Source organism: Salinicola sp. MIT1003 (assembly GCF_001858555.1).
Classification (GTDB): Bacteria; Pseudomonadota; Gammaproteobacteria; order Pseudomonadales; family Halomonadaceae; genus Salinicola; species Salinicola salarius.
On record NZ_MCAP01000007.1, the window covers coordinates 1 to 109,343 of the forward strand.

The 109,343-nt window shown below is 64.3% G+C and carries 105 protein-coding genes and 1 pseudogene; 45 read left to right on the forward strand and 61 right to left on the reverse strand.

The window, feature by feature from the left end; translation table 11 throughout:
• On the forward strand, positions 1-137 hold a 137-nt coding region (locus tag BC443_RS18085), incomplete at its 5' end, for an integrase core domain-containing protein (protein WP_139284233.1).
• On the opposite strand, the gene BC443_RS03355 is transcribed toward BC443_RS18085, so the two are convergent.
• Complete coding sequence (locus BC443_RS03355; protein WP_071230436.1) at positions 126-659, reverse strand: type I restriction-modification system subunit M N-terminal domain-containing protein; 534 nt, start codon at positions 657-659, stop codon at positions 126-128. The two genes, BC443_RS18085 and BC443_RS03355, sit on opposite strands and share 12 nt — an antisense overlap.
• 75 nt (positions 660-734) lie before the next feature.
• The gene (locus BC443_RS03360; RefSeq protein ID WP_071230437.1) at positions 735-1,898 is read right to left on the reverse strand and encodes a Fic family protein; all 1,164 of its coding nucleotides are present in this window, start codon (positions 1,896-1,898) and stop codon (positions 735-737) included.
• Between the two features lie 288 nt (positions 1,899-2,186).
• On the opposite strand from BC443_RS03360, the gene BC443_RS03365 reads away from it, so the two are divergent.
• The gene (locus BC443_RS03365; protein ID WP_071230438.1) at positions 2,187-3,422 is read left to right on the forward strand and encodes an MFS transporter; all 1,236 of its coding nucleotides are present in this window, start codon (positions 2,187-2,189) and stop codon (positions 3,420-3,422) included.
• Between the two features lie 111 nt (positions 3,423-3,533).
• Positions 3,534-4,373 (forward strand): inositol monophosphatase, encoded by an 840-nt coding sequence (locus tag BC443_RS03370; RefSeq protein ID WP_071230439.1) that lies wholly within the window; start codon positions 3,534-3,536, stop codon positions 4,371-4,373.
• A 167-nt stretch (positions 4,374-4,540) separates the two neighbouring features.
• Here BC443_RS03370 and BC443_RS03375 read toward each other — a convergent pair whose 3' ends face one another.
• Positions 4,541-5,614 carry an SDR family oxidoreductase gene (locus BC443_RS03375; RefSeq protein WP_071230440.1) on the reverse strand — a complete coding sequence of 358 codons (1,074 nt, stop codon included), beginning with the start codon at positions 5,612-5,614 and terminating at the stop codon, positions 4,541-4,543.
• A 174-nt stretch (positions 5,615-5,788) separates the two neighbouring features.
• Here BC443_RS03375 and BC443_RS03380 point away from each other — a divergent pair, with 174 nt between their 5' ends.
• Complete coding sequence (locus tag BC443_RS03380) at positions 5,789-6,742, forward strand: LysR family transcriptional regulator (RefSeq protein ID WP_071230524.1); 954 nt, start codon at positions 5,789-5,791, stop codon at positions 6,740-6,742.
• Between the two features lie 45 nt (positions 6,743-6,787).
• Here the strand turns inward: BC443_RS03380 and BC443_RS18875 are convergent, their stop codons facing one another.
• On the reverse strand, positions 6,788-7,201 hold the full coding sequence (locus BC443_RS18875) for an RcnB family protein (protein WP_071230441.1): 414 nt from the start codon (positions 7,199-7,201) through the stop codon (positions 6,788-6,790).
• Positions 7,202-7,411: 210 nt separating this feature from the next.
• Between BC443_RS18875 and BC443_RS03390 the strand changes: the two genes are divergently transcribed.
• The 3 genes from BC443_RS03390 (at position 7,412) to BC443_RS03400 (ending at position 10,094) form a co-directional block, all read left to right on the forward strand.
• Positions 7,412-8,617, forward strand: a complete 1,206-nt coding sequence (locus BC443_RS03390; protein ID WP_083387188.1) for an MFS transporter — start codon at positions 7,412-7,414, stop codon at positions 8,615-8,617.
• 131 nt (positions 8,618-8,748) lie between these two features.
• Positions 8,749-9,405: a glutaredoxin 2 gene (gene grxB / locus BC443_RS03395; protein WP_071230442.1), complete on the forward strand. Its 657-nt coding sequence runs from the start codon at positions 8,749-8,751 to the stop codon at positions 9,403-9,405.
• An 80-nt stretch (positions 9,406-9,485) separates the two neighbouring features.
• Positions 9,486-10,094: a DUF924 family protein gene (locus BC443_RS03400; protein ID WP_083387197.1), complete on the forward strand. Its 609-nt coding sequence runs from the start codon at positions 9,486-9,488 to the stop codon at positions 10,092-10,094.
• Between the two features lie 33 nt (positions 10,095-10,127).
• Here BC443_RS03400 and BC443_RS03405 read toward each other — a convergent pair whose 3' ends face one another.
• Positions 10,128-10,730: a LysE family translocator gene (locus BC443_RS03405; RefSeq protein WP_071230443.1), complete on the reverse strand. Its 603-nt coding sequence runs from the start codon at positions 10,728-10,730 to the stop codon at positions 10,128-10,130.
• Entirely contained in the window at positions 10,727-11,467 is a 741-nt protein-coding gene (locus BC443_RS03410; protein ID WP_071230444.1) for an alanyl-tRNA editing protein, read from the reverse strand. The genes BC443_RS03405 and BC443_RS03410 overlap by 4 nt, the downstream gene beginning before the upstream one ends.
• A gap of 126 nt (positions 11,468-11,593) precedes the next feature.
• Between BC443_RS03410 and BC443_RS03415 the strand changes: the two genes are divergently transcribed.
• Positions 11,594-12,991 carry a PLP-dependent aminotransferase family protein gene (locus BC443_RS03415; RefSeq protein ID WP_071230445.1) on the forward strand — a complete coding sequence of 466 codons (1,398 nt, stop codon included), beginning with the start codon at positions 11,594-11,596 and terminating at the stop codon, positions 12,989-12,991.
• Positions 12,992-13,009: 18 nt separating this feature from the next.
• Here the strand turns inward: BC443_RS03415 and BC443_RS03420 are convergent, their stop codons facing one another.
• Positions 13,010-13,999 carry a D-2-hydroxyacid dehydrogenase gene (locus tag BC443_RS03420; RefSeq protein WP_071230446.1) on the reverse strand — a complete coding sequence of 330 codons (990 nt, stop codon included), beginning with the start codon at positions 13,997-13,999 and terminating at the stop codon, positions 13,010-13,012.
• Positions 14,000-14,299: 300 nt separating this feature from the next.
• Here BC443_RS03420 and BC443_RS03425 point away from each other — a divergent pair, with 300 nt between their 5' ends.
• Positions 14,300-14,872, forward strand: a complete 573-nt coding sequence (locus BC443_RS03425) for a histidine phosphatase family protein (RefSeq protein ID WP_071230447.1) — start codon at positions 14,300-14,302, stop codon at positions 14,870-14,872.
• Positions 14,873-14,885: 13 nt separating this feature from the next.
• Here BC443_RS03425 and pyrC read toward each other — a convergent pair whose 3' ends face one another.
• A complete protein-coding gene (gene pyrC / locus BC443_RS03430) occupies positions 14,886-15,935 on the reverse strand; it encodes a dihydroorotase (protein WP_071230448.1) in 1,050 nt (349 codons plus the stop codon).
• 82 nt (positions 15,936-16,017) lie between these two features.
• Positions 16,018-17,220, reverse strand: a complete 1,203-nt coding sequence (locus BC443_RS03435; RefSeq protein ID WP_071230449.1) for an MFS transporter — start codon at positions 17,218-17,220, stop codon at positions 16,018-16,020.
• Positions 17,221-17,435: 215 nt separating this feature from the next.
• Between BC443_RS03435 and gmk the strand changes: the two genes are divergently transcribed.
• The 5 genes from gmk (at position 17,436) to thpR (ending at position 21,907) form a co-directional block, all read left to right on the forward strand.
• Positions 17,436-18,110 carry a guanylate kinase gene (gene gmk / locus BC443_RS03440; RefSeq protein WP_071230450.1) on the forward strand — a complete coding sequence of 225 codons (675 nt, stop codon included), beginning with the start codon at positions 17,436-17,438 and terminating at the stop codon, positions 18,108-18,110.
• A 196-nt stretch (positions 18,111-18,306) separates the two neighbouring features.
• Positions 18,307-18,564: a DNA-directed RNA polymerase subunit omega gene (gene rpoZ / locus BC443_RS03445; RefSeq protein WP_071230451.1), complete on the forward strand. Its 258-nt coding sequence runs from the start codon at positions 18,307-18,309 to the stop codon at positions 18,562-18,564.
• Between the two features lie 123 nt (positions 18,565-18,687).
• Complete coding sequence (locus tag BC443_RS03450) at positions 18,688-20,847, forward strand: RelA/SpoT family protein (RefSeq protein WP_071230452.1); 2,160 nt, start codon at positions 18,688-18,690, stop codon at positions 20,845-20,847.
• Between the two features lie 117 nt (positions 20,848-20,964).
• Complete coding sequence (locus BC443_RS03455) at positions 20,965-21,354, forward strand: RidA family protein (RefSeq protein ID WP_071230453.1); 390 nt, start codon at positions 20,965-20,967, stop codon at positions 21,352-21,354.
• 37 nt (positions 21,355-21,391) lie between these two features.
• Complete coding sequence (thpR, locus tag BC443_RS03460) at positions 21,392-21,907, forward strand: RNA 2',3'-cyclic phosphodiesterase (protein ID WP_071230454.1); 516 nt, start codon at positions 21,392-21,394, stop codon at positions 21,905-21,907.
• Between the two features lie 2 nt (positions 21,908-21,909).
• Here the strand turns inward: thpR and BC443_RS03465 are convergent, their stop codons facing one another.
• From BC443_RS03465 to BC443_RS03535, 15 genes are all read right to left on the reverse strand, one after another.
• Positions 21,910-22,569 carry a DapH/DapD/GlmU-related protein gene (locus BC443_RS03465; RefSeq protein ID WP_071230455.1) on the reverse strand — a complete coding sequence of 220 codons (660 nt, stop codon included), beginning with the start codon at positions 22,567-22,569 and terminating at the stop codon, positions 21,910-21,912.
• Positions 22,570-22,578: 9 nt separating this feature from the next.
• Positions 22,579-23,358 carry a phosphonate metabolism protein PhnP gene (phnP, locus tag BC443_RS03470; RefSeq protein WP_071230456.1) on the reverse strand — a complete coding sequence of 260 codons (780 nt, stop codon included), beginning with the start codon at positions 23,356-23,358 and terminating at the stop codon, positions 22,579-22,581.
• Positions 23,355-23,906 carry a ribose 1,5-bisphosphokinase gene (phnN, locus tag BC443_RS03475; RefSeq protein ID WP_071230457.1) on the reverse strand — a complete coding sequence of 184 codons (552 nt, stop codon included), beginning with the start codon at positions 23,904-23,906 and terminating at the stop codon, positions 23,355-23,357. The genes phnP and phnN overlap by 4 nt, the downstream gene beginning before the upstream one ends.
• Positions 23,907-23,931: 25 nt before the next feature.
• Positions 23,932-25,080 carry an alpha-D-ribose 1-methylphosphonate 5-triphosphate diphosphatase gene (locus tag BC443_RS03480; RefSeq protein WP_071230458.1) on the reverse strand — a complete coding sequence of 383 codons (1,149 nt, stop codon included), beginning with the start codon at positions 25,078-25,080 and terminating at the stop codon, positions 23,932-23,934.
• On the reverse strand, positions 25,077-25,844 hold the full coding sequence (gene phnL / locus BC443_RS03485) for a phosphonate C-P lyase system protein PhnL (RefSeq protein ID WP_071230459.1): 768 nt from the start codon (positions 25,842-25,844) through the stop codon (positions 25,077-25,079). Before phnL ends, BC443_RS03480 begins: the two co-directional genes overlap by 4 nt.
• 13 nt (positions 25,845-25,857) lie before the next feature.
• On the reverse strand, positions 25,858-26,718 hold the full coding sequence (locus BC443_RS03490; protein WP_071230460.1) for a phosphonate C-P lyase system protein PhnK: 861 nt from the start codon (positions 26,716-26,718) through the stop codon (positions 25,858-25,860).
• The gene (locus tag BC443_RS03495; RefSeq protein WP_071230461.1) at positions 26,715-27,548 is read right to left on the reverse strand and encodes an alpha-D-ribose 1-methylphosphonate 5-phosphate C-P-lyase PhnJ; all 834 of its coding nucleotides are present in this window, start codon (positions 27,546-27,548) and stop codon (positions 26,715-26,717) included. The genes BC443_RS03490 and BC443_RS03495 overlap by 4 nt, the downstream gene beginning before the upstream one ends.
• Before the next feature lies 1 nt (position 27,549).
• Positions 27,550-28,674, reverse strand: coding sequence for a carbon-phosphorus lyase complex subunit PhnI (locus BC443_RS03500; RefSeq protein WP_071230462.1), 1,125 nt, complete (start codon positions 28,672-28,674; stop codon positions 27,550-27,552).
• Complete coding sequence (phnH, locus tag BC443_RS03505; protein WP_247643207.1) at positions 28,674-29,369, reverse strand: phosphonate C-P lyase system protein PhnH; 696 nt, start codon at positions 29,367-29,369, stop codon at positions 28,674-28,676. Before phnH ends, BC443_RS03500 begins: the two co-directional genes overlap by 1 nt.
• Positions 29,370-29,430: 61 nt before the next feature.
• Positions 29,431-29,871, reverse strand: coding sequence for a phosphonate C-P lyase system protein PhnG (gene phnG, locus BC443_RS03510; RefSeq protein ID WP_071230463.1), 441 nt, complete (start codon positions 29,869-29,871; stop codon positions 29,431-29,433).
• Positions 29,868-30,623, reverse strand: a complete 756-nt coding sequence (gene phnF, locus BC443_RS03515; RefSeq protein ID WP_170835841.1) for a phosphonate metabolism transcriptional regulator PhnF — start codon at positions 30,621-30,623, stop codon at positions 29,868-29,870. The genes phnG and phnF overlap by 4 nt, the downstream gene beginning before the upstream one ends.
• Positions 30,624-30,657: 34 nt before the next feature.
• Positions 30,658-31,452, reverse strand: coding sequence for a phosphonate ABC transporter, permease protein PhnE (phnE, locus tag BC443_RS03520; protein WP_071230465.1), 795 nt, complete (start codon positions 31,450-31,452; stop codon positions 30,658-30,660).
• 94 nt (positions 31,453-31,546) lie between these two features.
• Positions 31,547-32,590, reverse strand: coding sequence for a phosphonate ABC transporter substrate-binding protein (phnD, locus tag BC443_RS03525; RefSeq protein ID WP_071230466.1), 1,044 nt, complete (start codon positions 32,588-32,590; stop codon positions 31,547-31,549).
• Between the two features lie 86 nt (positions 32,591-32,676).
• The gene (phnC, locus tag BC443_RS03530; RefSeq protein ID WP_071230467.1) at positions 32,677-33,501 is read right to left on the reverse strand and encodes a phosphonate ABC transporter ATP-binding protein; all 825 of its coding nucleotides are present in this window, start codon (positions 33,499-33,501) and stop codon (positions 32,677-32,679) included.
• A 250-nt stretch (positions 33,502-33,751) separates the two neighbouring features.
• Positions 33,752-34,630 (reverse strand): NAD(P)H-binding protein, encoded by an 879-nt coding sequence (locus BC443_RS03535; RefSeq protein ID WP_071230468.1) that lies wholly within the window; start codon positions 34,628-34,630, stop codon positions 33,752-33,754.
• 112 nt (positions 34,631-34,742) lie between these two features.
• On the opposite strand from BC443_RS03535, the gene BC443_RS03540 reads away from it, so the two are divergent.
• Together BC443_RS03540 and recG are read left to right on the forward strand one after the other, a co-directional pair.
• Entirely contained in the window at positions 34,743-35,663 is a 921-nt protein-coding gene (locus tag BC443_RS03540) for a hydrogen peroxide-inducible genes activator (protein WP_071230469.1), read from the forward strand.
• The gene (gene recG / locus BC443_RS03545; protein ID WP_071230470.1) at positions 35,660-37,738 is read left to right on the forward strand and encodes an ATP-dependent DNA helicase RecG; all 2,079 of its coding nucleotides are present in this window, start codon (positions 35,660-35,662) and stop codon (positions 37,736-37,738) included. Before BC443_RS03540 ends, recG begins: the two co-directional genes overlap by 4 nt.
• A 24-nt stretch (positions 37,739-37,762) precedes the next feature.
• On the opposite strand, the gene yccS is transcribed toward recG, so the two are convergent.
• Positions 37,763-40,066, reverse strand: coding sequence for a YccS family putative transporter (gene yccS, locus BC443_RS03550; protein WP_083387190.1), 2,304 nt, complete (start codon positions 40,064-40,066; stop codon positions 37,763-37,765).
• Positions 40,067-40,327: 261 nt separating this feature from the next.
• Between yccS and BC443_RS03555 the strand changes: the two genes are divergently transcribed.
• Both BC443_RS03555 and BC443_RS03560 read left to right on the forward strand, forming a co-directional pair.
• Positions 40,328-41,380 (forward strand): DUF4105 domain-containing protein, encoded by a 1,053-nt coding sequence (locus BC443_RS03555; RefSeq protein ID WP_247643209.1) that lies wholly within the window; start codon positions 40,328-40,330, stop codon positions 41,378-41,380.
• A gap of 25 nt (positions 41,381-41,405) precedes the next feature.
• Positions 41,406-42,290 carry an oxygenase MpaB family protein gene (locus BC443_RS03560; protein WP_071230471.1) on the forward strand — a complete coding sequence of 295 codons (885 nt, stop codon included), beginning with the start codon at positions 41,406-41,408 and terminating at the stop codon, positions 42,288-42,290.
• Here BC443_RS03560 and BC443_RS03565 read toward each other — a convergent pair.
• Entirely contained in the window at positions 42,281-43,183 is a 903-nt protein-coding gene (locus BC443_RS03565; protein ID WP_071230472.1) for a LysR family transcriptional regulator, read from the reverse strand. The genes BC443_RS03560 and BC443_RS03565 overlap by 10 nt on opposite strands.
• A 115-nt stretch (positions 43,184-43,298) precedes the next feature.
• On the opposite strand from BC443_RS03565, the gene trpB reads away from it, so the two are divergent.
• From trpB to BC443_RS03580, 3 genes are all read left to right on the forward strand, one after another.
• Positions 43,299-44,543, forward strand: coding sequence for a tryptophan synthase subunit beta (gene trpB, locus BC443_RS03570; protein WP_071230473.1), 1,245 nt, complete (start codon positions 43,299-43,301; stop codon positions 44,541-44,543).
• Positions 44,540-45,415 (forward strand): tryptophan synthase subunit alpha, encoded by an 876-nt coding sequence (gene trpA, locus BC443_RS03575; RefSeq protein WP_083387191.1) that lies wholly within the window; start codon positions 44,540-44,542, stop codon positions 45,413-45,415. The genes trpB and trpA overlap by 4 nt, the downstream gene beginning before the upstream one ends.
• Before the next feature lie 130 nt (positions 45,416-45,545).
• Positions 45,546-46,259: a pirin family protein gene (locus BC443_RS03580; protein WP_071230474.1), complete on the forward strand. Its 714-nt coding sequence runs from the start codon at positions 45,546-45,548 to the stop codon at positions 46,257-46,259.
• A 90-nt stretch (positions 46,260-46,349) separates the two neighbouring features.
• Here the strand turns inward: BC443_RS03580 and BC443_RS03585 are convergent, their stop codons facing one another.
• The 3 genes from BC443_RS03585 to BC443_RS03595 form a co-directional block, all read right to left on the reverse strand.
• Positions 46,350-46,706, reverse strand: coding sequence for a hypothetical protein (locus BC443_RS03585; RefSeq protein WP_071230475.1), 357 nt, complete (start codon positions 46,704-46,706; stop codon positions 46,350-46,352).
• 129 nt (positions 46,707-46,835) lie between these two features.
• Positions 46,836-47,111, reverse strand: a complete 276-nt coding sequence (locus BC443_RS03590) for an HU family DNA-binding protein (protein ID WP_071230476.1) — start codon at positions 47,109-47,111, stop codon at positions 46,836-46,838.
• Positions 47,112-47,279: 168 nt separating this feature from the next.
• Entirely contained in the window at positions 47,280-48,482 is a 1,203-nt protein-coding gene (locus BC443_RS03595) for an FAD-dependent oxidoreductase (RefSeq protein ID WP_071230477.1), read from the reverse strand.
• 130 nt (positions 48,483-48,612) lie between these two features.
• Here BC443_RS03595 and BC443_RS03600 point away from each other — a divergent pair, with 130 nt between their 5' ends.
• From BC443_RS03600 to BC443_RS03625, 6 genes are all read left to right on the forward strand, one after another.
• Complete coding sequence (locus tag BC443_RS03600; RefSeq protein ID WP_247643210.1) at positions 48,613-49,170, forward strand: chorismate lyase; 558 nt, start codon at positions 48,613-48,615, stop codon at positions 49,168-49,170.
• Between the two features lie 137 nt (positions 49,171-49,307).
• Positions 49,308-50,231, forward strand: coding sequence for a 4-hydroxybenzoate octaprenyltransferase (gene ubiA / locus BC443_RS03605; protein ID WP_071230478.1), 924 nt, complete (start codon positions 49,308-49,310; stop codon positions 50,229-50,231).
• Positions 50,232-50,383: 152 nt separating this feature from the next.
• Positions 50,384-51,073: a phosphate regulon transcriptional regulator PhoB gene (gene phoB, locus BC443_RS03610; RefSeq protein ID WP_071230531.1), complete on the forward strand. Its 690-nt coding sequence runs from the start codon at positions 50,384-50,386 to the stop codon at positions 51,071-51,073.
• A gap of 8 nt (positions 51,074-51,081) precedes the next feature.
• Positions 51,082-52,434, forward strand: a complete 1,353-nt coding sequence (gene phoR, locus BC443_RS03615) for a phosphate regulon sensor histidine kinase PhoR (protein ID WP_071230479.1) — start codon at positions 51,082-51,084, stop codon at positions 52,432-52,434.
• 120 nt (positions 52,435-52,554) lie between these two features.
• On the forward strand, positions 52,555-54,225 hold the full coding sequence (locus BC443_RS03620) for a methyl-accepting chemotaxis protein (RefSeq protein WP_071230480.1): 1,671 nt from the start codon (positions 52,555-52,557) through the stop codon (positions 54,223-54,225).
• Between the two features lie 15 nt (positions 54,226-54,240).
• Positions 54,241-55,179, forward strand: coding sequence for a M23 family metallopeptidase (locus tag BC443_RS03625; RefSeq protein WP_247643211.1), 939 nt, complete (start codon positions 54,241-54,243; stop codon positions 55,177-55,179).
• A gap of 230 nt (positions 55,180-55,409) precedes the next feature.
• Here BC443_RS03625 and BC443_RS03630 read toward each other — a convergent pair whose 3' ends face one another.
• From BC443_RS03630 to hexR, 10 genes are all read right to left on the reverse strand, one after another.
• Positions 55,410-56,459 (reverse strand): siderophore-interacting protein, encoded by a 1,050-nt coding sequence (locus tag BC443_RS03630; protein ID WP_071230481.1) that lies wholly within the window; start codon positions 56,457-56,459, stop codon positions 55,410-55,412.
• A gap of 187 nt (positions 56,460-56,646) precedes the next feature.
• Complete coding sequence (locus tag BC443_RS03635; protein WP_071230482.1) at positions 56,647-57,258, reverse strand: superoxide dismutase; 612 nt, start codon at positions 57,256-57,258, stop codon at positions 56,647-56,649.
• Between the two features lie 296 nt (positions 57,259-57,554).
• Positions 57,555-58,286, reverse strand: a complete 732-nt coding sequence (cysZ, locus tag BC443_RS03640) for a sulfate transporter CysZ (protein ID WP_071230483.1) — start codon at positions 58,284-58,286, stop codon at positions 57,555-57,557.
• Positions 58,287-58,390: 104 nt separating this feature from the next.
• Entirely contained in the window at positions 58,391-59,119 is a 729-nt protein-coding gene (phoU, locus tag BC443_RS03645; RefSeq protein WP_071230484.1) for a phosphate signaling complex protein PhoU, read from the reverse strand.
• Between the two features lie 130 nt (positions 59,120-59,249).
• Positions 59,250-61,490, reverse strand: a complete 2,241-nt coding sequence (uvrD, locus tag BC443_RS03650; protein ID WP_071230485.1) for a DNA helicase II — start codon at positions 61,488-61,490, stop codon at positions 59,250-59,252.
• A 78-nt stretch (positions 61,491-61,568) separates the two neighbouring features.
• The gene (locus BC443_RS03655; RefSeq protein ID WP_071230486.1) at positions 61,569-62,189 is read right to left on the reverse strand and encodes a DUF1043 family protein; all 621 of its coding nucleotides are present in this window, start codon (positions 62,187-62,189) and stop codon (positions 61,569-61,571) included.
• A gap of 183 nt (positions 62,190-62,372) precedes the next feature.
• Positions 62,373-65,735, reverse strand: coding sequence for an error-prone DNA polymerase (locus BC443_RS03660; RefSeq protein ID WP_083387194.1), 3,363 nt, complete (start codon positions 65,733-65,735; stop codon positions 62,373-62,375).
• Positions 65,732-67,354, reverse strand: coding sequence for a DNA polymerase Y family protein (locus BC443_RS03665; RefSeq protein WP_071230487.1), 1,623 nt, complete (start codon positions 67,352-67,354; stop codon positions 65,732-65,734). The genes BC443_RS03660 and BC443_RS03665 overlap by 4 nt, the downstream gene beginning before the upstream one ends.
• Positions 67,305-67,916: a translesion DNA synthesis-associated protein ImuA gene (gene imuA / locus BC443_RS03670; protein ID WP_210766236.1), complete on the reverse strand. Its 612-nt coding sequence runs from the start codon at positions 67,914-67,916 to the stop codon at positions 67,305-67,307. Before imuA ends, BC443_RS03665 begins: the two co-directional genes overlap by 50 nt.
• A 195-nt stretch (positions 67,917-68,111) precedes the next feature.
• Positions 68,112-68,969 (reverse strand): transcriptional regulator HexR, encoded by an 858-nt coding sequence (hexR, locus tag BC443_RS03675; protein WP_071230489.1) that lies wholly within the window; start codon positions 68,967-68,969, stop codon positions 68,112-68,114.
• Positions 68,970-69,169: 200 nt separating this feature from the next.
• Between hexR and BC443_RS03680 the strand changes: the two genes are divergently transcribed.
• Complete coding sequence (locus BC443_RS03680) at positions 69,170-69,358, forward strand: hypothetical protein (RefSeq protein ID WP_071230490.1); 189 nt, start codon at positions 69,170-69,172, stop codon at positions 69,356-69,358.
• A gap of 187 nt (positions 69,359-69,545) precedes the next feature.
• Here the strand turns inward: BC443_RS03680 and BC443_RS03685 are convergent, their stop codons facing one another.
• The 5 genes from BC443_RS03685 to BC443_RS03705 all read right to left on the reverse strand — a co-directional run bounded on the left by BC443_RS03685 (position 69,546) and on the right by BC443_RS03705 (position 76,857).
• Positions 69,546-70,892, reverse strand: coding sequence for a sodium-dependent transporter (locus tag BC443_RS03685; protein WP_071230491.1), 1,347 nt, complete (start codon positions 70,890-70,892; stop codon positions 69,546-69,548).
• 214 nt (positions 70,893-71,106) lie between these two features.
• Positions 71,107-72,939, reverse strand: coding sequence for a phosphotransferase (locus tag BC443_RS03690; protein WP_071230492.1), 1,833 nt, complete (start codon positions 72,937-72,939; stop codon positions 71,107-71,109).
• 61 nt (positions 72,940-73,000) lie between these two features.
• A complete protein-coding gene (locus BC443_RS03695) occupies positions 73,001-74,665 on the reverse strand; it encodes a dihydrolipoyllysine-residue acetyltransferase (protein ID WP_083387195.1) in 1,665 nt (554 codons plus the stop codon).
• Positions 74,666-74,674: 9 nt separating this feature from the next.
• Positions 74,675-75,652: a transketolase C-terminal domain-containing protein gene (locus tag BC443_RS03700; protein WP_071230494.1), complete on the reverse strand. Its 978-nt coding sequence runs from the start codon at positions 75,650-75,652 to the stop codon at positions 74,675-74,677.
• A complete protein-coding gene (locus tag BC443_RS03705; protein WP_071230495.1) occupies positions 75,649-76,857 on the reverse strand; it encodes a thiamine pyrophosphate-dependent dehydrogenase E1 component subunit alpha in 1,209 nt (402 codons plus the stop codon). The genes BC443_RS03700 and BC443_RS03705 overlap by 4 nt, the downstream gene beginning before the upstream one ends.
• A 221-nt stretch (positions 76,858-77,078) precedes the next feature.
• Here BC443_RS03705 and BC443_RS03710 point away from each other — a divergent pair, with 221 nt between their 5' ends.
• The 6 genes from BC443_RS03710 (at position 77,079) to BC443_RS03735 (ending at position 84,140) form a co-directional block, all read left to right on the forward strand.
• Entirely contained in the window at positions 77,079-78,257 is a 1,179-nt protein-coding gene (locus BC443_RS03710) for an acyl-CoA dehydrogenase family protein (RefSeq protein WP_071230496.1), read from the forward strand.
• Positions 78,254-79,093 (forward strand): enoyl-CoA hydratase, encoded by an 840-nt coding sequence (locus BC443_RS03715; RefSeq protein WP_071230497.1) that lies wholly within the window; start codon positions 78,254-78,256, stop codon positions 79,091-79,093. The genes BC443_RS03710 and BC443_RS03715 overlap by 4 nt, the downstream gene beginning before the upstream one ends.
• Positions 79,090-80,268, forward strand: a complete 1,179-nt coding sequence (locus BC443_RS03720; RefSeq protein WP_071230498.1) for an enoyl-CoA hydratase/isomerase family protein — start codon at positions 79,090-79,092, stop codon at positions 80,266-80,268. The genes BC443_RS03715 and BC443_RS03720 overlap by 4 nt, the downstream gene beginning before the upstream one ends.
• Positions 80,255-81,043 carry an SDR family NAD(P)-dependent oxidoreductase gene (locus BC443_RS03725; protein WP_071230499.1) on the forward strand — a complete coding sequence of 263 codons (789 nt, stop codon included), beginning with the start codon at positions 80,255-80,257 and terminating at the stop codon, positions 81,041-81,043. Before BC443_RS03720 ends, BC443_RS03725 begins: the two co-directional genes overlap by 14 nt.
• A gap of 41 nt (positions 81,044-81,084) precedes the next feature.
• Positions 81,085-82,326, forward strand: a complete 1,242-nt coding sequence (locus BC443_RS03730) for an acetyl-CoA C-acyltransferase (RefSeq protein WP_247643212.1) — start codon at positions 81,085-81,087, stop codon at positions 82,324-82,326.
• Between the two features lie 83 nt (positions 82,327-82,409).
• The gene (locus BC443_RS03735; protein ID WP_071230500.1) at positions 82,410-84,140 is read left to right on the forward strand and encodes an AMP-binding protein; all 1,731 of its coding nucleotides are present in this window, start codon (positions 82,410-82,412) and stop codon (positions 84,138-84,140) included.
• Here the strand turns inward: BC443_RS03735 and BC443_RS03740 are convergent, their stop codons facing one another.
• Positions 84,141-84,566, reverse strand: coding sequence for a hotdog fold thioesterase (locus BC443_RS03740; RefSeq protein WP_071230501.1), 426 nt, complete (start codon positions 84,564-84,566; stop codon positions 84,141-84,143). It abuts the gene before it with no gap.
• Between the two features lie 232 nt (positions 84,567-84,798).
• Here BC443_RS03740 and BC443_RS03745 point away from each other — a divergent pair, with 232 nt between their 5' ends.
• The 8 genes from BC443_RS03745 (at position 84,799) to BC443_RS03780 (ending at position 95,318) form a co-directional block, all read left to right on the forward strand.
• The gene (locus BC443_RS03745; protein WP_071230502.1) at positions 84,799-86,184 is read left to right on the forward strand and encodes a GntP family permease; all 1,386 of its coding nucleotides are present in this window, start codon (positions 84,799-84,801) and stop codon (positions 86,182-86,184) included.
• A 4-nt stretch (positions 86,185-86,188) separates the two neighbouring features.
• Positions 86,189-87,859: an acyl-CoA synthetase gene (locus BC443_RS03750; RefSeq protein ID WP_210766237.1), complete on the forward strand. Its 1,671-nt coding sequence runs from the start codon at positions 86,189-86,191 to the stop codon at positions 87,857-87,859.
• A gap of 63 nt (positions 87,860-87,922) precedes the next feature.
• On the forward strand, positions 87,923-88,378 hold the full coding sequence (locus BC443_RS03755) for a MaoC/PaaZ C-terminal domain-containing protein (RefSeq protein WP_071230505.1): 456 nt from the start codon (positions 87,923-87,925) through the stop codon (positions 88,376-88,378).
• A gap of 95 nt (positions 88,379-88,473) precedes the next feature.
• Positions 88,474-89,643, forward strand: coding sequence for an isovaleryl-CoA dehydrogenase (locus BC443_RS03760; RefSeq protein ID WP_071230506.1), 1,170 nt, complete (start codon positions 88,474-88,476; stop codon positions 89,641-89,643).
• A 104-nt stretch (positions 89,644-89,747) separates the two neighbouring features.
• The gene (locus BC443_RS03765; protein ID WP_071230507.1) at positions 89,748-91,355 is read left to right on the forward strand and encodes a carboxyl transferase domain-containing protein; all 1,608 of its coding nucleotides are present in this window, start codon (positions 89,748-89,750) and stop codon (positions 91,353-91,355) included.
• 91 nt (positions 91,356-91,446) lie between these two features.
• Complete coding sequence (locus tag BC443_RS03770) at positions 91,447-92,319, forward strand: enoyl-CoA hydratase/isomerase family protein (RefSeq protein WP_071230508.1); 873 nt, start codon at positions 91,447-91,449, stop codon at positions 92,317-92,319.
• Positions 92,316-94,406 (forward strand): acetyl/propionyl/methylcrotonyl-CoA carboxylase subunit alpha, encoded by a 2,091-nt coding sequence (locus tag BC443_RS03775; RefSeq protein WP_071230509.1) that lies wholly within the window; start codon positions 92,316-92,318, stop codon positions 94,404-94,406. The genes BC443_RS03770 and BC443_RS03775 overlap by 4 nt, the downstream gene beginning before the upstream one ends.
• On the forward strand, positions 94,407-95,318 hold the full coding sequence (locus BC443_RS03780; protein WP_071230510.1) for a hydroxymethylglutaryl-CoA lyase: 912 nt from the start codon (positions 94,407-94,409) through the stop codon (positions 95,316-95,318).
• 91 nt (positions 95,319-95,409) lie between these two features.
• Here BC443_RS03780 and BC443_RS03785 read toward each other — a convergent pair whose 3' ends face one another.
• The 9 genes from BC443_RS03785 to BC443_RS18100 all read right to left on the reverse strand — a co-directional run bounded on the left by BC443_RS03785 (position 95,410) and on the right by BC443_RS18100 (position 102,202).
• Positions 95,410-95,673 (reverse strand): Txe/YoeB family addiction module toxin, encoded by a 264-nt coding sequence (locus tag BC443_RS03785; RefSeq protein WP_071230511.1) that lies wholly within the window; start codon positions 95,671-95,673, stop codon positions 95,410-95,412.
• On the reverse strand, positions 95,670-95,912 hold the full coding sequence (locus BC443_RS03790; RefSeq protein WP_009722422.1) for a type II toxin-antitoxin system Phd/YefM family antitoxin: 243 nt from the start codon (positions 95,910-95,912) through the stop codon (positions 95,670-95,672). Before BC443_RS03790 ends, BC443_RS03785 begins: the two co-directional genes overlap by 4 nt.
• A gap of 337 nt (positions 95,913-96,249) precedes the next feature.
• Complete coding sequence (locus BC443_RS03795; RefSeq protein WP_071230513.1) at positions 96,250-97,221, reverse strand: hypothetical protein; 972 nt, start codon at positions 97,219-97,221, stop codon at positions 96,250-96,252.
• Between the two features lie 350 nt (positions 97,222-97,571).
• Complete coding sequence (locus BC443_RS18880) at positions 97,572-97,778, reverse strand: hypothetical protein (RefSeq protein WP_210766238.1); 207 nt, start codon at positions 97,776-97,778, stop codon at positions 97,572-97,574.
• Between the two features lie 106 nt (positions 97,779-97,884).
• Positions 97,885-98,559: a Shedu anti-phage system protein SduA domain-containing protein gene (locus BC443_RS18095; protein WP_210766239.1), complete on the reverse strand. Its 675-nt coding sequence runs from the start codon at positions 98,557-98,559 to the stop codon at positions 97,885-97,887.
• Between the two features lie 406 nt (positions 98,560-98,965).
• Complete coding sequence (locus BC443_RS18440) at positions 98,966-99,778, reverse strand: SEC-C metal-binding domain-containing protein (RefSeq protein ID WP_139284235.1); 813 nt, start codon at positions 99,776-99,778, stop codon at positions 98,966-98,968.
• A complete protein-coding gene (locus tag BC443_RS18445; protein WP_139284236.1) occupies positions 99,768-100,256 on the reverse strand; it encodes a hypothetical protein in 489 nt (162 codons plus the stop codon). Before BC443_RS18445 ends, BC443_RS18440 begins: the two co-directional genes overlap by 11 nt.
• A gap of 516 nt (positions 100,257-100,772) precedes the next feature.
• Positions 100,773-101,723: an IS481 family transposase gene (locus tag BC443_RS03800; protein WP_071230514.1), complete on the reverse strand. Its 951-nt coding sequence runs from the start codon at positions 101,721-101,723 to the stop codon at positions 100,773-100,775.
• A gap of 179 nt (positions 101,724-101,902) precedes the next feature.
• On the reverse strand, positions 101,903-102,202 hold the full coding sequence (locus BC443_RS18100; protein ID WP_247643213.1) for a MerR family DNA-binding protein: 300 nt from the start codon (positions 102,200-102,202) through the stop codon (positions 101,903-101,905).
• Positions 102,203-102,250: 48 nt separating this feature from the next.
• On the opposite strand from BC443_RS18100, the gene BC443_RS03810 reads away from it, so the two are divergent.
• Both BC443_RS03810 and BC443_RS03815 read left to right on the forward strand, forming a co-directional pair.
• Positions 102,251-102,562 carry a BrnT family toxin gene (locus BC443_RS03810; RefSeq protein ID WP_071230515.1) on the forward strand — a complete coding sequence of 104 codons (312 nt, stop codon included), beginning with the start codon at positions 102,251-102,253 and terminating at the stop codon, positions 102,560-102,562.
• Positions 102,537-102,809, forward strand: a complete 273-nt coding sequence (locus BC443_RS03815; protein ID WP_071230516.1) for a BrnA antitoxin family protein — start codon at positions 102,537-102,539, stop codon at positions 102,807-102,809. The genes BC443_RS03810 and BC443_RS03815 overlap by 26 nt, the downstream gene beginning before the upstream one ends.
• A gap of 27 nt (positions 102,810-102,836) precedes the next feature.
• Here BC443_RS03815 and BC443_RS03820 read toward each other — a convergent pair whose 3' ends face one another.
• From BC443_RS03820 to pdxY, 3 genes are all read right to left on the reverse strand, one after another.
• The gene (locus BC443_RS03820; RefSeq protein WP_071230517.1) at positions 102,837-103,238 is read right to left on the reverse strand and encodes a MerR family DNA-binding transcriptional regulator; all 402 of its coding nucleotides are present in this window, start codon (positions 103,236-103,238) and stop codon (positions 102,837-102,839) included.
• 172 nt (positions 103,239-103,410) lie between these two features.
• Positions 103,411-104,298, reverse strand: coding sequence for a DUF72 domain-containing protein (locus BC443_RS03825; RefSeq protein ID WP_071230518.1), 888 nt, complete (start codon positions 104,296-104,298; stop codon positions 103,411-103,413).
• Complete coding sequence (pdxY, locus tag BC443_RS03830) at positions 104,279-105,151, reverse strand: pyridoxal kinase PdxY (protein WP_071230519.1); 873 nt, start codon at positions 105,149-105,151, stop codon at positions 104,279-104,281. Before pdxY ends, BC443_RS03825 begins: the two co-directional genes overlap by 20 nt.
• A gap of 182 nt (positions 105,152-105,333) precedes the next feature.
• On the opposite strand from pdxY, the gene BC443_RS03835 reads away from it, so the two are divergent.
• The gene (locus tag BC443_RS03835; RefSeq protein ID WP_071230520.1) at positions 105,334-106,464 is read left to right on the forward strand and encodes an MltA domain-containing protein; all 1,131 of its coding nucleotides are present in this window, start codon (positions 105,334-105,336) and stop codon (positions 106,462-106,464) included.
• 148 nt (positions 106,465-106,612) lie between these two features.
• Here BC443_RS03835 and BC443_RS03840 read toward each other — a convergent pair whose 3' ends face one another.
• The 4 genes and pseudogenes from BC443_RS03840 to BC443_RS19030 all read right to left on the reverse strand — a co-directional run.
• Positions 106,613-107,764, reverse strand: a complete 1,152-nt coding sequence (locus tag BC443_RS03840) for a DUF3618 domain-containing protein (protein WP_071230521.1) — start codon at positions 107,762-107,764, stop codon at positions 106,613-106,615.
• Positions 107,761-108,189 carry a phage holin family protein gene (locus BC443_RS03845; protein WP_071230522.1) on the reverse strand — a complete coding sequence of 143 codons (429 nt, stop codon included), beginning with the start codon at positions 108,187-108,189 and terminating at the stop codon, positions 107,761-107,763. The genes BC443_RS03840 and BC443_RS03845 overlap by 4 nt, the downstream gene beginning before the upstream one ends.
• Before the next feature lie 249 nt (positions 108,190-108,438).
• Positions 108,439-109,089: a hypothetical protein gene (locus BC443_RS03850; protein WP_139284237.1), complete on the reverse strand. Its 651-nt coding sequence runs from the start codon at positions 109,087-109,089 to the stop codon at positions 108,439-108,441.
• Positions 109,090-109,238: 149 nt separating this feature from the next.
• Positions 109,239-109,343, reverse strand: a pseudogene (locus BC443_RS19030) (IS481 family transposase); the annotation flags it as partial.

Genomic DNA, 109,343 nt, shown 5'->3' on the forward strand with positions numbered 1-109,343 from the left:
TCTGGCTCCATCGCTTCGAGTCGCTGGGTCAAGCCAGGGCCGTGATCGACCGTTGGATCCGATACTACAACGAAGAGAGGCCACATCAGTCTCTGGACTATGTGGCACCCCGAGCACACCCGGCATTAGCCGCGTAGGGTGTGCAGAAACCAGGGGGTCATTACACTGATGCTTTGCAGTACGCCCTTGAGCTTGGCGTTGTTCTTTTCGATAGCCTCGAGTGCGTTATCGATCAGCCAGCCGACCGAGCGCAGACGCACGTTCTCGCCCTTGGCGTCCTGCCAGATCACCGAGTTAAGAGGAAGTGCAGCCTTTTCTTTCAGCGTATTCCAGCGCGCCTCTTTAGGTACCCAAAACACGTTGGCTTCACGGTAATAATCGAGTATCTCCAGCTCATCCTTGAGCGCCTGCTGGTACTCCGCGTCGCTGTCGTAATCCTCGCGTGGCAGGTAGTAGATGCTGTCGTCGCTCTCTTTCTTGAACAGCCCAAGCAGTTCCTGCTGACGCTCTTCGAACGCATCCGATACGTACTTCAAGAAGATCAGTCCCAGCACCACATGCTTGTAGTTGGCGGCGTCCAGGTTGTTGCGCAGTTTGTCGGCGGCTTTCCAGAGCTTGTCATCGAGCTCTTTCAGGAATTGCTGTTCGGTGTTATCCACATCTACCTCTTGAAAACAGGAGTGGGCGTAAAGCCCAAAACAGTGAGCCGATCTTATCAGGCGATTGGCTGCTATCTATGCATCCGTATCGCGATTCAACTGATCGATATAAGCGCCATACGCGAACACCCGATTTCGCTTCTGGCCGGTCAGCTCTCGTACGATGCCAAGCTGTGTTTCCAGCGCCTCCAGTACTTTTCCGATGGTGGCCTGGGTCAGCCCCGTCTCCCGGTGCAGCGTGGCGATATTGGCGATAGGGTGATGAAACAGCGCCTCCAGCACCCGGGTCGCCGAGCCAGAGAGGCGGCCAAGTCTGTTCAGGCGCGCCTTATCTCCAAGCAACAGTGCGTTCAATGACTGCGCCGTGGCGACAGCATGGTTGGCGGTGTCGGTAATGGCATCGACGAAAAAGAGCAGCCAGCTTTCCCAATCGCCGGTCAGGCGCACCTGCTGCAGGTGCTCGTAGTACACCTGCCGGTGACGTTTGAAGAACACCGAGAGATAGAGCAGCGGCTCTGTAAGAATGCCCGCCTGCACCAGAATCAGCGGAATCAGCAAACGCCCGAGCCGGCCGTTGCCATCCATGAACGGGTGGATGGTTTCGAACTGGACATGCGCCAGCGCGGCCTTAATCACCGGTGCGGTTGCGTTAGGTTCGTCGTTAAGAAAGCGCTCGAAGGCGCTCCAGCAGTCAGCGAGTTGGTTGGCCGGTGGCGGTATGAAAGTCGCTTCGTCGGCGCGATGGCCGCCAATCCAGACCTGATTCTGGCGGAATTCACCCGGCCGACGATGCGTGCCGCGGCCGTTGGTCATCAGTTCCTGATGAAGCTCCAAAACCAGACGAATCGTGATCGGGTGCCCCTCCCGAATGCGCTGCACGCCCAGATTGAGCGCCCGCACGTAGCAGGAGACTTCCTGCACGTCGTCCATGGGAACACCGGGAATGCCGTCCATCTCGTAGATCATGAGGTCGCTGAGCGAAGATTGCGTCCCCTCGATCTGCGATGACATCACCGCTTCCTTGCGTACGTAGCTGTAGAGAAACAGCTGCGCGTCGGGCATCAGCATTGAAATGCCATCGAGCCGCCCCAGGGCCACGTGGGCGGCGGAAAGCCAGCGCTGCAGCTTGTCGTCCAGCGACAGCGCAGGCTCGGGCGGCAGTGGCGCCGGGACAAATGCCTGGCAATTGACGCCGCCTGCAATGCTGGAGGTGTGATGACCGGTCAGCCCACGATCCATGGGGCAACTCTCGCAAAGTTGAAATAAGTCACAACACTATTTCATTTTTGCCACCAACTTAAAATAGCGCGCCCCGCAATGTTAGCTTCGAGCCATCGCACCAGTGCCGCCCTTGCTCCTGCCGCCACAAGATCAGCAGAACATCACAACGTCCACCCCCCATTCCCGAGGTCGAAACCACTACCACCCTCGACCATTGGCGTAGAAGCGCCCCCGTTGTCGCCATGATCGGCTACCCTTGCGTCCCTGGCTTTGCCGCCGTGAAGCAATATCTTTCGATCTCCAAGGATGGCTCTCTTGTCGACTTCCGCGATGCCCCGCCGGGGCGTTCTGACTCTCGTCGCGCTGCTGCTGGTGGCGCTCAACCTTCGCCCGGCGCTGACCAGCGTGTCGCCGGTACTCGGCAGCATCGCCGAGGCGCTGGCGCTCTCCCCTAGCTGGCAGGGCATTCTGACCACGCTGCCGGTGCTGTTCCTGGGCCTGGCGGCGCCGCTGGCGCCGCGGCTGGTGCGTCGCATCGGGCCGGAGCGCAGCGTGTTCGCCGCGCTTGTGGTGCTGGCGGTGGCGCTGCTGGCGCGGCCCTATATCGGCACGGCGGGGCTGTTTCTGGGTACGGCTATCGCCGGGGGCTGTATCGGGGTCATCGGGGTGTTGCTGCCGGGCATCGTCAAGCGGGACTTCCCCCGTCGCGTCAGCATCATGACGGGGCTCTACACCGTGGCGCTCAACCTCGGCGCTTCCGCTGCCGCGGGCACCACGGAGCCGCTGCGTCAGTCGTTGGGCGGGCTTTGGCAAGACGCGTCACAAGGGGCTTCTCACAGTTCCTGGCAGGGCGCGCTGGCGTTCTGGCTGCTGCCGGCGGTGATCGCCGCATTGTTCTGGCTGCCGCAGCTCAAGGGCACCAAGCCCGCCCGCGTGCCCGTCCGTCGCGGGGCGCGCCTGCGTCACGATCCGTTGGCGTGGCAGGTGTCGCTGTTCATGGGGTTGCAGTCGTCGCTGGCGTACATCGTGTTCGGCTGGCTGCCGACGATCCTGCAGGACCGCGGGCTGGCGGCGGTCACCGCGGGGCTGGCGCTGTCGGTGTCGATCCTGCTGCAGGTCACCACGGCGATCCTGGCGCCGTGGATCGGCAGCCGGATGCGCGATCAGCGGGCGGTGCTGATCGGCGTCATGGCGCTCACCCTGATCGGGCTGCTGGGTTGTCTCTATGCGCCGATCGGCAGCGTGTGGCTGTGGATCGTGGTGCTGGGGCTGGGTCAGGGCGGCACCTTCAGCATGGCGTTGACCCTGCTGGCGCTGCGCGCGCCGGATGCGACCACGGCGGCCAGCCTCTCGGCAATGGCTCAGGGCATCGGCTATACCCTGGCGGCGATGGGGCCGCTGCTGGTCGGCGTGCTGCACGACTGGAGCGGCGGCTGGAACGTGGTGGGCGTTCTGGTGAGCGCGATTGCCCTCGGCGCGCTGGTGATGGCGCTGGGTGCCGGGCGCGACCGCCAGGTGGCGTCGACCTCTGGTGTGGATTGACGGCGCGGTTTGAAGGTTTGGACTGATGGCACGGACTGACGCTCAGGCCGACGAACCCGAGCGCCGGAATCGGTTACTCTAGAAGAGCAACCAACGACCCCGGAGACTCGCATGCCAGCCAGAGCCATCAGCCTCGAGCAACAGCAGCGCCTGATCGAGATCGTGCGCGATGCCGCCAAAACCGAAATCCTGCCGCGCTTTCGTAATCTCTCCGAAGACGCCATCCGCTCAAAGAGCGCGCCGGACGATCTGGTGACCGATGCCGACCAGGGCGCGGAGCGGATGATGACGGCGGCGATCCGCGAGCTGCTGCCGGAGGCGACGGTGATCGGCGAGGAGGCGGTGGCCGATGCCAGCGCCAATCTCGACGATATCGCCGGCGCGGAGCTGGCACTGATCATCGACCCGGTCGACGGCACCTGGAACTTCGCCCGCGGGCTCAATCAGTTCGGGGTGATTCTGGCGGCGACCAGCTTCGGCGAGACGATCTTCGGCCTGCTCTACGATCCGCTGGCGGATGACTGGATCGTCGCCCGTCACGGCGAAGGCGCCTGGTTCGGCCGCCCCGACGGCACCGAGCGCAAGTTGCAGGTCTCGGATACCGACAGGTTCGACGAGATGGTCGGCTCCACCTCGATCCGGCTGTTCCCCAAGGCGCAGCAGTATCAGCTCTCCGCGACCTTCCCCGATTTCCAGCGCATGATGGCCTTCGGCTGCGCCTGCCATGAGTACCGCACCATGGCGTTCGGCTTTGTCGATTTCATGCTCACCGGCAAGCTGATGCCGTGGGACCACGCCGCGGGGTTGATGATCCACGCCGAAGCCGGCGGCTATTCAGCGCTGCTGGACGGCACGCCCTACCAGCCGACGATCCATCAAGGCAGCGTGCTGGCCGCTAGCTCCCGGGCGCATTGGGAGCGGCTGCGTGACAATTTCGCGTTTTTGATGTGAAGGCGATCGACCCGTGTAGGGTTCGTTGATTACGACGAAAACCGGCGCCGAGAAGGCGCCGGTTTTCTTTCTATCGTCAATACAGACTCGTCGATAAGGACTGCTCTCGATAAAGACTTGCCGTCAACGAAGATCCGTTTCGATCAAAAAATGATCAGCCAGACCGATCAGGGAATGATCTTCTCGGCGCGCAGGCGGGCGAACAGGTCCAGGAACGCGGCCCGCGTCTCGCGGAAGTGATCGAAGCCGAAGTCGCGGGACTTGGTGGTGTCGTTGACGCATTCCTGATCGCGGCCCAGGTCGGCATCGGTGTGCCACCAGGAGGCCAGCTTGGCGACGTCCGGCTCGACCAGATCGTGCTTCGCGGCAATCTCGCGCCAGGTGGATTCGGCACCGGCCATCTGTTGTTCCAGCGGCTGCATTGTATCCGGGTCGTCCGAGGCTTCGGGCCCCTGAACTTCGAGGTCAAAGTACTCGCCGATCTCGCGCCACATCCGGCGCCAGCGGAAGACATCGCCATTGACGGTGTTGAAGGCCTGGTTGGCCGCGCCCGGCGTGGTGGCAGCCCACTCCATCTGCCGCGCCAGCACCAGCGCGTCGGTCATGTCGGTGAGCGCGTTCCACTGGGTCTGCGAGCCCGGGAACACGAACGGCTGGCCGGTCTCCTTGCAGATCGAGGCGTAGACGGCGAGCGTCGTGCCCATGTTCATGGCGTTGCCGCGGGCATAGCCGATCACGGTGTGCGGGCGGTGCACGTTCCAGTTGAAGCCGTGGCGCTCGGCGGCTTCGAACAGCACGTCTTCCAGCGCATAGTAGAAGTTGTCGCCCGGCACCCGCGGCTCGGATTCGCGGAACGGGGTTTCGGTACGTCCGCTGCCGTAGGCCTCGAACGAGCCCAGATACTGCTTGGTGCCGGTCACCAGCGAGGCGTGATCGAGCTTGTCGCTGTCGAGCCCGGCGAACAGGTTGCGCATCATCGCGCTGTTGGCCTCGACGTTGGCCTTCTCGTTGTCGCGGCGAATCCAGGTGCAGTAGAAGACGTGGGTGATCGGCAGGCAGGCCAGCGCCTGCGCGGTGGCGGCTTCGTCCAGCAGGTCGGCGGTGACGGGAATCACGCCGCTCTGCTCGGTGGCGCGCCGAGACAGGCCGTAGACGGTCCAGCCGCTGGCGACCAGATGAGCTGCCAGATTGCCGCCGGTGATACCGGTCGCGCCGACGACGAGTGCAGTGCCTTTACGCATGATCGATGACCTCCTTCCGAGTTCAGGAAGATCCGGCATCGCGCCGGATCGATGAACGCAGTCTGGTAGCGTCTGATCGTTGCTACAATCGAAAGTGTCGCAAATCTTTATTGCTCTAAACGCAACTTCAGAAATTTCAAAGCGATGGATTTCAACGCCGTGAATGTCAATTCGCTGGATCTCAATGCCCTGCGCGTGTTCGAACGGGTCGCGGCCACCGGCAGCTTCACCGCGGCCGCGCACCATTTTCACCGGGCGGTCTCTTCGGTGTCACGCCAGATTCGCGGGCTGGAAGAGGCGGTCGGCCAGCCGCTGCTCTATCGACACACTCGGGCGGTCGCGCTGACCGAAGCCGGTTGGCGCTACTACGAGGAAGTGCGCGAGATTCTGGAACGGCTCGATCTCGCCACCGAAGCGTTGGCGTATCCCGACGCCGAGCCCAGCGGCGTGCTGCGGATCAACGCGCCGGTCGCCTTCGGCCAGCGCCAGATCGTGCCGCTGTTGCACCGGTTCCAGCGCCATCACCCGGGCATCACTGCCGAGCTGCAACTGAACGATCATGTCGTCGATCCGGTGCGAGAAGGCCACGACATCACCTTTCGTGTCGGCGATCTGGCCGACTCCTCGCTGGTGGCGCGCCGCCTGGCGCCGATGAACTATGTAGTGGCCGCGGCGCCGAGCTATCTTCAAGCGCATGGCGAACCTCGCACGCCCGAGGCGCTGGCCGAGCACAACTGCCTGCTCTATCAGGGCGAGATGGGCCGCCAGCGCTGGTATTTTCAGGCACCGACGCAGAGCGGCCCGACCCCGTTCGAGGTCAGCGGCAACCTCTACAGCAACGATGCCGAAAGCCTGCTGCGTGCCGCACTGATGGGGCAGGGTCTAGTGCTGTTTCCGACCTGGCTGGTCGCCGATGCGCTCTCGCGCAGGGAGCTGGTGCCGCTGCTCGAGGCGTGGCGCAGCGAGGTGATGCCGGGCCGGCGCGACATTCACGTGCTGACCACCGAGCGCCGGCTGCGCACGCGCAAGGTGCGCGCGTTTCTCGACTATCTGCAGGCATCGCTGGAGCCGCAACCCGCCTGGGACCGGTGGCGGGAGAGGATCGGCAGCGCCCCGCCGAAGCCGTAGCTCGGTGGCCTGCCGGCGCTCCACCGCCCACGGCAGACCCGAGGCCTAGCGCCCCAGAACGATCGCTGTGATCACCCCGGTGGCGACGGCCGCCAGCACGTAGTCGCCGTCGATGTGCAGCCAGCGATGCCCTCGCGGCGGTTCCCGCAGGTGCCGGGCGTGCCAGTCGCGTACCCAGTAGCGATCGTCCCGATAATAGTGATCGGCAAGACGGCCGCCCTTGTGCCAGCCGTGGTGATCGTCGCGATCATGATAGGCATGGTCACGGTAATGATCGCGATAGTCCCGATCACCGCCCCGATCGTGATGGCCGTTGCCATGATGACCCTTGTCGTGATGTCCGTGCTTCTGGCCATGCCCGTTACCGTGCCCATTACCGTGACCCGGGCTGGCCTGGGCGAGCCCCGCGGTACTCAGCGCGGCGATAAGAATGCCGATCGTCACTGCACGATGTTTCATGGGTTATCTCCTCTCGTCGCCCTCGGTGGCGCCATGGAGCCAGCATGAAACGGCATTAAGAAAACAGTGTTCATGAATTGTGAATTTCGCTTCGCCGACACCCCTCGCTCGCCGATGACACGGCGACAGACCGGCACGCAAACCACGGGCGAATCCCTCTTAGCGTGCTAAGATCGCCGACTCCCCTTCTTTTGCCCGGACTCGCCGCCCGTGTCAGCCATCGCCTCTCAACCCGCAACGCCCACGCCCTGGCCCACCATCGTGCTGCTGGCGATGACCGCGTTCTGCGCCGCCGCCACCCAGCGAATCCTCGACCCGATGCTGCCGCGTCTCGCCGAGGTCTACACCACCACGCTGAGCGCCGCCTCCTGGGCCATCACCGCGTTCGCCATCGTCTATGGCTGTCTGCAGCTGGTACTGGGGCCGAGCGGCGACCGCTACGGCAAGCTGCGCGTGATCTCGCTGTTCTCCCTGCTCGCCGCCGTCGCCAGCCTGTTGTGTGCCTTGTCGGGGAGCCTGGCGACGCTGATCGCGGCGCGCATGCTGGCGGGGGTGGGTTGCGCGGCGGTGATTCCGCTGGCGATGGCGTGGATCGGCGACAACGTGCCCTACGAGCAGCGACAGGCGGTGCTGGCGCGCTTTCTGATCGGGCAGATCTGCGGGCTGGCCTGCGGCCAGACCTTCGGCGGCCTGGCCGCGGAACAGGAGTGGTGGCAGTGGCCGTTTCTGGTCTACACCGTGCTGTTCGCCGCCGCTGCCGGGCTGCTGTGGTATCGCGTCGGCCGTCACGAACGGCCCCGGAAACGGGAACGGGAATCCCTCGGCGTGAGCCTGCGCCACGTACTGCAGAAGCCATGGCCGCGCGTGGTGCTGATCAGTGTGTTCTTCGAAGGCGCGGCGGTCTTCTGCGGGTTCGCGTTCGTGGCCAGTCATCTGCACGTCGCCGGCGGGCTGCCGTTGACCGAGGCCGGGCTGATCCTGGCGGTGTTCGCCGTCGGCGGCTTGAGTTTCGCGCTGCTGGCGCGGCGGCTGGTTCCCAAACTGGGTGAAACCGGGCTGTGCCAGCTGGGCTGCGTGCTGATCGCGATCGCGCTGGCCGCCATCTGCCGGTGGCCGACGCCCGGTGTCGCTGTCATCGGCTGCTATCTGTTCGGGCTGGGGTTCTACATGCTCCACAACACGCTGCAGACCAACGCGACGCAGATGGCGCCGGAGCGACGCGGCGCCGCCGTCTCGCTGTTCTCGACCGCGTTTTTTACCGGCCAGTCTCTCGGCACCGGCATCGGCGGCGCCATTATCGCCTTCTCGGGTACGACACCGACCCTGGCACTGGCGGCCATCGCCGTGCTGCCGGTCGGCTTCGGCTTCGCCTGGCAGATCCGTCGGCGCGATCGTCAGGTAGCGGCAACCTCATAGAGGGCGAGAACCGCGAGGCTGAAGACATCGGCGGCTGGAGACATCGGCGTTACAAAATGTGTCTTCGGCGGCGACGATGGGCGGGCTCTTCTACCTTGAAAAGACGCACCGACGTTCAAGGAGGAGGAAGCATGCGCCTGTATATCTACGATCACTGCCCGTTCTGCGCCCGGGCGCGGATGATCTTCGGCCTGCGCGATGTCCCGCTGGAGACTCAGACCCTGCTGTTCGACGACGCCGAGACGCCGACGCGTCTGGTCGGCGAGAAGACCGTTCCCATACTCGAATTCGACGACGGCGGGACGCTGACCGATACCCAGCAGATCGTGCGCGGCATCGATGCCGAGGCGGAAGGCGTGAAGGTCATGGATGGCCCGCAGAATCCGGACATCGAGCGCTGGGTGAAGGCCGCCAGCGACACGATCTTCAAGCTGTTCGCGCCGCGTGCGGTAGAGGCGCCTCTCGGCGAGCTGGCTACCCCCGAGGCGGCGGAAGCCTTCCGCGCAAAGATGACCGATATGGTCGGCGACCTGGACGCGCTGCGTGAGCAGACGCCGGCGCTGCTGAACGATCTGGAGCGCTGGTTCACCGAACTCGAGCCGCTGATCCAGTCACCGGAGGCGGTCAATCAGGTGCTGTCGCTGGATGACATCACGCTCTACCCGGTGCTGCGCCACCTGTCGCTGGTCGAAGGGGTGAAGTATCCCGAAAAGGTCGACGCCTATCGCCTCGCCATGGCCCAGCTTTCCCGCGTGCCGTTGCACGACCAGCCGATCGAACCCGGCTGAATCCTGGAATCACGCTCGCTGTAGGCGGATCGAGACGATCGGTTATGCTGAAGGAGACCGACGGACAGCGAGCCAACTCCATGCCTCCACACGCTTCGATCGACGACGCCAACGTCAACGCCAATACCAACGCCAAGCCCGATGCGCTCGCCACCTCGCAGCAGGTACTCGACTTCTGGTTCGAGGAGCTGACACCGAAGCAGTGGTTCATCAAGAGCGATGATCTCGACCGGGAGATCGCCGAACGCTTCGGCGAGACGCTGGCCGCCGCGGCCCGCTGCGAGTGCTGGCAATGGCGCGAGACGCCCGCGGGCCGGGTCGCGGAGATCGTGGTGCTCGACCAGTTCTCGCGCAACGTCCATCGCGATACGCCGAGTGCCTTTGCCCAAGACCCGCTGGCGCTGGCACTCGCCCAGGAGCTGATCTCGCGTGGCGAGGACGACGCGCTGCCGCTGACCCGGCGCATCTTCGCCTACATGCCGTTCATGCACAGCGAATCGCTGGCGATTCACGACCAGGCGGTCAAGCTGTTCGACCGGCCCGGCATGGAGGAGCAGCTGGACTACGAGCACCGCCACCGCGCGATCATCGAGCGTTTCGGCCGCTACCCGCATCGCAATACGATTCTCGGACGGGAATCGACGTCGGAAGAGATCGAGTTTCTCAGCCAGCCGGGCTCGTCGTTCTAGCCGCGAATCTTGGCCGAATCGCGGCCTTCAGCCTCAGCTCAGGATGAAACCCACGCAGGCAGCGGTGGCCAGCCCCATCACGCCGTTGAAGATGCGCCAGGCGCGGGGCGTCTTCAGCAGCCTGCCGATCGCCATGCCGAAGCCGGCCCAGAGCGAGATGCAGGGGAAGGCGATCACCTCCATGAACAGTGACAGGATCGCGGCATTGACCAGCAGGGAACCCTCGCTCGGCATGAAGCCGGCAATCAGCGCGATGCCCATCACCCACGCCTTGGGATTGACGAACTGGAACACCGCCGCCTGCCAGGCGGTCAGCGGTCGAGCCCCTTCCCTGGCTGCCAGGTCCGGCGGCGGCGCGGTGGCGATCTTCCATGCGAGATAGAGCAGATAGACGGCACCGACGATCCTGAGCGCCTGCTGCACGACCGGGAAGCGCTCGAACAGCACGCCGAGACCCAGCGCCACGGCCATGAACAGCACGAAACAGCCCGCCATGATGCCGAAGATGTGCGGCAGCGTGCGGCGATAGCCGTAGAGCGCGCCGGAAGCGGTCAGCATCACGTTGTTGGGGCCGGGCGTGCCGGTCATCGAGATCGAGAACAGCGCCACCGAGAACCACCAGGCCAGCGAGGTCATTGGCCACCGCCCGGCGTTTCCGCCCAGGTCAGCGTGAAGCGGCGGTTGCGCGCACCGCGATTCTTGATGCTGGCGACCTGGATCGGCCCGATCTCGGCGGTGGAAGCGACATGCGTGCCGCCGCAGGGCTGGTAGTCGACATCACCGATGCGCACCATGCGGATCTCGCCGGCACCACGCGGCGGCGTCACCGACATCGTCTTGACCAGCTCGGGGCGGGCATCGAGCTCCACTTCGCTGATCCACTCGCTGGTGACCGGATAGTCGGCGGCGATCAGGGCATTGAGCCGCTCGGTCAGCTCGTCCTTGTCGAAGCTGGCGTCGCCGAGGTCGAAGTCGAGCCGCCCGCGATCGGCGCCGATGCTGCCGCCGGTCACGCCGTGCGGCACGACCACGGAGAGCAGATGCAGCGCGGTGTGCATGCGCATGTGGGCATGGCGCCGCGGCCAGTCGATCTGCTGGGTGACGCTCTGGCCGACTTCGAGGCCATGCCCGGGGTCGAGCAAGTGGCATACCTGCCCATTCTCGCCCTTGCGGGTATCGTTGACCGCCAGCGTGCGGCCGTCGGCAGTAATGAACACGCCCCGGTCGCCGGGCTGGCCGCCGCCGTGGGGGTAGAACAGCGTGGCATCCGTGACCACGACACTGTCTTCGCCGATCGCCCCTGTCGTTGACAACACGGTCGCCAGGCTTTCACGGGCGTAGGGCAGTTCGCGGAACGTCAGCGCGGTAGACATCGGACACCTCTCCAGGAAGTCGTTTTCCAAAATCGTAGGGGTACAATTTGTTGACTCGGCGGCTCAAAAGCCGAACAATCCGAGCATAAACGCCGCTGAATTCTGGTCAACTCGATTTTTGTCACCATGACAATCTGGATACCCACACTCCCCGGGCAGGGACCGCGCTACCGCGAACTGGCCGACGCCATCGCCACCGCCACTGCCAGCGGCGAACTGCCGACGGGCGCCAAGCTGCCGCCCCAGCGCCGGCTGGCGGACGCGCTCGGCGTCACCGTCGGCACGGTGACACGCGCCTACGCGCTTGCCGAACAGCGCGGCATCGTCAGCGCAAGAGTGGGCAGCGGCACCTACGTGCGCGACCGGCAGCCACGGGTCGAGCCTTTCAATCATGTCCGGCAGAGCCCGCCCGAGAGCGACATGATCGATCTCAGCCTGTCGCTGCCGCCGGCGCACCCCGAGCGCGAAGCCGCACTGGGACGGGCGATGCAGGCGATCCAGCACGATCCTGCCAGCCTGCGTGCGGCGATCGACTACCAGCCGGAGCAGGGCCAGACGGGCCAGCGGGAGATTTTCGCCGACTGGCTCACCCAGTCTGGCCGGCCGGTCTCGGCGGACGAGCTGCTGATCGATCAGGGCGGAATGCACGGCATCTATCTCAGCCTGAGCGCGCTGCTGGCGCCGGGAGAGCGCCTGGCCGCCGAGCGCCTGACCTACCCCGGCCTGATCAGCGCGCTGCAGCAGCTCTCGCTCAAGAGCGTGGCCATTCCTCATGACGAGGAAGGCATCGATATCGACGCCTTGACCAGAGCCTTCGACCAGCAGCCGTTTCGCGCGCTCTACGTGATGCCGGACTGCCATAATCCGACCACCGCGCGGCTCGGCGAATCGCGCCGCCACGCTCTGGCCGAGCTGGCGCGGGAGCGGCAGTTCTGGCTGATCGAGGACGAGGTCTACCAGCACCCGCATATCGAACCCGCGACGCCGCTCTACCAGCTGGCGCCGGAGCGCACCGTGACGCTGTTCTCGGTCGCCAAGCTGCTGGGTGGCGGCCTGCGCGTCGGCGCCCTGCGTGCGCCCAAAGTGTTGCACGGCCGTTTGACCGCAGCGCTGCGCGCCCAGAGCTGGATGCCGCCGCCGTTGATGACCTCGCTGGTCTGCCACTGGATCGCCAGTGGCGATGCCGCCGCCTTGCTGGCATGGCAGCGCGAGGAGCTGGCATGGCGTTTCGATCACGCCATGCAGAAGCTGGGAAGGTTCAAGCCGCGCGGGCAGCGCGGCGGCTTCTATCTATGGCTGCCGTTGCCCGGCGAGCTGCGCACCAGCCATGTGGTCGAACAGTTGAAGGCGCGTCGGGTCAGCGTCAGCAGTGCGGAAAGCTTCTGTCTCGGCAATGTCGCGGCGCCGCAGGCGATCCGCATCTGCATCAGCGCCGCCGAGAGCCGGGAGGCGCTGGATCGCGCGCTGAACATCATCGCCGAGACGCTGGGCAATCCGGACCCGATGCTGTGGCAGACAGTGTGAGCGAAGCTTCGATTTCGATCAGTAGCCCAGCGCCGTATCGACCCGATTCTCCAGTGGCCGGTCGTCCAGATAGCGCTCGACGTTGGCAAAGAAGAAACGCAGGCAGCGCGGCACGTAATCGGCGTCGTAGAGCCCGCTGTGCGGCGTGACGATCAGGTTGCGCGTGGTCCAGTAGGGCGAGTCCGCGGCCAGCGGCTCCTGGGGGAAGACATCCAGCACGGCGCCGCGCAGTTGCCCGGCTTCCAGCCGCTTCGCCAACGCCGCGACATCCAGCACCGGGCCGCGGCCGATGTTGATCACGCCGCCACGCGCGGGCATCGCCGCCAGTTCCGCCTCACCGACCACGTTGCGGGTCTCCGGCGTCAGCGGCAGCGTAATCAGCAGGAAGTCGGCGTTGGCCAGCGCGTCCTTCAACCGGCTCTGCGGCAGGCTGACATCGGCGAGCGGATGCGGCTTGCCCGAACGGCTGACGCCGATCACTTTCAGATCGAGCCGCTTGGCCGCCTCGGCCGCCGCGCTGCCCAGCGCGCCCATGCCCAGAATCACCACCGTCTTGCCGTCGATGGGTTCGATCGCGGTCTGCTCCCAGTGCTTCTCGCGCTGCTGGGTGACGAAATCCGGCAACCGGTTGTTGAGCATCAGCAGCGCGGTCATCGAGAACTCGCGGGCCCGCGCCTCGTGGTTGCCCTTGGCGTTGGTGACCAGCACATGGGCCGGTAGACGGTCCAGCGGCACCCGGTCCACCCCCGCGCTGGTGATATGGATCCATCGCAGGGCGGGCGCCCGTGCGGCGACGTCGGCGATATCCAGCGCACCGACCAGAATCAGCACCTCCGCCGTCGCCAGCGCGGCATCGAGGGCGGCCTCGTCGTGGCTGAAGCTCAGCGCGATACGCGACGACAGCCCCGCGAACTCGTTCAGAATGCCGAAGACGCGCTCGTCGGCGAAGTCCTTGGACTGCCGGAAATCGGGGTCGGTATAGATATGGATATCGAGAGCGGTGGACATGGGGCTCCTCGCGCGCGGTTCGCGGTGATGGGATCATGGAGGGCCGGATCGCCTACTGACCTGAGGTGATGAAATCCGGCCGTCATCCGATCCGACGGTTGTCATGTGCAGATCGTGTTATATGAATATCGTATCGTCTGAAGATCGTGTTGTATGACGATTGGCGAACCCGCAGTGTTACCGTAAAACCCCATAGCCGGCAAATCATCGCCCGACGAACCGACGAGAATCCCGTTCCGCCCATCCGGCGTCATGCCGTACCGCCCGTGCCAAAACAACCGTCATGCCAAAGGAACCGCCATGCCCGCCCTGATCCGTCGCCCCTTCGTTTTCCTCCGCCACGGCCAGAGTACCCGCAATCTCGAACGCCGGATCGGCGGCCAGCACGATGTGGCGCTGACGCCGCAGGGAGAGGAAGAAGCCCGGCGTGCACGGGCGCTGCTGGGCGATATCGACTGGTCGCTGGTGGCCGCGAGTCCGCTGCAGCGCGCCTACCGCACCGCCGAACTGGCACTGGGCCGCGCGCCGGATCGTGTCGTCGACGGGCTGATGGAGCGCCACTGGGGCGAGCTGGAAGGTCAGGCGATTCCGGAAACCATTCCCTACATGAGCACGCCGGCAGGCGGCGAGTCCTGGGAGGCGTTCGTCGAACGCATCGCCGATACGCTCAACGCGCTGCTCGAGGAAGCCGACACCCCGCTGATCGTCGGCCACTCCGGGCTGGTGCGCGCCGTGCGCTGGTTGACCCACGGCACGCCTGCCGGCCCCCGCTCCGCCAACGCCGTGCCGCTATGGATCGCCCCGGAAGGCACAGAGAAATGGACGATTCGGGCGTTGACGCCTGCCGATCTTCGCCAGCCCGCTCGCCCCTGATCCGCCTCGTCGCTCAGTCCACCGCCACCAACCAGGTCAGCGATTCGCCGGCCCGGTACGGTACGAAGGTGTTGTCGCCTTCGCCGACGGACTCGGCGACGGGTGTGGGTCGGCGCGTCAGCGTAACCGTGCCTTCATTGAGCGGCAGGCCGTAGAAGCGCGGGCCGTTCTCGGAACAGAAAGCTTCGAAGTGCTGGAGCGCATCTTCCTGCTCGAAAACGTCGGCATAGACCGAGAGCGCGGCTTCAGCGTTGAACACGCCGGCGCAGCCGCAGGATGTCTCCTTGGCGGCGGTGACGTGGGGCGCGGAGTCGGTGCCGAGGAAGAAGCGCGGATGGCCGCTGGCGACGGCCTTTCGCAGCGCCTGCTGGTGCTCCTGACGCTTGAGGATCGGCAGGCAGTAGAGGTGCGGGCGGATGCCGCCGACCAGCATGTCGTTGCGGTTCTGTGCCAGGTGCTGCGGCGTCAGCGTGGCGCCCAGGAACTCGTCGCCTTCCAGTACGAACTGGGCCGCTTCCTTGGTGGTGATGTGCTCGAAGACCACCTTCAGCTCGGGGAACTGGCGGCGGATGTCGGTCATCACCTCGTCGATGAAATGCTTCTCGCGATCGAAGATGTCGATCTCGCCACGCGTGACTTCGCCATGGATCAGCAGCGGCATGCCGATGCGCTGCATGACTTCGAGCAGCGGATAGACGTCCTGAATCCGCTTGACCCCGTGCTGGGAGTTGGTGGTGGCGTTGGCCGGATAGAGCTTGGCCGCGGTGAACAGGCCGTCGCCGTGACCACGCTCCAGCGTCTCGCGGGAGACACTCTCGTTGAGATAGCAGGTCATCAGCGGGGTGAAGTCGTGGCCGGCTGGAATCGCCGCCAGAATCCGCTCGCGGTAGGCGCTGGCCGCATCACAGGTGGTCACCGGCGGCACCAGGTTGGGCATGACGATGGCGCGGGCGAAGGTCCGGCTGGTGTAGGGGAGCACCGTCTTCAGCACCTCGCCGTCACGCAGGTGCAGGTGCCAGTCGTCGGGGCGGCGGATGCGAAGCGTGTCGGGCGAAGCGGTCATCGGAAACTCCTGGCAGTCGGTTGAGCGAATCGGCGCTCATGATACCAGAGACCGCCTCGCCGACATTCGCCTCGCGCCACGTCTAGGCGGACGCCTGGCGGCGGTTCCGGCGCAGCAGAAGCCACAGCGCCACGCAGCACAGTACCGCGACGAGCAGGTCGAACAGCAGCCCGGTCATCTTGAGGCTGAGAACGCTGCCGACGAGACCGATACCCACGACCGGCAGCGAGATGGCGATATAGGCCACGAAGAAGAAAGTGGAGACGACGGCCGCCTTGTGCTCGTCGGGGCTGGCCGCCGTCACCGCGCCCATTCCGGCACGGAAAGCGATGCCCTGGCCGATGCCAGCGACGATCGCGCCGATGATGAAGCCCGCCAGCTGCGCCGCGCCGATGCCCCAGGCGACGAAAAGCACGCCGATGAACAGCACCGCGCAGCCGGTCGGCAGGCGGCGCGTCTCGGGCAGACGCCCCTGCAGCATCTGGCCGACCGTGGACGCAATGAACAGAAGCCCGGCCACGAAGCCGATCAGCGCGTGATTGGTATAGCCCAGCACCTTGCCCAGAAAGGCCGGGGTCACCGCGGTGAAGAAGCCGCACACCATGAAGCCGGCGAAGGCGGCGATGGCCGCCGGCACGAACACGCCCCGCACTTCGGCGGGCACCTTGAGTTTCTGCACCCGCAGGCGAATCCGCTCGGGGCGCTTCACGGTTTCCGGCGCGCGCCAGATGCAGACCACCGCCATCAGCGCGAGCACCAAGTGGACGATATAGGGCAGCGCCAGCGGCATGGGGAAGAGCACCGCCAGCACGCCGGCCAGCATCGGTCCGAGGCCCAGACCGCCCATGTTGGCCGCGGTGGCGACGAGAGTGCCGACGCGCTGCCACGAATCCGGCATCAGCTCCATCACGGCGACGGTCGCCGTGCCGGTGAAGATGCCGGCGGAGACGCCCGACAGTACTCGCCCCGCCAGGATCATGCCCAGCCCGTCCGCGTGCCAGAACACCAGGTCGCTGATGATCGACGCCGCCAGGCCGGCAAACAGCAGCGGTCGCCGCCCGAGCTGATCGGACCAGCGTCCGGTGATCAACAGCGCCGCGATCACGCCGGCAGCGTAGACGGCGAAGATGATCGTGATCATCAACTGCGAGAAGCCCAGCTGCTGCTGATAGATGGGATAGAGCGGCGTCGGCAGCGTGGTGCCGATCATCGTCGCCGCGAAAGCCAGGGCAACCCCCAGAAATGGGCCGGCGCGGCGGGTTTCGGTAGCGTTCGAGGCGTTCATGGACGTCCTTGTCGGTTCGGCGCGGTCGCTGGCGGGAGCGAATGTAACGAATGGGGGAAGCAGTGTAGCCGATAGGATCCGCCCAATCCGCGCTGGTACCGGCGTTTTCGCCGCCACCTTCCGGCTGGCATCGCCGGGCATGGCGAGCTATCGGGGGCGTGGCGTTTCCGTGGCATAATAGGCCGCTTCATGCATTCCCGGACGGTCGTTCTGTCATGTCGCACGTTTCCCCGACGCCTCATACTCCTGCCGCCGAATTCGGCGCCGGTGCCCAGGGCACGCTCTACATCGTTTCCGCGCCCTCCGGCGCCGGCAAGACCAGCCTGGTGCGCGCCCTGCTCCAGCGCAACGCGGATATCGGCGTCTCGGTGTCTCATACCACGCGGGCGATGCGCCCTGGCGAGCAGGATGGCGTCAACTATCACTTCGTCAGTCAGCCCGAATTCGAGGCGATGGTCGAGCGTGGCGAGTTCTTCGAACATGCCTGGGTCTTCGACCGCCACTACGGCACCTCGCGGGTGGAGGTCGAGAAGCGCCTCGCCGTGGGCGAGGACGTGATCCTCGAGATCGACTGGCAGGGCGCCCAGCAGGTGCGCGCGCAGGCCCCCGATGCCGAATCGATCTTCATCCTGCCGCCCTCGCGGGCCGCGCTCCAGGAGCGGCTTTCCGGACGCGGCACCGACGACGAGGCGGTCATCGCGCGGCGCATGCGCGACGCGGTCAGCGAAATGTCGCATTACGACGAGTACGAGCACGTCATCATCAACGACGACTTCGAGCACGCGCTGAACGAGCTCGAGTGCATCGTCCATGCGCGCCGTTCACGGCTCGACAAGATGCAGGCACGCCACGCCGCCCTGCTCGAATCGTTGCTCAACGACGTCGACTGAGCGCTGCAGGGGAAATAACGGCCGCCCTGACACCGGTCGTCGCGGCGGGGCTGGCTGGCCGGAGTCGCGGCGGGGCTTTCTGGCTGGAGAGGGCGCGCTCTTGTCAGAGATCACGCAACTCCAGTAGACTGCTCGGTCCCGCAGACCCCGTATTCCGGGGCGCGTCTACCCATTTTTTGGCAGCAGGGCTACCATCATGGCACGAGTGACCGTCGAAGATTGTCTGGAACACATCGAGAACCGTTTCAAGCTGGTAATGATCTCGTCCCAGCGCGCCCGTCAGCTCGCGCGCGGCTCCCGCGATGCGCTGCTGCCGTGGGAAAACGACAAGCCGACCGTCATGGCACTGCGCGAGATCGCCACTGGCCAGATCGGCGACAGCATTCTCGACGAGCCGGTCGAAGCCGCACCGCCGCGTCCGCGCCCCGAGCCGACCCAAGAATACGATATCTGAACCAAGCTTCCGGCGTGACCTGTCTTCCGTGTCGTCGTCACGACCGCCACGGACCGGTTGCCGAACGGAATGTCGATAACGGGTTGTTAATCGGACCGTTAATTATAGAGGCAGGCGCGCCGCATGTTCACCATCGATGACCTGGCCGATCGCCTCGGCGGCTATCTCCCCGACGACGAGATTCAGCAGGTCAAGCGCGCCTTCTACTACGCCGAGCAGGCCCACGACGGCCAGCAGCGTCGCTCCGGCGAGCCTTACGTTACCCACCCGCTCGCCGTCGCCAATATCCTCGCCAACATGCACATGGACCATCAGAGCCTGATGGCCGCCATGTTGCACGACGTCATCGAGGACACCAGCGTCTCCCGGGAAGCGCTCGAAGCGCAGTTCGGCGAAGCCGTGGCGGAGCTGGTCGACGGCGTCTCGAAGCTGACCCAGATCACCTTCGAGGACAAGGCGGTCGCCCAGGCCGAGAATTTCCAGAAGATGGTCATGGCGATGTCCCGCGACATCCGCGTGATCATCGTCAAGCTCGCCGACCGCCTGCACAACATGCGCACACTCGGCGCGCTGCGCCCGGACAAGAAGCGCCGGATCGCCCGCGAAACGCTCGAGATCTACGCCCGAATCGCCGGGCGGCTGGGCATCAACACCATCCGCGTCGAGCTCGAGGATCTCTCGTTCCAGGCGATCCACCCGATGCGGTCCGAGCGTATCAAGCGCGCGGTGGCGAGCGCCCGCGGCAACCGCCGTTCGACCATGCGCCAGATCCAGACCAGCCTGCAGCGCCGGCTCGACGAGGACGACCTCACCGGCAGCGTGGTCGGGCGGCAGAAGCATCTGCTGTCGATCTATCGCAAGATGCACGACCAGCGCAAACCGTTCGCCGAGATCATGGACGTGTTCGGCTTCCGCATCATCACCGACAGCGTCGACAACTGCTATCGCGTGCTGGGCGCGGTGCACAATCTCTACAAGCCGGTGCCGGGGCGCTTCAAGGACTACATCGCGATCCCCAAGGCCAACGGCTACCAGAGCCTGCACACCACACTGTTCGGCCCCAGCGGCATGCCGATCGAGGTGCAGATCCGCACCCGCGAGATGGAAGCGATGGCCAACAACGGCATCGCCGCCCACTGGCTCTACAAGGCCGGCCAGACCGAACGGCCCATCGCCGCCGGCAGCCACGCCCGCGCCCGCGAATGGGTTCGCGGCCTGCTCGAGATGCAGCGCCACGCCGGCGACTCGCTGGAGTTCATCGAACACGTCAAGAACGACCTGTTCCCGGACGACGTCTACATCTTCACCCCCAAGGGCGACATCATGGAGTTGCCTCAGGGGGCGACGGCGGTCGACTTCGCCTACAGCGTGCACACCGATATCGGCAACAGCTGCATCGCCTGCCGCATCGATCGTCATCTGGCGCCGCTGTCGACCCCGCTGGAAAGCGGCCAGACGCTGGAGATCATCACCGCCCCCGGCGCGCGCCCCAACCTGGCCTGGCTCAATTTCGTGATCACTGCCAAGGCCCGCTCGGCGATTCGTCACGCCCTGAAGAGCCAGCAACGCAGCGAGGCGATCCAGCTCGGCCGCCGCCTGCTCAACCGCGCCTTGGGTAGCTTCGAGACCAGCCTGGAAAAACTGCCGCCGGAACGGCTCTCGGCGCTGCTGGACGAGCTGGAGCTCAAGACCGAAGACGATCTGCTCGAGACCATCGGCCTCGGCACCCGCCTGGCGCATACCACCGCGCGACGGCTGGTCACGAACGATCTTCCGGCCGAAACCAACGCCAGCGGCGAGCAGGACCTGGAACGGTTGCTGGCCGATTCACCGCACAACGGCCCGATCGTCATCAACGGCTCCGAGAGCATGGCGATCAGCTTTGCCCGCTGCTGCCACCCGCTACCGGGAGACCCGGTGATCGGGCACCTGTCGATCGGCAAGGGGATCGTCGTCCACCGTCACGAGTGTGGTAACCTCGACGAGTTGCGCGACGATCCCGACAAGCTGGTCTCGTTGACCTGGTCGAAGCACATCGATCAGGATTTCCCGGTCCCGCTGCGTATCGAAGTCGAGACCCGACGCGGCCTGATCGCCGAACTGGCCAGCCTGATCACCGATGCTGACGCCAATATCGAGCGCATCGGCATCGAAGAACGCGACGCCAGGCTCTCGATCGTCAACCTGACCATCCTGGTCAAGGGCCGCATTCATCTGGCGCGAATCATCAAGCGCCTGCGCAACCTGAATCACATCGGCCGCATCGTTCGCGCCCGAAACTGATCCGTGACGGCTGCCCCGCCGCGTCATGCGCGGCGGGGCAGCGTTTTTTCAAGATGTCATGTCATTAGAAAAGTATTCATGAAAAGGCACTGATTCAAAGAAACTGGAGGGTACGCCATGAGCAACAAAGCCGTGATCAACACCGACAACGCCCCGGCCGCCATCGGCCCTTATTCCCAGGCCATCAAGTCGGGTAACACCGTCTATCTTTCGGGCCAGATTCCGCTCGACCCCACCACCATGGAAATGGTCTCCGACGACTTCGAAGTGCAGGCCCGCCAGGTCTTCACCAATATGGCCGCCGTGTGCCAGGAAGCCGCCGGCTCGCTGCAGGATATCGTCAAGCTCAACCTCTACCTGACCGATCTCGACAACTTCGCCGTGGTCAACAAGGTGATGGAAGAGTTCTTCCAGCCGCCCTTCCCGGCCCGAGCCGCCGTCGGCGTCAAGCAGCTGCCCAAGGATAGCCAGGTGGAAGCCGAAGCAGTCATGGTCATCGGCGACTGAGCCGGCCTTGCGCCCCTGGTGACCGACCGGATCGTCGATGAGAAGACTCTTCTTCGCCCTCTGGCCCGACGACACCACTCGCCAGGCACTGGCCGACGAGGCCGAACGCCTGGCGCCACTCTGCGGCGGCTACCCGCTGCCCGCAGAGAACATGCACATCACGCTGGCATTTCTCGGCAATGTCGACGAAGCCCGGATCGCTCCCCTCGTGGCCCTCGCCCAGGGCTGGCCGGGGCTGCAGGGCGAGTGGACGCTGGATCGGCTAGGGCATTTCCCCCAGCCTCGCATCGTCTGGGCCGGCAGCCAGATGCCGAGCGACGCGCTACTGACGCTCGATGCCGAGCTCTGGCAGGCGCTGTCCCGCCACGGCTTCACCGCGCCGCAACGTGAATTCACCCCGCACGTCAGCCTGGTACGCCAGGCCGAACGTGCGGCACCCCAGTCACGGCTGCCCACGTCGATCCGCTGGCGCTTCGACCATCTCGCCCTGGTGGAGTCGCAGCTCGGCAACGGCGGCTCGCGCTATCGGACGCTGGCTGACAACATCAGCTGAGATCATGGCGATGGGCGCGACTCGCCCTCGGCGGCTTCGAGAAACGCCCCGGTATCGCCCTGGAACAGCGGCAGCATGCGGGCCAGACGCGCATGGGGCCAATCCCACCAGGCCAGCGCTTCCAGGCGTGCCGAGATTTCCGGATCCTCGAAGCGGGGCCGCAGCGGACGAGCGGGGTTGCCGACAACGATGGTGTAGGCGTCAACGTTCTTGGTCACCACACTGCCAGCACCGACGATGGCGCCATTGCCGATGGTGATGCCGGGCAGCACGATGGCACCGTGGCCGATCCAGACATCGTGACCGATCACGACACGATCCTCGGCGCGCCAGTCGAAGATCCGGTCGTCGACGCCCTGGTCGCTGCCGGCGAAGCCGAACTTGCCGGGGCGGTAGCTGAAATGGTGCAGCGTCGGCCGCCACCAGGGGTGATTGCTGGGATTGATACGCACGCTGGAGGCGATCGACGTGAATCTGCCAATCTCGGTGAACATCAGGTCGCAATCGCGCTCGACATAGCTGTAGTCGCCGAGCGTGACGTGGTTGAAGACGCAGCGATCGCCCACCTCGGTCCAGGCGCCCAGGCGACTCTCGTGGAGTTTCGCCGTGGGCGCGCCGGTGGGGGCGGCGCTCAAGCGTCGGGAAGCGGGCTGTGAAGACATGAATCCCTCTCAGAAAAGAATGTCGCTGCCATCGGCGGCCAACTCCACGCCTTCCGGCAGGGTTCGCGACGTTGCTAAGAAGTCGGCGTCCAGTTCGTGACTGATGTGCGTCAGCCAGGCCCGCGCTGGCGGCAGTCGCTCGATGATCTCCAGCGCCATGCTGACGTTGTTGTGGTTGCGGGGCGCGGCGTGAGACTCCGGGTGCGGGGAGTTATAAGAATCCGGATGGGTGGCATCGATCACCACACCATGCGGCCGCCATTCGGTCAGGAAGCGTTCGGTGGCGCCGGGCAAGCCCACGGTATCGCACAACCAGGCCAGCCGATTGACGCCGTCGGAGATCGCGTAGCCCAGCGTCGGCTTGCTGTGATTCAGCGGCAGCGGCGTGACCTCGAGCCGGCCCAGCTGCAAGGGCCGAAACGGCTTCAGGCCGGGTTGGAAGTCGAGAATGCCGGGGTTCTTGTGCAAGTCGGCACAGCCTTGAGGATCTTTGGGACCGTAGACCGGAATCGATTCGCCCCGGCCCCAGCGCAGATGCAACAGCCCCTGCACATGATCGGCGTGATAGTGGGTCAACAGGATGGCGGCCGGGCGCTGGCGCTCGCAGCGGGCGGCCAGATCCATGCGGCCGGCGTCGATCAGGATCAGATCGCCATCGAGTTCGATCTCGCCGCAACAGGGCTCGCGGCGGTGGCAGCTCAGCAGCCGCGCGCGCTGGCAGGCCAGGCAGTCGCAGCCGAAACAAGGCACCTGGGCGCTGTCGCCGGTGCCGGCGAAGCGCAGCTTCACGCCGGACCGTCCGCTACAGGCGTGGCGTCGAGCCAGGCTTCGAGCGCCTTCACGCCATGCGCCAGCTCGCCGCCGTTGTCGATACGCGCAATATCGCTCAGCGCATCCTCACCGCCGCCGCGCGCCAGCCGCGCCTCGATCTCGGCCAGCGTCTCGCGCCCGCGAGCGATCAGACGCCGGCGCAGCACCTCGGCATCCGCCACGACCAGAACCGGCATCAGGGCCGCGCCGAAGCGTTGACGGGCGCGCTCCAGCGCTCGCCGGCTGCCGTTGAGCACCACCGTATGCCCCGCCGCCAGCCACGCTTCGATCTCGATGCCGACGCCGTAATCGAGCCCATGTGCGCTCCATGAAAGGCAGAACAGCCCCTGCTCCCGCCGCCAGTGGAATGCCTCGCGGGAGAGTTCGATACAGTTCTCCGCCCCGCCGCTGGCGCGCGTGATGTAGCGATGCGCCACCAGCGCGTCCGGGCGCCGTCGTGCCAGCTCGCGCAGCAGGCTGTCCTTGCCGACGCCGCTGGCGCCCATGACGTAGATCAGACGCGACATCTCGGACCTCTCGAAAAATACGCCATCAATGGATCTGCCTACCCGCAGACCAAACCCGCTGCACCACCGGATGATCGTCGATCAATCGCACCCGCAGCAGATCGGCACGCAGCCCCGGCGCCAGGCGCCCACGATCGGTCAGGCCTACCGCTTCGGCCGGTATGCGTGTCGCGGTGGCGACCGCCCGGGGCAGTGCGTAGCCGTTCTCCATCGCCGCCACCCGGAATACGGCATCGAGCAGCGCCGCCGGATAGTAGTCCGACGACAGGATATCCAGCACGCCCAGCTCGACGAGTTCGGCGGCGGCGATGTTGCCGGAATGGGAACCGCCGCGAACCACGTTGGGTGCGCCCATCATCACCGCCATGCCAGCGCGGTGGGAGGCCTCCGCCGCTTCGCGGGTGGTGGGGAACTCCGCGACCCGGGTGCCGTATTCATGGCTTTCGACGACGTGCTCGACGGTGGCGTCGTCGTGGCTGGCGATCGCCAGGCCGCGTTCGCGACAGCTGGCCGCGATGGCGCGTCGATGCTCGGCGCTGTAGCGCTGGCTGTTGTCGATCTGGGTCGCCATGAAGGCATTCATCGCCGCGTCATCGAGCTGGTACTTGCCCTGATAGTAGACGCGATACGCCTCGAGGCTGGCGAACTGGCGTTGGCCGGGGGCGTGATCCATCAGCGAGACCAAGCCCAGCAATGGTGATGACGACAGCTCGTTGAACCGTACCAGCGTGTTCGGGTGACTGACCTCGCAGCGCAGGTGCAGACGATGATCGACCCGCGCCAGACCGTCGTGAACGATCTGCGAGAGAGCGTGGCACATCTCGTCCAGCGCCCGGTGGCGCATGCTCTGCTCGTCGACGTCACCGATCGAGACCGCATCGAACACGGTGGTGATGCCGCTGGCCGCCATCTGGGCGTCGTGGGCCAGCGCCGCCTGACGTCCCGGCCATTCGACCTTGGGTCGCGGCTGGAAATACTTTTCCATGTTGTCGGTGTGCAGCTCGACCAGCCCTGGCAGCAGCGTGTCGCCTTCGCAATCGACGGCGCCCCCGGTCTGGCTCGCGCCATGGTCGATGGCGGCGATCCGGCCGTCGCGGATCACCAGCGTGCCGTCGATCACCTCGTCGTCGAGCACCAGCCTGGCGTTGGTCAGTACCTGTTCCTGCGTGCTCATGACAGCGTCTCCTGAGTGTTCTGGGTAACGGAAGCGCGGGCGCCGAGACTATCGTCCAGCGGCAGCAGGCGATCGGCGACGCGCTCGCGCACGTCCTCGTCGTGGAAAATGCCGAGCATCGCCGCGCCGCGGGCCTTGGCCTCGCCGATCAGGGTGATCACCACGTCGCGATTGGTGGCGTCCAGCGACGCGGTGGGTTCGTCGAGCAGCAGCAGCGGATGCTCGCCGATGAAGCCGCGGGCGATGTTGACGCGCTGCTGCTCGCCGCCGGAGAAGGTGCCGGGCGGCAGCTGCCACAGTCGCTCGGGCAGGTTGAGCCGGGCCAGCAGCGTCTCGGCGCGCTGGCGGGCCTCGTTTTCGTCGGCACCACGCGCCAGCAGCGGCTCCATCACCACATCGACGGCGGCGACCCGCGGTACCACGCGCAGAAACTGGCTGACGTAGCCGATCACGTCCCGGCGCAGGCCGTGCCAGGCGTAGGCCGGCAACGTCTCGAGGTCGAGTTCGCCATCCTCGAAATGCAGCCGGATGTGCCCGCGGTCGATGCGATAGTCGCCGTGAAGCATCTTCAGCAGCGTGCTCTTGCCGATACCGCTGCGACCGGCAAGCACCAGGCATTCGCCGGCGTCGAGGGTCAGCGAGAGATCGCGCATCACGTCGATCTCGAGCCCGCCCTGGCCGTGCAGCAGGAACCGTTTGTGCAGCCCATCCACCGTGAGGCGAGGTCGGGCGCGTTTCGGGGAAGCGCTAGTCTCGGAAAGCATCGGAATTCCTCCCTCAAGGTGTCAGCACGGATGAAACCAGCAGCTGCGTATACGCGTGCTGCGGATCGTCGAGGATCTGGTCGGTAAGGCCGGCCTCGACCACCTGGCCGCGGCGCATCACCATCAGGCGGTGAGCGAGCAGGCGCGCCACGGCGAGGTCGTGGGTGACCAGCACCACCGAAAGGCCCAGTTGGCGTACCAGCGTGCGCAGCATGTCGAGCAGGCGCGCCTGCACCGAGACGTCGAGCCCGCCGGTGGGCTCGTCCATGAACACAAGACGCGGCCGGGTGACCAGGGTGCGGGCGATCTGCAGGCGCTGCTGCATGCCGCCGGAGAAGGTGCGCGGGGCGTCGTCGATACGACCGGGGTCGAGCTCGACCTGGCGCATCCACTCCTGGCCGGTGGCACGCAACTGACCGTAGTGGCGCTGGCCCTGGGCCATCAGCCGCTCGCCGATATTGGCCCCGGCGGAAACGCCCATCCGCAGGCCATCGCGGGGGTTCTGGTGCACCAGCCCCCATTCGAGACGCAGCAGTGCTCGACGCCGTGCCTCGCCGATGGCGTAGAGATCGAGCTCGGCCTCATCCCTCTCCAACTCTCCCTTATCCAGCACGTCTTCTCCGGCGCCGGCTCGAGCGGCTTCGGACTCGTGAATAGCCCTTCGATAGACCACGCGTCCCGCATCGGGCGCTTCCATCCCGGCGAGCACGCGCAACAGCGTCGACTTGCCGGAGCCGGATTCGCCGACGATGCCCAGCACCTCGCCGGCATGCAGTTGAAAATCGATCGCCTCGCAGCCCTTGCCGGGACCGTAGAGGCGGGTGATGTCCTGAACGTCCAGCAGGACCGGGCGCTCCAGTGCCGGCTTCTTCATGCCACCTCTCCCCGTCGCGTCTGGCAGTAGTCGGTATCGGAGCAGACGAACATCCGCCCGCCCTTGTCATCGGTGATCACTTCGTCGAGATAGCTGTGATCGCTGCCGCACAGCGCACAGGTGTGCTCCCAGCTCTGGACCTCGAACGGATGGTCCTCGAAGTCGAGGCTCTCGACCCGGGTGTAGGGCGGGATCGCGTAAAGCCGCTTCTCGCGACCGGCGCCGAACAGCATCAGCGCCGGGTTGCCGTCGAGCTTGGGGTTGTCGAACTTGGGGATCGGCGACGGGTCCATCACGTAGCGCCCGTCCACCTTGACCGGGTAGGCGTAGGTGGTGGCGATATGGCCGTAGCGGGCGATGTCCTCGTAGAGCTTGACGTGCATCACGCCGTACTCCTCCAGCGCGTGCATCAGCCGCGTCTCCTGCTCGCTGGGCTCGATGAAGCGCAGCGGCTCGGGAATCGGCACCTGGAACACCAGGATCTGGCCGCTTCGCAGCGGCGTCTCGGGAATCCGGTGGCGGGTCTGGATGACGTCCGCCGCGGTGGTGGCGGTGGTGGTCTCGACGCCGGCCACGCGCTGGAAGAAGTGGCGGATACTGACCGCATTGGTGGTGTCGTCGGCACCCTGGTCGATCACCTTGAGAATGTCGTAGGCACCGAGAATGCTCGCGGTGAGCTGCACACCGCCGGTGCCCCAGCCGTAGGGCATCGGCATCTCGCGTCCGCCGAACGGTACCTGATAGCCGGGAATCGCCACCCCCTTGAGCAGCGCGCGGCGGATCATCCTTTTGGTTTGTTCGTCCAAATACGCGAAGTTATAACCGTCCACGTTAGCGCTCCTCCTGCTGGGGGCTGGCGGTGTCGCGGGTGCCGTCGAGTTCAGCCTGGCGTGCGGCATGCTCGCGTCGCAGACGGCGCAGCAGATCGAGCTCGGACTGGAAGTCGACGTAGTGCGGCAGTTTCAGGTGCGAGACGAAGCCGGAGGCGTCGACGCTGTCGGCGTGGGCCAGCACGAACTCCGCCTGCTGGGCGGGGCCGATGATCGGCTCGCCCAGCTCCTCGGCGCGCAGGGCGCGATCGACCAGCGCCATCGCCATGGTCTTGCGCTCGTTGTGGCCGAAGGCGAGGCCGTAACCGCGCGTGAACTGCGGTGCGGCCTCGCGCGAGCCGCCGAACTGGTTGATCATCTGGCACTCGCTCAACGCGATCTCGCCGACGCAGATCGTCTCGTCCCACTCGTCGACGTGGATCTCGACCTCCACCTGACCCAGGCGAATCTCGCCGGCAAACGGGTGGTTGCGGCCGTAGCCGCGCTGGGTGGAGTACCCCAGCGCCAGCAGGTAGCCCTCGTCGCCGCGGGCCAGCATCTGCAGCCGGGCGGCACGGTCCATCGGGTAATCGGGCGGATCGCGGGTGATGTCCGCAGGCTCACTGCCGTCGTCGATCTCCTGCTCCACCAGGCCTTCGTCGTTGAGCAGCTCCAGAATCTGCGGGCACGCCTCGGCTTCGGTAACCTCTTCGCGAATCTCGGCGGCCGGCACCTCGGCCCCGGCCAACTGCAGGAAGTCGAGCAGGCGGTGGGTGTAGTCGTAGGTCGGCCCCAGAATCTGGCCGCCGGGGATGTCCTTGTAGGTGGCGCTGATGCGGCGCTCGATGCGCATGCTGGCGGTGTCGAGCGGCTCGCTGACCGCCAGTCGCGGCAGCGTGGTGCGATAGGCGCGCAGCAGGAACACGGCTTCGGTGAGATCGCCGCTGGCCTGCTTGAATGCGAGCGCGGCGAGTTCGGGATCGTAGAGCGAGGCTTCGCTCATCACCCGGTCGACGGCCAGCCGCAGCTGGTCACCGACCTGGGCGACCTCCAGTTCCGGGCGATCGCGATCGCCGCGGCGGCGGTCGGCCAGCCAGCGATGGGCGTTGGCAATCGCCTGCTCGCCTCCCTTGACGGCTACGTACATCAGTTCGTCTCCTGAGAATCGGCGCGAGCCTCGACACTCGCAATTCGGGTGCTGCGGGGAATCGCCGCCAGCTGCGCGCCGCAGCCGAAGATGGCGTCCAGCCCCTGCGGAAAGCTGGCACGGTTGCCGGCCAGGCGAGTCATCAGTGCCCGGCAGCCGGCGCCGTCACCGATATCGAGCACCCGCGACTCGGCGATGCCGGGGCCGCTGAGCCGCCAGCCGTGGTCTGCGTCGTCGGCACCGTTCGAATCGTTTTCCAGCCGCTCGACGGCGACCAGCAGCGTGGTACCGCGATCGGGATAGGTGTCGCTGCCCACCGCGAAAGGTGTCTGCGGATCGAAGGACTCGTGGGTCAGCAGCGCGAAATCGGCACTCGCCGGGTCATCGGTGATTCGCGCGCCGGTGTGGAAGGTCAGCGCCTCGCGCAGGGCCGGCGAGTCGAGGTCGGCGGCGATCCAGACGCGTGTCTCGAGGTCGCAAAGCGTCAGCACCACGCCCCACAGTGCGGCGCCCAGCGCGTCACTCGGCGCCACCTGGGGCGGTGCCGGCAGTGCCAGCGTGGTCAGCGTGCCCGGCTCGGAAAGCGCGCCGAGAATCTGGCGAAACAGACGCTGACTGTCGTGGGCGGGGTCGGCCAGCCCAGGCCAGACGAGATCCCTCGTCGTTTCCGTCTTTACCGTCATTGCTTTGTCCATCGTCACTTTCTCCATCGTCATTCGCCCGTGCTCACTCGCCACGTACCTATTCACCACGTACCTATTCACCACGTACGAGGGTGAAGAAGTCGACGCGGGTGGCGGCGGCGGTGGCGGCATCGCGGCGCTGACGCTCGGCCAGTTCCTCGGCCAACGGCGCGAGCACGTGCGTCTCGAGCTTCTGCTGCCATTCGGTGTGCTGGGCGACGGCATCGGCCAGTGCGATCAGCTCGGCGTGGCGGTGGTCACGGCCCCGTACCCAGCCGTGGCCGAGGGTGCCGTCGTCGAGGGCGACGCTGGCGCGGGTCAGGGTCATCTCGCCGAGATGGAAGGCGTTGCCGGTACCGCCGGTGCGGCCCTTGAGCATCGCCATGCCGGCTTCCGGGCCGCGTACGCAGCGGTGTGCGGGCACTGCATCGAGCGCCGTCCAGCACGCCTCGATTCGCTCGCGGGTAGAGAGCGCCAGCAGCCGCTGACGCGCGCCTCGTGATGTGTCGTTCATGACGCAACCTCGTCGGTGTCGAAATCCATGGGGTCGATGTCGAAATCAACGTGATAGGAGAGCCGGTCGGCACGCGCCCGGCCCATCGAGATTTCCACCAGCGCGCCGTCGGCATCGGTGTTTTCGCTGGTCATCAGCAGCAGCGGTGCGTTGAGCGGACACTGCAGCCAGCGGGCGTCGTCGCGGGTGGCGGTTGCGGCATCGATGCGCACCCGGCGCCGGTGAAGCCGCAGGCCATAGTGCTGACCCAGCAGGGCGCGGGTGGAACCGCCGCGATAGCGCTCCAGCCAGCCCGGCACGCGCTCGGGATCGAACCAGTGGCGCAGCCGCATCAGCGGGGCATCGTCGACGTAGCGCACGGTATCGACCCGCAGCAGCGGCTCGTCGGCGGGGCGGCCGAAACGCAGCGCGATCGCCTCGGGGGGCGTCTCGAGCCCCTGTTCGAGACAGCAGGTATTCGAAGGCAGACCGAGGCCGGCCAGATTCTGGGTCACCTTGCTGCCGGCGCTGACGGCGTAGTCGAGGCGACGATCGACCACCTGGGTGCCGCGTCCCTGGTGGCGCGTCACCAGGCCGGCGGCGACCAGCTCGTCCAGCGCCCGGCGTACCGTGTGGCGATTGACCGCGAAGCGCTTGGCCAACTGGGCCTCGGTCGGCAGCAGATCGCCGGGGGCGTAGTCGGCGCGCACTTCGCGCACCAGCACTTCGGCCAGTTCGCGGTAGCGCGGCATCGTCAAAATTTGTCTAGACATCATCGGACCCAAAAAACCGGGGGAAGCCCCGGCATCAGATGAAGCGTTTGCGAACACGCTGCGACGCCATATCGAGCAAAGTGACGGCAACGATGATCACCAGCATGATCGTGGCGGTCTCGGTGTACTGGAATCCGCGCATGGTCTCCCACAGCGAGACGCCGATTCCGCCGCCGCCGACCATGCCGAGCACCGTGGCGGAGCGAATGTTGGACTCGAAGCGGTACAGGCTGACCGAAATCCACAGCGGCAGAACCTGGGGGATCAGGCCGAAGATAATCTCTTCCAGTCGCCCGGCGCCGGTGACGCGAACGCCTTCCATCGGCCCGGCATCGGTGGCTTCCACCGCTTCCGAGAACAGCTTGGCGAGCACGCCGGTGGTGTGGACGAACAGCGCCATGGTGCCGGCGAACGGCCCCAGGCCGACGGCGACCACGAACAGCATCGCGAACACCAGTTCGTTGATCGCGCGGCACGCATCCATCAGGCGTCGTACCGGCTGGTTGATCCACCACGGCGCTAGGTTGTCCGAGGAGAGCAGGCCGAACGGGATGGCGAACAGCACCGCCAGCAGCGTGCCCCAGATCGCGATCTGGATGGTCACCAGCATCTGGTCGATGTAGTGATCGAGACTGCCGAAGGTCGGCGGCACGAAGTCGGCGGCGAGCGTGGCCATGTTGCCGGCGTTGCTGACCAGCAGGCCCGGGGCCATTTCGGCGCCCTGCCAGGCCCAGCCGAGCACGCCTGCGGCAACCGCCCAGCCTAGCAGCGTGGTCCAGCTGCGCTTGCCGGCGCGGGCTTGCATGTCGAGGGAAGAGGCGCTTTGCATGTGCGTTGTCCTGACGAAGAGATCGATGAGGATCGGAGCTCGATCGTCGGCGGCAGGTCGAAGAGTCGATCTGCCGCCGGCCGGGAGCGGAACCTCAGTTGGCCATTGCCGTGGTGTTGTCGGCCTGCTCGGCCTGCGCGGCTTCGCGGGCGTCCATGCGCTGGTTCAGCGATTCGAGGCGAGCGTCGATATCCGCGAGTTGCTGCTGCTTCTCCTCGGCATCGATCGAATCGTCGGCGGCGAGCTGGGCGCGCTGCTTGAACAGGGCGAGCTGACGGATCGGCAGCAGTTGGTCGTTGTCGGAAGCGGCAAAACCGGACCACTGCAGCGGTTCGAGAATCTGCTTCTGCTTGTCGGTATCGCCGTAGCTCAGGAAGAACTGGCGCAGCTCGTCCTTGGTTTCCTGCGGTAGATCGGTACGCCAGACCAGCGGATCGGAGGGGATCAGCGGCGACTTCCAGATCACCTTGAGCTGGTCGGCCTTGTCGGGATGAGTGATCTCCAGGCGCTCCATGCTTTCGGTGTTGAACGTCGCGACATCGACCTGGCCGTTGGCCACGGTCAGCGCATTGGTCTCGTGATTGGAATTGAGCGTGCGCTTGAACGCGGTGGCGGGATCGACGTGGTTCTTGGCGAAGACGTAGTAGCCCGGTACCAGATATCCCGAGGTAGAGTTGGGATCGCCGTTGCCGAAGGTCAGCTCGCCGGCGTGATCCAGCACTTCGTCGACTGAGTCGTAGGGGCTCTCCTTGTTGACGATCATCAGGCTCCAGTAGCCCGGCGCGCCATTGGCGGCGACGGTCTGGGCGAAGATCTCGCCACCGGCGCGATCGACTGCTTCCATTGCCGACTTGTTGCCGTACCAGGCGAGATCGACCTTGTCGAAGCGCATCGCCTGGATCACCGCGGCGTAGTCGGTGGCGAAGAACGGCTGGACCTCGACGCCCAACGCCTCGGACATGTCATCCAGAAACGGCTGCCACTGGGTCGACTGGTTGGAACTCGATTCGGTGGAGATGATGCCGAAGCGCAGCGGCTCGTCGGCGGCCTGGGCCGAACTGACGGCCAGCGTGGTGCCGAACAGGCCGAGTCCGGCGATCAGCGGCAGGGCCGCACGGCGTAGACGGGATGAGATCATGTCGTTTCCTCGAAGCGTCGGGGTTGGTGATCGATGGTCAGGGATCGGTCGTGGGTATGTCGGTTTTCCTGCAGAGCTCGCTCGGCTCAGCCCACCGCATGCAGTGGCGCCGCCATCCGATGATCGGGCTGACGGGATTCGAGCTCGTCGAGACCGGCGTTCTCGTAGAGCGCCTGCAGGCGGCTGTCGGTGAGGCCTTCGATCGGCCCGTCGTAGTAGAGCCGCCCCTGTTTGAGGGCGATGGCGCGGCGGCAGTAGCGGCGCGCGACGTCGACCTGATGCAGGGTGACGACGATGGTGCGGCCGTCCTCGCGATTGATGCGCTGGAGGATCTCCATCACTTCGCGGGCGCTGCGCGGATCGAGGGAGGCGATCGGCTCGTCGGCGAAGATCACTTCGGCCTCCTGGACCAGCGCCCGGGCAATGGCGACGCGCTGCATCTGGCCGCCGGAAAGGGTATTGGCGCGCTGATGGGCGAGACCGACGATGCCGACCCGCTCGAGTGCGCGCAGCGCCAGGTCCCGTTCGTGCTGGGTGAAGCGGCCCGTCAGCGCCCGCCATCGCGGCATCGCCCCGAGGTGGCCGATCAGCACGTTGGTCAGCACGCTCAGGCGGCCGACGAGATTGAACTGCTGGAAGATGTAGCCGGCACGACGGCGCTGTTCGCGACTCGCGCCGACCAGTCGCCCCTGGCGCTGCACGTCGCGATCCAGCACTCTGACATGACCGTGCGACTGGCGGTCGGCACGGGTCAGGCCGATGAGATGGCGCAGCAGGGTCGACTTGCCGGAGCCCGACGGCCCGATCAGGGTGACCATTTCGCCGCTGGCGATCTCGAAACCCACCTCGCGCAGCGCGGCGTGGTTGCCGAAGGATTTGTCGAGCCGTTCGACGCTAATGATGGCGGTCATACGATTCGTCCCGGAAAGTGTTTGGAACCTGAAAGGCTGGACACAGTCTGGCGACGTCGTATGACGGTTATTTATCTAGACAATTAAGAAACGGTGACAAAGGCGGGGGCAAAAAGCGCCACGAAAAAAGCGCCCGCTGGCGCTTTATGGAGAATATCAATAAGTTGGCGGCGGCCGTCATCTCGCCGACACGAATTCGTCGTCGAATCGTCACATCCAGCACAAGACGATGTCGGCCGCCGGCCGGGCGTCAGGCGCTTTCCGTGGCGGGCAGGAAACCGCCCTGTCTGAGCACGTCCTCGTAACCTTCTCGGAAGGTGGGATAGCGGAACGTGTAGCCGGAATCGAGCAGCAGCCGGTTGTTGCAGCGCTTGCTGGAACGGCGACGCAGCGGTGACTGGATGACGTCCGGCGTCTCGACCTTGAGTCGCCCGGCGATCCAGGCCATCACTTCGTGCAGCGGTGCCGAATCGCAATCGCTGGCGAGATAGACCGGCTCCAGCGGCTTGCCTTCCAGCGCCAGCTGGATCAGGTGGGCGATCACGCCCGCGCAGTCGTCGCGATGAATGCGATTGGAGTACATTGGCGGGTTGGAGGCGGCGATACGGCCTTCGCTCACCTGGCGGATCAGCCGGTCGCGACCCGGGCCGTAGATTCCCGAGAAGCGGATGGCCGTGCCGGGCAGATCGTGTGCGAGCAGCGCCTGCTCGGCCTCGCGCATCAGTACCCCCGAGAAACCGTGGGGTTCGGTCACCGAGGTCTCGTCCACCTCTTCGCCGCCCTGCTGGGCATAGACGCTGGTCGAGGAGACGAAAAGGACCCGCTCGGGCGGCTTCTCGCGGGCGCCGAACGCCTGCAGAACCGCCTTCAGGCCAGTCGGATATGCCGCCTCGTAGGCCGACTCCTCGAACCGGTCCGCCGTCACCGCGTAGACGATGATATCGGCATCCGGCAGTGCCGCCAGCGCGGCTTCGTCGGTCACGTCCAGCGCCACCGCTTCGATCCCGGTGCCGGCGAGCGCGACGACGTTGCGGCGTGCGCCGATCACGCGATGACCGGCATCGATCAACTGCTTCCCGAGCTGGGTGCCGATATCGCCACAGCCGAGAATTAGCGTAGTTTTCTTCACCTTTCCCTAGCCTCTTGGTAAAACGTCCTTGATGATTCGTCCCTGAGGACGCGAATGACCTCGAGAACCACACACTGACTTCGTGCGACAGGGAGCCTTCCGGTCCCAGCCAATGACTCTAACAGAACTCCGCTACATCGTAACCTTGGCCCAGGAGCGCCACTTCGGCCGCGCCGCCGAACGCTGCTTCGTTTCCCAGCCGACGCTGTCGGTGGCCGTCAAGAAACTCGAGGACGAACTCGGCATCGCCCTGTTCGAACGCTCCAAATCCACCGTTCAGGTGACCCCGCTGGGCGAGCGGATCGTCGAGCAGGCGCATCGCGTGCTGGAGCAGGCCACGCTGATCCGGGAGATGGCCACCGAAGGCAAGGACCAGTTGATCAGCCCGCTGCGGATCGGCGCGATCTATACCATCGGCCCCTATCTGTTTCCGCATCTGGTTCCGGCGCTGTCACGCATCGCGCCGCAGATGCCGCTCTATATCGAGGAGAGCTTCACCGGCGAGCTGCGGCGCAAGCTGCGTGGCGGCGAACTCGATGCGATCTTCGTGGCGCTGCCGTTCAACGAGTCCGACGTGGTCACCAAGACGCTCTACGAAGAGCCGTTCGAGGTGCTGCTGCCGGCCGGCCATCCGTGGACGGAGAAGGCGGCGATCGCCAAGGAGGACCTGCTCACCGAACGGCTGTTGCTGCTCGGCGAGGGTCACTGCTTCCGCGATCAGATCCTGGAAGCCTGCCCGGCGATCAGCGCGCAGCTCAACAATCCCGCCAACACATTGATCGCCGAGGGCGGCTCGCTGGAAACCATCCGCCACATGGTCGCGTCGGGGCTGGGCATCACGGTCCTGCCCAGACTGGCGATCGGCACCAACCACTATGAAGGTGGCCTGCTGGAGAGTCGGCCCTTCAAGGGCAGCGCGCCCACGCGCAGCGTCGCGCTGGCATGGCGCGCCAGTTTCCCGCGGCCCAAGGCGATCGATGCGCTGATTCAGGCGATCGATAAAATCCAGAGTAGCGACGTCGAGGCCGCATGAGCCTTGATGTGCCGGTAACCGACCTCTCCGGCGTCGGCGAGGCGCTGGCCGGCAAGCTGGCCCGGCTGCGCATCGAACAGGTCGTCGACCTGCTGTTTCATCTGCCGCTGCGCTATCAGGATCGGACACGGATCACGCCCATCGGCACCTTGCGTGCCGGCACCGAGGCCGTGGTCGAGGGCGAAGTCAGCGCGGCAGAGGTCGTCCGCGGCCGTCGGCGAAGCCTGCTGGTCCGGCTCAAGGACGGCTCCGGCATTCTCAGCCTGCGCTTCTTCCACTTCTCGCCGGCCCAGCAGCAGCAGTTCGTCAAGGGCGCCCAGGTGCGCTGCTTCGGCGAGGCCCGCGCCGGCAGCACCGGGCTCGAGATCTATCACCCGGAATATCGTCTGGTCCAGAGCGAGGCGACGCCGGTGGACGAACACCTGACCCCGATCTATCCCGCCACCGAAGGGCTGGCGCAGCCACGCCTGCGTGCTCTGATCCAGCAGGCGCTGAAGCGGCTCGAACAGGCGCCCGAGAGCCTGCCGGAGTGGATTCCCGAACCGCTGCGCGGCCGTTTTCGGCTGCCGGGGCTGATCGAATCGCTGCGCTATCTGCACGAGCCGCCGCCGGACGCCCCGCAGGAACGCCTGGCCGATGGCCGCCACCCGGCACAGCGACGGCTGGCGCTGGAAGAGCTGCTGGCTCACCAGTTGAGTTTGCGCCAGGTCCGCCTGCGCATTCAGACCGATGGCGCGCCCCGGCTCGCGGCGAGCAGCAACCTGCAGGCACGCTTTCTGACCCAGCTGCCGTTCTCGCTGACCCAGGCGCAGCGCCGGGTGCTGGAAGAAATCGGGCGGGACCTGGAGCGGGAAGTGCCGATGCTGCGGCTGGTGCAGGGCGATGTCGGCTCGGGCAAGACCGTGGTCGCCGCCATGGCGGTGCTGAACGCCATCGCCGGCGGCTGCCAGGCGGCGGTGATGGCCCCCACCGAGATTCTCGCCGAGCAGCACTTCCGCCAGTTCCGTGCCTGGCTCGAACCGCTGGGGATCGAAGTCGGCTGGCTGGCCGGCAAGCTCAAGGGCAAGGCCCGGCTGGACACCAAGGCCGCCATCGCCGACGGCCGCGTGCAGGTCGCGGTCGGCACCCACGCGCTGTTCCAGGATGACGTGGCCTTTCATCGCCTGGGGCTGGCGGTGATCGACGAGCAGCATCGCTTCGGCGTTCACCAGCGCCTCGCGCTGCGCCAGAAGGGCGAATCCGGCGGTCTGACCCCGCATCAGCTGATCATGACCGCCACCCCGATCCCGCGGACGCTGGCGATGAGCGCCTACGCCGATCTGGATCTGTCGGTGATCGACGAGCTGCCGCCGGGACGCACGCCGGTACAGACCGTGGCGGTACCCGACGAGCGTCGCCCGGAAGTGATCCAGCGCATCCGCAACGCCTGCGCCGACGGCCGCCAGGCCTACTGGGTCTGCACGCTGATCGAAGAGTCGGAAGCGCTGACCTGCCAGGCAGCCGAGGTGACCCGCGATACGCTGGTGGAAGCACTGCCGGAGCTGAACGTGGGGCTGGTTCACGGCCGCATGAAGGTGCAGGAAAAGGCCGACGTGATGGATGCTTTCAAGCGCGGCGAGCTGGATCTGCTGGTGGCGACCACGGTGATCGAGGTCGGCGTCGACGTGCCCAACGCCAGCCTGATGATCATTGAAAACCCGGAGCGGCTGGGGCTCTCCCAGTTGCATCAGCTACGCGGCCGGGTCGGTCGCGGCAGCGTCGACAGCTACTGCGTGCTGCTCTACCACCCGCCGCTGTCGAACCACTCCCGCCAGCGGCTCGGTATCCTGCGCGACACCACCGACGGCTTCAAGGTGGCAGAAAAGGATCTCGAACTGCGTGGCCCCGGCGAAGTGCTCGGCACCCGCCAGACCGGACTGGCGCAGATGAAGATCGCCGATCTGGAGCGCGATCGGGATTTGCTCGATACCGTCACCGCCCTGGCCCAGGCGCTGCTCGAGGAAGCCCCCGATGCCGTGACGCCGCTGATCCGGCGCTGGCTGGGCGACGAAGCCGGACGCTACGGGCAGGTATGAAGCCTGCCCGTAGCCACCGCGCGCTCAAGCATTCTCGGCGGCTTTGCCGCCAGTCTTCTCGCCGCTGTTCTCTTGTCCACCTTTTCCATCGTCACCTTTTTCGTCGCCACCGTTGCCCTCGCCTGGCGTCTCCACCGGACGCGCGATCAGCCGGGCTGCCGCTTCGCTCATCGGCCCCAGTTGGCGACTGATATGCAGCAGCTGGGTCTGGATCACGCGGCGCTCGTCGTCGGCGTCGTCCTGGGCGGTGGTGGGCTCCTGCTCGAAGATCGCCACCAACGCGTTCTGCTCGCTCTTGGGATCGTCGATGGGCTGGCGCGATTGCAGACTGGCGGCGATGGTGTCGAAGCGATCGGCGATCCGCCGCGCGGCGGCATAGATCTCGGCATCGCTTTCGGCATTCGACTCGTTGGCTGCCAATGCCCCCCGATGTGCCCCCAGTGCGGAGAGATAGCCCAGCAGCGTGTGTGAAACGACCAGGAAGCGGAAGCCTTCGTCGGCGTCCTTCTTCCGGTAGTGCCCCGGCTCCTGCAGCATGTTGGAGAGCACCGTGGAGAGCGCGGCATCGGCATTGTGGGCGTTACGCCGCGCCAGCCGGTAGGCGAGGTCGTCCTGCTTGCCGGCTTCGTACTGGTGGATGATCTCGCGCAAATAGAGCGTGCTGTTGGTCAGCGCCGTCGCGGCCACCTTGTGCAGTCGCCGCCCCTGCCAGTCCGGCAGGATGAAGAACACCGCCAGGCCGGATATCAGCGCGCCGATCAGCGTATCGATCAGCCGAGGCAGGATCAGATCGAAACCGTCGCCGACCTGGTTGAAGCTGCTCAACACCAGCGTGGTGATGGCGGCGGTGGCGATGACGTAATGCTTCTCGCGATTGGCGAAGAAGACGACGCCGGCCACCACGGAAATCAGCGACTGGAGCAGCGGGTTCGGGAACAGGCTGATCAGCGCCCACCCCACTACCAGACCGAATACCGTGCCGACGATGCGTTGGCGCAGGAAGCGACGCGTGGCGCCGAAGTTGGGCCGACACACGAACAGCGTGGTCAGCAGGATCCAGTAGCCTTGGGTCGGATGAACCAGGTGCAGCACGCCATAGCCCACCAGTAGCGCCGTCGACAGCCGCAGCGCGTGACGAAAGGTCGGCGAGCCCGGCGTCAGGTTGAGGCGGATGCGCTCCCAGGCGTCGCGGAAGCTGCGCGGCGAGCGGTCGAGAAGGCTGGCGTCCTTCTGATCGACCACCGCATCCGGGTTGTGAGCGCTGGAGAGCTGATCCTCCAGCGTCGCCAGGTTACGGCCCAGCGCCTGCAGCGAGCGCAGCAGCGGGGTCCATTCCGGGTTGCGCTGGGCCCGCAGGTAGACGATCGAGGCGCGCAGATCTTCCAGCGCCTGCTCGCTCTGGCCGTGCTCGAAGGGCTGACGCAGCAATAGCGCCTTGGCCAGCCGCTTGCAGGCGCGACCCTGCTGGTCGAGCAGCCGCTGGCAGCGGAACAGCACATCGTGATGGAAGAAGGTCTCGGTCAGTGCCGAATAGGGATAATGGGAGGCGCTGACCCGCTCGTGGATGTCCTGCGCGATGAAATAGAGCCGCAGATAACGGTTGAGCTTGCGACTGCCGCGCTGGCCTTCCAGACGCCGGAAGATCATCTCCTTGGCCTGGTTGAGCGCGGTCACCACGCGGCCGTTCTGGCGCGCCAGCGCGACGCGACGGCTTTCGACATCGACCCCGCGCAGCGGCTCGAACAGCGTCGCCTTGATGATCAGATACTCGCCCAGCTCCCGGTAGAGCTGCGCCATGCTCTGCTTGACCGGCTGGCGCGAGAACAGCGCGCACCAGACGACCGAGATCGCCCCGTACCAGGCCGCACCGCCGACCAGCAGCAGCGGTTGATGCCAGAAGTTGCCGCCGGTGGTGCCGCCGTGCTGCTCGATGTTGATCATCGAATAGACCGACAGGATCAGCGTCGCCGAGGCGATGGTGGCGTAGCGCTGCTCGACGGCGCCGAGCATGATGAAGGTGAACGCGGACAGCGCCAGACCGGGCGCGAACAGCCAGGGCCAGGGGAACAGCAGCTCCACCGAGCACGAGGCGACCAGGAAACAGACCAGCGTGACCAGCAGCGCCCGAACGCGGCCTTCCCAGTTGTCATCGGTCTCGGAGAGCGCGCTGGCGATGATGCCGAGAAACAGCGGAATGGCGAGCGCGATCTGATCCTGGGACCAGCTCAGCGCAATGGCGCCGCTGAACGCCAGGAACACGCGGAAGCTGTAGGCGAACTTGTCCAGCGTCCACAGCTGGCGCAGGGAGTGGGAAAACGAATCGGAAATCTCGGTCTCTCCAGGGTTGTGGTCGTGCCGTCAAGATAGCGCGCCCGCGATACCGGGAACAGACGCCACCGACCATGAGCGAATAGAGAACCCCACCAGGAATTAGACTTTAGTATAACGTCGTTACACCTATCGGCAGCAACGGCTTTGCGCTTTATCCACGCCCCCACTTCATCCCTGTCCCGGAGTTCGGCATGATCGGGGTTTACCGGAAGATTGAGGCAGAGCGTGCGACCGACCAGGCATTCGCATCGAAACGGCGTGTGGCGAGCACTCGCCATCATGGGCCAGGCATTGCGGGCGCTGGTGTTGCTGGCCGTGATCGCGTGGGGCGCGCTGGCGCTGCACTTCGAGCTGCCAGGATCGATGCTCGTCGTCGACTCGGTGATCGCAGTATGGGTGCTGGTCGGCCTGGCCGCGCTGCTGGCGCCTTTATGGAAGCACCGCCATCGCCGGGCGTCATCGGCGCTGCACGTCCTGTTCGCGCTGACACTGATCGCCGTCGTGAGCTGGTGGCAGAGCCTCGAGCCCAGCAACGATCGCGACTGGGCACCGGACGTGGCGCGCCAGCTCTCGGTCGAGCGCGAGGGCGACCGGGTCCGGCTTCACAACGTGCGCGACTTCGAATGGCAGACGCCGAACACCGCGACGACGCGCTGGGAGACCCGCGAGTACGATCTCTCGCAGCTCGACTCGGTGGACATGGTGGTCTCCTACTGGATGGGCCCGGCAATCGCCCACACGCTGGTCACGTTCGGCTTTGCCGACGGCCGGCATCTGACGTTTTCGGTGGAGATCCGGCGCGAGCGGGACGAGGCGTTCTCGATCAGTGGCGGCTTCTTCAAGCAGTTCGAGCTCAACCTGATCGCCGCCGACGAGAACGACATCCTGCGCCTGCGCAGCAACGTCAGAGGCGAGGATGTCTATCTCTACCGGGTCGGGCTCTCGCCGCAGGCACGCCGCGAGCTGTTCGTCGCCTATCTCGACGAAGCCGAGCGGCTGCGCCGAACGCCTGAGTTCTACAACACCCTGACCAGCAACTGCACCACCATCGTGTTCGACATGGTCGACAGGATCGTCGCCGGGCTGCCCAGGGACATCCGGCTGATTCTCTCCGGCTATCTGCCGGAATACGTCTACGAGATCGGCGGGCTGGATACGAGCCATCCGCTCGCGTTCCTGCGTAACCGCGGCTATATCAACCCGCGTGCCCAGCAGATTCCGTACAATGCAGGAAGCGAGGCCTTCTCCCGTGCCATTCGCGACGGAGTCCCCGCCGCCGACGGCGAGATCCTTCACGCTTCGTCACCCTGACGTGCCCTGACCCGACCTTGATGCCATGACCTCCCTGCGCGACGCCATCGAAAACCGTATCAGCCATCTGACCGGCCGCACGCTGGGCGGGGTCGACTATACCCAGCCCAAGGGCGATCCGGGCCTGTTCGGGCCGGAGACCATGGCGTGGCGGGTGCATGGGGACTTCACCTCGATGATGTGCGGCGGTGTCAGCGCGCTGCTGCTGCAGATGCTGCACCCGCTGGCGCTGGCCGGCGTGTGGGATCACTCCAACTTCCGCCGCGACATGATCGGCCGGCTGCGCCGCACCAGCCAGTTCATCGCCGTCACCACCTTCGGCTCCCGCGACGACGCCGAGCGCATTCTCGAGCGGGTACGCCGAGTGCACGACAGCGTCAGCGGGCATGCCGCCGACGGTACGCCCTACGCGGCCAACGATCCGGATCTGCTGGTGTGGGTCCATGTTGCCGAGATGAGCCGTTTTCTCGCCTCGCATCGGCGCTATCGCGATCCCGGCCTGAGTCTCGAGGATCAGGATCGCTACTTCGCCGAAACCGCCCGCGTGGCCGAAGCGCTGGGCGCGCGCCACGTGCCCAAAAGCCGGGCGGCCATCGATGACTATCTCGAGCGTCAGCGACGCTATCTGGTCTGCGACGCCCGCACCCGCGACGTCATCGACGTGCTGCTGCACGCGCTGCCGCCGAGCCCGGTCATCCGCCCCGTCGGCGCGCTGTTCATGCGCGCCGGCATCGATCTGCTGCCACCGTGGGCAGCGACGCTGCTGAGCCTCGAGATGTCGACGCTCGAGCGTCGCGCCGTGCGCAGCGGCATTCGTACCATCGCCCCGGTGGTGCGCTGGGCCGTGCGCAACGGCTCCTACCGTCGCGCCATGGAGCGGATGCAGGCCCGGGAGCAGGCTCAGGACTGATCGCCGGCCAGCTCGCGACGCAGCCATTCGGCAAGGCGCTCGCCGCGTCGGGCGTCGACGCCGGGCGCCAGCCACAGCCCCAGCGAGGCGCCGGTCTCGACCGCCGGCCACGGCGCCATCAGGCGCTCCTGACGCAGCTCGGCCGTCACCAGCAGCTGCGGGGCGATGGCGACGCCCAGCCCCGCCAGTGCGGCTTCCAGCAGATAATAGAGATGTTCGAAGCTGCGCCCCCGGCCCCGCGCCGCTGCCAGCGTCTCGTCGTCCACGTCCATGGCCGCCGCCCACTCGGGCCAGGCTTGCGGCCGCGAGGCCGTGTCCAGCAGCGTGAGCCGCTCCAGCATCGCCCTGGCCGACGCCTGCGATGCCACCGCCCAGACTGCCGGTGTCGCCACCGCGACGATTCGCTCCGGCATCAGCGGGAATACCGTCATGTCGGCGGGCCACGGCGGCGCGGCGAAGCGCAGCGTGGCATCGACGTCCTCCCGGCGCGGGTCGAGTTCGTTCTCGCTGGAAACCACCCGCAGCCGCAGCTCGGGTAGGTCGGCGTTGAGCCGGTCGAGCCGCGGGATCAGCCAGCGCGCCAGCAGGCTACCCGGGCAGGCCAGCGTGAACGGCGCTTCGTCGAGGCGTCGCGCAAGTCTGGCGCAACCCTCGCTCAAGCGTGAGAAAGCCTCATGCACCGCCGGATACAGCTCCCGACCATGGGCCGTCGGTTCGAGCCCGCGCCCCGCCTTGTCGAACAGGGCGGTGCCGAAATGGTGCTCCAAGGTTCGCAGCTGGCGGCTCACCGCGCCGTGCGTGACGTTCAGCTCGCGCGCGGCGCCGCTGACGCTGCCCAGACGAACCGTGGCCTCGAACGCGCGCAGTGCATTGAGAGAAGGTAACGTGACCATCCCGCCTCCGCCGATTGGTGAGTTTTCCTCACTGGATACGGAGAGTTTATCGATTTTCTCCGCCGCGCTACCAGCCTAGTCTGAGCCCATCGAATCGACTGACCGGGAGCGACTGATGAGTACAAAGAGGGTTGATCTCCCCGACGAGCATGGCTTTTTCGGCGGCTCGGACGATCGGGGCCAGGCAGGGCACGGCTATGGCGGGCGCTATGTCGCGGAAACGCTGATGCCGTTGATCGGCGAGATCGAGGCCGCCTACGACGAGGCGCGGGCCGATCCCGCCTTTCAGGTACGGCTGGACGAGCTGCGCCGTGACTATATCGGTCGCGCCACGCCGCTCTACTTCGCCGAGCGCCTGACGGGGCATTTCGGCGGCGCGAAGCTCTATCTGAAGCGCGAGGATCTCAATCATACCGGCGCGCACAAGATCAACAACGCTCTGGGGCAGGCGCTGCTGGCGCAACGCATGGGCCGCCAACGGCTGATCGCCGAAACCGGCGCCGGTATGCACGGCGTCGCCGTCGCCACGGTGGCGGCGCGTCTCGACATGACCTGCGTGATCTACATGGGCGCCACCGATATCGAGCGCCAGCAGCCCAACGTGCAGCGCATGCGCCTGCTCGGCGCCGAGATCGTGCCCGTCCACGCCGGCACGGCGACGCTCAAGGACGCCATGAACGAGGCCCTGCGCGACTGGGTTGCCAATGTCGACGACACCTTCTACATCATCGGCACCGTGGCGGGGCCGGCGCCCTATCCGCGCATGGTGCGGGATTTCCAGTCGGTGATCGGTCGCGAGACCCGCGAGCAGCTGCTGGCGACGCAGCATCGCCTGCCGGACACGCTCGTCGCCTGCGTCGGCGGCGGTTCCAACGCCATGGGACTGTTCCACGCCTTTCTCGACGATACGGACGTGGCCATGATCGGCGTCGAAGCGGCCGGCGAAGGGCTGGAGAGCGGCCGCCATGCCGCCAGTCTCAATGGCGGCACGCCCGGCATCCTGCACGGCAATCGCACCTACCTGCTGCAGGACGACGACGGCCAGATTCAGGACGCCCACTCGATCTCCGCCGGGCTCGACTACCCCGGCATCGGCCCCGAACATGCGTATCTGCATGACAGCGGCCGGGCGAGCTATGTGGCGGTGCCCGACGACGAGGCGCTTGAGGCCGTCGCGCTCTGCTGCCGGCTGGAAGGCATTCTGCCGGCGCTAGAGTCGGCGCACGCGCTTTATCACGCCGGGCGTCTGGCGGCGACACAGGGTCCGGACCAGGCCATCGTGGTCTGCCTGAGCGGCCGCGGCGACAAGGACATGGATACCATCACCCGTCACCTGATGCCCGAGGAGGCCGACTCATGAGCGTTTCGTCTTTGAATACGGATGTCCTGGATACGGCTGGCTCGAACCCCCGAGCCTTGATCGCCGATTCGCGCCTGGCGCGTCGCTTCGCGGCACTGCGTGTCGAGAATCGCGCCGCGCTGGTGACCTACATCATGGCCGGCGACCCCGACCCCGAGACCAGCCGCGACCTGCTCGAGCGCCTGCCGGCAGCGGGCGCCGACATCATCGAGCTGGGCATGCCGTTCAGCGACCCGATGGCCGACGGCGTGGCGATCCAGCGCGCCGGGCAACGCGCGCTGGCGGGCGGCCAGACGCTGGCGCGCACGCTGGAGAGAGTACGCGACTTCCGCCGTCACGACGATGACACCCCGATCGTGCTGATGGGCTATCTCAATCCGATCCAGCGCTTCGGCGAGGACCGCTTCCTGCAGGCGGCGGCCGAGGCCGGCGCCGATGGCCTGATCCTGGTCGACCTGCCGCCGGAACACGGCGCCGCGCTGACCGCCCGGGCCCGCGATCTGGGCTTGGCGCGGATTCCGCTGGTGGCACCGACCACGCCGCCGGAGCGGTTACCAAAGCTGCTCACCCAGGGTGATGGTTTCGTCTACCGCATCGCCTTCAATGGCGTGACCGGCACTCGGCGACCCGATATCGCGGCGTCGCTGGGCGAATCGCTCAGCGAACTCAAGCGACAGTCGCCCCTGCCGGTCGCCGTCGGCTTTGGCGTGCGCGATGGCGACACGGCCGCTGCCGTTGCCCGGGTTGCCGATGCCGTCGTCGTCGGCAGCGCACTGGTCGAGCGGCTCGCCGAGACAGGTATGGAGGGCGCGCTGGCACTGACGCGGGAACTGGCCGAGTCGATTCACGGCGCCCGGAAAAGCGAATCCTGAACGCACCGATCGTTCGCTTTTATGCATGAATACGTGCGCAAAAACGCGCTTTTGTTCGATTATTTAGGTAATACACTGTCTTCATTGCGCCGTCGCTGACGCTCGGCGCCCGAACAACAGGAGACAGACCATGTTGACGATTCGACGCGGTAACGAACGCGGTTATGCCGATCACGGTTGGCTCAAGAGCTACCACTCGTTCTCGTTCGCCGGCTATCACGACCCGAAACACGTGCACTTCAGCGTGCTGCGGGTCATCAACGAAGACCGCGTCGCCCCGGGTCAGGGTTTCGGCCAGCACGGCCATCAGGACATGGAGATATTCTCCTACGTGCTGAGCGGTGAGCTGGCCCACCGCGACACGCTGGGCAACGGTTCCTCGATCGGCCCTGGCCGGGTGCAGATCATGACCACCGGCACCGGCGTCGAGCACAGCGAGTTCAACCACTCCGCCAGCGAGCCGGTGCATTTCCTGCAGATCTGGCTGTTCCCGCGGGCGCGAGGGCTGACGCCGCGCTATGCCGAGAAGGATTTCACTGAAGCCGACAAGCGCGGCCGGCTGTGCCTGATCCTGTCACCGGATGGCCGCGACGGTTCGCTCACGCTGCAGCAGGACGCCTTCATCTACGCGTCGCTACTGGACGGCGACGAACGCGCCGAACTGCCGCTGGCAAGGGGTCGCCAGAGCTACGTGCACGTGGTCAGGGGCAGTATTACGGTCAACGGCCAGGCGCTTGAAGGCGGTGATGCGCTGATGCTCGTGGATGAGCCGGGGGTCGTGCTGGAAAAAGGAGAGGACGCCGAGGTTCTGGTCTTCGACCTGCCAGCCCTATCGCAACAGTGACACGGGCGTGAGGCGATACCGGCGACAGGGACGTTGCCGGCTTCGTGGCTCGTGGCTCGTGGCTCGTGGCTCGTGGCTCGTGGCTCGTGGCTAAAGATATTTCAGCAGCCCCTGCAGTCGTTCCAGATCGCGGGAGTCTCCCACCAGCCGCAGCTGGCCGTTGAACAGCCCTTCTCGGAAGGCGCGCTGGGAAGGCTTGCGCAGAAATCGCGTGGCGCTTTCCGCGTCGCGGAAACGCAGTTCCAGCGTCAGATCGGTCGGCAGGCCGACATCGCTCCGGATCGCCTGCGGCGTCATGCGATAGTGACGGGCGATCGTGAGGTCTTCGGTAGCAACGCCCCAATCGAATCGCTGGAGCTTTTCCAGGGCATCGCGAAACGCCGCCTTGCGGGAACGCGCGCGCTTGAGCATCACGCCCAGCCACCAGAGCATCAACTTGAGCTTCATGCCACCTCGCACGCATCGGCCATCATCATGGGAATATGGCGGGGAAGAATGCCGACCCACCCTCCTGCGGGGGATCGGCTATCGTTTCGCTCATGGCAAATGAGCGACTCAAGAATCCAAGATCCGAGCTTACTTGCTGACGGCGTCCTTGAGAGCCTTGCCGGGCTTGAAGGCCACGGTCTTGCTGGCCGGAATATCCAACGGCTTGCCAGTCTGCGGGTTCTTGCCCGTCCGTGCGGCGCGCTCGCGAACCGTGAACGAACCGAAACCGATCAAAGTGACATCGCTACCCTTGGAAACCGTACCGGTGATCTCGTCGAGGATGACGTTCAACACCTGACTGGCCTTGTCCTTCGACAGATCCGCACGCTCGGCAATCGCCGCAGCGAGTTCTGGCTTACGCATAGAGCCCTCCTAGTTTGGCAATGGCGTCACCTGAAACGCCTCGCGTTGAGACGAGTTGTTGTTCTCGATGAGGAACAACGCCCTCCGATCGCATAATAGGCCGCTTGATGCGCGGTTTGTCCAGCATCAGGTGACGATTCGTGGCTTATAGATCCGCAGCCACCGGGGCTAGCCTAGCAATGGGGGGGTCGCTCGCGCCAGTTCGACTTTACGACGAACGCAGCGCCCGGTCAGCGCAAAGCCCAGCAGGGCACCGTTGTCGTCCTCGGCCAGCGCAGTGAAATCACCGCCTTCTCCCTCGATCCGCCATCGGCGGGGCGCCTTCCGCGGCGGCAGCGCGACCACCGGCAACAGCGGCGTCTTGACCACGATCGGCCAGCTTCCGTAGCTGACCTCGGTCGGCGTGCCGGTCAGCGTCGCCGCCAGTGCCTTGGCGCTGGCCTGCAGCGGCTGGACGTACATCGCGTTCAGGCCGTTGCCCGGGGCGCCGAGGCCATCGACGCAGGCCACGTCTCCCAGCGCGAAGACGTTCGGGTCGCTGGTGGCGAGCCGGCGATCGGTGAGAATGCCCGCCGAAGACACCGCCAGCCCCGCGGCCTCGGCGAGCGCCGTCCGGGGCGTCAGTCCGGTTGCGATCAGCACCAGATCCGCTTCGAGGCTTTCGCCATCCTCCAGCGCCAGCGTCACGCCTTCGCCGTCGTCATGGAGCGCCGTCACCCGGCGTTCGAAAATGCTGCGGATGCCGGTCTCCTCGAACGCCTCGCCCAGCGCCCGCCCCAGCGGCGGCGGCAGCAGGCGGGCCAGCGGCGTCGCCTCGGGAGAGATCAGCGCCACCCGGTGGCCGCCGGCATGCAGATCGCTGGCGAATTCGCAGCCCACCAGGCCCGCGCCGATGATCGCGATGCGAGCCTGTCGCCCGGGGTGGCGATCCAGCACGCTTCGCAGCCGCCGGTAGTCGTCGAGATCGTTGATCTGGAAGACCCGATCGTGCAGCGCGGGAGACACGTCGAACGGCTGCCGGGGCACCGCGCCGGTGGCCAGTACCAACTGGCCGTAGGGCAGGATTTCGGTGCCGATTCGCAGCTGGCGATTGGCGGTGTCGATGGCGTCCACCGTGGTATGGATGCGAACCCGGACCTGCAGCGATTCGGCCACGCCCACCGCATCGCGTATCGCCAGCCTTTCCGCCGTCTGCCGCTTGGTGAAGGCGCTGGAGAGCAGCGGCTTGGTATAGTCCTCGCCGCTGTCGGCGCTGATCAGGGTGATCGGCCGCTCGGCATCGTGGCTTCGCACCGCCCGGGCCAGGCCCAGGCCGGCCATGCCGGTGCCGATGATCGTCAGTGGCGCAGTGGAATGATCGGATTGACTCATTACGGGGGCTCGTTCGGTCGGTCGTTTCGAGGCCTCATGGTACACTACGCTGCCTTCGAGCCGCGTCACCCTGCGGTTCCCGGCATTTTTCACGGTGCTTACCATGGTGCTGCTCATGGAGTCGTTTCGCGTGCCCCCAGCCTGTCACTGCCATGCCTTGTCACCCGCCGAACGATCCTGGCGCTGGGTCCGCTGGACGCCGGCCGCCGCTCAGCGCCCTCGCATGAGCACCGCCTGGTGGCAGTGGGTGGCCTCCACCGACTCCCTTACCGCACGGCTGATCGCGGCGTCCGCGCGCCCGTTCCGGGTCAAGCTGGTACACCAGGGCGTCGAGCGGCCGCGCCGCGACGAAGCCCAGGCCCTGGGCCTGGCTCCCACCGAGGTGGCCTGGGTGCGCGAGGTGCTGCTGATGAGCGGCGAACGGCCCTGGGTCGCGGCGCGCTCGATCGCGCCGCTGGATCGCATCGGTTACCGCCGCCTGCGAACGCTGGGGGAACGCTCGCTGGGCAGCTGGCTGTTCGCCCAGCACGATCTCCAGCGCGATCCGATCGAGGTAGCGCGGGTCTCGCCCGCTGGCGCTGGCCTCTGGCTGCGCCGCTCGCGCTTTCGCCACGGCACCATCCAGTTGCTGGTCCAGGAGTGCTTCCAGCGGGAAATGGCCGAGGACCTGGGCCTTTCTTCGATCTGAGCGACGATCCACGACCTGAACGGCGGTCCACGACCCGGACGACGATCCGGCCCGATTGCCCATCCAGCCTCGAAGCGAGGCCCCAGTTGCAGTAAAGTCGTTGGCGATTTTCAGGCCTTGCCGTTTCGGAGATTCGTATGTCCAGCGCCAACGATTCAGCCGCCCGACCCCGCGGCGATGGTCCCCCCGCTCTCCCCCGCGGCCTCGCCCGCCTGCCCGACTTCCTGCGCCTGACGCGGCTGGACAAGCCGATCGGTACCTGGCTGCTGATGTGGCCGACGCTGTGGGCGCTGTGGCTGGCCGCCGACGGCCTGCCGGATCGCGCCACGCTAATCATCTTCGTGCTCGGGGTCTACCTGATGCGCGCGGCCGGCTGCGTCGTCAACGACTATGCCGATCGCCATCTCGACGGCCACGTCAAACGCACCCGGGAGCGCCCGCTGGCGACCGGGCGGATCAGCGAGAAGGAGGCCAAGATCCTGTTCGCGGGCCTGGTGGCGCTGTCGTTCGTGCTGGTCTGCCTGACCAATCTCGCCACCGTGCTGCTCTCCTTCGTCGGCGTCGCGCTGGCCGCGATCTATCCTTTCATGAAGCGCTACACCCACCTGCCCCAGGTGGTGCTGGGCATGGCGTTCTCCTGGAGCATTCCGATGGCGTTCATGGCGGTGAGTCGCGAGGTTCCGCTGGACGCCTGGCTGCTGCTGGTCGCCAATGTCGCCTGGACCGTGGCCTACGATACCCAGTACGCGATGGTCGATCGCGACGACGACATCAAGATCGGGATCAAGTCCACCGCCCGGCTGTTCGGCCGGTGGGACAAGCGGATCATCGGTCTGCTGCAGCTGCTGACCCTGGCGCTGCTGGCCTGGGTCGGCACCCGGACCCAACTGGACGGGTTCTTCTGGCTGGGGCTGGCGGCGATGGCAGCCACCTTCGTCTACCAGCAGTGGCTGATCCGCGAACGCGAGCGTGATGCCTGCTTCCGTGCCTTTCTCAACAATTTCTGGTCCGGTCTGCTGCTGTTCGCGGGGCTGGTTCTCGCCCTGTGGCCACTGGTCTGACCAAGACGAGACTGACCCCGCTGGCGCGGTTGTCATATCGTTGTCATATTTTCACGATGTAATCGTCACCGTTCTGTCACGGCCGGAAGGGATCCCGGTGCGCCAATCGCACATGAGGGAAAGCTCCCCGGCGGCTCACCCGAGGCATGCGCATGAGCTCCAAGACCGTACTCATCGTTGACGACGAAGCACCCATTCGCGAAATGATCGCCGTGGCGCTGGAGATGGCCGATTATCACGTGCTGGAGGCGGAAAACGCCCAGACCGGCCACGCCATGGCGCTGGACAAGAAGCCCGATCTGATCCTGCTCGATTGGATGATGCCCGGCACCAGCGGCATCGAGCTGGCCCGACGCCTGAAGCGCGAGGAAGCCACCGCCGAAATGCCGATCATCCTGCTCACCGCCAAGGGCGAGGAGGACAACAAGGTGCAGGGGCTGGAAGCCGGTGCCGACGACTACATCACCAAGCCGTTCTCGCCCCGTGAGCTGGTGGCCAGGCTCAAGGCGGTGCTGCGCCGGGCGACGCCGCCGGGCATCGAGGAAGCCGTCGAGGTCGCCGGCCTGCGTCTCGATCCTTCCAGCCACCGCGTCACCTCCCACGGCGGCGCGCTGGAGATCGGCCCCACCGAATATCGGCTGCTGCAGTTCTTCATGACCCACCAGGAGCGCGCCTACACCCGCAGCCAGCTGCTGGATCAGGTCTGGGGCGGCAACGTGTACGTGGAAGAGCGTACCGTCGATGTCCATATCCGCCGGCTGCGCAAATGCCTGGGCGAGGCGCACCAGCATCTGGTCCAGACCGTGCGCGGCACCGGTTACCGTTTCTCGACCCGGGAGTGAGATAGGACGTGCGCTACTGGATCAACGAACTGTGGCGCCTCGGCTACATGCTGTTCGGGCTCGGCGCGATAGGCTTGTTGCTCGGTGAGCTGGGCGGCGAGCTGTTCGCCGGGCTGGGATGGGGCTTGGCGGCCGGGCTCGGGCTCTATGTCTTCCTGCATCTGTGCCACGTGCGCATGCTCTACGTCTGGCTGCTGAAGAATCCCCGCGAAGCGCCGCCACCCGGCACCGGCGTCTGGGGCGACCTGTTCGACCGGCTCTACAACTATCAGAAGGCCCAGACGCAGCTGCAGCAGCGCCTGCGCGACATCCTGCGCCGTATCCAGGACTCCTGCGAGGCGATGCGCGACAGCGTGGTGATGCTCGATCCCAACGGCGATCTCGAGTGGTGGAACAGTGCCGCCTGCGACATGCTCGGCCTGCAACCCGATCACGATCGCGGCCAGCCGATCACCAACTTCTTGCGCGATCCGCGCTTCATCGCCTATTTCGAGAACGGCGACTACAGCGAGCCCCTGCTGATTCCCTCGCCGATCCAGGCCAACCGCACCCTGCAGTTCCATCTCACCCTGTTCGGCGACAACGAGCGCCTGCTGATGGCCCGCGACGTCAGCCGCCTGCATCAACTGGAGATGATGCGCCGCGACTTCGTGGCCAATGTCTCCCACGAACTGCGCACGCCGCTGACGGTGCTGGCCGGTTATCTCGAGACCTATCTCGACCATGCCGACCAGCTCCCCGAGCGCTGGCAGCGCGGATTCGCGCAGATGCAGGCCCAGACCACCCGGATGCAGAATCTGGTGGAGGATCTGCTGCTGCTGTCTCGTCTGGAGATCGACAGCCCCGACGACGATCGCGACGTGCTCGACGTGGTCGCGCTACTCGAGGAGATCGCCGGCGATGCCCGCGATCTCAGCGCCGGCCGGCATCAGGTGGCGGTGGAGGCCGAGGCGTCGGGACGGCTGCTGGCGAACACCAAGGAGATCCGCAGCGCCATCTCCAATCTCGCGTTCAACGCCGTCCGCTACACGCCCGAGGGCAGTACCATCACCCTGCGCTGGAAGCCCTGGCACGACGGCGCCGCCATCGAAGTCGAGGACAACGGCGACGGCTTCGACCCGATCCATATCCCCCGCCTGACCGAGCGCTTCTATCGCGTCGACAAAGGGCGCAGCGCCGCGACCGGCGGTACGGGTCTGGGGCTGGCGATCGTCAAGCACGTGCTGCTTCGCCATGATGCCAATCTGGAGATCGTCAGCCGCCCCGGTCTCGGCGCCCGTTTCCGCTGCGTGTTTCCGGCCTCGCGCCTGGCGCCAGCCCCCTCCCGACCCGCTCCGGATCTGCCCGAAACGCCGGTCTGACGCGCTCTGCCTGGTTTTTCAGTTTTTTCTCAACCTTCATCGTTCGCGGCCGATAGTGGAGGCAATTCACTATTTGTTTATATGAATTGCGCTCCCACGATCAACAAGGATGGCCCTACGATGACGATGCGACAAAAACTCTGGATCACGGTTGGCCTGATGTGGCTGGGCATGCTGATTCTGGTGGGCTGGATGGCCCTGGAGAAACGCGAGACGCTGATGGCCGAACGCGTGAACAGTCTCAAAAGCTTCGTGGGCAGCGCCCAGACGATGGTCGAGCGATACGTCGAACGCGCCGATAATGGCGAGTTCACCGCAGAAGCGGCCCAGAAATTCGCCCGCAGCAACCTCTCGGCGCTGGATCTCGAAGGCAGCTATGTCTACGCCTTCGACAGCGATATCCACCTGGTCTACCACCCCAAGCGCGAGATCGGCAGCGACATGAGCGGGTTCCGCGACGACAACGGGGTCTACTTCTATCGCGAGCTCAAGGCGCTGGCGGACTCGCCCGACGACGGTACGCTGGAGTACACCTCCACCAATGCCGACGGCGAGGACGTGTCACGCATCAACTACGTGCGCTACGTCCCCGAGTGGGACTGGTATCTCGCCGCCAACGTCTACATCAGCGACATCCAGCACGCCTTCTGGGCCGGCGTTCTCAAGATGAGCCTGATTGCCGGTGTCATCGGCGTGATCATCACGCTGATCATGGGCTGGATCATCCGCAACGTGCTGGACGATATCGGTGGCGACCCGCATCAGGCCCGCGAGGCGATCAAGGGCATGGCAGAGGGCGATCTCACCACCTCGCTGAACGTGAAGCCGGGCGACGAGCGCAGCCTGCTCGCGGCCATCGAAGGCATGCGACGGCATCTGGCCGAATCGATGGGCAACATTCGCCACGCCTCGATGACAATCACTGTCGGCGTGGGTCAGATCCATGACGGCAACCAGGACCTGGCAGCGCGAACCGAGCAACAGGCCGCGTCCATCGGGGAGACGGCTTCCAGCATGGAAGAGCTGACCCAGACCGTACGCCAGAACGCCGACAACGCCCGCCAGGCCAGCAATCTGGCCGGCGAGGCGCGTACTACCGCGACGGAAGGCGGCGAGATGATGGATCAGGTCGTGACCAACATGCAGGGCATCACCGACAGCTCGCGTCAGGTCACCGAGATCATCGGCGTGATCGATTCGATCGCCTTCCAGACCAACATCCTGGCGCTCAACGCCTCCGTCGAGGCGGCGCGAGCCGGCGAGCAGGGCCGCGGCTTCGCCGTGGTCGCCAACGAGGTGCGCACGCTGGCCAGCCGCAGCGCCGATGCCTCCCGCGAGATCCGCGAGCTGATCGATGCCTCCAATCGCAAGATCAACGCCGGTTCCGAGATCGTCGGCCAGGCCGGCGACACCATTCGCCGCGTGGTCACTGCCGTTGCCCGCATGACCGATCTGATCGAGGAGATTTCGGTCGCTTCCGGCGAGCAGTCCAACGGGATCGACCAGGTCAACGAAGCCGTGGTGCAGATGGATCAGGTGACCCAGCAGAACGCCGCGCTGGTACAGCAGGCATCCGCTGCCGCCTCCACGCTCAACGCGCAGGTCGCGACGCTGGAACAGGCGCTGGCCGGGTTCAGGGTCGCGAGCGTCGAATACGACGACCTGATGTCGGGTTACCGTCAGCCGATGGCGTCGACCACGACACCGAAACTGCCACCGACGCCCGCGCCGAGCACGACATCGGCTTCACGCTCGACGCGAGACGATAACGACGACTGGAAGTCCTTCTAACCGGATCTCGGCTGGTTGCCATCATCGTTTCCCCCGCCACCGCATCGGGTTATGGTGGCGGCATCCAGCGATACGGAGTTCGACCAGGTGCCGATCATTCTCTCCCTTTCCTCGTGGCGCCGACTGCTCGGCACCACCATCTTTGCCCTGCTGCTGTCATGCGTTACCGCCAGCGTCCGCGCCGACACCGCTCGTATCGATACCATCCCGATCACCTTTCCCGATAGCGTCCAGCAGGGGTCGATGGTGATCGGTCGCGTGCCGCCGGGCAGCCAGGTGACGACAGCGGGACGAAAGCTTCGCGTCACCGGCTACGGCACCGTGGTGTTCGGCGTGGGTCGCGATGCCAGCGGTGCCGAGCGCGTCGATGTCGTGACCCCGGACGGCCGGGAGCGTCAGGTATCGGTGGCGATCACGCCCCGGGACTGGCCGATCGAGCGCATCGATGGCGTGCCGCCCAAGACCGTCTCGCCGCCACCGGAAATCGCCCAACGCATCCAGCGCGAGCAGGCCGCCGTCAGCGCCCAGCGTACCCGCAACGACGACCGGGTGGGTTTCGCCCAGACCTTCGTCTGGCCGGTCGAGGGCCGTATCAGCGGGCGCTTCGGCAACCAGCGCGTCTACAACGGCACGCCGGGGTCGGCCCACTCGGGGATGGACATCGCCGCCGCCGAGGGCACGCCGGTCAAGGCGCCGGCCAGCGGCGTGATCACCTTCGCCGACGATCTCTACCTGACCGGCGGCACCGTACTGCTCGATCACGGTTACGGCATCAGCTCCAACTTCCTTCATCTCTCGCGAATCGACGTGGAAGTCGGCGACAGCGTCGAACAGGGGGACGTGATCGGCGCGGTAGGGGCGACCGGCCGCGCCACCGGGCCGCATCTGCACTGGGGCATGAACTGGTTCGATACGCGTATCGACCCGCTGCTGGTACTCGATAGGGCTAAATGAGCCCGAGCTTCGTCTGAAAAAGCGGCGAGCGATGGCAAGACCGGGGCGCGTAGCTAAGGCAAAAATTGGCGAAAACGGACCGGGCTGGCGCACCAGTTTACGTGGGTGTAAATGAGCACTTGACTCGCTCTGCTCGCCCTTCGGGTCGTCCTCCGGACGTTCTGAACTGAAGTTCAGTGAGCCGATTTTTAACGCCGTATGGGCGAGCGCAGACATTTTTCAGACGAAGCTCAGCGTTTCCAGTAGCCCGTGACCAGATGTTGCCCCTTCTGCAGCCCGAACTCCTGCTTGAGCCGCTTGCGCAGGCGCTGGCTGACATCCGCCTCGCCGGCGAACCAGACGAACAGATCGTCGCGGGTCGCGGGGATGGCCTCGGCGACCGCCGCGGCAAGCTGCTCGCTGGGCCCAAAGCCGCGACAGCGATAGCGCCACTGCACGTCGCAGTGGTCGGGTACCGGCAGCTCGAGGGCATCGACCGGCGATTCGACCTCCAGCCAGGCCTCGACACGGGCGTGCCCCGGCAGTGTCTCCAGCAGGCGAGAAATCGCCGGAATGGCGGTTTCGTCGCCGGCCAGCAGATAGTGCGAGGCCTCGGCGACGCCGCGTCCGTAAGGCCCGGCCATGCCGCAGAGATCCCCCGGCCTGGCACGCCGCGCAAAATCGCCTCCCGGCCCCGGCGCCTCGTGCAGCAGAAAATCGATCTCGACCTCGCCGCGAGCGACATCCAGGCGACGAATGGTGTAGTAGCGAATCTCGGCGCGCTCCTCTTCCGGCGGCCACTGGGTCCCGCCTTCCGCGGTAGGCCGCGGCCACTGCGGCCGCTCGATGCCGGCCGGCGGAAAGTGCAGGCGCACGTGCCACTCTTCCGGATGATCGAAGCGCGCCAAGTTCTCGCCACTCAGCGTCAGCCGCCGGATACTGGGGCTCAGATCCTCGATCCGTGTCACCCGCATCTCGCGGAAATTGGCGAAGGTCGGAGCCGCGACGACATCGCCGTGCCAGTGGAGCGGCAGTGCGTTCTCTCCCGCGAAGAGCGACACGTAGTGCTCGATGATGCCCCGCAGCGTCTCCAGGCCATCCCGCGCCTCGGCACGGGCTTCCATGTGCAATCCCACGCGGATCGCGGCGAAATGCGCCTCGCCCCCGGGCAGCTCAATCACCGTTAGGATGTCGTCGGCTCGATAGGCGACGTCGTACTCGTCCAGAAACGCTCTCAGGCGCAATTGAAAATTATTTACATCGGTGAGCGTCAAAGTGGCGTCGCAGCGAAGTGCAGTCATGATGTGGGATCGTCTTGCAGCAGTGGGGCGGTGGCGTGCGGAGCTTGGAATCGGCGGGAGGCCTATGTCGTCAGCCTATCAGAAAAGCGCTGGCGGTGGGAATCGATGCAAGATGCCCCCGCTCCGGGATGAAACCGAAGCGGGGGCATCTCGAACTGGCTTATGCCGAGACAGTCAGCGCCAAGGATCAGGCGGTGGCTTCGGCATAGCGACGATTGACTTCGTCCCAGTTGATGACGTCGAAGAACGCGGCGATGTAATCCGGACGCTTGTTCTGATACTTCAGGTAGTAAGCGTGTTCCCAGACATCCAGGCCGAGGATCGGCGTCAGGCCTTCCATCAGCGGGCTGTCCTGGTTCAGGGTATTGATGACCTTGAGCTTCTTATCCGGAGTCACGACCAGCCAGGCCCAGCCACTGCCGAAACGACCGGCTGCAGCTTTCTTGAACTCTTCCTTGAAGGCGTCGTAGCCGCCGAGTTCGCTGCTGATCGCTTCACCGACCTTGCCGGTCGGCTCGCCACCGCCGTCCTTGGACATCACGGTCCAGAACAGCGAGTGGTTGGCGTGACCGCCACCGTTGTTGATGACTGCCTGACGCTTGTCCTGCGGAACCTTCTCGATATCGGCCATCAGCTTGTCGACCGGCACGTCCTCGAGACCCGTACCTTCCAGCGCGGCATTGAGGTTGTTGACGTAAGTCTGATGGTGACGAGTGTGGTGAATCTCCATCGTCATCGCGTCGATCTTGGGTTCCAGCGCGTCATACGCATAGGGTAGCGACGGTAAGCTATGAGCCATGATCAAAACTCCCTTTCGTGAGGAGGCATTGCCCGACGTGGGCGCCTCTCGGGTGAATCAAAATAGTGAGCAACGCATGGCAGTGTCAAGCGAACCCGACTCAGATATGGCGCTGCTCGGGAAAACTATCGCTTTGATTTCACTAGGATTTGTAGAATCCCCGATGCGCCTGGCTCCGGACCTTCGACAAACCCTCGTGCCGTACCTTCCTACATGGCGTGCAACGGTGCCGCTTTCAACCCCGGCCGGCGTTTTTCTCGCCGGCCGGGCAGCCGCCCGCGCTCAGCGGCCCGCGTTCAGCGGCTCACGGCCGGCACCATGTTGCGGTAATAGCGGTCCCACAGCATGACGCCACCGGCAACGCCACCGGGCAGCAGGATCAGGTTGAGCACCGGCACCCAGGTGGCCATGGACATGCAGGCGCCGTAGGTCAGCGTCGGCCACCAGCGGGCGCGCAGGCGACGACGCATGTCGGTAAACCCGACCTGGTTGTTGTCCATCGGGTAGTCGAGATACTGGACGGCCATCATCCAGGCGGAGAACGCCGCCCACAGGAAGGGCGTGATCAGATTGAGGCCGGGCACGAATCCCATCAGGAACAGAACCGCCATGCGCGGCAGGATATAGCCCAGCTTGACCAGTTCCCGCCCCAGCGCATCGACGCCGGCCTTCATCAGCCCGCGCTCGTCGCTTGGCGGCCGGCCAGTGACGCGCGTTTCCACCTTCTCGGCCAGAAAGCCGTAGAACGGTGCCGCGATCAGGTTGGAAACCAGGGTGAAGGTGAAGAAGACGATCAGCGCCAGGGCGACGACCAGCAGCGGCCAGATCAGCCACTCCAGCCAGGTCAGCCAGTCGGGTATCTGGCGCATGCCGTAGTCGAGCCAGCCGCCGAAGTTTTCGAAGAGATAGAAGATCGTGCCGCCGTAGAGCAGCAGGTTGACCAGCACGGGGCCAATCACGAAACGACGCAGGCCGGGCTCGAACACCAGGCGCGTGCCACTGAAAATCACTTGCAGGGAGTAGATCATGCCAAATCCGCCGAACAGACAAACCGTTGCGAGGTCGACACGCTAACACAGTCCGAACGGCGGAGCGCTAGCCCCGAGCGAGTCGACGCCCGAGGGGTTCAGCGTTAGCGGCCCTTGCCCAGGAGCTCGTGATCGAGATCGCTGACCGAGGTGTGGCGGATGTCGCGGCCCTTGACCAGATAGATGACGTGCTCGGCCAGGTTGTCGGCGTGATCGCCGATCCGCTCCAGCGCGCGCAGCACCGTCATCACGTTCAGCACGCCGCCGATGGAGCGCGAATCTTCCATCATCAGGGTCGCCAGCGAACGCATGGCAGTGGTGTATTCGCTGTCCACCGAGGCATCTTCCGCTACCACTTTCAGCGCCAGCTCGGTGTCGAAGCGGGCGAAGGCAGTCAGCGAATCGCGCAGCATGTTGCCGACGTGTTCGCTGATGTGGCGAATCTCGACGCTACCCTGGGGAATCCGACCGGCTTCGATCAGATCGAGCGCATTGCGCGCGATCTTGTTGGCTTCGTCGCCCATCCGCTCGAGATCGTTGGTGGCCCGGATGACCGCGATGACCAGGCGCAGGTCGGAAGCGGCCGGCTGACGCCGGGCCAGTATCCGCACGCACTCCTCGTCGATCTTGAGCTGCATCCCGTTGACGCTGGCGTCGTTGTCGCGCACGCGAATCGCCAACTGGCTATCGCCCTCCAGCAGCGCCGTCAGGGCTTCCTGGAGCTGCTTCTCGACCAGTCCGCCCATCGCCATCAGCTGGGTCTTGATGGTTTCCAGGTCCTGGTTGTACTGCTGCGAGATGTGCTGACTGTGGGTATCGCTGGTGATATCCATGTGTGACTCCAAATGAGGCGCGACGAGAAACCGGGGCGCGACGAGAAACAGCAACGCGGTGAACGTTTTACGACTTATCTCGCCATTCTGGCACAAGAGTATTGCAAACAGATGACGCTGCCGACTGCCGTTACAACGGGGTCAGCTTGGCGAAGCCCAGCACCAGCCACTTGTCGCCCTCGCCCTCGAAGCTGACATGCACTCTGGCGCGGGCGCCTTCCCCTTCGGCATCGAGGATCACGCCCTCGCCGAACAGCGGATGGCTGACGCGCTGGCCGAGCGACAGCGAAGGGAGATCGCCGCTGGCCTCGACACCCTGCTGGCGCAACGAGCCCACGTTGGGCCGGGACGTCACCGGGCGCGATACCTGCCCGCGCAGGCGCACTTCCTCGAGCAGTTCCTCGGGGACTTCCCGTAAAAACCGCGACGGCCGCGCCATGGTCTCGCGGCCGTGCAGGCGGCGGATCTCGGCATAGGTGAGATAGAGCTTGCGCATGGCGCGGGTCATGCCGACATAGCAGAGCCGGCGCTCCTCCTCGAGGCGTCCCGGCTCTTCCAGCGACATCTTGTGCGGGAACAGGCCCTCTTCGATGCCGGCCACGAACACCACCGGAAATTCCAGCCCCTTGGCCGAGTGCAACGTCATCATCTGCACGCAGTCCTCGAATTCGTCGGCCTCGTGATCGCCCGCGTTGAGCGCTGCCTCCGCCAGGAACGGTTCCAGCGCCGCGGCGCCTTCGCCGACCTCCTGCAGATCGATCGGGTTGGCCTGCGCATTCTGCGAGAATGCCCGCGCCGCGTTGATCAGTTCTTCCAGGTTCTCGACCCGCGCCTGACCTTTCTCGCCCTTCTCGCTGCGGTGGTGCTCGATCAGGCCGGAGATCTGGATCACGTGCTCGATGATCTCGTAGAGCGCCATGCCGGCGGTATCGTTGTCGAGACGTTCGATCAACTCGGCGAAGGCATTGACCGCATTGCCCGCGCGGCCCTTGAGCGTGCCGTCGCTCAGGCTGTCGTGCAGCGACTGCCACAGCGAGACATTGGTATCACGGGCGCGGCCACGCAGGATCTCCACCGTGCGCGTGCCGATCCCGCGGGCCGGCACGTTGATCACTCGTTCCAGCGACGCGTCATCCTCGCGATTGAGCAGCAGGCGCAGGTAGGCCAGCGCGTTCTTGATCTCCAGGCGTTCGTAGAAGCGCTGACCGCCGTAGATGCGATACGGCACGCCGCTGCGGATCAGCGCCTCCTCGATCACCCGGGACTGGGCGTTGGAGCGGTAGAGGATCGCCATCTCGCGCCGGGCGACGCCGTTGCGAGACTGCTCGCCGATGGTATCGACGATGAAGCGCGCCTCGTCGAGATCGTTGAAGCCGGCATAGACGGAGATCTTGTCGCCAGCATCGCCGTCGGTCCACAGCTCCTTGCCCATGCGCCCGCTGTTGTGGCTGATCAGCGCGTTGGCGGCATCCAGAATGGCGCTGGTGGAGCGATAGTTCTGCTCCAGGCGCACGGTCCGGGTGTTGGTGAATTCGGTCTCGAAGCGGCGGATGTTCTCGACCTTGGCCCCGCGCCAGCCGTAGATCGACTGATCGTCGTCGCCGACCACGATCATGGCCGCACTGTCGTCATCGCCCTTCCCATTGCCATCAGCGCCGGCCAGCAATTTCAGCCAGGCGTACTGCAGGGTGTTGGTGTCCTGGAATTCGTCGACCAGGATATGGCCGAAGCGCTCGCGGTAATGCTTGAGCAGCGCCGGCGTATCCCGCAAAAGCTCCAGGCTGCGCAGCAGCAGCTCGCCGAAGTCGACCAGCCCGCCGCGTTCGCAGGTCAGCTGATAGAGCTCGTAGAGCTCGACCATCCTGGCCATGTAGGCGTCGCCGTGGGTCGCCACCTGCTGCGGGCGCAGTCCCTCCTCCTTGCAGCCGCCGATGAAATACTGCACCTGCTTGGGCGGATAGCGCTCGTCGTCGACGTTGTGGTCCCGTAGCAGACGCTTGACCAGCCGCAACTGGTCGTCGCTGTCGATGATCTGGAAATGCTGGGGCAGACGCGCGTCGTGCCAGTGGGTACGCAGCAGGCGATGCGCGATGGAGTGGAAGGTGCCGACCCACATGTTGCGCAGCGACGCCCCCTGCAGCGCCTCGAGACGTGTGCGCATCTCGCGGGCGGCCTTGTTGGTGAAGGTCACCGCCAGAATGGCATAGGGGGAAACGCCTTCGACCTGCATCAGCCACGCGATGCGATGCACCAGCACTCGGGTCTTGCCCGAACCGGCGCCGGCCAGTACCAGCATATTGCCGGGCGGCGCGGCGACGGCCTCGCGCTGATTGGCGTTGAGGGAGTCGATTAGTGCCGAGACATCATCCATTGGAAACCGTGCGGGGCCTTGCTGCTGGAAAGGGGAAGAGCGCGCCAGCTTAACACAGCCGGCCAGCCCCGCCTGGCGTCAGGCGCTGCCTGATGCCCTGCTCGGGGCGCCTCCGCGCTTGCTGGCGGCATCTTCGGCGGCGGCGTGAATCGCCGCATCCTGCGGACGCCCGGTCGACGACCCGGACGTGCCGGCAGAAGCCGGAGCATCGGTCTTCGTCTCGCGCGTCTTCGTGGCGCTCATGGCGGCGCTGTCAGGCTTGCCGGTGGCCGGCGCCTTGTGCGCTGTCTGGGGCTCGGTCGCTTCCGTCTCGGTGGCCCGGGTCTTGGTGGTCTGGACCTCGGTAGCGGCCGAACGGGAGGCCGTGTCCGGCTCGTGCAGATCCTGGGTGATCGCTTCCGGCTTGGGCGGCGGCTCGATCACCGTTTCGTGGTGCATGTCGGCGAGCTTCTCGGCTCCCTTCGCGACATGGTGATACATCTCGCGATAGTCCTCGACCATCCGCGTCATGGTCGCGGAAACCTGCTCGAAGTGCTCGCGAACGTCTTCCTTGTAGGCATTGTGCTCGCGATTGAGCTCGCGCATCGGTTCGGTGTTGTGGCCGCCCATCCTGGTTCCCAGCCAGTAGCCGACCAGTACCCCGATGGCCCCCACGGCCACCGCGATGGCAATCCAGGGCCCTACGCCAATGCTCTCCATAAATCAGCCGCCTCTTGAGTTGTTTGAAGGAAAAATCGTTGCTGCGAAATACGCCACAATAAAGACCGGCAGCGCAGCACAATGGTTCCTTACCTAATCACAGGAGCACGCCGTTTTGCCAGCCCGCGCTATCGCGCTCCTAGTCGTCCGCACCGCCCCACAGCGCGTGCGACGGGAGCCGGACTAATGAAAATCCCGACTGCGCGTGCTCAGCCCCTCCAGCAGGCCGGTGAGATCGATCAGCCCTCTGGCAATCACGTGGCGCACGCCCGCCTGGCTTTCCAGCTTGCCCACTACCCGCAGCAGCCGAGACTCGAGCAGGACCCGGCGATAGCGTACGGCGAGATGCGGCCAGACCACGACATTGACCATGCCGAATTCGTCCTCGAGGGTCAGAAAAGTCACCCCCTTGGCGGAGCCGGGACGCTGGCGTCCGACCACCAGTCCGGCGATCGCCACGCCGACATCCCCCGGCAGCTCGGCGAGGCGCCTGGAATCCACCACGCCGCCCAGACCGCGAATGCCATCCGACCGGCAGCGCTGGCGCAGCAGCGACATCGGATGCGGCCCCAGCGTGGTGCCGAGCGTGGCGTAATCCGCCTTGATCGCTTCGCCGATCTCGACAGCCGGCAGCGCGAGCGACTCCTCTTCGCTATCGAACTCGATACCATTTTGGGCAAACAGCGGCAGCGACGCCTCGACACCGGCCGTGGCCCAGCGCGCCCGATGGCGATCTCCTGCCAGCCCCTCCAGCGCACCAGCATCGGCGAGCCGTGACAGCACCGCCCGCTTGACCCCGGATCGTGCCGCCAAGCGTTCGACGCTATCGCAACCCGGCGTGTCGCGCGCCGCCAGCAGCCGTTCGCCGTCGCTCTCGGCGAGCCCCTTGATCATGTGCAGCCCGAGCCGGATCGCCAGGGCGCCGGTACTGGTAGAGGCAACCTCCAGCGTGCTCTCCCACTGGCTCTGGCGGATGTCGACCGGGCGCACCTCGACGCCGTGACGGCGGGCATCCTGCAGGACCTGATCCGGCGAATAGAAGCCCATCGGCCAGCTGTTGATCAGGGCGCAGGCGAAGATCGCCTGTTCGTGGCACTTGAGCCAGCAGCTGGCGTAGGTCAGCAGGGCAAAGCTGGCGGCGTGAGATTCGGGAAAGCCGTAGCTGCCGAAGCCCTTGATCTGCTCGAAGATGCGTTCGGCGAACTCCAGCGCGTAGCCGCGTTCGAGCATGCCCTCGATGATGCGTTTGCGATGCGGCTCGAGACCACCGTGGCGCTTCCACGCCGCCATCGAACGCCGCAACTGGTCCGCCTCGCCGGGGCTGTAACCCGCCGCTTCCACCGCCAGCGCCATCACCTGTTCCTGGAACAGCGGCACGCCCAGAGTGCGCTTGAAGACGTCTTCGACGGCCTTCGACGGATAGGTGATCGGCTCCTCGCCGTTACGCCGCTTGAGATAGGGATGCACCATGTCGCCCTGGATCGGCCCGGGGCGCACGATCGCCACTTCGATCACCAGGTCGTAGAACGTGGCCGGCTTGAGCCGGGGCAGCATCGCCATCTGGGCGCGGGATTCGATCTGGAACACGCCGAGAGTATCGGCGCGCTGGATCATCGCGTAGGTCTCGGCGCACTCCTTGGGGATCGTCGCCAGCGCGTAATCGATACCGCGATGGAGACGCAGCAGATCCAGACTGCGCCGCAGCACCGTCAGCATGCCCAGCGACAGCACGTCGACCTTGAGCAGCCCGACCAGATCGAGATCGTCCTTGTCCCACTGGATCACCGTGCGCTCCGCCATGGCGGCGTTTTCCACCGGCACCAGCGTCTGCAACGGCGCATCCGAAATCACGAAGCCCCCGGGATGCTGGGAGAGATGGCGCGGAAAGCCAACCAGCGTACCGGCCAGCACCAGCAGACGCTGGAGCATCGGCTCCTCCGGCTCGAAACCCTGTTCGCGCAGCCGTGCTTCGTCGGGAATATGATCGGTCCAGCGCCCGGCGCAGCGGGCGAGCCGGTCGATACGCTCCGGCGCGAAGCCCAGTGCCCGGCCGATATCGCGGATCGCCCCGGCAGCGTGATAGTGGCTGACCACGGCGGTCAGCGCCGCCCGGTGCCGCCCGTAGCGGCGGAAGACGTACTGGATCACCTCCTCACGGCGTTCGTGCTCGAAATCGACATCGATATCCGGCGGCTCGTCGCGCTCGCGGGAAATGAAGCGCTCGAACAGCAACGCCGTGCGCGACGGATCGATCTCGGTGATTCCCAGCGCGTAGCAGACCGCCGAGTTGGCCGCCGAGCCGCGCCCCTGGCACAGGATGTGCTGCTGCCGCGCGAAGTCGACGATGTCATGCACGGTGAGGAAATAGTGCTCGTAGCCAAGCTCCTCGATCAGCGCGAGCTCGTAGTCGATCTGTGCAGCCGTCTTCTCGGGCACGCCCGCCGGCCAGCGTCGTTGGCACCCGCTGGCGGTCAGCTCGCGCAGCCACTCGGCCGGCGTCTTGCCGTCCGGCACCACCTCGTGGGGATAGGTGTACTCAAGCTCGCCGAGATCGAAGTCGCAGCGCGCTGCCAGCGCCACGCTCTCGGCCATCAGCTCGGCGGGATAGAGCGCGGACAGCGCATCGCGGCTGCGTAGATGGCGCTCGCCGTTGGGGAACAGCGCGTCTCCCGCCTCGAACACGCTCTGGTGATGACGAATCGCGGTGAGACAATCCTGCAGCGCCCGCCGGCCCCGGGCATGCATGTGAACGTCCCCCGTCGCCAGCGCCGGTATGCCCAGCTCGCCGGCCAGCGCCTGCAGTCGGGTCAGACGCGCGGCGTTGTCGCAGCCGTTCTCGAAACCGTAGTGGAGCTCTACCGCCAGCCACAGCCGATCGGGGAAGGCGCGTGCCAGCCGCTCGCCCACCTCATTATCACCTACCCCACGATCACCCATCTTACGATCCGGCACTGCCTCGGGAATCCACAGCGCGAACAGACCGTCACCGCCATCGAGTTCGTCGAGATCCGAGGCGAGCAGCCGGTATTCGCCCTTGGGCGCGCGCCCGCGAACGCGGGTGATCAATCCGCAGAGCGCCTCGTAGCCACACCGGTTCTCCACCAGCAGCACCAGCTTGATGCCGCATTCGGTACGAAATTCGGCACCGACGATCAGGTCGACGCCATGCTCCCGCGCCGCCTGCCAGCCACGCACGATGCCGGCCAGCGTGGCCTCGTCGGTGATCGCCAGGGCACGGTAGCCGAGCCGTGCGGCGCGCTCGAAAAGCTCGTGCGCGGTCGACGCACCGCGCTGGAAGCTGAACGCGGAGAGACAGTGCAGCTCGGCGTAGGGTTTTCCAAAGGCGCCCGAGGCCGCGCCGATTCTACAGCCGCCCTTTTTATCGGTGCCCAGTGCCGCACCCGGTGCCGCGCCCAGGCTTTGTCGTGCGTCCGAAGCGGCAGCGTCGGGCCGCGATAAGGCGGCAGCGTCGGGCCGCGATAAGGCGGCAGCGTCGGGCCGCGATAAGGCGGCAGCGTCGGGCCGCGATGAAAAGCCATCGTTCATCCGAACCATCCGTGCAGATACCAGCCCTGCCGACCCGGCTCGCACCAGACCCAGGCGTGGCGGCCGTCGACCCACTGGGCCAGATAGTAGTCGCGCCGGATGTCGCCGCCGTCCCACCAGCCGCTTTCGATCCGCTCCGGCCCCGCCAGCAGCTGCAGCACGTCGCCATCGCAGCGCTGGGGCGTGGGGGTCAGCCAGCCGGGGCGCGTCGGGCCGGCGCTGGCGTCACGCGCCCGTGGGCCGGCGCCGTCGATCACCGCCATTTCCGGGCGATGCTCGCGGTACTCGATCAGCGGCTTGAGTACCGGCTCGCCCAGCCGCGCGACCAGCCGCTGATGCAGCGTCGCCCAGGCCTGGGCCTGGCGGGCCGGCCCTTCCAGCAGCTCCCGCCGGACCGGCGCGTAGGCCGACAGGCGCGGCGCGGAGAGCGTCAAGCTCATCACCGGGCCGGCGAGGCGCACGCGCTCCAGATGCGCACGGGTCAGCTCGAGCAGGGTATCGGGGTCGCGCTGTACCGCCAGCAGGCCGATCTCGACGGCCTGCGTCGGCCCGTCCTCCAGTTCGAACGTCAGGCGGAACCGCTCGACGCCCGCGTCCTGGCCCATCAGAAACGCGGCCAGCTCCTGCAACAGGCGCTTGAGCGGAAAGGCCAGCCCCGCCAGGGCATGCACCGGCTGATCGAATTCGAAGGTACGGGAAAAACGCGGCGTGGGACGATGGTAATCCAGCGCCAGCGGCCACTCCCCGCGCAGCTCGCTCAGATGACGCAGCAAACCGCCACCGAAACGTCGGGCCAGGGCGCTGCGCGGCAGGGCGAACAGCTCGCCCAGGCGCTGGAAACCGCTACGCTTGAGGGTCTGCACGATGTCCTGGCCGGCATCGATGTTCGCCAGCCCGGCACGGTCGAGGCGCAACGCGGCCAGCGCCGGCTCCAGCCCGGCGTCGTCCACCGCCAGCCCGTCGTGGACATTGACCAGCACCCGCGCCGCCGCCGGATTGGGGGCGATCACCAGCCGATGCGAAAAGCCGAGTTCGGCGAGCTCCGACCGCAGCCGCGCCTCCAGCCGCGGCCAGGGGCCCAGCAGATCGAGGCTGCTGGCGACCTCGAACACCAGCGCGTGCGGATAGTGCAGGCTGACCTGAGCGCTGAAGCCGTAGGCCCAGCTCGCCAGACGCCGCCGCCAGCGCTCGACGGATTCGGCATCGAACGGCGCCGTCTCGAGCCGCTGACTCGAACCGGATCGAGAACCCCTATCTGGCGCGGAGTTGGGCGCGTTGGAAAGCGGCGCGGAGTTGGGCGCCCTGGAAAGCGGCGCGGAGTTGGGCGCCTTGGAAAGCGGCGCGGCTCCGGGCGCCTTAAAAAGCGGCGCGTTAAACAGCGCTTCGGCGAAGCCTCTCGCCTGACCGGGTTTGACGCCCTGCTCGCGGGCGGCGCGATTGGCAGCGCGAATGCATTGGCGCTGCGCCGGGCCATCGACCAGCGCGAAGGGCGCCTCGGGGTCGGCACGACGACGCAGCGCCCCCTCCAGCGCCAGACGCGGAAACAGCAGGCAGACCCAGCGCATGGCGTCACGCCCCGGTGCCGAAGGCGATTCGCCGCGCGGGCGGAAAGCCGCCACGGCACTTGAGGATCTCCAGCTCGGCATGCCGGTGCAGCCGTAACCGGAGCGGCGCCGGCGACGCCTCGGACACCTTCGCCAGCGGCCGGTGGACGAAAGCCAACGTGTTGCCGCTCGCCGCCGCCACCTGCAACCGCCGCATGAGGCGGCTATCGGCCTGCGGCAGCCAGGCGACGACGGCCGCGCAGCAGCCGGCGCGCAGGCACTGCTCCGTCGCCCACAACGCCTCGCGGCCCTGCACGTCGAGCCAGTGACACTGCTCCAGCGCCACGCCCGCCTGCCGCCACGCCGCCGGATACGGCACGCCCGGTGGCGAAACCAGCACCACCGGCCGGCCTTCCCGGGTCATCCGCGAGATCACTGGCCACAGCAGGGCCAGTTCCCCGTTGCCGGCGCCCGCCGACAGCAGCTCGCTGACCGCGGCCGACGGCCAGCCACCCCCCGGCAGGATCGCATCGAGCGCCGCATGCCCGCTGGCGATCGCCTCGCCGCCCTGGCTATCGGCACCGGCCTGGGCGCGCCAGACCTGACGGCTATCGAGCAGGGATTCCAGGCTACTCATCGACCGCCCCCCGTATCGGGCAATGGCAGCGATATCCATCGGAAACAGCGAGAAGCGAGTGACGACATGACGGTGGCCGGGACGGTTGAAACGTTGTCACCAGTGTCACTCAGAACACGATTACTGTCTATATATACAGTATTCGAGACACAAAAAACGCCGAGCGAAGTCGGCGTTTCCCTAGTCATGAAGCCGTCACGACACGTTGTTGGACACCCGCAGCGACCCCAGGCTGCGCTTGATCGCCTTGAGCTGATCGGTGATCTGCGGCCCGCGGTTCTTGGCCACGCCCACGGCGAGCACGTCGATGGTCAGCAGATGGGCAATACGCGAGGTCATGGGGATGTAGACCTCGGTGTCTTCCTGCACGTCGATCGGCAGCGTCAGGGTCACCTCGCGGGCCAGCGGCGAATCGCTGGGACACAGGCCGATCACGGTCGCGCCGGCCTTGACCGCCGTCTTGGCGCTGGCGAGCAGCGCCCGGGTGCGGCCGGTCTGGGAGATCGCCACCACCACGTCGCCCGCTTTGAGGGTCGCGGCGGACATCGCCTGCAGGTGCGGGTCGGAGTAGGCCGACGTCTGGATCTGCAAGCGGAAGAACTTGTGCTGGGCATCGGCGGCAACGATCCCCGAAGCGCCGTAGCCGTAGAACTCGACCCGGTTGGCCACCGCCAGCGCCGCGATCGCCTTGCCCAGCGCCTCGTTGTCCAGCTGATCGCGGACCTGCTCGAGCGTCTCGATGGTGCTGTCGAAGATCCCGTGGGAGAACTCGGCCACGCTGTCGCCGTCGTTCATGGTGAACTGGGCGTACTGGCTTCCCCGCGCCATCATCTGCGCCAGCTTGAGCTTGAACTCCTGGAAGCCGGCCATGCCCATGGCACGGCAGAAGCGCACCACCGTCGGCTCGCTGACCTGCGCCTCGCTGGCCAGGTCGGTGATTCGCATCAGGATCACCTCTTCCGGATTGCGCAGCACGAAGCGCGCCACCTTCTGCTCGGAGCGGCGCAGGCGATCCATGTGCACACGCAATTCATCGAACAGCGAACGGCTCATGGCTGGCCCTCGGATAACGACATCGGATCTTCTCGGTCGGGAATCAGGCGCCCAGTATGCCCGAGTCACGCGGGCGGGAACACGCCGTCACGGCGCGTTGAAAGCATGAAAAAAGCTAGCCGTCACGATCTTGTCATCTTGGTTATAGTATGCATGTCGGGCGCGAACCGACAGATCTTAGGATGCCAGGAGATTCGATCATGAAGAGCGTCGAACACCTTCATGCCCTCAAGAGCGACATTCTCGAGATTTTCATGACGCTGGAAGTCAGCGAACATGAACAACGCAAGCGCAAGGCCGCCATTCGCTATCTCAAGGCCCGGCGCGGCATCGAACAGCGCCAGGAAAAGCGCCAGCTGGCGGAAGAGATCGCTGAGCTACCCGAATAGCTCGAATAGCTCGAATAACCCGAGCGGCCACCGCCACCCGCCGTTCGTCGGCCATAACGACCAGCGGCCGCGCCCCATCAAGGAACGCGACCGCTGCCTGCCCCGTCGGCACCCTCCCCGACGGCAGATTCCTGTCACGCTTCGAGACGTGACAAGATCCGTTGCGAACTACTGTTGCTAGCGATTATTACAAGCTGTTGAAGAACACCACGATCACCCCGATCGGCGCCACATAGCGCGACACGTAGTGCCACAGCACCCGGCCCTTCGGCCCCAGGCCCAGCTCCTGCTTCACGCCTTCGCTATCCAGGAACCACGCCGTGAAGACGATGGCGGCCAGCCCCGTCAGCGGCAGCATCAGCTTGCTGGTGAGCGCATCGAGCAGGTCGAAGACGTTGAAACCGAACGGCTGGAAACCGGACCAGACGTTGAACGCCAGCAGCGCGGCGATGCCCAGCGACCAGGTCGCCAGCGCGGCGACGAAGGCCGAAGCGACGCGCGACAGCGGCGTGCGCTCTTCCAGGAACTCCGTCACCGGCTCCAGCAGCGAGATCGCCGAAGTCAGCGCGGCTACCGTCAGCAGCGCGAAGAAGATCGTGCCGAACGCCAGCCCCCAAGGCATGTCGATGAAGGCCAGCGGCAGCGTCACGAACAGCAGCCCCGGGCCGGCGCTCGGATCGAGGCCGTTGGCAAACACCACCGGGAAGATCGCCATGCCGGCGCCCAGCGCAATCACCGTATCCAGGATCACCACGGTGCGCGCCGTCTTGATCAGGTTGACCTCCTGACCCAGGTAGGAGCCGTAGGCCATCATGATCCCCATCCCCAGCGACAGCGTGAAGAACGCATGCCCCAGCGCGGCGAGCACGACGCCGCCGTTGAGCTTGCTCCAGTCGGGCGAGAACATGAACGCGGCCGCCTCGCCGAAGCCGGCGGTGGTCGCGCCGAAGCCGATCAGCAGGACCAGCGCCACGATCAGCAGCGGCATCAGCCACTTGGCCGCCCGCTCCAGGCCGCCCTTGACGCCGCCGGCGACGATGCCGAACGTCAGCAGCATGAAGATCGTGTGCCAGAACAGCAGCGTGCCCGGCTGGCCCAGCAGCGTGGTGAAGTAGTCGCCCACATCGACCCCGCTCGACTGGCCCAGATCGCCGGTCAGCGTGCTCCAGGTGTAGTTGAGCGACCAGCCGCCGACGACGCTGTAGAACGAGAGGATCAGAAACGACCCCAGCACCCCGGCGATACCCACCAGCACCCAGTCCGGCGAGAGCTTCGAATCGCGGCTGAGCTTCTGCATGGTATTGATCGGGTTGGACTGCCCACGCCGGCCCAGCAGCCATTCGGACACCAGGATCGGCAAGCCGATCAGCGCGATACACGCCAGGTAGACGAGCACGAACACGGCGCCGCCGCTGTCGCCCACCATGTAGGGAAACTTCCAGATATTGCCGAGACCCACGGCAGAACCGGTCGCCGCCAGAACGAAGGCCGTTCGCGAGGACCACTGCGCATGGGTATGGGATTGCTTGGCCATGAATTCACCATCGAGTATTGCTGTTGTCGGAAACCCGCAGCGCTCCATGACGGGCGTCGGTCACGCGAGGGGGTTCTCGTGTCGGCGCGGATTATAACGATTCAGGTCCGTTTCATCCCCGTTTGGCCCATGAAATCGACCAAAAGGGTAAAAATCGTCCCCATAATGCAACGATAACGCATGAGCCACTGAGACGAACGAGACTTCGGAAACCTCACGCACCGGTATCGGCCGGCCGTGAACGATGCGCGAAATGTCGTGTGTTCTTGTAGGGCATCTTCATGTAGCCGGACACGCCGAGCCCGTCGATCTGCGGCACCGCCGCCAGCAGCGTCTCCAGGCAGTCGCGGAATTCCTCCTCCCGTGCCGGATCGAGCAGGCGGTAGTAGCTGTGGATCTTCAGGTGCGTCGACAACGCCTCGAAGATGATCATGCCGGTGTGGTGGATGGCGTTGAGGCGCGACAGCGCCTCGATCATCACCGGCGGCAGGCGCAGGAACTCCTCGGGATCCGGGCCATCCTCGAAGTAGGAGTGCTCGCGGCTGGCATCCTCCAGCTCCGGCGTCGGGCTGACCTCGTAGGGAATGGCGCAGCCGCGATCGGGCACGAACGGTCGGGAAGCGTCGTCGCGATCGACATGCAGGGTGCGCCGGGCGTTGAACAGGCACGCCTTGAACACGCCATCACGACGGCGAATCGCCCGGGCCAGGGTGACCATGTTGTTCACCGCCGCGACGAAGGCCGTCCGCAGCGACGGTTCGTTGAGACTCAGCGTGGTATCGAATTCGACGCCGGCCTCGCTCCAGCGCACCGCCAGGCCGCCCACCACCGGATACTTCCCCAGCCGCCCGACCGCGACCAGAAAGGCCTTTTCGAGATCGCCCATGCCCTGCATGAAATGCTTGTAGTAGCGATCGAACTGGACGTCATTGATTGCGCTCAAGGTGTCGTCGCGGTCTCCCCCGCGCAGTGACGTGTCATGCAGGACATCCTCGCGCAGAAACGCCTTGCGCGAGCTGTAGACCACCGTCTCGATCTCCTGCTCCAGCGAGCGCACCCACACCGGGACCAGCGGGATTTCCGGCGCCGCCTGTGGCTCACGGATGATGGTGCGGGCGATGCGCGGCATATGCTGGAGAAAGTAGTCCCCGGCCCGGCGGCGCAGCGCGGCGTCTTCGCTGAGCATGGCATCCAGCATCCGGGCGAACTCGACCGGCAGGCCCAGCGAGGTTGCCGGGATCGTCCCGTGGCCGAAGCGGCTGGACTGCGCGGTCGCCAGCGCATAGAGGGTCGCGGCGGCGCCCTGCTCATCGAAACGTGGCGACGACAACGCCCCGTTCAACTGTTCGTCGCCGATATAGTAGACATCGCCCATGCGGGCGTTGGTGTGCTGGAGATCGGCGGACATCAGCTCCATCACGTTACGCGACAGGAACTGGCCTTCGGCATCGAGCTGGGCGAAGACCGAGGAGCCCCAGTCGATCAGCGCGATCTGCTCGGTCCGCGCATCGAACATCAGATTCGAGGGTTTGATATCCCCGTGCACCACGAGTCGCCCCTCGGCGGACTCGCGGCGCAGCGTGCGCAGGATGTCCGCCAGCTGTGCCGCGATCCTGATCAACAGACGTGGCGCCAGCCGTCCCTCGCGCAGCGAGAACTCCTCCAGATTGATGCCCGGCGCGCGCGCCATCACCAGCATCGCCTGATGGCGCAGGGTGCGATAGGCGATGAGCCTGGGAACGCGGGGGTGATTCACCTGTTCGAGCATGAACGCCTCCTCCTCGAGGCGCTCGTGAAACGACTGCGGCAGGTTCTGGCGCGTGAACTTGAACACGTGGCTGGCGCCGGCGCCGTCGATGCCCGCGAAGACGAAGCCGTAGGCGCCCTTGCCGATCAGTTCGACCTCCCGATAGCCGACCTGGGCGAGCTGATGCCGACAGCGCTCGATCCACTCCCGCAGCTGTCGCGCCTGGCTCTGGCTGAGCAGATAGACCGACTGCTCCTCGGGAATGTAGAACTGCTGCAGCTCCGTCGATTCCGCCCCCATAGTCTATGGCACTCATGGCTTAGGTTCAGTCATTGGCTGTATCGTCCGATGAAAGGGGTCGCTAGCGCAGGTCGGCAAGCATCGTCTCCGGACCTTCCAGATACCCCTTCCAGCGATTGCAGAAACGCGCCATGGTGCCGCCATCCAGCACCCGATGATCGCCGGACCAGGTGACGGTCATGATCGACCGCGCCACTACGTTGCCGTCGGCATCGAAGCGCGGCAACCGCTGAACCCGGCCGAGCGCGACGATCGCCACCTCCGGCGCGTTGATGATCGGCATGGCGTAGGTGCCGCCGAGCACGCCGATGTTGGAGATGCTGATGGTGCCGCCCTTGAGATCGCCGGGTTCGACCCGCCCGTCGCGGGCCGCACGGGTCAGACGTTCCACCTCGCTCGCCACTTCGCGCAGGCTCAGCCGCTCGACGTGCTTGACGTTGGGCACCAGCAGGCCGCTGGCGCTGTCCACCGCCATGCCGATATGGCACGGGGTCTGATAGTGAATGGTATCGGCTGCCGTATTGAGCCGGCAGTTGAGCAGCGGAAATTCCGCCACCACCAGGGCCAGCGCCTTCATCAGCAGCGGCATCAGCGTCAGCCGTTCGCCGCGCGCCTCGAAATCGCCCTTGAGACGGTCCCGCAGCGCCAGCAGCTCGGTAACGTCGAACTCGTCGCCGTAAGCAAAATGCGGAATCGTGGACGCCGCTTCGCTCATTCGCCGCGCCATCACCGCACGCACACCGCGCAGCGGCTCGGTCCGCTCGTCGGAGGCAGCGTCCGACACTGGCGTTCCACGTCCCGGCGTTGCGGCTTCCGGCTGTGAATCCTGCGGCTTCGCACGGTGCTGTTCCTGGCGCATTTCCTGTTGCTGCTGAAATGCCAGCACGTCCTCCTTGAGCACCCGGCCATCCTTGCCGCTGCCGGGAATCTCCTCGAGACGCACGCCAAGCTCGCGCACCCGACGACGTACCGCCGGGCTGGCGGGGATGCGTCGCTGGCCGATGCCGGCCCTGCTCTCCGCTGCCGCACCGGCATCGGCCGAATCATGCCCCGCGTCGCCGTCGACGGCCCGAGGCACGTACGCGAACAGCGGCGCGTGGACTCTGGCGACCTCGTCGAGCTGGCAATACCGGAGCACCAGCCGGCCCGCTTCCGGCGCGGTGATCTCCATCACCGCCTTGTCGGTGCTGACCTCGACCACCGGCTGATCCTCGGCGATCTCGTCGCCCTCCTCGACACGCCAGGCCACCACCTCGCACTCGACGATCCCTTCGCCCAGATCGGGCAGAATGAAATCCTTCGACGCCACCGGTTCTGGCTTGTCCGCATTCGGTGCGGGCGGCTGCGGCGCTTCGTCTTCGGGCGTGGCGGCGATCGGCTCGGGTGGCCGAGCGTCGTGGTCGGATCGGGAGTCATGGTTGGATCGAGCGCCAGCGTCAGATCGGGAGTCATGGTGGGATCGAGTGCCGGAATCGGACCGGGCGCTCTCGTCGACGCTCTCGATGGCGAACAACGGCGCGTGAACCCGGGCCGTTTCGCCTTCGCGAACGTAGAGCCGCGTGACGCGCCCGGCCTCGGGGGCGGGGATCTCCACCAGCGCCTTGTCGGTGGTCACCTCGGCGACGGGCTGATCCTCGGCGATGATATCGCCCTCGCTGACCAGCCACTTCACCACTTCGCACTCGACGATGCCCTCGCCGATATCGGGCAGCAGGAAATCGCTCATCATCGCTCCTCAGAAGTCCATCGTGCGGTGGATGGCATCGAGCACCTTCAGCGGCCCCGGCATGTACTCCTTCTCGAGCGTCAGCGGGAACGGGGTATCCAACCCGGTGACGCGCTCGATCGGCGACTCCAGATAGAGAAAGCAGCGTTGCTGAATGGTAGCGGCGATCTCGGCGGCAAATCCCCCGGTCAGCGGCGCCTCGTGGCTGACGATCAGGCGCCCGGTCTTGAATACCGACGCCGCCACCGTCTCGATATCCCACGGCACGATGGTTCGCAGGTCGATCAGCTCGCAGGAGACGCCTGCCTCCTCGGCCATTTCGGCGGCCTGTTCGATCACTTCCATCTGCGCGCCCCAGGCCAGCAGCGTGATGTCGCTGCCCTCCTTGACGACTTCCGCCTGACGCAGCGGCAACTCGTAGTCGTCGTCCGGCACCTCGCCTACCGAGGCGCGATAGAGCCGCTTGGGTTCGAAGAAGATCACCGGATCCGGCGAGCGGATCGAGGCCAGCAGCAATCCCTTGGCCTGGTGCGGATTGCGCGGCACCACCACCGTCAGCCCCGGCGTGTGGGCGAAATACGCCTCCGGCGACTGGGAGTGATAATGGCCGCCGGCGATCCCGCCGCCGTAGGGCGCCCGCACGGTCAGGCCACCGACATCGAACAGGCTGCCGGAGCGATAGCGGAACTTGGCGGTCTCGTTCACCAGCTGATCGAAAGCGGGAAAGATATAGTCGGCGAACTGGATCTCGGCCACCGGCACCGAACCCTGGGCCGCCAGGCCGTTGGCGAAGCCGACGATGCCCTGCTCCACCAGCGGCGTATTGAAGCAGCGCTCGCGGCCGTACTTTTCCTGCAGATGGCTGGTGGCGCGGAACACGCCACCGAAAACGCCGACATCCTCGCCGAAGCAGAGCACGCGCTCGTCGACTGCCATGGCGGTATCCAGCGCGTTGTTGACGGCCTGGAGCAGATTCATCCGGCTCATGGCTGGCCCTCCGTCTCGGTGCTGCCATTAAGCCACGGCGCGCTTCTGGGATAGGCCTCGGGATGACGCCGAATATGCGCTTCCAGCGTTTCGAGCTGCTCGCGCAGCAGCGGGGGTGTCTCGGCATAGACATCGCTGACCAGCGTCTCGAGTGCCGGCGGGCGACGTTTTTCCGCCTGTTTCATGGTTTCCAGCACTTCGCGACGCAGCGACTCGGTCAGTTCGCGTTCTTCGTCTTCGTTCCACCAGCCGCGATCGAGCAGCCAGCGCTGCATCCGACGCAGCGGGTCTTTCTTGTGCCACGCCTCCTCTTCCTTCTTGCTGCGGTAGCCGGACGGATCGTCGGAGGAGGAATGGGCGGCCAGGCGATAGGTCATCGCCTCGATCAGCACCGGCTCGTTCTCCTCCACCGCCAGCCGTCGCGCCTCGCGGGTCGCCTCGTACACCGCCAGGATGTCGTTGCCATCGACGCGGATCGACTGCATGCGATAGCCGAAGGCGCGGGCCGCAACGCCGTCGCCGGCGAACTGCTCGGTGACCGGCGTGGAGATGGCGTAGCCGTTGTTCCGGCACAGGAAGATCACCGGCACCTTGTGTACCGATGCCATGTTGAGCGCGGCGTGGAAGTCTCCTTCCGAGGCCGCGCCTTCGCCGAAGATCGTCAGCGTGCAGTGGCCCTTGCCGGCCAGCTTCTGGCCGTAGGCGTAACCGGTGGCCTGGGGAATCTGGGTCGCCAGCGGCGAGGAGATCGTCAGATAGTGAAGATCCCGCGAGCCGTAGTGGATCGGCATCTGGCGGCCGTGGGCGGTGTCGCGCTCGTTGCCGAACAGCTGGTTCATGAACTCGTCGGTGGTGAAGCCGCGATAGGCCAGCGCCCCCTGCTCGCGGTACTGGGCCATGATCATGTCGGCGTCGTCCAGCGCCGCCGTGCTGCCGATCACCGCCGCCTCCTCGCCGGTGCACTGCATGTAGAAGCTCAGCCGCCCCTGACGCTGAGCCGCCATCATGCGCTCGTCGAGCACCCGGGTATAAAGCATGGCGCGATAGATGCGCCGCGCGGTGGTTTCGTCGAGAGAGGTCGACCCGGCATCCGCGTAGACGGTGCCATCGGGCTTGAGCAGGGTAAAGACAGGGATCTGGATGTCGTCGCCATTGGCAAAAACCGGCTTGTGGACGGGTTTTGCCGTGGATCGGGTCGTCTTCATGTGACGCTTCCTGGGCCGAGAATTCGGAACGCCTTATGAGCGGCTTTCAACGCATGACCTTGACGTTAATGTCAACTCGCTGCCATCCGACCTTGGTCTTTCAGCACTAGGTCCAATTGTGGTGGCGACGACGCCATCGCTAGAACTGAACGACGGTGCGTGCCGCAGGCCCACAAGGCGCGGCATGTCAAAGCGCTTTCAGCGATGGAAACCCCTTCGTCATGAATTTCGAACTCGACAACGACCAGCAGGCCTATCGAGAGGCGGCGCGCCGGTTTTCCCGGCAAGAATTGGCGCCCAACGCCGCCGACTGGGACGCCAACGACGTCTTTCCCGTGGAAACGTTACGCCGCGCCGGTGACATGGGCTTCTGCGGGCTCTGCATCCCCGAGGCTCATGGTGGCCTGGGCCTGAGCCGGCTCGATGCCACCCTGATCATCGAGGAACTGGCCAGAGGTTGTACCGCCACCACCGCCTTCCTGACCATCCACAACATGGTCAACGGGATTCTGTCCCGCTACGCCACGGATGCCGTGCGCGAGGCCTGGCTGCCGGCCATGATCGCCGGCGAGAAGCTCGGCTCCTACTGCCTGACCGAACCCGGCGCCGGCTCGGATGCGGCCTCGCTGCGAACCCGGGCTCGCCGCGAAGGCGACGGCGATCACGCCAGTTACGTCATCGATGGCAGCAAGATGTTCATCTCCGGCGCCGGCAGCACCCAGCTGCTGGTGGTAATGGCACGCACCGGCGAGCCGGACAGCGGCGCCGACGGGATCTCCGCCTTCGCGGTACCGGCGGACAGCCCCGGCATCGAGTACGGCAAGCACGAGGAGAAGATGGGCTGGCGCAGCCAACCGACCCGAGCCGTCAGCTTCGACGGCGTGCGCGTGCCGGCAGACCATCGCCTGGGGAAAGAAGGCGAAGGCTTCCGGATCGCCATGCAAGCGCTGGACGGCGGGCGCATCAATATCGCCACCTGCTCCGTGGGCACGGCCCAGGCCGCGCTGGAAACCGCACATCGCTATCTCGAGACGCGGGAACAGTTCGGCAAGCCGCTGGCCAGTTTCCAGGCACTGCAGTTCAAGCTCGCCGACATGGCCACGCAGCTCGTCGCGGCGCGCCAGATGGTGCGGCTGGCGGCGAGCAAGCTGGACCGCAACGATCCCGACGCCACGCTCTACTGCGCCATGGCCAAGCGCTTCGCCACCGACGAGGGTTTCACGATCTGCAACGACGCGCTGCAGCTGCATGGCGGCTACGGCTATCTGCGCGACTATCCGCTGGAGCGCCATGTTCGCGACTGCCGGGTCCATCAGATTCTCGAAGGCACCAACGAGATCATGCGCCTGGTGGTGGCGCGCCGGCTGCTCGCCAAGGAAGATCTGGAGAATCTGTCATGACGATCGATCACGAATCTTCGCACGATGACGAGCATACCGGTCTGCGCCTGGAGCGGCGCGGTGCCGTGGCGCTGATCACCATCGACAATCCGCCGGCCAACACCTGGCATGAGGCATCGCTGGCGGCGCTGGAGCGTCACATCGAGACGCTCAATGCCGATGCCGGGAACCAGGCACTGGTGATCGTCGGTGCGGGCGAGAAGTTCTTCTCCGCCGGCGCCGATCTCAAGCGCTTCATCGACGGCGGCAAACCCGCCGCGCTGGAAATGGCGACGCGCTTCGGCCAGGCGTTCGAGACGCTGGGCGCCTATCGCGGCGTCAGTATCGCCGCGATCAACGGCTACGCCATGGGCGGCGGGCTCGAGTGCGCGCTGGCCTGCGACATCCGTATCGCCGAGCGTCAGGCGCAGCTGGCGCTGCCCGAAGCCAAGGTCGGCCTGCTGCCCTGCGCCGGCGGCACCCAGCATCTGCCCTGGCTAGTCGGCGAAGGCTGGGCCAAGCGCATGATTTTGTGCGGCGAGCGCATCGACGCCGCGCGTGCACTGACGATCGGCCTGGTCGAAGAGGTCGTCGATACCGGCGCGGCGCTGGACACCGCGCTCGAACTGGCCGAGCGCAGCACCCGGCAGAGCCCGGAGGCGTTGACCCGCTGCAAGCGTCTGATCATGAACGCCCGCCATCAGGATCTGCCCAGCGGTTATCGGATGGAGCGCGAGCTGTTTCTGGAACTGTTCGACACCGACTCGCCCACCGAGGGTATCGGCGCCTTCCTCGACAAGCGCGAGCCGCGCTGGCGCTGCGATCCTGACTCGACACAGCGCGGGGAAGACTCATGAGCGATCAGGTCCGGTTCGATACGCTATCCACCGCCGACGGGTACCGGATCGGTGTCATCACGCTCGACGCGCCGAAGAGCCTGAATGCGCTCTCGCTCGGGATGATCGATGCCCTGCAGGCACGACTCGATGCCTGGGCGGCGGACGAGGCCATCGTGGCGGTGTGGCTGGAAGGTGCCGGCGACAAGGCCTTCTGCGCCGGCGGCGATGTGGTCGCGCTGTATCGCGCCATCGTCGAAGGCAGGACGAACGCCGATCCCGAGGCCGTCGCGCACCGCAACGACGAGAGTTTCGTGGCCCGCTACTTCAGCCATGAATACCGGCTCGATCACGCCATCCACGGCTACCCCAAACCCGTCATCGCCTGGGGTGACGGTATCGTCATGGGCGGTGGTATCGGGTTGATGGCCGGCGCCTCCCATCGCGTGGTCACGCCGCGCGCTCAGCTGGCGATGCCGGAAATCACCATCGGCCTCTACCCCGACGTCGGCGCCAGCTGGTTTCTGAATCGCATGCCGGGGCGCAGCGGCCTGTTCCTGGGGCTGACCGGCGCGCGACTCAACGCCAGCGACGCACTGTTCGTCGGCCTGGCCGACCGTTTGATCGACGAGTCGCGGCGCGAGGCGGTGATCGACGGTCTGCTCCGGGCCGACTGGCGCGAGCCCGCTAGCGCCGTAGGCCAGGTGCTGCGCGAACACGCCGGCGCCAGCCGCGCGCTCGCCCCGGACGGCGAGGTGGCACCGCGCCTGGATGCCATTGCCGCACTCACCGATGCCGATGACGACGCGACGCTGATTCGCCGGGTCATCGCCGCCGCCAGCGACGGCGACCCGTGGATCGCTCGCGCGGCGAAGAATCTGGCCGCCGGGTCGCCGCTTTCGGCCCGGCTGATCCTGCGTCAGTTGTCTCGCTGCCGACGGCTGTCGCTTTCCGAGGTGCTGCGCGAAGAGCTCGGCCTTTCGCTGGCCTGCGCCGCCCGTGGCGATCTCGCCGAAGGGGTGCGCGCGCTGCTGATCGACAAGGACAAGACCCCGGCCTGGCGCCATCGCCACGGCGAGGTGCCGGAAACCGATATCGCGGCCTGCTTCATTTCCCCGTGGGATCGCGATCGTCATCCCCTGCGCGATCTCGTCGATCGGCCAGCCGAGGAGGAACCGGCTCATGCAACTGGCTGAACGCACCTTCATCGTCACCGGCGGCGGCTCCGGGCTGGGCGCCGCCACGGCGCGGATGCTCGTCGATGCCGGCGCCAACGTCGCGCTGGTCGACCGAGACCTCGATACCGCCCGCCATCATGCCCGCACCCTCGGCGACACGGCGCTGGCCATTCAGGCCGACGTGACGCAGGAAGCCGATGGCGAGCGCGCGCTGGCCGAGACGCTCGAACGCTTCGGTGCGCTGCACGGTTTGATCAACTGCGCCGGTATCGCGCCGGCGGAGAAGATCCACGGCAAGCGCGGCGTGCATGGCCTCGACAGCTTCCGCCGCACGATCGACATCAACCTGATCGGCACCTTCAACATGCTGCGACTGGCGGTAGCGGCGATGCAGAAAAACCTCGCCGAAGGCGACACCCTGCCAAGAGAGGACGACGGTGAGCGCGGCGTGGTGATCAATACCGCCTCGGTGGCCGCGTTCGAGGGCCAGATCGGCCAGGCCGCCTATGCGGCCTCCAAGGCCGGCGTGGTCGGGATGACGCTGCCCGCCGCCCGCGAGCTGGCCTCGTCCGGCATCCGCGTCATGGCAATCGCCCCCGGCATCTTCGACACCGCGATGATGCAGGGCATGCCCGCCGAGGTCCGCGACGGCCTCAACGCCAAGGTGCCGTTCCCCAGGCGCATGGGCCACGCCGAGGAATATGCCGCGCTGGTGCGCCAGATTCTCGAAAATCGCTACCTCAACGGAGAGGTAATCAGGCTCGACGGCGGCATTCGCATGTCCGCTCAGTAGAAAAGTGGCTGCGTTCGATCATATGACGCCAGGAAGCATCGATGAGTGACCATGCAGGCAACACCGGAGAGTCGACCATGAAATACGAAGACCCGATCGTGATCGTCGGCGCCAAACGCACGCCGATGGGCGCCTTCCAGGGCGCGCTCGGCGGCTTGAGCTGTCCGCAGTTGGGCGCGGCAGCGATCCGTGGCGCCCTCGAACAGTCCGGGCTGGCGGCGGACGCCGTCGACGAGCTAGTCATCAATGAAGTGCTCATGGGCTGCGTGCTGCCGGCGGGCCTCGGCCAGGCGCCGGCCCGCCAGGCGGCACTCGGCGCAGGGCTCGCCGAGTCGACGCCCTGCACCACCGTCAACAAGATGTGCGGCTCCGGCATGAAGGCGATCATGCAGGCATTCGATGCGCTGCGCCTGGGTAGCGCCGAACATGCCATCGCCGGTGGCATGGAGAGCATGAGCAACGCCCCCTACCTGCTGCCCAAGGCCCGTGCCGGGCTGCGCATGGGGCATGCCCAGGTGCTCGATCACATGTTTCTCGATGGGCTCGAGGACGCCTACGAGCCGGGCCGGCTGATGGGCACCTACGCCGAAGAATGCGCCGAAGCGTTCGGCTTCACCCGCGAAGCCCAGGACGACTACGCCATCGCCTCGCTGACCCGGGCCAGACGGGCGATCGAATCCGGCGTGTTCACCAGCGAGATCGTGGCGCTGGAGGCGCCGGCCGGGCGAGGTACGGATCGCGTCGAGCACGACGAGGCGCCGTACAAGGCCAATATCGACCGCATCGCGCAATTGAAACCGGCCTTCCGCGACGGCGGCACGGTGACCGCCGCCAATGCCAGCTCGATCTCCGACGGCGCCGCGGCGCTGGTACTGATGCGCCAGCGCGAGGCCGAGCGGCTGGGGCTGACGCCGCTGGCCCGGCTCCACGGCCATGTCAGCCATGCCATGCGCCCCGGCGACTTCCCGGTCGCACCGATCCACGCCATCCGCAAGCTACACGAACGGCTCGGCTGGTCGCGGGAGAACGTCGATCTCTACGAGATCAACGAAGCCTTCGCGGTGGTGGCAATGGCAGCGATGCGTGAACTCGGCCTCGATCACGCACGGGTCAACGTTCACGGCGGCGCCTGCGCATTGGGCCATCCCATCGGCGCCTCTGGCGCGCGGATCGTGGTCACGCTGCTCAACGCGCTGGCGCATCACGGCATGGCGCGGGGCGTGGCGGCGATCTGCATCGGCGGTGGCGAGGCCACGGCCATCGGCATCGAACGGCTGACTTGAAGCCATCCCTTTGAAGCCATCACTCGAAACGACCCACTCGGCAGCACGCCCCGAATGGCGGCGCCCCTACCGGAGAAGCCAGCATGTCTGCAAGCGATGCCCCTGCGCACGGACCCCGTGCCAGTTATGTCAGCGGTACCAGCGATCTGCCCCTGATCGGCATGACCATCGGCGACTGTCTGGACGCCGCCGCCAGCGAATGCCCCGAGCGCGAAGCGCTGGTCAGTTGCCATCAGAACCTGCGCTATACCTATGCCGAATTGCGTGCAGAGGCCGACCGCATCGCCCGGGGGCTGATGGCGCTGGGCGTCGAGCGCGGCGACCGGGTCGGCATCTGGTCGCTCAATTGCGCCGAGTGGGCCATCACCCAGCTTGCCGCGGCCAAGCTCGGTGCGATCCTGGTCAATCTCAACCCCAGCTATCGCGCCCACGAGCTCAAACACGCGCTGACCCAATCCGGCCTTTCCACCCTGGTGTTGCAAGGCGCGTATCGGGTCAGCGGCACAATCAAGTCGCATTACGTCGACATCCTCTGTGAAATCGCGCCGGAACTGCGCGATCCGCCAAGCGCTGGAGATCGGCTGCAGGCATGCGCAGCCCTGCCCCGGCTGAAGCATGTGATCTGCCTCGACGAGACATTCGCCACGCCCGGCATGTGGTGCTGGCCCGAGCTGCACACCCTCGCCGCCAGCACGCCGGTCGAACGCCTCGCCGAACGTCAGGCGGCGCTGCAGTTCGACGACCCGATCAATATCCAGTACACCTCCGGCACCACCGGCGCGCCCAAGGGCGTGACGCTGACCCATCACAACATTCTCAACAACGGCTACTTCGTCGGCGGCGGGATGAACCTGCAACCGGGCGAGCGCGTGGTGATTCCGGTTCCGCTGTATCACTGCTTCGGCATGGTGATGGGCAACCTGGCGTGTCTTTCCCATCGCGCTACCGCGATCTATCCCAACGATGGTTTCGATCCCGAGGCCACGCTGCGCGCCGTGGAAGCCGAACGGGCCCAGGCGCTCTATGGCGTGCCGACGATGTTCATCGCCGAGCTGGAGCATTCGCGCTTCGCCGAGTTCGATCTTTCCAGCCTGCGCACCGGCATCATGGCCGGTTCCAACTGCCCCATCGAAGTGATGAAGCGGGTGATCGAGCGCATGCACATGAAAGACGTCACCATCTGCTACGGCATGACCGAGACCAGCCCGGTCAGCCTGCAGACCCGCACCGACGCCCCGCTGGCCAAGCGGGTTTCCACCGTCGGCACCATCCATCCGCACCTGGAAGTGAAGATCGTCGACCCCGCCAGCGGCCGGATCGTGCCGCGCGGGGTCAGCGGCGAACTCTGCACCCGCGGCTACAGCGTCATGCTCGGCTACTGGAACGACGACGACGCCACGCATCAGGCGATCGACCCGCAGCGCTGGATGCACAGCGGCGACCTGGCGATGATGGACGACGACGGCTTCGTGGCGATCACCGGGCGCATCAAGGACATGATCATTCGCGGCGGCGAGAACCTCTATCCGAGCGAGATCGAGGAGTTTCTCTACACCCACCCGGCGATTTCCGATGCCCAGGTCTTCGGCGTGCCGGACCCGAAGTACGGCGAAGCGGTAGCGGTCTGGATCCGGCTGGTGGAAGGCGTGGAGCTCGACGAGGAAGCCATCCGCGATTACTGCCGCAATCGCATCGATCATCACAAGATCCCGCGCTATGTGCGCTTCGTGGATGAATTCCCCATGACCGTCAGTGGCAAGATCCAGAAATTCCGCATGCGGCAGTCCACCAGCCAGGAGCTGGGGTTGGAGTGATCACCCCCGATTGACCACCGCCATGGTCAACCGCGACATGCATACCAGCCGGCCGCGTTCGTCCTCGATGCGGATCTCCCACAGCTGCGTCGTGGCACCGATATGCAGTGGCCGGGCGCAGCCTTCGACCCAGCCTTCGCGCATCGCGCGGACGTGGTTGGCATTGATATCGAGCCCGACTGCCATCCTGTTCGGATCGGCGAGACACAGATTGGCGGCGATGCTGCCCAGCGTTTCCGCCAGCACCACCGAGCCGCCGCCGTGGAGCAGCCCGTACGGTTGGCGGGTTCGGTCATCCACCGGCATGCGGCCACGCAGGCAATCCTCGCCCAGCTCGGTGAATTCGATACCGACGTGGCTGACCAGCGTTTCCCGACACTCGGCCTCGAGTGCTTCCAGCGATGACTCGCGTTTCCAGATCGGCATGACAGGGGCCTCCTGCAATCAAGTGGTGGGGAGGCTGGCGGCCTCCCTCTTTAGGCTAGGTTCTCTATTAACACGTTGACGTCAACGTCAATCAATACCTATCGTCATCTCGGGCTCTGCTGCGACATTCGCATGACGGCCCATTTGGCTATTCACTGAAAAACCCGCTCACAACAACAATGCTCCCGGTGCCGCCCGATGGCACTCGGACTCCGACTGAGGCCAAGGATTCATGAGTACGCTGGCTATCGTTCTATCGCTGATCCTGCTGATCGTTTTCGCCTATCGAGGTATTACCGTACTGCTGCTGGCCCCGCTGATGGCGTCATTGGCGGTGCTGCTCTCGGGGGAGGCCGGGCTGCTGCTGCCGATCTACACCGGCACCTTCATGAGCGCCCTCGGGGGCTATCTGATCAAATTCTTCCCGCTGTTCATCCTCGGCGCGCTGTTCGGCCAGTTGATGGCAGATTCCGGTGCGGCCCATGCCATCGCACGCTGGATCATCCGCCGTCTCGGTACTCGCCACGTGGTGCTCACGGTGGTGCTGGCCTGCGCCATTCTCACCTACGGCGGCGTGTCGCTGTTCGTGGTGGCGTTTGCGGTCTTTCCCATCGGTGCGGCGCTGTTCCGCGAGACTGGCACGCCCAAGCGGCTGATTCCCGGCGCCATCGCGCTGGGTTCGTTCACCTTCACCATGACCGCGCTGCCGGGGACGCCGGCGATCCAGAACGCGATTCCGATTCCGTTTTTCCAGACCACCAGCTTCGCCGCGCCGGGGCTCGGCATCGTCGCTGGCTGCCTGATGCTGGGGCTGGGCACCTGGTGGCTGCAGTCCCGTGCCAGCAAGGCCATGCGCAAGGGCGAGGACTATGGTCATCATCCCAACGAGAAGATCGATATTGCCGAGGTGCCCGAGATCGGCACCATCGCCGCCTTCACCCCGCTGGTGATGGTGATTCTCCTCAATGGCCTGCTGACTTACTGGATACTGCCGAGCATCGACTTCTCGCAGCTACCGGAAGAGCGCTTCGGCAGTCTCAACCCCAGCTCGATGCTCGGGCTGTGGGCGATCATCATCGCCCTGCTGATCTCCTGCACCTGGCTGATCGCGACCCGCTGGCGACATTGGGAAGACCTCAAGGAGACCATCAACAAGGGCTGTTTCGGCTCGATGCTGCCGGTGTTCAACACCGCCTCCGAAGTGGGCTACGGCGCGGTCATTGCCAGCCTGGCCGGCTTCGTCGTCATCCGCGATGCCGTGCTCAGCCTCGCCCCCGGCAACCCGCTGATCTCCGAGGCGGTCTCGATGAACGTGCTGGCCGCCATTACCGGTTCCTCCTCCGGCGGCATGAGCATCGCGCTCAGCGTGCTCGGCGACGACTATCTGCGCATGGCCAATGCCGTCGGCCTCGACCCCGAGCTGTTGCATCGGGTCGCCACCATTGCCGCTGGCGGCATGGATACGTTGCCCCACTCCGGCGCGGTCATCACGCTGCTGGCGATCTGCGGTCTGACCCATCGTCAGGCGTATCCCAACATTGCCATGGTCACTATCGTAGTGCCGATGATCACGCTGGTCGCCGTGATCACGCTGGGCACGCTGTTCGGGAGTTTCTAATTCGATGACGCCATCCAGAGAAACCGCAATGCTGCCATCGGGCCACGATTACGACCGTCTCTACGCCGACTTCGACTGGGACGTGCCGGAGCGCTTCAATATCGCGACCGTCTGCTGCGATCGCTGGGCAGACGACCCCCAGCGAGTGGCGATGATCGAGGTACGGGAGGATGGCAGCCATCGCGATATCACCTTTCGCGAGCTGCAGCAGGACGCCAATCGACTGGCCAACAGTCTGACCACGCAGGGTGTCCGACCCGGCGACCGGGTAGGCGTGCTGCTTCCCCAGTGCCGTGAAACCGCGATTTCACACCTGGCGTGCTTCAAGCTCGGCGCTATCTCGGTCCCCCTGTTCAGCCTGTTCGGCCCAGAGGCGCTGCAGCATCGGCTCGCCGACTGCGAAATGCGCGCCATCGTCAGCGACAAGCGAGGGTTGGCAACGCTGGACGAGATTCGTCACCAGGTGCCGACGCTGACCTCGATCTACACCATCGATTCGCGATCGGATGCGAGCGCCCCGATCCATGATGCGCTCGATTTCCACGCCGAGCTGGCGCGAGCTTCCAGCGACTTCACGACCTACGATAGTCGTGCCGACGACCCCGCGCTGATCATCTATACCTCAGGCACCACCGGCAGCCCCAAGGGCGCGGTTCATGGTCATCGAGTGCTGCTGGGACACCTGCCCGGCGTCGAGATCTCTCACGATCTGTTGCCACAGCCCGGCGATCGATTCTGGACGCCGGCCGACTGGGCGTGGATCGGCGGGCTGCTCGACGTACTGTTGCCGGCGCTCTATCACGCGGTACCGATCGTCGCGCATCGCATGCTCAAGTTCTCGCCAGAAAAAGCCTTCGAGCTGATCGATCGCCACCAGATCCGCAACCTGTTCCTGCCGCCCACGGCGCTCAAGCTGATGCGTCGGGTCGAGTCGCCGCATATCCACTGGCGGCTTGCGGTCAGGAGTGTCGCCAGCGGTGGCGAGGCTCTGGGCGAAGCCTTGCTTGAGTGGGGCCGCCAGACTTTCGGCGTCACCATCAACGAATTCTATGGCCAGACCGAATGCAACATGGTGCTGTCGTCGTGTGCGTCTCTCGATGTGCATCGCCCCGGCGCCATCGGCAAGGCCGCGCCGGGCCATGTAATGGCGATCGTCGATAGCGACGGTAACCCGCTGTCCGAGGGGGAGATCGGCCATATCGCCGTTCATGCTCCCGATCCGGTGATGTTTCTAGGCTACTGGCAGAATCCGGAAGCGACACGGGCCAAGTTCGCCGGTGACTGGCTGTTGACCGGCGACATGGGCAGTCGCGATGCCGAGGGCTATTTCACCTTCATCGGGCGCGACGACGACGTCATCACCAGCGCCGGCTACCGCATCGGCCCGGCACCGATCGAAAACTGCCTGCTGCGCCACCCGGCCGTGCGCATGGCGGCGGTCGTGGGCAAGCCGGACGCTCTACGCACCGAGATCGTCGCGGCTTACGTCGTTCTCGCCGAAGGCTGGGCACCTTCGAAGGCGCTGATCGAAGAACTGCAACAGCATGTGCGTTCGCGCCTCGCCGCGCATGAATATCCGCGAGACGTCATGTTCGTCGATGAATTCCCCATGACGGCCACCGGCAAGGTCGTGCGCAGGGCACTCAAGGCATTGAATCCGAGCGACGACGGATGACCGTCGCGATCGCAGACCCTCTTTTTCACGTTCTTCACAGGCTCTTCAAATAGGAGACACCCGATGAATTTTGTCGGTAAAGCGTTCGACGAACTGGACCTGGAAACATCCTTCGGCCAGACCCTGACCATTACCGAGACTCATATCAGCCAGGCCTGCGGACTGTTCGGCGACTTCAATCCGCTGCACAGCGACGAAGAATTCGCCAAACAGACCCGGTTTGGTCGGCGCATCCTGCATGGACCGATGACCTCGGCCTACATGACCGCCTCCATCGGCATGTTCTTCTACGCCACCGCCGTCGCCTACCTCGAACACAACTGTCGCTTTGTCGCTCCAGTCTTCGCCGGCGACACCCTGACGGTGAGCTGGCGTATCGACGAGCTGATCCCCAAACCCAAGCATCACGGTGGCATCGCCGTTCTGAAAGGCACCTGTCGCAATCAGCGCGGGGAAGAGGTCGCCCAGGCCGATGGCAAGATCTTGCTGCTGGCGCGGGAGGCGGTCGCAAGCGCCTAAGACCATGGTCGAGGGGCTATGGTCGCGCCCGCGATTTGACGTTAACGTCAACGTATCAAGACGTAGAAGCTGTATCCGACAGCGAGGATTCCACCATGTACGCCCCCTATACCGAGCTCGATTTCGGCCTCGACGACACGCTCAACATGCTGCGCGAGCAGGTCAACGCCTTTGCCCGCGACGAGATCGCCCCGCGCGCGGCCCAGGTCGACCACGACAACGCCTTTCCTGCCGATCTGTGGCAGAAGTTCGGCGACATGGGCCTGCTCGGCATCACCGTCGGCGAGGAAGACGGCGGCAGCGGCATGGGCTATCTCGCTCACTGCATCGCCATGGAAGAGATCTCGCGGGCCAGCGCGTCGGTGGGGCTTTCCTACGGCGCCCACGCCAATCTCTGCGTCAATCAAATCAAGCTCAACGGCAGCGCGGAGCAGAAATCCAAATACCTGCCCAAGCTGATCAGCGGCGAGCATGTCGGCGCGCTGGCGATGTCCGAGCCCGGCGCGGGCTCGGACGTGGTCTCGATGAGCCTGCGCGCCGACAAGCGCGGCGACAGATACGTGCTCAACGGCAACAAGATGTGGATCACCAACGGCCCCGACGCCGACGTGCTGGTGGTCTATGCAAAGACCGACCCGGACGCCGGCGCCAAGGGCATCACCGCGTTTCTGATCGAGAAAGATTTCGCCGGCTTTTCCACCGCGCAGAAGCTCGACAAGCTGGGCATGCGCGGCTCCAACACCTGCGAGCTGGTGTTCCGGGATTGTGAAGTGCCGGCGGAAAACGTGCTGGGCGAGGAGAACCGCGGCGTACGCGTGCTGATGAGCGGGCTCGATTACGAGCGCACCGTGCTCGCCGCCGGCCCGGTGGGCATCATGCAGGCGTGCCTGGACGTGGTGGTGCCTTACGTTCACGAGCGCAAGCAGTTCGGCCAGTCGATCGGCGAGTTCCAGCTGGTACAGGGCAGGCTCGCCGACATGTACACCACCCTCAACGCCTGTCGTGCCTATCTCTACGCGGTGGCCGGCGCCTGCGACCGGGGTCGGGTCAGCCGCAAGGACGCCGCCGGCGTGATTCTCTACTGCGCCGAAAAAGCCACCCAGATGGCGCTGGACGCGATCCAACTGCTCGGCGGTAACGGCTATATCAACGAATACCCCACCGGACGATTGCTGCGCGACGCCAAGCTCTACGAGATCGGCGCCGGGACCAGCGAGATTCGGCGGATGTTGATTGGGCGTGAGCTCTTCAACGAATCGGCTTGACCCCAGCCACGAGCCACGGGTTCCGGGCCACGAGCGGCTCGAAGCTCGAAGCTCGAAGCTCGAAGCTCGAAGCTCGAAGCTCGAAGCTCGTCAGAGGATATTCCATGGCAGTGCTAACGACACAGATCAACCCCCGCACGGACACCTTCCAGGCCAACGAGGCGGCGCTGCGGGGCGAAGTCGACAAGCTGCGCGAACTGACCGCCGCCATCGCCCAGGGCGGCGGCGACAAGGCCCGTGCGCGGCATGAATCTCGCGGCAAGCTGTTCGTGCGCGACCGCATTGACCATCTGCTCGACGAGGGCGCGCCGTTTCTGGAGATCGGCGCGCTGGCGGCGCACGAGGTCTACGACTCCCCCGTGCCCGCCGCCGGCGTGGTGGCGGGGATCGGGCGCATCAGCGGCGTGGAGTGCGTGATCGTCGCCAACGATGCCACGGTGAAAGGCGGCACCTACTTCCCGCTGACGGTGAAAAAGCACCTGCGCGCCCAGGAGATCGCGCGCAAGCATCGGCTGCCCTGCGTCTACCTGGTCGACTCCGGCGGCGCCTACCTGCCCGAGCAGGACGAGGTCTTCCCCGATCACGACGACTTCGGCCGCATCTTCTACAACCAGGCCACGCTTTCCGCCGCAGGCATCCCGCAGATCGCGGTAGTGATGGGCTCCTGCACCGCCGGTGGCGCCTACGTGCCGGCGATGGCGGACGAATCGATCATCGTGCGCGGCCAGGGCACCATCTTTCTCGGCGGGCCGCCGCTGGTGAAGGCCGCCACCGGCGAGACCATCAGCGCCGAGGATCTGGGCGGCGCCGACGTTCACGCCAAGATCAGCGGCGTGGTCGACCACTATGCCGAGAACGACGCCCACGCGCTGCAGCTCGCCCGCCGCGCTGTCTCCCGGCTCAACTGGCACAAGCGCGGCCGGTTGGCGATGCGCGAGCCTCGCCCGCCGCGGCTCGATCCCTCGGAGCTCTACGGCATCGTCGGTACCGACCTGCGCAAGCCGTACGACGTGCGCGAGGTGATCGCACGGCTGGTGGACGATTCCGATTTCGACGAATTCAAGCGCTACTACGGCGACACCCTGGTCACCGGCTTCGCCCACTGGTGCGGCCATCCGGTAGGCATCGTCGCTAACAATGGCGTGCTGTTCTCGGAATCCGCCGAGAAAGGCGCGCACTTCATCGAGCTCTGCGCCCAGCGCCAGATTCCGCTGATCTTTCTGCAGAACATCACCGGCTTCATGGTCGGCTCCAAGTACGAGCAGGAAGGCATCGCCAAGCACGGCGCCAAGCTGGTCACCGCCGTGGCCTGCGCGGAAGTGCCCAAGTTCACCGTGCTGATCGGTGGCAGCTTCGGTGCCGGCAACTACGGCATGTGCGGCCGCGCCTATGACCCGAATCTCTTGTTCATGTGGCCCAACGCGCGCATCTCGGTGATGGGCGGCGAGCAGGCCGCCAACGTGCTGGCCCAGGTCAAGCGCGAGCAGCTCGAACGGGACGGTAGCGACTGGCCGGAAGACGAGGAAGCCGCGTTCAAGGCGCCGATTCGCGAACAGTACGAACGCCAGGGCCACCCCTATTACGCCAGCGCACGGCTGTGGGACGACGGCGTGATCGATCCGCTGCAGACCCGCGACGTGATCGGCCTGGCGCTGTCAGCCGCGATGAATGCGGAGATCGAAGAGACGCGCTTCGGCGTGTTCCGGATGTAGGCGCTTCGCGCCCAGCCACGAGCGACGGGCAGCGAGCCACGAGAAGCTCGAAGCTCGAAGCTCGAAGCCAACATGATCATGAGAGGCCGCCATGGCAGCCATATCCGATAGCTTCACTCGTTTGACCATCGACGCCCGCGGCGTCGCGCGGCTGACTCTGGATCGGCCAGAGGTCCACAACGCTTTCGACGATGCGTTGATCGGCGAGCTCAACGCCCATCTGGCAAAGCTGCACGTGCTGGCGGAACGCGGCGAGGTGCGGCTGGTGGTGCTGGCTTCAAACGGCAAGCACTTCTCCGCCGGCGCCGACCTGCACTGGATGAAGCGCATGGTCGACTACGGCTTCGACGACAATCTGGCCGATTCCCGCGAGTTGGCGCGACTGATGCAGCAGCTGGACGAGCTGCCCTGCCCGACCCTGTGCCGCGTGCAGGGTGCGGCTTACGGCGGCGCGGTGGGGCTCGCCGCCTGCTGCGATGTGGTGATCGCCGCCGACAGGGCCAAGTTCTGCCTCTCCGAAGTGCGTATCGGCCTCTCGCCGGCAGTGATCAGCCCCTACGTGCAACGCGCCATCGGCCCCCGCCAGATGCGCCGCTACGCGCTGACCGCCGAGGTGATCGACGCCGCCACCGCGCAGGCGTTGGGGCTGGTTCACGAGGTCGTCGGTGCCGACGCGAATCCCGACGCACTGGATGGCCGCATCGACCAGATGATCGACCAACTGCTCGCCGCCTCGCCCCAGGCCCAGCGCACCACCAAGGCCCTGCTCGCCGAGGTGGCCCGCGAGCCCGACAGCGACGCCACCCGCGAGAGCACCTGCCGCACCATCAGCGAGCTGCGGGTCAGCCGCGAAGGGCAGGAAGGTCTGGCCGCCTTCTTCGACAAGCGCCCGCCGGCCTGGCAAAGCGCGGGTGGCACCAACGGGAATAAAGACGGCAATACGGATAAGGAACCGCGCTCATGAGCCTGACCAACGCACCTCGCCCGCTACGTTCGGTGCTGATCGCCAATCGCGGCGAGATCGCCTGCCGCGTGATGCGCTCCGCCCGCCGCCTGGGACTTCGCACCATCGCCGTCTATTCCGATGCCGACGCCAACGCACTCCACGTGCGCGAGGCCGACGAGGCCGTGCGTCTCGGCCCGGCGCCCGCGCGGGAGAGCTATCTCGATATCGACAAGGTCATCCAGGCCGCCCGGCGTAGCGGCGCCGACGCCATTCATCCGGGTTACGGGTTTCTCTCCGAAAACGCCGAGTTCGTCGCCGCCTGCGAGGACGCCGGCATCGTGTTCGTCGGCCCGCCGGCCAGCGCCATCGCCGCCATGGGCGACAAGGCATCGGCCAAGGCGCGCATGTTTAATGCTGGTGTGCCGCTGGTGCCCGGCTACCACGGCGAGGCGCAGAACGATGCCCTGCTGAGGGAGGAAGCCGGAAAGATCGGCTACCCGGTGCTGCTGAAAGCCAGCGCTGGCGGCGGTGGCAAGGGCATGCGCGTGGTCGAATCCGACCGCGAGTTCCAGGCCGCGCTCGACGGCTGCCGCCGGGAGTCCCGCGCCGCGTTTGGTGACGAACGGATGCTGATCGAGAAGTACCTGACCCAGCCGCGCCATGTCGAAGTGCAGGTGTTCTGCGACAGCCAGGGTAACGGCGTCTACCTGTTCGAGCGCGACTGCAGCGTGCAGCGCCGCCACCAGAAGGTGCTGGAAGAAGCCCCGGCGCCCAACCTGCCCCCCGCACTGCGCAAGGCGATGGGCGAAGCTGCCGTCCGCGCCGCCCAGGAGATCGGCTACGTCGGCGCCGGGACGGTGGAGTTTCTGCTGGATGCCGCCTCTGAAACCTCTTCGAGCGAAGCGGCGTATTTCTACTTCATGGAGATGAACACCCGGCTGCAGGTCGAGCACCCGGTGACCGAGATGATCACAGGCGAGGATCTGGTCGAGTGGCAACTGCGCGTCGCCGCTGGCCTCTCGCTGCCCAAGGCCCAGGACGCGCTGACGTTGACCGGCCACGCCATCGAAGCGCGGCTCTACGCCGAAGACCCGGACAACGACTTTCTGCCCGCCACCGGCACGCTCGAACGCTTCGGACTTGACCTGAACGCCGGCGGTCTTGCGCCGGATTGCGTACGCCTGGATAGCGGCGTCGAAGCCGGCGATGACGTCTCGATGCACTACGACCCGATGCTGGCCAAGCTGATCGTCCACGGCGAGGATCGCGGCCAGGCCCTGGCGGAGATAGATCGTGCGCTGGCGGCGCTGGATGTCTCCGGCGTGACCACCAATCGCCGTTTTCTGCAGCGCCTGGTGACGCACCCGGATTTCATCGCCGCCCGGCTCGACACCCGCTTTATCGAACACCACCACGATGATCTGTTCGCGAGTGAACCGGTCACCGATGAGGACATCGCTCGCGCTGCGCTGGTGGCACTCGACCGGCTGTATCGAGCCAGCGATGAACGTTCTCCGTGGGAGCGCGGTGACGGCTGGCGACTCAACGCCCCGCAGCACGTTCGACTGGCGTTTGCCGAGGCCGAAGGCGCGCCACCGATCCCTGTGATCGCCACCCGATCCGCACCGCACGACTCCTGGCATCTGGCCGTGAATCGGAATGGAGAAGAGCCGGATCACTACGAGGGGAAGTTGCAGCGGCTCGACGGCGACGCCGTGGCGATCACACTAGATGGGCATCGCCGGCGCCTGCTGGCGCGCACCGATCCCGCTCTGGATGGCGAAACGATCATCCTCACCGCCGCCGGCTTCGAATCCCGCCTGATCTGGCGGCGCTCGGATCGGGTCGATCACCTATCGCATGAGGTCGAGGCCAAACTGACCGCCCCCATGCACGGCACCGTGGTGGCGCTGCTGGTCGAACCCGGCCAACCGGTCGAGAAAGGCACGCCGCTGGTGGTGGTGGAAGCGATGAAGATGGAGCACACCCTGAGCGCCCCCGCCGCCGGCGCGGTGGAAGCGTTTCACTTCAAGGTGGGCGATGCGGTGGCGCAGGGGGATGAGCTGTTACGCTTCCAGGATGCATCCCTTGAGGAGAGCGCATAAATGAGCATGCCGAAGCGGGTGAGTATCGTCGAGGTCGGCCCGCGGGACGGGCTGCAGAACGAAGCCGAACCCATCGCCACGGCCGCCAAGCTGGAACTGATCGACCGGCTCGGCGCGGCAGGGCTAAAACGGATCGAAGCGGCGAGTTTCGTCTCGCCCAAGTGGGTACCGCAGATGGCGGATCACCGCGAGGTAATGACCGGCATTCGACGCCGGCCGGGCGTGGTCTACTCCGCGCTCACGCCGAACCTGAAAGGGCTGGAAGCCGCGCTGGCGTGCGGCGTCGAGGAAGTTGCCGTTTTCGCGGCGGCGAGCGAAGCGTTCTCGCAAAAGAACATCAACTGCTCCATTGCCGAATCGCTGGACCGCTTCGCCCCGGTGATCGAACGCGCCCGGGACTCAAACGTGCGCGTGCGCGGCTATGTCTCCTGCGTGCTCGGCTGCCCCTACGAAGGCGAGGTCGCCCCCGCCCGGGTCGCCGAGGTTTCGAAGGCGCTGCATGAGATGGGCTGCTACGAGATCTCGCTCGGCGACACCATCGGCGTCGGCACGCCGCTCAAGGCCAGGCGCCTGCTCGAAGCCGTGACCAAAGAGATCCCCATCGATCACCTCGCCGCCCACTTCCATGACACCTACGGCCAGGCACTCGCCAACCTCTACGCCGTGCTCGAGGAAGGCATCGGCGTGATCGACAGCGCCGTCGCCGGACTCGGCGGCTGTCCCTACGCCAAGGGCGCCACCGGCAACGTCGCCACCGAAGACGTGATCTATCTGCTCAACGGCCTGGGTATCGAGACCGGCGTGGATCTGGATAAGTTGGCAGAGACAGGGGTGTGGATAACACAGACCATCGGCAAGCCGAATCGGTCGAAGGTGGGTGTGGCGCTGGCGGCAAACAGCTCATCGCATTAGCTTGGCTCGTGTATCTACGAAGCCGTGCTCAGACGCGAGATTGGCACCCAAGCGGTGGAGAAATTGCCAGACAACCGCGACTGGTCATGAATTATTCGTAGTGGCTCCAGAGTCTGAGAACCTTCACCACCCGCTCGTCTTCAATCACTTGATAGACCAGACGATGTTGGATATTGATGCGGCGTGAATAGGCCCCGGTGAGATCACCAATGAGCTTCTCAAACGGAGGTGGCTTGCGGTAAGGGTCTTCCGCAATCAGCGCCAGCAATTCCTGGGCTTTTGGCTTGAGACCGCTGGAGGCCAGTTTCTTCGCGTCTTTCTGGGCTTGCTTGGTGTAAACCAACCTCCATGTCACCAGTCCAGCTCCTCATCGCATTCATCCACGGAGGTATCCATCCCCTCTCGAATCGACTCCCGCATACCAGGAACGGAGAGCAGGTAAAGTGTTTCCTGAATGGCCGACCAGTCTTCTTCGGAGACCAGAACCGCTTTGTTCCGCTTACCCATGATGACGATGGGTTGATGGGATTCGGCGGTTTCATCGATCAACCGATAGAGATTGCTACGCGCCTCAGTGGCTGTGATTCCGGTCATGACGCATCTCCTGCTTGTTCAACTGATATCAATGTACGCCTTTAGGTACGTACGTCAAGACGAACGACACGCATCAGCCGACCGCCAGCGATGGCACAAGCTGTACTGGCCCGGCGGATTCATTGGCAGTGGTCTCGGTGATAAAGCGCGGCGCGAACCTGGACGAGCTGGAGCCGATAGGGGTGTGGATAACACAGACCATCGGCAAGCCGAATCGGTCGAAGGTGGGTGTGGCGCTGGCGGCGAAGTGATCGCTTGCAGCATGCGCGCCTACGTAAGGAAGCCGAAAGCGTAATGTAGTGGGCGTCGCTGTAGGGCGTCGCGGTGCCTGCACTGGTTAGATTTCTTGTTTACCGTCTCCGAATAGGTCTGATTGGGAGGCTCGCAATTTCTGCGCATGCTTATAACTTTTTCCTTGCGGAGTCTCGATCGATTGCCTTTCGTCATATTTACGAATTACAGTTGTCACAACATAGGCGGTTATCTCAACCTCACCAACCTCATCTAGCTTTCTAAAAATATTGAGAACACACTCCAAAAACGTACCATGTTGAAAGGTGACGTCTTCCCTTAAAACTTGGTGCTGAAAAGCTGCATCCTGCATTGTGAAGCCAATAACCCGATCATCATAAATCCCTTTCCACTTGTACCGTCCCTTTCTCAACACAGGGCTTACAACTTCGATATTGGCGTTCTCGATAATTAACGGCTTTATCGAATACGAAGTCAGTACGAAATCTTGGAATCGCTCCTTGGGAACATTTCTTTCTGAAGCAAAAGGTTTGAGATTTTGATCTAGCGGTGAAATTCCGATTGATTTTACGGCATCATGACCACTTAAGCTTTTGTAGAAGTTTGACCTTCTGACAACTACCTTAGGTTCTTTTTTCAATAAGTGAACAATATTGTCTCGTGTAGCATTCTCAGTTATGGTCTCCACTTCACGTAATTCTTGGCGCAGCTTTTCAATTTGGAGTCTTTTTTCTTCAATACTAAGCTCTGTTAACTCCTTGCTGAGCGCCTCTTCCTCTGATTCGTATATCTGTGGTGCAAGGGAGACAAGAATAGCTACAACGGAGAGAACAACACCCAACTGCCCCGAATTCTCTCCGGCCCATTTCCAAATTTCTCTCAAGCCACCTTCTGCAAGCGCTTGAGCATCGATCTGTACGGGCAATCCAAGAGTAGAGGCAACTTCATGAAAAATAGAGAGTAATTCAGCCTCGCAGCGATTACGAAGAACAGCATCCATGGAGTGCTCGCCATCTTCCAAATAATAATGGAGCTCGATCCCTCCGATTGAAGTCATGCTAGTCTCCTTAAATCTAACGCCGCGATCTGCGGCGGCAATTTTGTCCCAGTGCCTGTGCTTGTTACATTTTGTCCTGTGGGACGGCCATATGCACCTCCATATGGCGCATTTGCATTACGTTGAGCTTCTCCGTTTTGTACTTTTCTCAAGGTAATTCAATACTTCATTCGGCTTGCTACGATCCACTTCACCATCAACCAAAAAAGCACAGCCTTTCTTTTCTTCATGTATCGGATCTCTGACACCAACTGGCATAGATTAGACTAACATCGACGCTTTTAATTGGTCATATCGAGGGGAATGATCGTTTACGCAGAGAGTAGCCTCACCTTTACGGCCGGTGACCATTACAGCATCTTTGAATCCCGATACTTAAATGCCTCCTCTTTTGCTTCTCCAAGTGCTGGATTTGCCTCTTTCTCTTTAACCTCTACCAAGTATTCGTTCGTTCCGTCACGCACAAGAAAACCGGGCGTTCTTTTATCCGACTCAGATATTTCTTCGACTTGAAAATACTCTTCCAATATTCGGTTTACTAATGTCTCAGTGCCCATAGGTATCTTTTGAAATGTAACCCCTCAATCAGAGGCAAAAAATAGTTGTTTAAAATTAGCGACGCAGGAGCAAAATCAACTGTTTTTGTTCTGCTGAATTGACTTGTTAGCATCCTTTGCCCAGTATTCGATTAGCTCGTTCTATAACATGGTCAAACGTCATAACTGTTAAATTATGATAACTACTATTTAAAACTCTAAACGCTTCTTGTTGCGCTTGATTCCAGTCATTGGAACGCCCAAATATTAAGGTACAACGAGGCTTAATGGTTTTGATATTACCAACACGTTCAAAGAACTTCATATCATTAGCCCGTAGTTCAACTTCATGAATGTAACTAATAGATTGAGTGATTGCTTTTACAAGATCCGAGTGTGGATAGTAATTATCATGATCTAATGAGGACGCCCAAAATCTCAAACCGCCTTCTGGTCTTTTAATTTCTATAATGTCTAAAAAGCCATCGTAGCTTTGCATTAGAAAATCTGAAATATTTTGCGTATCAATAACTCTTTCATCTAGCACTTTAACGAAGTCACTACCTAATACCCAACTATTTTTTTCAAACCAATTTTGCCATCTATTTTCAGTAAAGTCAGATTCTAATAGATAATAAAACTCATCTACAGCTTTCATTTTCCTTGCATGAGACAAACCAATTTCTAGATCTTCAGGAATTACATCATTTTTTAATAAGAACTGAAGCAATCCTTTCTTATCAGGCAAGTTTAATAGTTGCTTTATTTGCTCTGCATTGGATAGATCAAAAGGATTATCCAAGGGGAGGAATGCTTTAGTTCCTTCTTTGAAAGGTTCGTAATATGTTGATATGAATTCAATTAAATTTTGGAATTCTTCGCCATCTAAAGTTAGTTCACTTTTAGGGCTATCCAGCTCTAAAGTTTCAGTTTCACTCCAATTTCTAGGTTTGTTATAACGACCTAACTTTAGATAAACTTCATCCTCAGAGTTTGTGTGGGGGATTTTCCAAAAAATAGCACGAGTTAAAACCCTAGGTTTATTTCGTATTATTGAACTAATCTATCCTTGACGCTTGCCACGGAATTTCCTTTTGAACACTAGTCTACTAACGCCAGCTTAAGCGATGAGTGAACGTGTGCCATGTTTGAGCTAAGCGAGTTCAGCACACGTTTGCGAATCCGGCTAAAATCTTTTGTTAGCCATTTTAATAGGGGAAAGTGATAGCCTCAGCATCACTTGGTAACGGTTTTGAAAAAATAAAGTCTACGTGTGGTATTTCAACATATCCTTTATCCATACAACACGCTCCAAATGTTTCCCCACTTTTACAAGGGCACTTATCATCTTTTGATACATTACTGAATCGTTCAATAGGAAATCGCATTTTAGTCCAATTGATATCCCAATCTTCAAACGCATGATCTAAATAACTCACTAAACGCTCTATAAGCGTAAAATCCAGTGTTGAATCATCATGCATCACTGAGTACTTTTGAACAGGTCTAGTAACGATAGATATCTCAAGCATCTCCATATCATGTACTTCGTGGAGACATAACTCCCCATTATATACTTTACCCTTCTTATGCTCGCATCGTGATCTTGGACTAAATTTATGACCACAAATGCTACAAGAGTAATAACCTACTTTAAATCCGGGACTGCAAAACACGCAGTAAGGATAAAGAGATTGAAACTTATTGATTTTGTTTTTAATAAAATTCAATCTTGAGGTGTCTAAGTACTCTAGCGTAGAGTTGTTACTAATAAAGCCATATTTTATTTCGCACTGCTCCAGTTCATCCCATGCTTGCCTATAGTTTTTTGCCTTTAAATCATGGAATACTTTAATAAATAAAATATTTAACTCTAAAGCCTCTAGCTCTCGCCAACAATTATTGGCCTTTTCTTCGTCACCGTTGCTGGCGGCGGCCTGTTTTTCTGATTTAAGTGACTCTAGAACTTGATTTATCTGAGGTTTTTTAGTGTCTTCTATGGTTATTAATTTAATTTTCATCGCCCAAGCTCTTTACGGCATCTATAGCTTTGCTTAAGTTTTCAACTTTCCCATTAAAATCGACAGCAGTTGTTTTTCCTTCTTTATTTTCAACCATGAATTTCAATGCGACATTACCATCATCTTTTGCTTTTAACTTGTCGTAGATATATGAAGAAATCACACCACAAAAAACTGGTACGACAACGCTTTGAATTATGAATGTACCAAGCCAAATTTCCGCACCATGTAAACCAAGCTCTTTGTATTCATCATCAGATGCATAGATATCCGTATTTACGCCATTTTCATTTAAGAAATCAAAAGTATCTAATGTCCCCGCATAATATGCATCATCATGTCCGTGTGAAGGAAGAATGATTACACTTTTTTCATTTAGAGTATTGGCTATTTCAACTGGCGCATTGTCAATTAATTTCTTAAATGTCACACTTGATTCTTCAACGGTAAATATCTCTTTCTTGTCCAAGATACTCATTACGATTTCCTATTGATGATGTATGCAATTTACAGAAGACAGCTAACAGGTATTAGATAGCGCGCTCGTTTTAAGACTTGAACGAGCGCGCTTTCAACAATCTCGTCTAGCACGCTCTTTTACGCCTAACCCATTGTTTTTAAATAATACAAAGAACAATCCGTCGCATCATGAAGGATTCGCGTTCTTGCATGTTTTGCTGGATCTAATACAGCAGTCTGTGGAGGAGCGCATGGACACAACTATCGACCGCCAAAAACTGACGAAGCGCGTAAACGCCATCATGCGGGTGAAACGGTATAGCTGACCGCCTGACCGGGAGGTGGGTAGCCCTATAAATAAATAGAGGCCTGACGGCTAAACAGGCACGCTACCGCCCGCCATGCAGCATGATGCGGGTTCACACCATCTCTGCGGCAGTTCCTAAGCCTTTTTGACCAAGTAACCCATCTGTTGTGACGTCTCGTTCACAGTAACCAAGCGTTACATGGTGAGCAATGCCAACGAAAGCATCACCTAGGTGTGTAAACCCACCAGGTTGTTCACGGAAAGGCCCAGCCGACTAACCGGAGGACAGTAATCCAGGCTGGCATGCGGCCGATGCCAGTTGTACTGGTGAAGCCAGGCAGGTAGGTGCCTGCCTCGCTCCTCCGAGCTCGCGTATGACCGAGCGTAGGCCCACTCACGCAGCGCTGTCTGGATGAACCGCTCGGCCTTGCCGTTGGTGCGTGGGCTGTACGGCCTGGTCCGGCGGTGCTCCAGCCTCAGCCGCCGGCATAGACGCTGGAAGCGACGGGAGCGATAGCAGGCGCCGTTGTCGGTGAGCACCCGGGTAAAGCGGATCCCCAGGCTGGCGTAGTAGCGCACTGTCTGCAGCAGGGCCAGGCAGGCACTCCAGCCTGTTTCGTCGGGATGAAGGCTACTGAAGGCCAGTCGCGAGTGATCGTCGATGGCCACATGGACATATTCCCACCCCGCCTTCGGCGTGTTCTGCTGGCGATCGCCGGTTACGCGATGCCCCGGGCGCTCGAAGCGTCCCAGCTTCTTGATATCCAGGTGCAGGAGGTCTCCCGGCGCCTCGTGCTCATAGCGATTGTCGGGCCTTGCCGGTGACAGGGCAGCCAGCCGGTTCAGCCCCTTGCGCTTGAGAATCCTCGCCACCGTGCTCTGTCCGATCCCCAGCGCCTGGGCAATCTGGCGATAGGTTTGACGTCGCTGACGCCGTTCGATGAGCTGTTTGACGGTAGCGGCGTCTGTCGCCAGGGGGCTTCGTGAAGGGCGCGACGTGCGGTCTTGCAGACCGGCAACCCCTTCTTTGCGGAAACGATGAACCCACTTGTAGACCGTTCTCACGCTGACACCCTGGGCTTGAGCCACCTCCCTGGGCCGTAGCCCTTCATCAATGACACGGGCGGCCAGCAGGGCTCGACCATGCGGTGTGAGACGGGCATTCTTATGGGTGTTCATCCGGGCCTCCTGGAGGTTGGTTTGGGTCGCACCTCCAATTGTCCGGGTAGGCTTCGGATGAACAACCTACCGAGAGATCACACCTAGGCCGCCATGGTTCCGGCGCAGATTCGCTGTTTCGTCGAGAATCGACGAGAAAGGATGTGCTTCGCCTCATACCATGATGAGGCGCGCCATGCTCAGGAGCGCTGTTCCGCCGCCTTCAATTCCCCCAACGCACCCTTGCATCGCTCTTCGACCTGGTCGAGTTCGCGCTGCATGATGCGGATGTCTTCGAGCTGGCGTTCGAGGTTAGCGCGTTTGTCGGCGAGGATCTTGAGTAGGCGCTCGAGTTGGCGGACGCTGCCATCGTGGCGGGTGTCGTAAAGATCCAGCACTTCGCGGATCTCGATCAGGGAGAAGCCCAGGCGTTTGCCGCGCAGGGCGAGCTTGAGACGAACGCGGTCCTTCTCACAGTAACGCGGGTCTTGCCGCGCCACTCGAGGGCTCCACTTGCATGCTATGTATATTGTGGCAATATACAAAATATGATCGATTTGGCGCAGATAACCGGTTTCGACTGGGATAAGGGCAATGCCCGCAAAAGTGCGGATAAGCACGGCGTGCGCCAATCCGAGGCGGAACAGGTGTTTTTTAATCAGCCACTGCTACTGATCGAAGACATTAAGCACAGCCAGGATGAACCTCGATATCATGCCCTCGGCATCACGGACGATCATCGGCAGCTACACATCACGTTCACCTTACGCGCGGCCGGTACGCTGATCCGAGTTATCTCGGCCCGAGTCATGCACCGTAAGGAGCGGAGGATTTATGAGCAAAACCAAGACGACGCCTGAATTCAAGAGTGAAGCGGAAGAGCGCGCGTTCTGGGAAAGCCATGACTCCACGAACTATGTGGACTGGAACCAGGCCAAGCGTGCCGCGCTCCCCAACCTGAAGCCATCGACCAAGACGATCTCGCTGAGGCTGCCGGAATCGTTGCTGGATCGCATCAAGATCGAGGCCAACAAGCGAGACATGCCGTATCAGTCGCTGATCAAGGTCTGGCTGGCTGACGATGTCGAGGAAAATCGGCGGTCTTGATGGTGAACTTCCAGGTGTAAGCCATGCTCAAGGACGCGTTTCAGCCGCCTTCAACTCCCCCAACGCGCTTTTACACCGCTCTTCGACCTGGTCGAGTTCGCGCTGCATGACGCGGATGTCTTCGAGCTGGCGTTCGAGGTTGGCGCGTTTGTCGGCGAGGATCTCGAGCAGGCGCTCGAGTTGGCGGACGCTGCCGTCGTGGCGGGTGTCGTAAAGATCCAGCACTTCGCGGATCTCGATCAGCGAGAAACCCAGGCGCTTGCCGCGCAGGGCGAGCTTGAGGCGGACGCGGTCCTTCTCGTGGTAGACGCGGGTCTTGCCGCGCCGCTCGGGGGAGAGCAGGCCTTCCTGCTCGTAGAAACGGATGGTGCGGGTGGTCACATCGAAGTGTTGCGCAAGTTCGCCAATGGCGTAAGTCTGGCCGGACACGGCATTATTCTCTTTTCTGATTTTCCCCACCCTAGCGCTATTTGACCTTTACGTGAAGATCAACTTTATTCGCGGTTTTTGGCGGTCGTGAAGGTTGGCGACGGCGCGTGGCGAGATCCGGTTGGGAGCGAAACATACCGAACGGTTTATCAACAGCCTGTTTCAGATTTGGCTAAAACAGCGATTCCTGTCGCTCACCGGGAAACTCCGCCAACGGCGGCAATTCGATCCGTTCGGCGATCCGGTTGTAGAAGTTTCGTGCCAGTTCCGGCGCCTGTCGGTTATCCGGTGTATGCACAAAGAGAAAAGGGGTTTTCCCCTGTTTTATCCACAGGATGAGGCGTTCTATCCACGGTTCGAAACGGGCGTGATTAATGGATTCGTCGAAGTGCCCGATAAAGCGAATAACGGGATTGACCGCCGTGCAGAGCACGTGTAATGGGACTTTGGGCTTTTCGCCTTGCGCCTTGGCGAGCCGGTTGTCAAGTCTTGGGGGTGTGGCAAAGAGCGCACGCACGTCGAGCATTACACGATTGGCGTCTTGACTTATCAACAAGCGGTTGAATGCCTGTTCCGCGGCCCCTTTGTGGAAAAAATCACTATGCCGGACCTCGACTGCACGGGGTATCTCCCGTGGCCAGTGAGTGAGCAATCGCTCCAGCGCGGGCAGCTCTGCCTGGCCGAAATCCCGTGGTAGCTGAACCATGATCGGCCCTAGACGATCTTTCAACGGAGCGAGCCGTTCGATGAAGCGCTCGAACTCGTTATCGATATCGCGCAGGCGCTTGGCGTGGGTCAACTGGCTGGGCAGCTTGAAGCAGAAGCGGAAGGTCTCGGGAGCCTGTTCGGCCCAGGCGGCGACGGTTTCCGCCTTGGGAATGCCGCTATAGAAGGTGGTGTTGCCCTCCACGGCGTTGAACACGCTGGCGTAGTCGCGCAGGTCCACATCGCCATGGGCGGGCAGCAGGGAGCCTTGCCAGTCGGCGTTGGCCCACATTGCCATGCCCAGGTAGAGCGGCGGCTGGTGGGCCGTGGCGAGGTTATCTGAGACGTTCGGCATGAAGAGTGACGGTCGGCGAAACGATATCCTGCTGCGCGGCGATCACGGCCAGTTCGCGGGTGCCGGCGCGGCGGGTGTGTTCGAACAGCATCTGCACGGCGGCGGCGGTCTGTTCCAGGGCGCGGGCGGGGCCTTCTTCGGTAAGGCCGGCGCGCAGGCTTTGGGCAAGGAACATGGCGGCGGTGAAATCGCCGGCGCCGTTGGGCGGGATGGTGAAATCCACCTTGGGGGTGGCGATCCGCCAGCTGCCGCTTTCGGCATCGACCAGCATGCCGATATGGCCCTCGTCGTCCCCGGCGACTTCCAGCGAGGTGATCAACACGACCTTGGGGCCTTTGGCGCGCAGCGCGGCGGCGGCGGCGAGGGCGTCTTCCAACGTGTCGATCTCGCGACCGGCAAGAAAGGCGAGCTCGAACTGGTTGGGGGTGACGATATCGGCGCGGGCGATGGCGTGGTCGCGCATCCACTCGGGAATGCCCTCGCGCACGAAGAAGCCGCGGCCGATGTCGCCCATCACCGGGTCGCAGCAGTAGAGCGCTTCCGGGTTGGCCTGCTTGACGCGGTCGACGCTATCCAGCACGGCGCGGCCGATGCCTTCGTCGCCCATGTAGCCGGAAAGCACGGCATCGACGCCGTCGAGCCCGACCAGCGATTCGACGCCGTCCAGCACGTTTCTGAGGTGATCGGGGCTGAAGACATCGCCGGTGAAGGCGCCGTAGCCGGTGTGGTTGGAGAACTGGACGGTGTTGATGGCGGTGACTTCCAGCCCCAGCCGCTGCAGCGGGAACACTGCGGCACGATTGCCGACGTAGCCATAGGCGACGTGGCTCTGAATGGAGATGACGTGGGTCATGGGACGATCCTGCGGCGAAGGCAAAGGGCACAGTGTAATGCGCCGGCGAGCGAACTTGCAGGGATTTGGCGGATCGAACCGCCGACTCGACGCCACCGAGCGGCGGCGATATGCTCGCTTCAGTTTTCACTCGACGGTTTGTCACTCTTTCCGACTGCATCGTGTTCAAGGATCGAATCTGCATGCTCTCCAGCGTTCCGCGTCCGTTCGCGTCATCACGCCACTTCCCTTCGCTGCTGGCCTGTCTCTTTTTCGCCGTGCTCGTGGCCGGCTGTTCCAGCGGCCCGATGGTGACCACCGCCCCGAGCGGCAGCCCGGAGGCGCGGGTGGAGCAGCCGGCGCGCAAGACCAACTGGCACAACCTGCCGGGCTGGAGCCGTGACCAACCGATGGCGGCGTGGAGCGCATTCCGGGAGAGCTGCAAGCGGCTCGAGCGCAAGCCGGTATGGGCAGGCGTGTGCCGCGATTCGCAGTCGGTGGATCCGCTCAACGCCCAGGCGATTCAGAACTTCTTCGAATCCCGCTTCGTGCCCTACCGGGTGACCAACAGCGACGGCAGCGCCACCGGGCTGATCACCGGCTACTACGAGCCGATCCTGCGCGGTTCCCGCGTGCGTGGCGGGCCGTACCAGATACCGCTCTATCAGTATCCGAAGTACTGGAAGAAGCACACCCATGTCGGCCCCACTCGCGCCGAGCTGATGCGCAGCGGCGATCTCGATGGCACGGAGCTGGTGTGGGTCGACGATCCGGTGGAGGCGGCCTACCTGCAGATTCAGGGCTCCGGCCGCGTGGAGCTGACCGATGGCACCACCATGCGCGTGGCCTATGCCGGCACCAACAACCAGCCGTTCAAGTCTTTCGCCAAACGTTTGATCGACCGGGGCGAGATCACCCCGGCCCAGGCTACGCTGCCCGGCGTGCGTGACTGGGCGCGCCGGCATCCGGGCGAGGTCGAGGAGATGCTCAACGTCAACCCGCGCATGGTGTTCTTCCGCGAACTCAAGGGCAGCGAGGCCTTGGCCGATACCAGCGGCCCGGTGGGGGCACTGGGCGTGCCGTTGACCTCCGAGCGCAGCATCGCGGTCGATCCCGACGAGATCCCACTGGGCGCGCCGGTGTTCCTCTCCACGACCCAGCCGCTCTCCAACCAGCCGCTGCAGCGGCTGATGGTGGCGCAGGATACCGGCAGCGCGGTGAAGGGCGCGGTCAGGGCGGACTTCTACTGGGGTCACGGCGATGCCGCCGGGGAAGCCGCCAGCCGGATGAAGCAGCGCGGCGAGATGTGGGTATTGATGCCGAAAACGGACTGAAACCGGCGCGGAAATTTGCCGGCCTCAAGATCGCAAAAAACCGGGAGCCAATGGGCTCCCGGTTCCGGTTCTGCCGGCGCGTTCGGGGTTCATCGCCTCCTGGTTCAGGCGTGAGGCGCGCTCTGCCGAGTCGCTTCGAACTCGCGCATCAACGGTCGTTGCCGTCCGAGCGCGGATCGTCACTGTGCATTCCGCCACCCTTGAGGGGCGTGGGGCGAGGATTCGAATCGGTGGCTTCTTTCGCGGAGCCGGGCGTCGTGGCCGTGGGCGGCACGGCGGTCTGCCCCTTGTCGATCTCCTCCGCGGTGACGCCGGGCATGCCCGTCGCCGCCGAACCCAAGGTGCCGCGGGATCCGGACGTCTCGTGCGAGCTCGCTTCATGAGAGTTCGATCCGAGCGAACCCGCTCCGTGCGAGCCCGTTCCGGATGAACCCGTCTCGTGTGAGCCCATTCCTCCCTGGCTTCCACCCTGGTGCGAATCCTGACCGGCACCGCTCTGGTGTTCGGTCTTCTCGTGAACCTTGTCACGCGCTTCGTCGGCGTAGCGCTCGCCCTCACGGGAAGCACGGTCGATGGCCTTGTCACGCAGCCCGCCGAAGCGCTGATCCTCGGTACGGGTCGACGGCAGAATCCCGCCCAGCGCAGCACCAATGGCGATGCCGATCGCGCCGGCCATTACCGGATGATCCCTGACGAACTCCGCAGTCTGGTGACTGAAACTCTGCGCGCGATCGGAAGCGCTGTGCATGGCATCACGGGAACCGTGACCGAAGCGCGAGGCCTGGTCGTGCAGTCCGTGAGACATGGCGTGAGTGCGATCCTTCACGCTATCCGACATATGGCGCGCCTTGCCGCCAACACCAGCGGTGTGCCCCGAGGCGTGAGGCTGGGCTTGGGCGTAAGACTGATCGGTGCCCTGGCTGCCGTTCGGCATGCCGGATGTCAGGTCATCGGCCGCCATGGCTTCGCCGGCCGTCGACGTCGCATAGGGATCGTAACGGCGGTTGGGCATGTTCAATGACGAGGCGTGCTGGCCGCCGTTGCGCTGGGACCAGAAGAGCCAGCCGAGCCCGATGCTGGTGACGAGAAACGGCGTCGGGTTGTTCTTGATCGTGCTGCTCAGGTTGGACGCGAACTCGTTGGCGCCGCCGTGGCGAACGTAGTCGAAGGCGCTATTGACCAGCTTCTCGGGGGAGAAACGCTCTTCCATCTGCCCCAGCGTATCGTCGAGACGTTCACGATGCTGCTTGATGTCGGATTCGATCTCTTCGGGTTTGCGCTGTTCGTGTTGGTCGCTCATTTCAACTCCTCCTTGACCTGACCTTCATGCTTCTTCGCCATGTCCTGATCCTTCCTGAAACTGGCCATGGTGCGGTTGGGTGCCAGATTGGCGCTCTTCAGCTTCTTCTTGGCGCTCTGCAGCATGATGAAGCCGATGACGACCACGATGGCGCCGACGATCAGCGCGGAAAGCCAGGGCCGTTGCAGGAAGGTATCCAGCCCGAACACGGCCGCGGCCAGCAGGACGAGAAAGCCGCTCAGCAGTACGCCGCCCGCCACCGCCATCGAGGTGACGCTCGTCGTTACCTGCGACACCTTCTCCCGCATTTCCGCCTTGGCGAGTTCGACCTCATCGCGGACGAGCGCCGTCACTTCGTGCGTCAGGCTGGAAATCAGCGAGCCGAACGAGCCGCTTTCTCCCGAATTGCGATTATCAGTATCCATACTTAGCCTCCCTGGCTTTTGAAGGAATCAAGGCGTGTCGAATTGATTCTGCGTGCGCTCGTTCGAGGAGCGCTTTCCATGAATCGCTTTCCAAATGAAGCACTTCCAACGACGGTTTTCTGAGAATCACGTTCGATGGTTATCCATCGATGAAAGCCGCCATCGAGAACTATCGGCTGCCTGCCAACTTCAGGGTGATTTCAATTGCGCTAAAAGACGCTGCAATGCGTCGAAGTATTCATTCGGCAATCAATAAAGCCCTTTGTCGGCACGATCGCTCGAACGTATCGAGTCACTCGTAGTGGACATGCCGGCCGACGTGGTGCTCCCGCTGCCCTGCGGCGATGGCGTCTCGTCACGTTTCTGGGAGCTGTTCAAAAACCGCGCCAGCACGAACCCCGCCGCGACCGCGCCTCCCATGAAGAGTGCCGGCTGCTGGCGGCTGTAGTCCCGCACCTGCCCCATCAGCCCGTTCATGTCCTGGTTTCGCAAGCGCTCGGAAGCGGTATCGGTACAGTCGGCCATGCGCTTGGCATAACCCGACAGATAGCCCTGTTTTTGATCGTCCAACTCCTCCGCCATTTTGCGGAACGCAGAGGAAAGGCTCTTTGCCTGATCGGCGGCGACGCCCTTCTGCTGGTCGAAAACGCCCTCGGCCTTGTGCTGCGCTGTCTGCCGGATCTCGTCAGCCGTTTCGCGACCTTTCTCGCGCATGTCATCCTGCGGCGAACGATCGACAGAACCCGTCGTGGCGCCCGGCTCGCTACCCGATAAGGAAACACCGGATGCCGTGCGAGGGTTCGTCTGCTCTTCTGAATTGGCCATGACAGGTGACTCCCTGATTTGATCAAAGTTAAATAACATTTTAAACTTTGGCGCATTGAAAACGCGTACTTTCAAAGTAGTTCCCACCTACCCGGCGTCAATTAAATTATTAATGTCAAATGTAACTCGATCAAAAGGAGAAACTGCGTAGCCTATATTTATAAAAATCAAAGTTATTATTGCAATAAATATTAATCTTAATTAATGAACTGACCATTTTGTTTTTAACTGTCGGGTCCCGTGTGATTAACTACCCGCTTGGTAAATAAGTCAGGCCGTTTAGTCTGCCATTCTTTCATCATCGCAATAGGCGATTGATGGTGCAGTGC

Coding starts and splice junctions, on each gene's coding strand:
- BC443_RS03745 (WP_071230502.1), top strand. CDS start 84,799: ATGAGTACGCTGGCTATCGTTCTATCGCTGATCCTGCTGATCGTTTTC.
- BC443_RS03455 (WP_071230453.1), top strand. CDS start 20,965: ATGAGCAACAAAGCCGTGATCAACACCGACAACGCCCCGGCCGCCATC.
- hexR (WP_071230489.1), bottom strand. CDS start 68,969: ATGAGCCGTTCGCTGTTCGATGAATTGCGTGTGCACATGGATCGCCTG.
- BC443_RS03755 (WP_071230505.1), top strand. CDS start 87,923: ATGAATTTTGTCGGTAAAGCGTTCGACGAACTGGACCTGGAAACATCC.
- BC443_RS03560 (WP_071230471.1), top strand. CDS start 41,406: ATGACCTCCCTGCGCGACGCCATCGAAAACCGTATCAGCCATCTGACC.
- thpR (WP_071230454.1), top strand. CDS start 21,392: ATGAGAAGACTCTTCTTCGCCCTCTGGCCCGACGACACCACTCGCCAG.
- BC443_RS03730 (WP_247643212.1), top strand. CDS start 81,085: ATGAGTGACCATGCAGGCAACACCGGAGAGTCGACCATGAAATACGAA.
- BC443_RS03760 (WP_071230506.1), top strand. CDS start 88,474: ATGTACGCCCCCTATACCGAGCTCGATTTCGGCCTCGACGACACGCTC.
- phoB (WP_071230531.1), top strand. CDS start 50,384: ATGAGCTCCAAGACCGTACTCATCGTTGACGACGAAGCACCCATTCGC.
- BC443_RS03595 (WP_071230477.1), bottom strand. CDS start 48,482: ATGAGTCAATCCGATCATTCCACTGCGCCACTGACGATCATCGGCACC.
- BC443_RS03795 (WP_071230513.1), bottom strand. CDS start 97,221: ATGACTTCAATCGGAGGGATCGAGCTCCATTATTATTTGGAAGATGGC.
- BC443_RS03630 (WP_071230481.1), bottom strand. CDS start 56,459: ATGACTGCACTTCGCTGCGACGCCACTTTGACGCTCACCGATGTAAAT.
- BC443_RS03635 (WP_071230482.1), bottom strand. CDS start 57,258: ATGGCTCATAGCTTACCGTCGCTACCCTATGCGTATGACGCGCTGGAA.
- BC443_RS03790 (WP_009722422.1), bottom strand. CDS start 95,912: ATGACCGGAATCACAGCCACTGAGGCGCGTAGCAATCTCTATCGGTTG.
- BC443_RS03775 (WP_071230509.1), top strand. CDS start 92,316: ATGAGCCTGACCAACGCACCTCGCCCGCTACGTTCGGTGCTGATCGCC.
- BC443_RS03400 (WP_083387197.1), top strand. CDS start 9,486: ATGCCTCCACACGCTTCGATCGACGACGCCAACGTCAACGCCAATACC.
- grxB (WP_071230442.1), top strand. CDS start 8,749: ATGCGCCTGTATATCTACGATCACTGCCCGTTCTGCGCCCGGGCGCGG.
- BC443_RS03680 (WP_071230490.1), top strand. CDS start 69,170: ATGAAGAGCGTCGAACACCTTCATGCCCTCAAGAGCGACATTCTCGAG.
- BC443_RS03765 (WP_071230507.1), top strand. CDS start 89,748: ATGGCAGTGCTAACGACACAGATCAACCCCCGCACGGACACCTTCCAG.
- phnH (WP_247643207.1), bottom strand. CDS start 29,369: ATGGACAAAGCAATGACGGTAAAGACGGAAACGACGAGGGATCTCGTC.
- BC443_RS03620 (WP_071230480.1), top strand. CDS start 52,555: ATGACGATGCGACAAAAACTCTGGATCACGGTTGGCCTGATGTGGCTG.
- phnD (WP_071230466.1), bottom strand. CDS start 32,590: ATGATCTCATCCCGTCTACGCCGTGCGGCCCTGCCGCTGATCGCCGGA.
- BC443_RS03660 (WP_083387194.1), bottom strand. CDS start 65,735: ATGAACGATGGCTTTTCATCGCGGCCCGACGCTGCCGCCTTATCGCGG.
- BC443_RS03360 (WP_071230437.1), bottom strand. CDS start 1,898: ATGGATCGTGGGCTGACCGGTCATCACACCTCCAGCATTGCAGGCGGC.
- phnG (WP_071230463.1), bottom strand. CDS start 29,871: ATGAACGACACATCACGAGGCGCGCGTCAGCGGCTGCTGGCGCTCTCT.
- trpB (WP_071230473.1), top strand. CDS start 43,299: ATGAGTACAAAGAGGGTTGATCTCCCCGACGAGCATGGCTTTTTCGGC.
- phnN (WP_071230457.1), bottom strand. CDS start 23,906: ATGTCGCGTCTGATCTACGTCATGGGCGCCAGCGGCGTCGGCAAGGAC.
- BC443_RS03580 (WP_071230474.1), top strand. CDS start 45,546: ATGTTGACGATTCGACGCGGTAACGAACGCGGTTATGCCGATCACGGT.
- BC443_RS03815 (WP_071230516.1), top strand. CDS start 102,537: ATGAGCAAAACCAAGACGACGCCTGAATTCAAGAGTGAAGCGGAAGAG.
- BC443_RS03695 (WP_083387195.1), bottom strand. CDS start 74,665: ATGAGCGATTTCCTGCTGCCCGATATCGGCGAGGGCATCGTCGAGTGC.
- BC443_RS03465 (WP_071230455.1), bottom strand. CDS start 22,569: ATGTCTTCACAGCCCGCTTCCCGACGCTTGAGCGCCGCCCCCACCGGC.
- BC443_RS03365 (WP_071230438.1), top strand. CDS start 2,187: ATGGCTCTCTTGTCGACTTCCGCGATGCCCCGCCGGGGCGTTCTGACT.
- phnF (WP_170835841.1), bottom strand. CDS start 30,623: ATGTCTAGACAAATTTTGACGATGCCGCGCTACCGCGAACTGGCCGAA.
- BC443_RS03845 (WP_071230522.1), bottom strand. CDS start 108,189: ATGGATACTGATAATCGCAATTCGGGAGAAAGCGGCTCGTTCGGCTCG.
- BC443_RS03715 (WP_071230497.1), top strand. CDS start 78,254: ATGACGATCGATCACGAATCTTCGCACGATGACGAGCATACCGGTCTG.
- BC443_RS03375 (WP_071230440.1), bottom strand. CDS start 5,614: ATGCGTAAAGGCACTGCACTCGTCGTCGGCGCGACCGGTATCACCGGC.
- BC443_RS03410 (WP_071230444.1), bottom strand. CDS start 11,467: ATGTCTACCGCGCTGACGTTCCGCGAACTGCCCTACGCCCGTGAAAGC.
- BC443_RS18880 (WP_210766238.1), bottom strand. CDS start 97,778: ATGGGCACTGAGACATTAGTAAACCGAATATTGGAAGAGTATTTTCAA.
- BC443_RS03810 (WP_071230515.1), top strand. CDS start 102,251: ATGATCGATTTGGCGCAGATAACCGGTTTCGACTGGGATAAGGGCAAT.
- ubiA (WP_071230478.1), top strand. CDS start 49,308: ATGTCCAGCGCCAACGATTCAGCCGCCCGACCCCGCGGCGATGGTCCC.
- BC443_RS18445 (WP_139284236.1), bottom strand. CDS start 100,256: ATGAGTATCTTGGACAAGAAAGAGATATTTACCGTTGAAGAATCAAGT.
- cysZ (WP_071230483.1), bottom strand. CDS start 58,286: ATGATCTACTCCCTGCAAGTGATTTTCAGTGGCACGCGCCTGGTGTTC.
- BC443_RS03740 (WP_071230501.1), bottom strand. CDS start 84,566: ATGCCGATCTGGAAACGCGAGTCATCGCTGGAAGCACTCGAGGCCGAG.
- uvrD (WP_071230485.1), bottom strand. CDS start 61,490: ATGGATGATGTCTCGGCACTAATCGACTCCCTCAACGCCAATCAGCGC.
- BC443_RS03825 (WP_071230518.1), bottom strand. CDS start 104,298: ATGCCGAACGTCTCAGATAACCTCGCCACGGCCCACCAGCCGCCGCTC.
- BC443_RS03685 (WP_071230491.1), bottom strand. CDS start 70,892: ATGGCCAAGCAATCCCATACCCATGCGCAGTGGTCCTCGCGAACGGCC.
- BC443_RS03405 (WP_071230443.1), bottom strand. CDS start 10,730: ATGACCTCGCTGGCCTGGTGGTTCTCGGTGGCGCTGTTCTCGATCTCG.
- BC443_RS03770 (WP_071230508.1), top strand. CDS start 91,447: ATGGCAGCCATATCCGATAGCTTCACTCGTTTGACCATCGACGCCCGC.
- phnC (WP_071230467.1), bottom strand. CDS start 33,501: ATGACCGCCATCATTAGCGTCGAACGGCTCGACAAATCCTTCGGCAAC.
- BC443_RS03480 (WP_071230458.1), bottom strand. CDS start 25,080: ATGAGCACGCAGGAACAGGTACTGACCAACGCCAGGCTGGTGCTCGAC.
- BC443_RS03690 (WP_071230492.1), bottom strand. CDS start 72,939: ATGGGGGCGGAATCGACGGAGCTGCAGCAGTTCTACATTCCCGAGGAG.
- BC443_RS03720 (WP_071230498.1), top strand. CDS start 79,090: ATGAGCGATCAGGTCCGGTTCGATACGCTATCCACCGCCGACGGGTAC.
- trpA (WP_083387191.1), top strand. CDS start 44,540: ATGAGCGTTTCGTCTTTGAATACGGATGTCCTGGATACGGCTGGCTCG.
- pyrC (WP_071230448.1), bottom strand. CDS start 15,935: ATGACCGCTTCGCCCGACACGCTTCGCATCCGCCGCCCCGACGACTGG.
- BC443_RS03500 (WP_071230462.1), bottom strand. CDS start 28,674: ATGTACGTAGCCGTCAAGGGAGGCGAGCAGGCGATTGCCAACGCCCAT.
- BC443_RS03735 (WP_071230500.1), top strand. CDS start 82,410: ATGTCTGCAAGCGATGCCCCTGCGCACGGACCCCGTGCCAGTTATGTC.
- BC443_RS03420 (WP_071230446.1), bottom strand. CDS start 13,999: ATGTCCACCGCTCTCGATATCCATATCTATACCGACCCCGATTTCCGG.
- BC443_RS03425 (WP_071230447.1), top strand. CDS start 14,300: ATGCCCGCCCTGATCCGTCGCCCCTTCGTTTTCCTCCGCCACGGCCAG.
- BC443_RS03590 (WP_071230476.1), bottom strand. CDS start 47,111: ATGCGTAAGCCAGAACTCGCTGCGGCGATTGCCGAGCGTGCGGATCTG.
- rpoZ (WP_071230451.1), top strand. CDS start 18,307: ATGGCACGAGTGACCGTCGAAGATTGTCTGGAACACATCGAGAACCGT.
- phnL (WP_071230459.1), bottom strand. CDS start 25,844: ATGCTTTCCGAGACTAGCGCTTCCCCGAAACGCGCCCGACCTCGCCTC.
- BC443_RS03435 (WP_071230449.1), bottom strand. CDS start 17,220: ATGAACGCCTCGAACGCTACCGAAACCCGCCGCGCCGGCCCATTTCTG.
- BC443_RS18875 (WP_071230441.1), bottom strand. CDS start 7,201: ATGAAACATCGTGCAGTGACGATCGGCATTCTTATCGCCGCGCTGAGT.
- BC443_RS03490 (WP_071230460.1), bottom strand. CDS start 26,718: ATGAAGAAGCCGGCACTGGAGCGCCCGGTCCTGCTGGACGTTCAGGAC.
- BC443_RS03840 (WP_071230521.1), bottom strand. CDS start 107,764: ATGAGCGACCAACACGAACAGCGCAAACCCGAAGAGATCGAATCCGAC.
- BC443_RS03710 (WP_071230496.1), top strand. CDS start 77,079: ATGAATTTCGAACTCGACAACGACCAGCAGGCCTATCGAGAGGCGGCG.
- imuA (WP_210766236.1), bottom strand. CDS start 67,916: ATGAGTAGCCTGGAATCCCTGCTCGATAGCCGTCAGGTCTGGCGCGCC.
- BC443_RS03585 (WP_071230475.1), bottom strand. CDS start 46,706: ATGAAGCTCAAGTTGATGCTCTGGTGGCTGGGCGTGATGCTCAAGCGC.
- BC443_RS03750 (WP_210766237.1), top strand. CDS start 86,189: ATGACGCCATCCAGAGAAACCGCAATGCTGCCATCGGGCCACGATTAC.
- recG (WP_071230470.1), top strand. CDS start 35,660: ATGAGCCTTGATGTGCCGGTAACCGACCTCTCCGGCGTCGGCGAGGCG.
- BC443_RS03370 (WP_071230439.1), top strand. CDS start 3,534: ATGCCAGCCAGAGCCATCAGCCTCGAGCAACAGCAGCGCCTGATCGAG.
- phoU (WP_071230484.1), bottom strand. CDS start 59,119: ATGGATATCACCAGCGATACCCACAGTCAGCACATCTCGCAGCAGTAC.
- BC443_RS03780 (WP_071230510.1), top strand. CDS start 94,407: ATGAGCATGCCGAAGCGGGTGAGTATCGTCGAGGTCGGCCCGCGGGAC.
- BC443_RS03705 (WP_071230495.1), bottom strand. CDS start 76,857: ATGAAGACGACCCGATCCACGGCAAAACCCGTCCACAAGCCGGTTTTT.
- BC443_RS03415 (WP_071230445.1), top strand. CDS start 11,594: ATGACAATCTGGATACCCACACTCCCCGGGCAGGGACCGCGCTACCGC.
- pdxY (WP_071230519.1), bottom strand. CDS start 105,151: ATGACCCACGTCATCTCCATTCAGAGCCACGTCGCCTATGGCTACGTC.
- BC443_RS03835 (WP_071230520.1), top strand. CDS start 105,334: ATGCTCTCCAGCGTTCCGCGTCCGTTCGCGTCATCACGCCACTTCCCT.
- BC443_RS03655 (WP_071230486.1), bottom strand. CDS start 62,189: ATGGAGAGCATTGGCGTAGGGCCCTGGATTGCCATCGCGGTGGCCGTG.
- BC443_RS03450 (WP_071230452.1), top strand. CDS start 18,688: ATGTTCACCATCGATGACCTGGCCGATCGCCTCGGCGGCTATCTCCCC.
- gmk (WP_071230450.1), top strand. CDS start 17,436: ATGTCGCACGTTTCCCCGACGCCTCATACTCCTGCCGCCGAATTCGGC.
- BC443_RS18440 (WP_139284235.1), bottom strand. CDS start 99,778: ATGAAAATTAAATTAATAACCATAGAAGACACTAAAAAACCTCAGATA.
- BC443_RS03540 (WP_071230469.1), top strand. CDS start 34,743: ATGACTCTAACAGAACTCCGCTACATCGTAACCTTGGCCCAGGAGCGC.
- BC443_RS03700 (WP_071230494.1), bottom strand. CDS start 75,652: ATGAGCCGGATGAATCTGCTCCAGGCCGTCAACAACGCGCTGGATACC.
- BC443_RS03565 (WP_071230472.1), bottom strand. CDS start 43,183: ATGGTCACGTTACCTTCTCTCAATGCACTGCGCGCGTTCGAGGCCACG.
- BC443_RS03800 (WP_071230514.1), bottom strand. CDS start 101,723: ATGAACACCCATAAGAATGCCCGTCTCACACCGCATGGTCGAGCCCTG.
- BC443_RS03725 (WP_071230499.1), top strand. CDS start 80,255: ATGCAACTGGCTGAACGCACCTTCATCGTCACCGGCGGCGGCTCCGGG.
- phnE (WP_071230465.1), bottom strand. CDS start 31,452: ATGCAAAGCGCCTCTTCCCTCGACATGCAAGCCCGCGCCGGCAAGCGC.